108 protein-coding genes, 5 tRNA genes and 1 pseudogene (2 of these 114 running past the window's edge) are annotated in these 111,877 nt (G+C 64.5%); 52 read left to right on the top strand and 62 right to left on the bottom strand.

What is annotated here, in order from left to right; translation table 11 throughout:
- Together ACFEMD_RS08515 and ACFEMD_RS08520 are read left to right on the top strand one after the other, a co-directional pair.
- Positions 1–268, top strand: the end of a protein-coding gene (locus ACFEMD_RS08515; RefSeq protein ID WP_394740607.1) for a magnesium transporter. It extends 311 nt beyond the left edge of the window; the window shows 268 of its 579 coding nt (coding positions 312–579); the start codon falls outside the window, past its left edge; its stop codon occupies positions 266–268.
- A 206-nt stretch (positions 269–474) separates the two neighbouring features.
- On the top strand, positions 475–615 hold the full coding sequence (locus tag ACFEMD_RS08520) for a hypothetical protein (RefSeq protein WP_005554523.1): 141 nt from the start codon (positions 475–477) through the stop codon (positions 613–615).
- A gap of 21 nt (positions 616–636) precedes the next feature.
- Here the strand turns inward: ACFEMD_RS08520 and ACFEMD_RS08525 are convergent, their stop codons facing one another.
- Positions 637–1,851: a potassium channel family protein gene (locus tag ACFEMD_RS08525; protein WP_394740608.1), complete on the bottom strand. Its 1,215-nt coding sequence runs from the start codon at positions 1,849–1,851 to the stop codon at positions 637–639.
- 111 nt (positions 1,852–1,962) lie between these two features.
- Here ACFEMD_RS08525 and serS point away from each other — a divergent pair, with 111 nt between their 5' ends.
- Complete coding sequence (gene serS, locus ACFEMD_RS08530) at positions 1,963–3,342, top strand: serine--tRNA ligase (RefSeq protein ID WP_394740609.1); 1,380 nt, start codon at positions 1,963–1,965, stop codon at positions 3,340–3,342.
- A gap of 9 nt (positions 3,343–3,351) precedes the next feature.
- Here the strand turns inward: serS and ACFEMD_RS08535 are convergent, their stop codons facing one another.
- The 3 genes from ACFEMD_RS08535 to ACFEMD_RS08545 form a co-directional block, all read right to left on the bottom strand.
- Positions 3,352–3,747, bottom strand: a complete 396-nt coding sequence (locus ACFEMD_RS08535; protein ID WP_394740610.1) for a PIN domain-containing protein — start codon at positions 3,745–3,747, stop codon at positions 3,352–3,354.
- Complete coding sequence (locus tag ACFEMD_RS08540; protein WP_394740611.1) at positions 3,744–3,977, bottom strand: hypothetical protein; 234 nt, start codon at positions 3,975–3,977, stop codon at positions 3,744–3,746. Before ACFEMD_RS08540 ends, ACFEMD_RS08535 begins: the two co-directional genes overlap by 4 nt.
- Before the next feature lie 111 nt (positions 3,978–4,088).
- Positions 4,089–6,275: an elongation factor EF-2 gene (locus ACFEMD_RS08545; RefSeq protein ID WP_394740612.1), complete on the bottom strand. Its 2,187-nt coding sequence runs from the start codon at positions 6,273–6,275 to the stop codon at positions 4,089–4,091.
- Positions 6,276–6,466: 191 nt separating this feature from the next.
- Between ACFEMD_RS08545 and ACFEMD_RS08550 the strand changes: the two genes are divergently transcribed.
- The 3 genes from ACFEMD_RS08550 (at position 6,467) to ACFEMD_RS08560 (ending at position 10,139) form a co-directional block, all read left to right on the top strand.
- Positions 6,467–7,225: a DUF5781 family protein gene (locus tag ACFEMD_RS08550; RefSeq protein WP_394740613.1), complete on the top strand. Its 759-nt coding sequence runs from the start codon at positions 6,467–6,469 to the stop codon at positions 7,223–7,225.
- 64 nt (positions 7,226–7,289) lie between these two features.
- Entirely contained in the window at positions 7,290–7,991 is a 702-nt protein-coding gene (locus tag ACFEMD_RS08555; RefSeq protein ID WP_394740614.1) for a DUF7504 family protein, read from the top strand.
- Positions 7,992–8,519: 528 nt separating this feature from the next.
- Positions 8,520–10,139, top strand: coding sequence for a CHAT domain-containing protein (locus ACFEMD_RS08560; protein WP_394740615.1), 1,620 nt, complete (start codon positions 8,520–8,522; stop codon positions 10,137–10,139).
- Here ACFEMD_RS08560 and ACFEMD_RS22055 read toward each other — a convergent pair whose 3' ends face one another.
- Positions 10,140–10,265, bottom strand: coding sequence for a DUF7503 family protein (locus ACFEMD_RS22055; RefSeq protein WP_449560120.1), 126 nt, complete (start codon positions 10,263–10,265; stop codon positions 10,140–10,142).
- Positions 10,266–10,486: 221 nt separating this feature from the next.
- Here ACFEMD_RS22055 and ACFEMD_RS08565 point away from each other — a divergent pair, with 221 nt between their 5' ends.
- A complete protein-coding gene (locus tag ACFEMD_RS08565) occupies positions 10,487–12,520 on the top strand; it encodes a CHAT domain-containing protein (protein WP_394740616.1) in 2,034 nt (677 codons plus the stop codon).
- Between the two features lie 37 nt (positions 12,521–12,557).
- Here the strand turns inward: ACFEMD_RS08565 and ACFEMD_RS08570 are convergent, their stop codons facing one another.
- From ACFEMD_RS08570 to ACFEMD_RS08605, 8 genes are all read right to left on the bottom strand, one after another.
- Positions 12,558–13,166, bottom strand: a complete 609-nt coding sequence (locus ACFEMD_RS08570; protein WP_005554544.1) for a 30S ribosomal protein S7 — start codon at positions 13,164–13,166, stop codon at positions 12,558–12,560.
- 2 nt (positions 13,167–13,168) lie between these two features.
- Positions 13,169–13,597: a 30S ribosomal protein S12 gene (locus tag ACFEMD_RS08575; protein ID WP_005554545.1), complete on the bottom strand. Its 429-nt coding sequence runs from the start codon at positions 13,595–13,597 to the stop codon at positions 13,169–13,171.
- A 136-nt stretch (positions 13,598–13,733) separates the two neighbouring features.
- Entirely contained in the window at positions 13,734–14,165 is a 432-nt protein-coding gene (locus tag ACFEMD_RS08580; protein WP_394740617.1) for a NusA-like transcription termination signal-binding factor, read from the bottom strand.
- 3 nt (positions 14,166–14,168) lie between these two features.
- Positions 14,169–15,368 carry a DNA-directed RNA polymerase subunit A'' gene (gene rpoA2 / locus ACFEMD_RS08585; RefSeq protein ID WP_394740618.1) on the bottom strand — a complete coding sequence of 400 codons (1,200 nt, stop codon included), beginning with the start codon at positions 15,366–15,368 and terminating at the stop codon, positions 14,169–14,171.
- Complete coding sequence (locus tag ACFEMD_RS08590; RefSeq protein WP_394740619.1) at positions 15,361–18,288, bottom strand: DNA-directed RNA polymerase subunit A'; 2,928 nt, start codon at positions 18,286–18,288, stop codon at positions 15,361–15,363. Before ACFEMD_RS08590 ends, rpoA2 begins: the two co-directional genes overlap by 8 nt.
- 6 nt (positions 18,289–18,294) lie before the next feature.
- Positions 18,295–20,124, bottom strand: a complete 1,830-nt coding sequence (rpoB, locus tag ACFEMD_RS08595) for a DNA-directed RNA polymerase subunit B (protein ID WP_394740620.1) — start codon at positions 20,122–20,124, stop codon at positions 18,295–18,297.
- 6 nt (positions 20,125–20,130) lie between these two features.
- Positions 20,131–21,705 (bottom strand): DNA-directed RNA polymerase subunit B'', encoded by a 1,575-nt coding sequence (locus ACFEMD_RS08600; protein ID WP_005554553.1) that lies wholly within the window; start codon positions 21,703–21,705, stop codon positions 20,131–20,133.
- On the bottom strand, positions 21,706–21,933 hold the full coding sequence (locus ACFEMD_RS08605) for a DNA-directed RNA polymerase subunit H (RefSeq protein ID WP_005554554.1): 228 nt from the start codon (positions 21,931–21,933) through the stop codon (positions 21,706–21,708). It lies immediately after the preceding gene.
- A 305-nt stretch (positions 21,934–22,238) separates the two neighbouring features.
- Here ACFEMD_RS08605 and ACFEMD_RS08610 point away from each other — a divergent pair.
- The 4 genes from ACFEMD_RS08610 to ACFEMD_RS08625 all read left to right on the top strand — a co-directional run bounded on the left by ACFEMD_RS08610 (position 22,239) and on the right by ACFEMD_RS08625 (position 23,090).
- Positions 22,239–22,311: transfer RNA gene (locus tag ACFEMD_RS08610), tRNA-Asp, on the top strand.
- A gap of 18 nt (positions 22,312–22,329) precedes the next feature.
- Positions 22,330–22,402, top strand: a tRNA-Asp gene (locus ACFEMD_RS08615).
- An 18-nt stretch (positions 22,403–22,420) separates the two neighbouring features.
- Positions 22,421–22,493: transfer RNA gene (locus ACFEMD_RS08620), tRNA-Asp, on the top strand.
- A 183-nt stretch (positions 22,494–22,676) separates the two neighbouring features.
- A complete protein-coding gene (locus ACFEMD_RS08625) occupies positions 22,677–23,090 on the top strand; it encodes a group I intron-associated PD-(D/E)XK endonuclease (protein ID WP_394740621.1) in 414 nt (137 codons plus the stop codon).
- Positions 23,091–23,262: 172 nt separating this feature from the next.
- Here ACFEMD_RS08625 and ACFEMD_RS08630 read toward each other — a convergent pair whose 3' ends face one another.
- The 6 genes from ACFEMD_RS08630 to gap form a co-directional block, all read right to left on the bottom strand.
- On the bottom strand, positions 23,263–24,006 hold the full coding sequence (locus tag ACFEMD_RS08630) for a protein-L-isoaspartate O-methyltransferase family protein (RefSeq protein ID WP_394740622.1): 744 nt from the start codon (positions 24,004–24,006) through the stop codon (positions 23,263–23,265).
- A gap of 56 nt (positions 24,007–24,062) precedes the next feature.
- Entirely contained in the window at positions 24,063–24,731 is a 669-nt protein-coding gene (locus ACFEMD_RS08635; protein WP_394740623.1) for a protein-L-isoaspartate(D-aspartate) O-methyltransferase, read from the bottom strand.
- A gap of 117 nt (positions 24,732–24,848) precedes the next feature.
- Complete coding sequence (locus ACFEMD_RS08640) at positions 24,849–25,502, bottom strand: HVO_0476 family zinc finger protein (RefSeq protein WP_005554559.1); 654 nt, start codon at positions 25,500–25,502, stop codon at positions 24,849–24,851.
- 157 nt (positions 25,503–25,659) lie between these two features.
- Positions 25,660–26,613, bottom strand: coding sequence for an aminopeptidase (locus ACFEMD_RS08645; RefSeq protein ID WP_394740624.1), 954 nt, complete (start codon positions 26,611–26,613; stop codon positions 25,660–25,662).
- 53 nt (positions 26,614–26,666) lie between these two features.
- Entirely contained in the window at positions 26,667–27,875 is a 1,209-nt protein-coding gene (locus ACFEMD_RS08650; protein ID WP_394740625.1) for a phosphoglycerate kinase, read from the bottom strand.
- A 47-nt stretch (positions 27,876–27,922) separates the two neighbouring features.
- Complete coding sequence (gap, locus tag ACFEMD_RS08655; protein WP_394740626.1) at positions 27,923–28,993, bottom strand: type I glyceraldehyde-3-phosphate dehydrogenase; 1,071 nt, start codon at positions 28,991–28,993, stop codon at positions 27,923–27,925.
- Between the two features lie 268 nt (positions 28,994–29,261).
- On the opposite strand from gap, the gene ACFEMD_RS08660 reads away from it, so the two are divergent.
- Both ACFEMD_RS08660 and ACFEMD_RS08665 read left to right on the top strand, forming a co-directional pair.
- Positions 29,262–30,329, top strand: coding sequence for a type II glyceraldehyde-3-phosphate dehydrogenase (locus ACFEMD_RS08660; protein WP_394740627.1), 1,068 nt, complete (start codon positions 29,262–29,264; stop codon positions 30,327–30,329).
- A gap of 44 nt (positions 30,330–30,373) precedes the next feature.
- Entirely contained in the window at positions 30,374–30,769 is a 396-nt protein-coding gene (locus tag ACFEMD_RS08665; protein ID WP_394740628.1) for an Hsp20/alpha crystallin family protein, read from the top strand.
- Between the two features lie 65 nt (positions 30,770–30,834).
- Here ACFEMD_RS08665 and ACFEMD_RS08670 read toward each other — a convergent pair whose 3' ends face one another.
- The 3 genes from ACFEMD_RS08670 to ACFEMD_RS08680 form a co-directional block, all read right to left on the bottom strand.
- Positions 30,835–31,719 (bottom strand): ATP-grasp domain-containing protein, encoded by an 885-nt coding sequence (locus ACFEMD_RS08670; protein ID WP_394740629.1) that lies wholly within the window; start codon positions 31,717–31,719, stop codon positions 30,835–30,837.
- A gap of 229 nt (positions 31,720–31,948) precedes the next feature.
- Entirely contained in the window at positions 31,949–32,479 is a 531-nt protein-coding gene (locus ACFEMD_RS08675; RefSeq protein ID WP_005554570.1) for a 50S ribosomal protein L16, read from the bottom strand.
- Between the two features lie 130 nt (positions 32,480–32,609).
- On the bottom strand, positions 32,610–32,840 hold the full coding sequence (locus ACFEMD_RS08680) for a MarR family transcriptional regulator (RefSeq protein ID WP_394740630.1): 231 nt from the start codon (positions 32,838–32,840) through the stop codon (positions 32,610–32,612).
- Between the two features lie 436 nt (positions 32,841–33,276).
- Here ACFEMD_RS08680 and ACFEMD_RS08685 point away from each other — a divergent pair, with 436 nt between their 5' ends.
- The 3 genes from ACFEMD_RS08685 to ACFEMD_RS08695 are packed head-to-tail and all read left to right on the top strand — an operon-like array spanning position 33,277 to position 36,390.
- Positions 33,277–34,509, top strand: coding sequence for a CBS domain-containing protein (locus ACFEMD_RS08685; RefSeq protein ID WP_394740631.1), 1,233 nt, complete (start codon positions 33,277–33,279; stop codon positions 34,507–34,509).
- A 58-nt stretch (positions 34,510–34,567) separates the two neighbouring features.
- On the top strand, positions 34,568–35,593 hold the full coding sequence (locus ACFEMD_RS08690) for an ABC transporter ATP-binding protein (protein WP_394740632.1): 1,026 nt from the start codon (positions 34,568–34,570) through the stop codon (positions 35,591–35,593).
- A complete protein-coding gene (locus ACFEMD_RS08695) occupies positions 35,593–36,390 on the top strand; it encodes an ABC transporter permease (protein ID WP_394740633.1) in 798 nt (265 codons plus the stop codon). Before ACFEMD_RS08690 ends, ACFEMD_RS08695 begins: the two co-directional genes overlap by 1 nt.
- Before the next feature lie 9 nt (positions 36,391–36,399).
- Here the strand turns inward: ACFEMD_RS08695 and ACFEMD_RS08700 are convergent, their stop codons facing one another.
- Positions 36,400–37,416 (bottom strand): NADP-dependent oxidoreductase, encoded by a 1,017-nt coding sequence (locus ACFEMD_RS08700; protein ID WP_394740634.1) that lies wholly within the window; start codon positions 37,414–37,416, stop codon positions 36,400–36,402.
- A gap of 119 nt (positions 37,417–37,535) precedes the next feature.
- On the opposite strand from ACFEMD_RS08700, the gene ACFEMD_RS08705 reads away from it, so the two are divergent.
- The 6 genes from ACFEMD_RS08705 to ACFEMD_RS08730 all read left to right on the top strand — a co-directional run bounded on the left by ACFEMD_RS08705 (position 37,536) and on the right by ACFEMD_RS08730 (position 42,997).
- Positions 37,536–38,234, top strand: a complete 699-nt coding sequence (locus tag ACFEMD_RS08705) for a carbonic anhydrase (RefSeq protein ID WP_394740635.1) — start codon at positions 37,536–37,538, stop codon at positions 38,232–38,234.
- A gap of 37 nt (positions 38,235–38,271) precedes the next feature.
- Entirely contained in the window at positions 38,272–38,490 is a 219-nt protein-coding gene (locus tag ACFEMD_RS08710; protein WP_394740636.1) for a hypothetical protein, read from the top strand.
- A 114-nt stretch (positions 38,491–38,604) separates the two neighbouring features.
- Positions 38,605–38,799, top strand: coding sequence for a cold-shock protein (locus tag ACFEMD_RS08715; protein ID WP_005554588.1), 195 nt, complete (start codon positions 38,605–38,607; stop codon positions 38,797–38,799).
- A gap of 122 nt (positions 38,800–38,921) precedes the next feature.
- The gene (locus ACFEMD_RS08720) at positions 38,922–39,287 is read left to right on the top strand and encodes a cupin domain-containing protein (RefSeq protein ID WP_394740637.1); all 366 of its coding nucleotides are present in this window, start codon (positions 38,922–38,924) and stop codon (positions 39,285–39,287) included.
- Between the two features lie 48 nt (positions 39,288–39,335).
- A complete protein-coding gene (locus ACFEMD_RS08725) occupies positions 39,336–40,853 on the top strand; it encodes an NAD(P)H-dependent oxidoreductase (RefSeq protein ID WP_394740638.1) in 1,518 nt (505 codons plus the stop codon).
- Between the two features lie 77 nt (positions 40,854–40,930).
- Complete coding sequence (locus ACFEMD_RS08730) at positions 40,931–42,997, top strand: DEAD/DEAH box helicase (RefSeq protein ID WP_394740639.1); 2,067 nt, start codon at positions 40,931–40,933, stop codon at positions 42,995–42,997.
- A 59-nt stretch (positions 42,998–43,056) separates the two neighbouring features.
- Here the strand turns inward: ACFEMD_RS08730 and ACFEMD_RS08735 are convergent, their stop codons facing one another.
- On the bottom strand, positions 43,057–43,314 hold the full coding sequence (locus ACFEMD_RS08735) for a pro-sigmaK processing inhibitor BofA family protein (RefSeq protein ID WP_394740640.1): 258 nt from the start codon (positions 43,312–43,314) through the stop codon (positions 43,057–43,059).
- Positions 43,315–43,397: 83 nt separating this feature from the next.
- Between ACFEMD_RS08735 and ACFEMD_RS08740 the strand changes: the two genes are divergently transcribed.
- Both ACFEMD_RS08740 and ACFEMD_RS08745 read left to right on the top strand, forming a co-directional pair.
- A tRNA-Pro gene (locus tag ACFEMD_RS08740) sits at positions 43,398–43,470 on the top strand.
- Between the two features lie 768 nt (positions 43,471–44,238).
- Positions 44,239–44,433 carry a cold-shock protein gene (locus tag ACFEMD_RS08745; RefSeq protein ID WP_005554594.1) on the top strand — a complete coding sequence of 65 codons (195 nt, stop codon included), beginning with the start codon at positions 44,239–44,241 and terminating at the stop codon, positions 44,431–44,433.
- 134 nt (positions 44,434–44,567) lie between these two features.
- Here ACFEMD_RS08745 and ACFEMD_RS08750 read toward each other — a convergent pair whose 3' ends face one another.
- The gene (locus ACFEMD_RS08750; protein ID WP_394740641.1) at positions 44,568–44,819 is read right to left on the bottom strand and encodes a hypothetical protein; all 252 of its coding nucleotides are present in this window, start codon (positions 44,817–44,819) and stop codon (positions 44,568–44,570) included.
- Between the two features lie 121 nt (positions 44,820–44,940).
- Between ACFEMD_RS08750 and ACFEMD_RS08755 the strand changes: the two genes are divergently transcribed.
- Complete coding sequence (locus ACFEMD_RS08755) at positions 44,941–45,636, top strand: DUF502 domain-containing protein (RefSeq protein ID WP_394740642.1); 696 nt, start codon at positions 44,941–44,943, stop codon at positions 45,634–45,636.
- 87 nt (positions 45,637–45,723) lie between these two features.
- A complete protein-coding gene (locus ACFEMD_RS08760) occupies positions 45,724–49,386 on the top strand; it encodes an LAGLIDADG family homing endonuclease (RefSeq protein WP_394740643.1) in 3,663 nt (1,220 codons plus the stop codon).
- Between the two features lie 12 nt (positions 49,387–49,398).
- Here the strand turns inward: ACFEMD_RS08760 and ACFEMD_RS08765 are convergent, their stop codons facing one another.
- The 4 genes from ACFEMD_RS08765 to ACFEMD_RS08780 all read right to left on the bottom strand — a co-directional run bounded on the left by ACFEMD_RS08765 (position 49,399) and on the right by ACFEMD_RS08780 (position 52,445).
- Positions 49,399–50,289 (bottom strand): transcription initiation factor IIB, encoded by an 891-nt coding sequence (locus ACFEMD_RS08765; protein WP_394740644.1) that lies wholly within the window; start codon positions 50,287–50,289, stop codon positions 49,399–49,401.
- Positions 50,290–50,425: 136 nt separating this feature from the next.
- Positions 50,426–51,703, bottom strand: a complete 1,278-nt coding sequence (thrC, locus tag ACFEMD_RS08770; protein ID WP_394740645.1) for a threonine synthase — start codon at positions 51,701–51,703, stop codon at positions 50,426–50,428.
- A gap of 81 nt (positions 51,704–51,784) precedes the next feature.
- Positions 51,785–52,126, bottom strand: a complete 342-nt coding sequence (locus ACFEMD_RS08775) for a helix-turn-helix domain-containing protein (protein WP_394740646.1) — start codon at positions 52,124–52,126, stop codon at positions 51,785–51,787.
- Between the two features lie 106 nt (positions 52,127–52,232).
- Positions 52,233–52,445 carry a hypothetical protein gene (locus ACFEMD_RS08780; RefSeq protein WP_394740647.1) on the bottom strand — a complete coding sequence of 71 codons (213 nt, stop codon included), beginning with the start codon at positions 52,443–52,445 and terminating at the stop codon, positions 52,233–52,235.
- A 163-nt stretch (positions 52,446–52,608) separates the two neighbouring features.
- Here ACFEMD_RS08780 and ACFEMD_RS08785 point away from each other — a divergent pair.
- A pseudogene (locus ACFEMD_RS08785) lies at positions 52,609–52,932 on the top strand (DUF3368 domain-containing protein); the annotation flags it as partial.
- A gap of 205 nt (positions 52,933–53,137) precedes the next feature.
- On the opposite strand, the gene argF reads toward ACFEMD_RS08785, so the two are convergent.
- The 10 genes from argF to ACFEMD_RS08835 form a co-directional block, all read right to left on the bottom strand.
- A complete protein-coding gene (gene argF / locus ACFEMD_RS08790) occupies positions 53,138–54,049 on the bottom strand; it encodes an ornithine carbamoyltransferase (protein WP_394740648.1) in 912 nt (303 codons plus the stop codon).
- Positions 54,046–55,158 carry a [LysW]-lysine hydrolase gene (locus ACFEMD_RS08795; protein WP_394740649.1) on the bottom strand — a complete coding sequence of 371 codons (1,113 nt, stop codon included), beginning with the start codon at positions 55,156–55,158 and terminating at the stop codon, positions 54,046–54,048. The genes argF and ACFEMD_RS08795 overlap by 4 nt, the downstream gene beginning before the upstream one ends.
- Positions 55,155–56,309: an aspartate aminotransferase family protein gene (locus tag ACFEMD_RS08800; RefSeq protein WP_394740650.1), complete on the bottom strand. Its 1,155-nt coding sequence runs from the start codon at positions 56,307–56,309 to the stop codon at positions 55,155–55,157. The genes ACFEMD_RS08795 and ACFEMD_RS08800 overlap by 4 nt, the downstream gene beginning before the upstream one ends.
- Positions 56,306–57,181, bottom strand: a complete 876-nt coding sequence (locus ACFEMD_RS08805) for an acetylglutamate/acetylaminoadipate kinase (RefSeq protein ID WP_394740651.1) — start codon at positions 57,179–57,181, stop codon at positions 56,306–56,308. Before ACFEMD_RS08805 ends, ACFEMD_RS08800 begins: the two co-directional genes overlap by 4 nt.
- 1 nt (position 57,182) lies before the next feature.
- Positions 57,183–58,259, bottom strand: a complete 1,077-nt coding sequence (gene argC, locus ACFEMD_RS08810; RefSeq protein WP_394740652.1) for an N-acetyl-gamma-glutamyl-phosphate reductase — start codon at positions 58,257–58,259, stop codon at positions 57,183–57,185.
- Positions 58,259–59,143: a lysine biosynthesis protein LysX gene (gene lysX, locus ACFEMD_RS08815; RefSeq protein ID WP_394740653.1), complete on the bottom strand. Its 885-nt coding sequence runs from the start codon at positions 59,141–59,143 to the stop codon at positions 58,259–58,261. The genes argC and lysX overlap by 1 nt, the downstream gene beginning before the upstream one ends.
- Complete coding sequence (gene lysW, locus ACFEMD_RS08820; RefSeq protein WP_005554620.1) at positions 59,140–59,304, bottom strand: lysine biosynthesis protein LysW; 165 nt, start codon at positions 59,302–59,304, stop codon at positions 59,140–59,142. Before lysW ends, lysX begins: the two co-directional genes overlap by 4 nt.
- 207 nt (positions 59,305–59,511) lie before the next feature.
- Complete coding sequence (gene argH / locus ACFEMD_RS08825; protein WP_394740654.1) at positions 59,512–61,038, bottom strand: argininosuccinate lyase; 1,527 nt, start codon at positions 61,036–61,038, stop codon at positions 59,512–59,514.
- A gap of 1 nt (position 61,039) precedes the next feature.
- Complete coding sequence (locus tag ACFEMD_RS08830; RefSeq protein ID WP_394740655.1) at positions 61,040–62,263, bottom strand: argininosuccinate synthase; 1,224 nt, start codon at positions 62,261–62,263, stop codon at positions 61,040–61,042.
- 298 nt (positions 62,264–62,561) lie between these two features.
- Positions 62,562–63,656 carry a helix-turn-helix transcriptional regulator gene (locus tag ACFEMD_RS08835; RefSeq protein WP_394740656.1) on the bottom strand — a complete coding sequence of 365 codons (1,095 nt, stop codon included), beginning with the start codon at positions 63,654–63,656 and terminating at the stop codon, positions 62,562–62,564.
- Between the two features lie 161 nt (positions 63,657–63,817).
- Here ACFEMD_RS08835 and ACFEMD_RS08840 point away from each other — a divergent pair, with 161 nt between their 5' ends.
- Positions 63,818–64,318 carry a 2'-5' RNA ligase family protein gene (locus tag ACFEMD_RS08840; protein ID WP_394740657.1) on the top strand — a complete coding sequence of 167 codons (501 nt, stop codon included), beginning with the start codon at positions 63,818–63,820 and terminating at the stop codon, positions 64,316–64,318.
- A 66-nt stretch (positions 64,319–64,384) separates the two neighbouring features.
- Entirely contained in the window at positions 64,385–64,729 is a 345-nt protein-coding gene (locus tag ACFEMD_RS08845) for a hypothetical protein (RefSeq protein ID WP_394740658.1), read from the top strand.
- A gap of 370 nt (positions 64,730–65,099) precedes the next feature.
- Here the strand turns inward: ACFEMD_RS08845 and ACFEMD_RS08850 are convergent, their stop codons facing one another.
- Positions 65,100–67,274 carry an ATP-dependent DNA helicase gene (locus ACFEMD_RS08850; RefSeq protein WP_394740659.1) on the bottom strand — a complete coding sequence of 725 codons (2,175 nt, stop codon included), beginning with the start codon at positions 67,272–67,274 and terminating at the stop codon, positions 65,100–65,102.
- Positions 67,275–67,432: 158 nt separating this feature from the next.
- On the opposite strand from ACFEMD_RS08850, the gene ACFEMD_RS08855 reads away from it, so the two are divergent.
- The 3 genes from ACFEMD_RS08855 (at position 67,433) to ACFEMD_RS08865 (ending at position 68,841) form a co-directional block, all read left to right on the top strand.
- On the top strand, positions 67,433–67,834 hold the full coding sequence (locus ACFEMD_RS08855) for a hypothetical protein (RefSeq protein ID WP_394740660.1): 402 nt from the start codon (positions 67,433–67,435) through the stop codon (positions 67,832–67,834).
- Positions 67,835–67,882: 48 nt separating this feature from the next.
- Positions 67,883–68,398 carry a metallophosphoesterase gene (locus ACFEMD_RS08860; protein WP_394740661.1) on the top strand — a complete coding sequence of 172 codons (516 nt, stop codon included), beginning with the start codon at positions 67,883–67,885 and terminating at the stop codon, positions 68,396–68,398.
- Between the two features lie 311 nt (positions 68,399–68,709).
- Positions 68,710–68,841 carry a DUF7859 family protein gene (locus ACFEMD_RS08865; RefSeq protein WP_005554633.1) on the top strand — a complete coding sequence of 44 codons (132 nt, stop codon included), beginning with the start codon at positions 68,710–68,712 and terminating at the stop codon, positions 68,839–68,841.
- Position 68,842: 1 nt separating this feature from the next.
- On the opposite strand, the gene ACFEMD_RS08870 is transcribed toward ACFEMD_RS08865, so the two are convergent.
- Positions 68,843–69,859: a threonine aldolase family protein gene (locus ACFEMD_RS08870; protein ID WP_394740662.1), complete on the bottom strand. Its 1,017-nt coding sequence runs from the start codon at positions 69,857–69,859 to the stop codon at positions 68,843–68,845.
- A gap of 86 nt (positions 69,860–69,945) precedes the next feature.
- Here ACFEMD_RS08870 and ACFEMD_RS08875 point away from each other — a divergent pair, with 86 nt between their 5' ends.
- From ACFEMD_RS08875 to ACFEMD_RS08885, 3 genes are all read left to right on the top strand, one after another.
- Positions 69,946–70,143 (top strand): hypothetical protein, encoded by a 198-nt coding sequence (locus ACFEMD_RS08875; protein ID WP_394740663.1) that lies wholly within the window; start codon positions 69,946–69,948, stop codon positions 70,141–70,143.
- 58 nt (positions 70,144–70,201) lie between these two features.
- Entirely contained in the window at positions 70,202–71,293 is a 1,092-nt protein-coding gene (locus tag ACFEMD_RS08880) for an aminopeptidase (RefSeq protein ID WP_394740664.1), read from the top strand.
- A 328-nt stretch (positions 71,294–71,621) separates the two neighbouring features.
- Positions 71,622–72,035: a universal stress protein gene (locus ACFEMD_RS08885; protein ID WP_005554639.1), complete on the top strand. Its 414-nt coding sequence runs from the start codon at positions 71,622–71,624 to the stop codon at positions 72,033–72,035.
- Between the two features lie 209 nt (positions 72,036–72,244).
- Here the strand turns inward: ACFEMD_RS08885 and ACFEMD_RS08890 are convergent, their stop codons facing one another.
- Positions 72,245–72,748: a hypothetical protein gene (locus ACFEMD_RS08890; protein WP_394740665.1), complete on the bottom strand. Its 504-nt coding sequence runs from the start codon at positions 72,746–72,748 to the stop codon at positions 72,245–72,247.
- 304 nt (positions 72,749–73,052) lie between these two features.
- On the opposite strand from ACFEMD_RS08890, the gene ACFEMD_RS08895 reads away from it, so the two are divergent.
- Entirely contained in the window at positions 73,053–74,138 is a 1,086-nt protein-coding gene (locus ACFEMD_RS08895; protein WP_394740666.1) for a glutamate--cysteine ligase, read from the top strand.
- A gap of 38 nt (positions 74,139–74,176) precedes the next feature.
- On the opposite strand, the gene ACFEMD_RS08900 is transcribed toward ACFEMD_RS08895, so the two are convergent.
- From ACFEMD_RS08900 to ACFEMD_RS08910, 3 genes are all read right to left on the bottom strand, one after another.
- Positions 74,177–75,361, bottom strand: a complete 1,185-nt coding sequence (locus tag ACFEMD_RS08900; protein WP_394740667.1) for a C45 family autoproteolytic acyltransferase/hydolase — start codon at positions 75,359–75,361, stop codon at positions 74,177–74,179.
- Between the two features lie 546 nt (positions 75,362–75,907).
- Positions 75,908–75,982, bottom strand: a tRNA-Arg gene (locus ACFEMD_RS08905).
- Positions 75,983–76,211: 229 nt separating this feature from the next.
- Positions 76,212–76,733 carry a hypothetical protein gene (locus ACFEMD_RS08910; protein ID WP_394740668.1) on the bottom strand — a complete coding sequence of 174 codons (522 nt, stop codon included), beginning with the start codon at positions 76,731–76,733 and terminating at the stop codon, positions 76,212–76,214.
- A 418-nt stretch (positions 76,734–77,151) separates the two neighbouring features.
- Between ACFEMD_RS08910 and ACFEMD_RS08915 the strand changes: the two genes are divergently transcribed.
- Both ACFEMD_RS08915 and ACFEMD_RS08920 read left to right on the top strand, forming a co-directional pair.
- Positions 77,152–77,739: an AAA family ATPase gene (locus ACFEMD_RS08915; protein WP_394740669.1), complete on the top strand. Its 588-nt coding sequence runs from the start codon at positions 77,152–77,154 to the stop codon at positions 77,737–77,739.
- Positions 77,736–78,149 (top strand): RNA-binding domain-containing protein, encoded by a 414-nt coding sequence (locus ACFEMD_RS08920; RefSeq protein WP_394740670.1) that lies wholly within the window; start codon positions 77,736–77,738, stop codon positions 78,147–78,149. The genes ACFEMD_RS08915 and ACFEMD_RS08920 overlap by 4 nt, the downstream gene beginning before the upstream one ends.
- 170 nt (positions 78,150–78,319) lie before the next feature.
- On the opposite strand, the gene ACFEMD_RS08925 is transcribed toward ACFEMD_RS08920, so the two are convergent.
- Positions 78,320–79,726 carry a signal recognition particle protein Srp54 gene (locus tag ACFEMD_RS08925; RefSeq protein ID WP_394740671.1) on the bottom strand — a complete coding sequence of 469 codons (1,407 nt, stop codon included), beginning with the start codon at positions 79,724–79,726 and terminating at the stop codon, positions 78,320–78,322.
- A 534-nt stretch (positions 79,727–80,260) separates the two neighbouring features.
- Here ACFEMD_RS08925 and ACFEMD_RS08930 point away from each other — a divergent pair.
- From ACFEMD_RS08930 to ACFEMD_RS08940, 3 genes are all read left to right on the top strand, one after another.
- Complete coding sequence (locus ACFEMD_RS08930; RefSeq protein WP_394740672.1) at positions 80,261–80,479, top strand: type II toxin-antitoxin system HicB family antitoxin; 219 nt, start codon at positions 80,261–80,263, stop codon at positions 80,477–80,479.
- Between the two features lie 104 nt (positions 80,480–80,583).
- Positions 80,584–82,068, top strand: coding sequence for a dihydrolipoyl dehydrogenase (locus tag ACFEMD_RS08935; RefSeq protein WP_394740673.1), 1,485 nt, complete (start codon positions 80,584–80,586; stop codon positions 82,066–82,068).
- A 32-nt stretch (positions 82,069–82,100) separates the two neighbouring features.
- On the top strand, positions 82,101–83,720 hold the full coding sequence (locus tag ACFEMD_RS08940; RefSeq protein WP_394740674.1) for an ATP-binding protein: 1,620 nt from the start codon (positions 82,101–82,103) through the stop codon (positions 83,718–83,720).
- Here ACFEMD_RS08940 and ACFEMD_RS08945 read toward each other — a convergent pair whose 3' ends face one another.
- Entirely contained in the window at positions 83,721–84,518 is a 798-nt protein-coding gene (locus ACFEMD_RS08945) for a sulfurtransferase (RefSeq protein ID WP_394740675.1), read from the bottom strand.
- Positions 84,519–84,789: 271 nt separating this feature from the next.
- Here ACFEMD_RS08945 and ACFEMD_RS08950 point away from each other — a divergent pair, with 271 nt between their 5' ends.
- The 3 genes from ACFEMD_RS08950 (at position 84,790) to ACFEMD_RS08960 (ending at position 87,100) form a co-directional block, all read left to right on the top strand.
- Positions 84,790–85,650, top strand: a complete 861-nt coding sequence (locus tag ACFEMD_RS08950) for a sulfurtransferase (RefSeq protein WP_394740676.1) — start codon at positions 84,790–84,792, stop codon at positions 85,648–85,650.
- A 13-nt stretch (positions 85,651–85,663) separates the two neighbouring features.
- On the top strand, positions 85,664–86,293 hold the full coding sequence (locus ACFEMD_RS08955) for a rubrerythrin family protein (protein ID WP_394740677.1): 630 nt from the start codon (positions 85,664–85,666) through the stop codon (positions 86,291–86,293).
- 93 nt (positions 86,294–86,386) lie between these two features.
- Positions 86,387–87,100: a DUF2270 domain-containing protein gene (locus ACFEMD_RS08960; RefSeq protein WP_394740678.1), complete on the top strand. Its 714-nt coding sequence runs from the start codon at positions 86,387–86,389 to the stop codon at positions 87,098–87,100.
- A gap of 28 nt (positions 87,101–87,128) precedes the next feature.
- Here ACFEMD_RS08960 and thiM read toward each other — a convergent pair whose 3' ends face one another.
- Positions 87,129–87,959, bottom strand: coding sequence for a hydroxyethylthiazole kinase (gene thiM, locus ACFEMD_RS08965; RefSeq protein WP_394740679.1), 831 nt, complete (start codon positions 87,957–87,959; stop codon positions 87,129–87,131).
- A gap of 7 nt (positions 87,960–87,966) precedes the next feature.
- Complete coding sequence (gene thiE, locus ACFEMD_RS08970; RefSeq protein WP_394740680.1) at positions 87,967–88,623, bottom strand: thiamine phosphate synthase; 657 nt, start codon at positions 88,621–88,623, stop codon at positions 87,967–87,969.
- Between the two features lie 142 nt (positions 88,624–88,765).
- Here thiE and ACFEMD_RS08975 point away from each other — a divergent pair, with 142 nt between their 5' ends.
- Entirely contained in the window at positions 88,766–89,455 is a 690-nt protein-coding gene (locus ACFEMD_RS08975; protein WP_394741048.1) for a haloacid dehalogenase type II, read from the top strand.
- Here the strand turns inward: ACFEMD_RS08975 and ACFEMD_RS08980 are convergent, their stop codons facing one another.
- The 8 genes from ACFEMD_RS08980 to ACFEMD_RS09015 form a co-directional block, all read right to left on the bottom strand.
- The gene (locus ACFEMD_RS08980) at positions 89,456–90,058 is read right to left on the bottom strand and encodes a GNAT family N-acetyltransferase (protein ID WP_394740681.1); all 603 of its coding nucleotides are present in this window, start codon (positions 90,056–90,058) and stop codon (positions 89,456–89,458) included.
- 72 nt (positions 90,059–90,130) lie between these two features.
- Positions 90,131–91,021: an alpha/beta fold hydrolase gene (locus ACFEMD_RS08985; protein ID WP_394740682.1), complete on the bottom strand. Its 891-nt coding sequence runs from the start codon at positions 91,019–91,021 to the stop codon at positions 90,131–90,133.
- A gap of 85 nt (positions 91,022–91,106) precedes the next feature.
- Positions 91,107–92,837 carry a Coenzyme F420 hydrogenase/dehydrogenase, beta subunit C-terminal domain gene (locus ACFEMD_RS08990; protein WP_394740683.1) on the bottom strand — a complete coding sequence of 577 codons (1,731 nt, stop codon included), beginning with the start codon at positions 92,835–92,837 and terminating at the stop codon, positions 91,107–91,109.
- Positions 92,827–94,590 carry a nitrite/sulfite reductase gene (locus ACFEMD_RS08995; RefSeq protein ID WP_394740684.1) on the bottom strand — a complete coding sequence of 588 codons (1,764 nt, stop codon included), beginning with the start codon at positions 94,588–94,590 and terminating at the stop codon, positions 92,827–92,829. Before ACFEMD_RS08995 ends, ACFEMD_RS08990 begins: the two co-directional genes overlap by 11 nt.
- 324 nt (positions 94,591–94,914) lie before the next feature.
- Positions 94,915–95,760 (bottom strand): NmrA/HSCARG family protein, encoded by an 846-nt coding sequence (locus ACFEMD_RS09000; protein ID WP_394740685.1) that lies wholly within the window; start codon positions 95,758–95,760, stop codon positions 94,915–94,917.
- A gap of 90 nt (positions 95,761–95,850) precedes the next feature.
- Entirely contained in the window at positions 95,851–97,404 is a 1,554-nt protein-coding gene (gene ftsY / locus ACFEMD_RS09005; RefSeq protein ID WP_394740686.1) for a signal recognition particle-docking protein FtsY, read from the bottom strand.
- Between the two features lie 17 nt (positions 97,405–97,421).
- Entirely contained in the window at positions 97,422–97,871 is a 450-nt protein-coding gene (gene pfdA, locus ACFEMD_RS09010; RefSeq protein WP_394740687.1) for a prefoldin subunit alpha, read from the bottom strand.
- Positions 97,872–97,997: 126 nt separating this feature from the next.
- Positions 97,998–98,948, bottom strand: a complete 951-nt coding sequence (locus ACFEMD_RS09015) for a DUF6159 family protein (protein ID WP_394740688.1) — start codon at positions 98,946–98,948, stop codon at positions 97,998–98,000.
- 107 nt (positions 98,949–99,055) lie between these two features.
- Here ACFEMD_RS09015 and ACFEMD_RS09020 point away from each other — a divergent pair, with 107 nt between their 5' ends.
- Both ACFEMD_RS09020 and ACFEMD_RS09025 read left to right on the top strand, forming a co-directional pair.
- On the top strand, positions 99,056–99,370 hold the full coding sequence (locus tag ACFEMD_RS09020; protein ID WP_394740689.1) for an ASCH domain-containing protein: 315 nt from the start codon (positions 99,056–99,058) through the stop codon (positions 99,368–99,370).
- A 40-nt stretch (positions 99,371–99,410) separates the two neighbouring features.
- Positions 99,411–99,707, top strand: a complete 297-nt coding sequence (locus ACFEMD_RS09025; protein WP_394740690.1) for a DUF7322 domain-containing protein — start codon at positions 99,411–99,413, stop codon at positions 99,705–99,707.
- Between the two features lie 5 nt (positions 99,708–99,712).
- Here the strand turns inward: ACFEMD_RS09025 and ACFEMD_RS09030 are convergent, their stop codons facing one another.
- From ACFEMD_RS09030 to thpR, 4 genes are all read right to left on the bottom strand, one after another.
- Positions 99,713–100,378, bottom strand: a complete 666-nt coding sequence (locus ACFEMD_RS09030; protein ID WP_005554671.1) for a translation initiation factor IF-6 — start codon at positions 100,376–100,378, stop codon at positions 99,713–99,715.
- Between the two features lie 2 nt (positions 100,379–100,380).
- Complete coding sequence (locus ACFEMD_RS09035; RefSeq protein WP_005554673.1) at positions 100,381–100,659, bottom strand: 50S ribosomal protein L31e; 279 nt, start codon at positions 100,657–100,659, stop codon at positions 100,381–100,383.
- A gap of 2 nt (positions 100,660–100,661) precedes the next feature.
- Positions 100,662–100,814: a 50S ribosomal protein L39e gene (locus ACFEMD_RS09040; protein ID WP_394740691.1), complete on the bottom strand. Its 153-nt coding sequence runs from the start codon at positions 100,812–100,814 to the stop codon at positions 100,662–100,664.
- 76 nt (positions 100,815–100,890) lie between these two features.
- A complete protein-coding gene (gene thpR, locus ACFEMD_RS09045; protein ID WP_394740692.1) occupies positions 100,891–101,448 on the bottom strand; it encodes an RNA 2',3'-cyclic phosphodiesterase in 558 nt (185 codons plus the stop codon).
- 104 nt (positions 101,449–101,552) lie between these two features.
- Here thpR and ACFEMD_RS09050 point away from each other — a divergent pair, with 104 nt between their 5' ends.
- From ACFEMD_RS09050 to ACFEMD_RS09070, 5 genes are all read left to right on the top strand, one after another.
- On the top strand, positions 101,553–102,968 hold the full coding sequence (locus ACFEMD_RS09050; RefSeq protein WP_394740693.1) for an FAD-dependent oxidoreductase: 1,416 nt from the start codon (positions 101,553–101,555) through the stop codon (positions 102,966–102,968).
- A gap of 298 nt (positions 102,969–103,266) precedes the next feature.
- Positions 103,267–104,124, top strand: coding sequence for a tetratricopeptide repeat protein (locus ACFEMD_RS09055; RefSeq protein ID WP_394740694.1), 858 nt, complete (start codon positions 103,267–103,269; stop codon positions 104,122–104,124).
- 3 nt (positions 104,125–104,127) lie between these two features.
- Complete coding sequence (locus tag ACFEMD_RS09060) at positions 104,128–104,418, top strand: DUF424 domain-containing protein (protein ID WP_394740695.1); 291 nt, start codon at positions 104,128–104,130, stop codon at positions 104,416–104,418.
- A 274-nt stretch (positions 104,419–104,692) separates the two neighbouring features.
- Positions 104,693–105,934 (top strand): aminotransferase class V-fold PLP-dependent enzyme, encoded by a 1,242-nt coding sequence (locus ACFEMD_RS09065; protein WP_394740696.1) that lies wholly within the window; start codon positions 104,693–104,695, stop codon positions 105,932–105,934.
- A 140-nt stretch (positions 105,935–106,074) separates the two neighbouring features.
- On the top strand, positions 106,075–107,301 hold the full coding sequence (locus ACFEMD_RS09070) for an RNA-guided endonuclease InsQ/TnpB family protein (RefSeq protein ID WP_394740697.1): 1,227 nt from the start codon (positions 106,075–106,077) through the stop codon (positions 107,299–107,301).
- A 104-nt stretch (positions 107,302–107,405) separates the two neighbouring features.
- Here the strand turns inward: ACFEMD_RS09070 and ACFEMD_RS09075 are convergent, their stop codons facing one another.
- Positions 107,406–111,877, bottom strand: the 3' portion of a protein-coding gene (locus ACFEMD_RS09075) for a multicopper oxidase domain-containing protein (protein WP_394740698.1). Its footprint extends 142 nt past the window's final position; 4,472 of the gene's 4,614 nt are visible here — the last part of the coding sequence; its start codon lies off the right edge, out of view; its stop codon occupies positions 107,406–107,408.

Raw genomic sequence — 111,877 nt, forward strand, 5'->3', positions numbered from 1 at the left:
GATCTTTACCGCACTCGCGTTCGGCGCCTACCTGCTCGGCGGGCTCATCGGCTCGACGCTTCCACTCACGACGCTGCTGACGATCTCGCTGGTCAGCGGAATGTCCGTCGCCGTCATCGCAGTCCTGTTCAGCTTCGCGACGACGTATGCCTCCTACCGGCTGGGCGTCGACCCCGACGACACGACGATCCCGGTCGTCACGAACGTCGTCGACGTCTTCGGGATGGTCATCTTCATCGGCGTCTCGGCGCTCGTACTGGGGTTCTGAGCCCCCGTATCGAACTCGAGACGATCCCGCCGAATCGGGCGATATTCGACGAGAGCGGGCGCGTGTGCCGTCCGTCCGTCGAGCGTCTGACTGAACTTCAAGTGTCACCGTGTGGGGGTTGTGTGCATGGAAGTCGAACCGGTTCGCACCGAACGACCGCCACGAGACCTCCTCCGAAACGCGTCCGGACCGGGGCGAACGGGCCGATGAGCTGGCTCGTCCGCGCGTTCCGAACGCGGGAACGACGACACGCGACCGTTCCGCTGGCGCTGGCGGTTATCGTCGCCGTGCTCGGCGCCCTGCTGTACCTCGAGCTCGTCACGGTGTTGCTCGAGCACGCCGGCTGACCGGAACTACCGGAGCCCGAACTACTCCGGTCCTCGAGACAGGTCTCCGAACGCCTCCGCGGCCGTCCGGGTCCCCTTCGAGATGAGCACGTCGCCGCCGTTGACTTCCGCGTCGGCGTCCCCGACCAGTAACCAGCCCTCGTCGGGCCGACGGATGGCAATCACCGACATCGTCGTCTCCGTATCGGGGACGCCCGCGTCGATCGCCGTCCCGTCGAGATCGCTGCCCGGCTCGACCTCGATCCGGGTGATGATCTCGTCGCTCTCCTCGACGGCCATTCTGACGACGGGATGGACCTCGATATCCCGGAACACGCCCTCGCTGAGATCGATCGCGGCGTCGCTGATAACCTCCGTGCTGGTGCCGAGGCGGATCAGTCCCCGCAGCGAAACCGGGTCGGGGGCGTCGGCCGCCGCTCGGAGCGTCCAGGCCTCGAAGCGGGACTGCATCGCATCGACCTCGACCTCGAGGTTCCGAACCTCCTCGGCGAGCGCCTCGCTGTCGAACAGGACGCTGCTGTAGGCCAGATCGATCGCCAGCTCCGAGAGGTTCTTCATGTGGATGATCGTGTCCACGGCCCGCTCGAGGTCGTCGATGTCCGGCGTTTCGATCTCAGGGACCTCGTAGGCCGCCCCCGTCAGCGTCTCGTACACCTCCTCGATCGCCGTATCGGGGCCGCGGAGGAAGGCGACGTCGTCGGGCGCGACCGCCGTCGTCGGACCGGGGTTGAGCAGCCACTCCTCCCCGCGCCGGAGCGCGATCACGCGGACGCCGGTTTCGGACTCGAGGTCGATACTCTCGAGTGTCCGATCGGCGTACGAGGAGTTCGCGTCGACGACGCCCCGGACCAACACGCCGGCGGCCTCGGGGAGCGCCGCGCGCATCGCCTCGGGCAGCCCCATCTCCTCTAAGACGATCTTCGCGATGTCGCCGGCCGCGTCGCTGATCGTCCCCGTTGCGGCGACGATCCCCAGCACCGGCGCGAGCTGTTCGGCGTCGGAGGGGTTTCGGGAGGCCATCAACAGCCCCATTCGGGCGCGCATCTCGAGGACGTCCATCTGACGCTCGAGGCGGAGCACCTCCCGGGCGAGGTCCTCGTTGCGGTGGAGGACGGCGGAGTAAGAGAGATCGATCAACAGTTCCGCGGTATCTTTCATCTCGACGAGTACGTCCTTGACGCTGACGGGCTCGTACTCGATCGACACCGGCGACGGCTCGTCCTCGAACGGATCCATGTCCTAACCCACCGACCCGCGTCAAAAAAACGTTTCCCGCCGCCGAGTGGCGGGCTCACGAAACGACGCCTTCCGACACGGTTTTGGACCGGCACGGAGAATCCACGAGCAATGATCGACCGGAGCCTCCTGCGCGAGGACCCCGAGGCCGTCCGCGAGGCGCTCGACAACCGAGGTGCCGACGTCGACCTCGACGAGCTGATCGAGATCGACGAGCGCTGGCGAGAGCTGAAGGCCCGCGGCGACGAGCTGCGCCACGAGCGAAACCAGGTGACCGAGCGGATCGGCGCGCTCGTCGCAAAGGGCAAACAGGACGAGAAAGACGAGGCCATCGAGGAGTCGAAGGAGCTCAAAGCCGAGATCGAGGACGTCGAGGAAGAGGCGACCGAACTCGGCGACGAGCTCCGCGAACGGATGCTCGAGGTTCCACAGATCCCCGACGAGAGCGTGCCGCTGGGCCTCGACGAGCGACACAACGTCGAGGACCGACGCTGGGGGTTCGACGACCTGCGCGTCGACGCCGACGCGATCACTCCCCACTACGAACTCGGCGAGGAGCTCGACATCATCGACGAGGAACGCGGCGCCAAAACGACTGGATCGGGCTTTTACTTCCTCAAGGGTGACGGCGCCCGCCTCGAGCACGCCCTGATCCAGTTCATGATGGACGTCCACCGCGAGCAGGGGTACGTCGACCTCTTCCCGCCGGTTCCCGTTAAAAGCGAGTCGATGCGGGGCACCGGTCAGCTGCCGAAGTTCGCCGACGACGCCTACCGACTGGGCGGGAGCAACGACGAGGAGTACGAAGACGACGACCTCTGGCTCTGCCCGACCGCCGAGGTCCCGGTCACGAACATGTACGCCGACGAGATCCTGCTCACGGACGATCTCCCGCTCAAACACCAGGCGTACACGCCCAACTTCCGGCGCGAGGCCGGCGAACACGGCACCGAAACGCGGGGCATCGTTCGCGTCCACCAGTTCAACAAGGTCGAGCTCGTCAACTTCGTCGAGCCCGAGGACAGCTACGACCGCCTCGAGTCGCTGCTCGACGAGGCCGAGGAGGTGCTGCGACAGCTCGAGCTCCCCTACCGCATCCTCGAGCTCTGTACCGGCGACCTGACCTTCGCCTCGGCGAAAACGTACGACATCGAGGTCTGGGCACCCGGCGACGACATGGACGACGGTCCCGATGAAGGCGGTCGCTGGCTCGAGGTCTCGAGCGCCTCGAACTTCGAGGACTTCCAGGCCCGCCGCGCCGGGCTTCGCTACCGACCCGAACGACACGAGTCGGCCGAGTACCTCCACACGCTCAACGCCTCGGGGCTCGCCCTGCCTCGGGTTATGGTGGCGATCCTCGAGTACCACCAGAACGAGGACGGCACCGTGGCGATCCCCGAGGCGCTGCAGCCGTACATGGGCGGACAGGAGGTCATCGAGGGTCACGAGAAGGTTGGCGAGAGCGCGCTGGGCGCGGGCGAGCGGGAGTAGCGTCGCCGATCAGTAGGTTCCGACGGCGACGCCGAGCGTCTCGAAGTCCGCCGTATTAGCGGTCAAGACGGCGTCATCGAGGATCTCGGCGACTGCGCCGATGTACGCGTCGTTCGTTTCGACGCCGCTGTTCCCGCCTTCCGCTTTGTCGGCGTCCGCAAGCAACGTACTCGCCGTTCGGGCGATCTCCTCGTCGACGTCGACTCGCGGGTATCCGAGAAGCGCGTTCGATACGCGTCGGCGCTCGTCCTCGCTTGCCGTATAGGCGACCCCGTAGTACACTTCGGCGACGACCGGTGTCGGGAGCCACTGCACCTCGCCGGTTTCCGTGAGGTCGTGTCCCGTCCGAATCGCTTCAGGGACTCCCTCCATCAGGTCGAACAGGTACGACGAATCGAGGATCACTCCTCGAACGCCTCCCGCGCTCGCGTCAGCCGCTCGTCGTCGCGTCCGCCGAACCGCTCGGCAGCGTCTCGAGCGTCGTCGACCTCGTCCGACGACAGAATACCCGCCAGTGCTTCCGGATCGGGTTCTCGAGTCAGGCGGCGGAGCGTCTCGAACATCGTTTCGTCGTCCCGGTTGTGAGCTTTCACCCACGCGTGGTACTCGTCGGGAACGCGAATCATCTTGGTCATGCCGTAAAACAGGATTTACGCCTGCAAAAGCGTTCTCCCGCAGTCGCTCGAAACGAGAATACGTCGCTGGAAGATCGTCGGAAAAAACGGACCGCGAGAACGAAACGTCGTCTAGATGTACTGGATGATCTCGGGCAGCTCGAGCTTCATGCCCTTGCGCTCGCGGATCTCCATGATCTTCTCGCGCTGGAGCGAGTCGGACATGACCTCGAAGCCGGCGTTCTCGGTGTTCCACGACGCTCGGCCCTCGGTCGCGGAGCGGATGTCGCTGGCGAAGCCGATCATCTCGCCGACGGGGGCGATCCCCTCGACGACCATCAGATCGCCTTCCTGGTACATGTCGTCGACGCGGCCGCGTCGACCCTGGATCTCGCCGGAGGCGGCGCCCATGTGGTCGTTGGGGACGTCGATACGGACGTCCTGCATCGGCTCGAGCATCTTGATGCGGCCGTCGATCAGGGCGTTGTGGAGCGCGTTTCGAGTTGCCGGGATGACCTGTGCCGGACCGCGGTGGATAGTGTCCTCGTGGAGCCTGGCGTCGTGCAGCCGGATGAGCGTCCCCTGAACCGGCTCGTTTGCGAGGGGACCGTTGTTGAGGGCGTCCTCGAATCCCTCGATCACGAGTTCCATCGTCTCGTTCAGGTGCTGGATACCTTTCGTGTCGTCGATGAGGATGTTCGTCCCGTGGATGTGCTCGACTTCCTGGGAGTCGTCCTTCTCCATGCCGGCGTCCTGCAGGGCTTCGCGGCGCTCCTGTTCGGGCATATCCATCGACGCCTCGCCGAGCTGGATCGCCTCGACGAGTTCGTCCGGCATCGGCTCGATGGAGACGTAGAAGCGGTTGTGGCGGTTCGGTGAGATGCCTTCGATCTCGTCGCTGGGTTCCTGGGGCTGCTCGCGGTAGACGACGATCGGTTCACCGGTGTTGACCGGAATACCCTGATTCTTTTCGATACGCTGGGTGATCACTTCGAGGTGAAGTTCCCCCTGCCCGGAGATCAGGTGCTCGCCGGTCTCCTCGTTGATTTCGATCTGGATCGTCGGATCCTCTTTGGAGACCTGTCGAAGGGTTTCGATCAGCTTTGGCAGGTCGTCCATACTTTTCGCCTCGACGGACTTCGTAATGACCGGCTCGGAAATGTGCTCGATCGACTCGAAGGGCGTCATCTCGACGCTCGAGACGGTCGAGCCGGCGATGGCGTCACGGAGGCCGGTGACGGCGGCGATGTTGCCGGCGGGGACGCGCTCGACTTCCTCGCGCTCGCCACCCATGTAGATGCCGACGGACTGGACGCGGTTCTTCCCCGCAGTTCCGGAGACGTACAGCTCCTGGCCCTTCTCGAGGGAACCCGAGAAGACGCGACCGGAGGCGATCTCGCCCGCGTGGGGGTCCATCCCGATGTCGGTGACCATGAAGACGACCTCGCCGGTCTCGTCGACGAGACGCATCCCTTCCGCGAGCTCGGTCTCGTCGTCACCGCGCCAGATGCGCGGAATACGTCGTGGCTGGGCCTTGACGGGGTTCGGGAAGTGCTCACAGACCATGTCGAGGACGACGTCCGACAGCGGCGTCCGCTCGTGGAGCTCCTGGCGCTGGTCGTTTCGCTCGAGCTCCATGATGTCGCCGAAGTCCATCCCGGTCGCCTGCATCGACGGCATCGAGACGCCCCATTTGTACAGGGCGGAGCCGAAGCCGACGGTGCCGTCCTCGACGGAGACCGTCCAGTCGTCGATATCGTCCATATCCTCGGTCATCCCGCGGATCAGTTCGTTGACGTCGTTGATGACCGAGACGAGTCGACGCTGCATCTCCTCGGGACCCTCCTGGAGCTCGGAGATCAGGCGGTCGACCTTGTTGATGAACAGGGTCGGCTTGACGCCCTCGCGAAGCGCCTGCCGCAGAACCGTCTCGGTCTGGGGCATGGCCCCTTCGACGGCGTCGACGACGACCAGCGCACCGTCGACGGCGCGCATCGCACGGGTGACGTCACCGCCGAAGTCGACGTGGCCCGGCGTGTCGATGAGGTTGATGAGGTGGTTGGTTCCCTCGTATTCGTGGGTCATCGAAACGTTCGCCGCGTCGATGGTGATCCCACGTTCCTGCTCGTCTTCCTCCGTGTCCATCGCGAGCTGTTCGCCGGCGGTCTCGTCGGAGATCATGCCGGCTCCCGCGAGGAGGTTGTCCGAAAGGGTCGTTTTCCCGTGATCGACGTGAGCGGCGATGGCGATGTTCCGGATATGCTCCGGTTCGTCCATCAGCCGTTCACACTCTTGGACGATCTTCTTGCGTCGGCCCATATACCCCCCAATACCGGTAGCGGGGTCAAAAGGGTAGTGTTTCGTCGTCGGTGGGATTCGGCGCGTATCCCGCTCTGGAGCGACGAAAGACTAATTTGCGTGAGTGAATGGCACACAGTAATCTCCCGTTCAGTCGGGAACTGACGACGGGCGTAAGAGCCATACAGTCACGGCCCGTGATACGGCCACACATGGATATTCGCGTTACCGGCTCGGGCCCGACGGCCCCTTTTCTCGGTGCCCGAGACCTGTTCGAGACTGAGTACGACCTCTCCCTCCCGGTCGACGTCGAGCTTCGCGACGACCCCGACGTCCGAACCTGGGCCGGCCACTACGACGACCGACACGTCTTGAACATCTCCCGACAGGCCGCCTCGAGCGCCATGGCTCGCGAGCTCGCCCTCCACGAGTTCGCCCACATGGCCAGATACGAACAGAGCCACCCCTCCCACACCCAGTCGACCGAGGAGGTGCTGTACCTCGCACTGGCCGGGAAGAGCGTCGAGCGGCGCAAGCTCTCCCATTGCTACCAGATCGCAAATCACATGAAAGACATCTACGCCGACGACATTACGCTCTCAGTCGGTCCCGGCGAGAAGCTCCTCTCGTTCCTCGAGTCGAGCCTCGCGGCGGCAGTCGTCGACCGGCCTCGAACCACGCCACGGACCGGCCGAACGAGGCTCTCGGCGAGCGCCGATCCCGAAATTACGGCCGTCAACGCGGCGTTCGCCCTGGCGCTTGCGGAGCGACACGACCTCGTCGAGTCGGATCACCGTCTGTACGACCTCGCCCACGTCGCCGCGGTGGATGCTCCCGACGTGCCGTTCCACGCGTTCAAGCGTCGATTTAGGGAACTAACCAGGAATCCAGACTCGAGCAGCTATCGGCAGGTCCTCGTCGATGCGACGCGGGCGTACGTCGGCGAGGAGGACTCGGGGAGTGAGACCTAACTCCCGTCATCAGCTACCCGAACGTTTAATGTTTTACACCTCATTAGTATGGAACATACTGGCAATGCTCTCCGAGACAGATGCCCGTGGACCGGACGACGCGTTTATCGAGGAACTGGCGCGGCTGAAACGCCGCGGAGCGAGCGTCCTCGTCGTCGGGTCGACCCGGGCGAGCCAGCAGGCCGAGACCTGCCGCCGACTGCTCGGACATGCCACGGACTGCCCGCGCCGACGGATTCTGGTTTCGACGACCGGTGAGGACGCACCGGTCGAGTCGCTCGTCGACGAGACACCTTCGGACAGCCACCGAATCGTCCGACACGAGATCGACGTTCGAAGCGCCGTCGCCGCCTCCAGCGATCACGCGCCGACGCCGTCGGTCGGCGTTCCCGTAGCGACCACCGAGACGCTCTCCGATCTCGGAATCGAGATCTCGAGCGCGATCGAGGCGCTCGAGACCGCCGCGGACGGGCTCGAACCCTCCGAGCTTCGGATCGGGGTCGACTCGCTGCTCCCGTTGCTCGAGACGTACGGCACGGAACGCGTGTTCCGGTTTATCCACCTCACTAACGGCCGGGTGAGAAGAGCCGACGGCATGATCCACTACCGGCTCCCGGTCGATCGAGAGAACGAGGTCGTCCCGGTGCTCACGCCGCTTTTCGACGTCGTCGTCGAGCTTCGGACGCACAACGGCGTCTGTCAGGAGCGGTGGTCGCTCAAGGACGAATCGCTGTGCTCGGGCTGGATTTCGACGCGACAGCTGTAACGAGAGTATGTCGGCTGGAGACGCACCGTCCCCGATGGCCGATGCTCGAGGCGAAGCGACGAGGCCGGTCCGCGGATGAAACCGACGTTCGAGCCGACCGACGACGGACTCGAGATTATCGATCGGATCGAACGACACCGGTACCGACTCACGACGCACGATTCTGTTTCGATCGAACCCGCCGACTGCGACGAAATACAGTATCCGGTTGACTCGGCAGTTCGGATCACGACCGATACGATCACGCTACCGACGACTCATTACGTCTACGTCCGCGACGAGTCTGGAGGGATGGTCGCCGAAGTGAAACCGGACGAGCAGACGTTTCTGCCGGAGGGAGAGTATACGCTTGATCTCTCTGGGCCGCTGAAGGTCTATGCTCGCGTCGATAGTTCTCTCCAAGTATACTCTGATCCAGAACGAACACATATTGCGCTAGACGGACCATTGTCTGTGATATTCGGCGCACGTTCCTATCACACTCGTCCCTCACAAACGATTACGACTACAGCAGCACCAACCGACGTGATGCACGCCGTATCGGCGTTTGGCTCGGCATTGAAAACAACGACTGCAGAGCGCTCGTATCCAACCCTACGCGGACACCCACCTGCGGTTGAGTTAGGGGACGAATTGGATATCCCTGACGGACTGACGGTTCCGGACACTGGTATCCAAATTGGAGTTCCAGAGAAGCTTGAACGAATCTTCGTCGTTTCCCCGCTGGTATACTATCTTGGAGCAAAAATTGTGCCAAGCACCGAACCGCGCCTAACAACTGACGAAGGATATACTCATGCTCTCGTCGGACCAGAAGGATTCGAAAAGACCGTCGAACGAATCCTCGAGCAGATTTTCTTTCTTGATACGGTCGTGAGAACAGAAGGAACGACGCCACTTCCACTTCAGAAACGAGAAGAAGTAGAACCATTATTCAATCATAGTATACAAAAGATATACGAACAGCCGCTAGTTAAGCAAATCCGAAATTATCTCCGTATTCCGTTCTCCGAGTTGGAATCAGCGATTCCGAACTGGCGATTCGAAACACATATCGGATCAAATCCAGAGGTAACTGAGTTTCTTCCGTTTATTGCTAATGATCTCGCGTCGGTCAAAATAAACGAAGCGGAAAAACACCCATCGACCACCTCAGAGGAAGCGCAAACGATCTCCGACTTTACTCGAAGTGGCCGCACTCGAAATACAGGGCCGGTCCGTAATGCGGAGCCAGAACCAACCCAGTATGATAATTCAAGGTCCCCATTAATACAACAGATATGGAATAGTTCGAACGGCGGGGATATCGCCAGCACAGCGCCGTTGGAGGCCTTTGAAAATAGTATCGGTAGAACTCCTCATGATGATCCAATCGATATTGAAGTCGTCTGTAATGACAATACCATGAGTGAGGAGTCCGAATTCGTCAACGAGACCTATGGTGATCGAGACGAACTACCGTTCGATGTTACAGTCCATCATAATATATCTACAAGTGAATTTAAAGATGTGCTGATAACAAAGAGTGATTTTTTACATTATATTGGACATATAGATACAGACGGCTTTCAATGTGAGAACGGTAGATTAAGTGGATCAGAAATAAAGGAATCGAATATAAAGGCATTCTTTCTAAATGGATGCCAGTCACATACGCAAGGACTTCGTCTGATCGAGGCAGGAAGTGTTGGCGGAATCGTGACACTTGGTAATGTTGTTAATAGTGGGGCAGTCGAGGTTGGGAACGCCATTGCAAAACTCCTGAACCAGGGATTTCCGTTGTATGGCGCATTAGATATCGCTCAGAACGAAACACTAGTCGGTCAGCAGTATTACATGGTGGGCGACGGTAAAACCACAATTGCCCAATCCGACCTCGAAGCCCCTAATGTATGTAGTGTAGAGTGGCATAAAGGAGAGTACTTAGTGAACATGAAGATGTATAATTCTATTCAAGCAGAAAAAGGATCGATAAGCACCCCACATCTGGGTCCGATTGACAGCTACTATGTTGTGCCTGGGGAAACGGGTCAGATGCACATAGAAGAGCCACAACTCGAGGAGTTTTTTAACCAAGGACAGTTTCCAGTAATAGTCGACGGAAGCGTTTATTGGAGTAACGATGTGACGATCAGTTCGTTGTGGTAATTACGGGCCAGTGTAGGTCGAGTTGTTTGCTGCGACTGTACCGGCCTGCGAAATGGCCAGTAGCATCGTGAACAGGACGCCGATCATTCGTGGGTGCTTCTTCAGGTAGTGGGTCAGGTCCGTCATGGTACACATAGACCATTGTGCCGGCATGTAATTAATTTATTTTAATATAACTTACAGGGAAATCATAGATCCATTCTGTATTTTGAAGTTCTAAAAAGTCAAATCAATATAAATAAGGGTCGCGTGTAGGATGCATAATACATAATGGTGTGTTGGATATACAACAAGGTAACTGCTCAAATCTGCACTCTCTAACGCCAATGAACCCGATATTCGAACCAATGGAAGACGGAATAAGGGTTATCGATCCGATCGAGCGGAACCAATATCTGCTCACGACGGACGAGTCGATAGATCCCAGGAGGGTTGAAGAGACATCGATACCGTATCCAATAGAAAGCGCAATCGAAATAACAGCGAAGAAACTCACCCTTCCAACAAAAAATCCGATATACGTTTACAATACGGCCGGGCAAATGATAGCGGAATCGAGTCCAACCGGCAAAATGGAACTTCCAGAGGACAAGTATGCCCTCGATATATCCAATTCAATAAAATTGTATGCGAGCGTCGAAAGCGGCGTTAAAATCTACTCCGAAAAGAATCGAACACGTATAGACCTCAATGGCCCCTCAAAAGTCGTTCTCGGTGCGCGATCGTATCATACACAACCAGCAGGATCAATCACGACGACAACGGATCCGTCGGACGTTATGCAGGCTGTGTCAACGTTTGGTTCAGCGCTCAAAACAATAAAGCCAGAACGATCGTATCCGACGCTTCGTGGCCATCCCCCTACGCTAGAAATCGGACAGAAGTTAGATATTCCTTCGCGGTTCGAACCGCCAGAAACAGGCATTCGTATCGAGGTGCCTCGAGACCTCGGTTCGGTATACGTAGTCGCACCACTCGCGTACTATCTTGGAGCGAAAGTCGAACCGGGCTCCTCCCCCCGTCTTTTGGCTGAGTCAAACTATTCGATTCAACTAGCTGGAGAGTCAAGCTTTGAATTATTTGTAGAGAAGTTATTACAAAAGGTAATATTTCTTGATTGCCTGGTTCGGGGGGCTGGGACCTTGTCGACCACTCTCGAGGAACGGTACGAGCTCGACTCTGTTTTGGAGTTCGATCTGGAGGAAGCGTACGATCAATCACCTTCCAAACGATTTCAGACGTATTTTGCCGTTCCTTTCGAAAAGATAGAACCTTATCTCCCCGATTGGCAAAGATCGGTACTAGATCCGGCCGAAGAGAGTGTTCCTTACCTCCCCTTCCTTGCTAATGATCTCACAGCCGTCAGAACCGGAAATCGGCAGCGCGAACGTGATTGCAATTTCGATGGGAACAGCGCTCAGCAAGCGTCACAGGATAGAACGCATACATCTTCCTGTTCGAAAGCGTCGCAGGATACAACCATTGAACAATGTTGGGATGATGGAACGCTGCCAAAGATAACGGCTAAAACACCACTATCAGCGTTTTATAACGATATCAATAGAACGCTTAGGCCAACTCCAATCGAAATACAGGTGGTATGCAACGACCCAGGAATGAACGAAGAACTAGCGGCTCTGTACGGTACGTACGGGAACAGAGAAGGTCTTTCGTTTGATGTCGGACTACACCACGACCTTACGGTCACGGAATTAGCAGAACTTCTCGAGCAGGCAAGCGATTTTGTACATTATATCGGTCATACCGAGGAGAATGGATTCAGATGTTCCGACGGGTATCTAGACGCCTGGTCTCTCGATAATGTAGGCGCGAAGGCATTCTTACTCAACTCCTGTCGATCGTATGAGCAGGGATTAGCACTTCTCGAGGCAGGAAGTGTCGGAGGAATCGCAACGCTCAACGACATCGATAATACGGATGCTATTCGAATTGGGAGTACGATAGCACAATTGTTGAACCAAGGATTTCCCCTTTACGCTGCCACGAACATGGTACGAACGAAAAGCAAGGTGGGGGGAAGTTATCAGCTACTCGGTAAGGGTACGACAGCAGTCTCTCAATCGAAGATTGGTCTACCAGTTCGGCTCTCCCTTACCCAGAGCGAGCGTCAGCACCACCTACGGCTGAAGGCGTATGCAAAGGAGAGACTTCAAGTCGGTAGTACGTATCAACCATATCTCAGTTCGACAGATGCGTATCACCTTCTGCCAAAGGAGATCGGACCAATAACGGTATCAAAGTCGGATTTCGCAAAAATCACGGATATGAGCGAGGCGGCAATTCTTCTAGACGATAGTATCAAAATGGCAGACGATGTCAAATTCAAAGATATCGGCCTGTTCAGCGGGAGCAACAGCTAACGACTCGGTCTTTGAAAACCAAGGAAGATAAAACGCCTTAGCGCGCGGCAGCTGCGACGCGTTCCTTCTCCTCTTTCTGGCTGATCGCGTACGTCTGCACGTCGTAGTTAGCTGCGCCGACGAGCTGGTTTGCGATCGCTTCGGGAACGGACGTCGAGGTCTTGAACGAATCCTTGTAGACGCCCTCAGCGAGCATCATCAGCGCCTGGTCGACGCGACGCTGGGGGGCGACGTCGACCGCCTTCGGCACCGAGATCCCACCGTACTTCAGTCGGACTGTCTCCTCTCGAGGCGCGGCGTTCTCGACGGCCGTCACGAGTACTTGCACCGGGTTCTCTTCGGTGCGCTCGTGGATGAGTTCGAACGCGTCGCGGACGAAGTTTAGCGACTGCTGTTTCTTGCCCGTGTTGTCCTCGGTCTGCATCAAGCGATTGATGAACCGCTCGACGATCGAGATCTGGGACTTCTTGAACTGCTTGCTGGCGTGACGGCCGGCGGTGTGAGCGACCGGTGTCACCTGAATGTAGCGCTCGGTCGAGGGATCGGCGTACTCGATCTCGCCCATCTCCCATGTTCCGAACAGCTTCGCGGAGACGTCCGCGTCACCAGCGGGTGCGTCGGGGTCGGGTTGGTCTTCTGCAGCCATCGTTATCGCACCGGTTTCTCTGCGTTGCCGCGAACTAGTTCGATGAGCGAGACGCCGTTGACCTTCTCGACCTTGTAGTTGACACCCGAGAGGTCACCCATCGCACGACCCTTCGCCCCGCCGATGCCGGCGATAGTCACTTCGTCGTGTTCGTCGATGAACGAAATTGCGCCGTCACCGGGACAGAACGCGGTGACCTGCTTGCCGTTCTTGATCAGCTGGACGCGAACGCACTTTCGGATCGCCGAGTTGGGCTGTTTCGCTTCGATGCCGACCTTTTCGAGTACGATACCTCGAGCCTGAGGGGCCCCCTCGAGGGGGTCGGACTTCTCGCGAAGTCCACGGGCGCGGCGCGCGTAGTCCGAGTCGGACCACCGCTGGTTCTGGCGGTCCTTCTTGAGCTTGCGCGCGGCGTACTTGCCGTTTGCCATGCTCGTCGCTATCGGTCGGAGACACTTAAGCGTCCCTGTTTGGAGACGCGATTACGCCACGAGAACGCTCGATTGGGGGTAACGAAGGAATCTGAGGGCGTTTCCCCGGTCGAGAAAACCTCTCGAAGAGTGGGACCTAAAGCAGCTGGACGTCGTCGATATCGAAGTGTCTGGCGGCGAGACGCCGAGCGGCGTCGATCGTTCGGCCGTCGGCACCGATCGCGACGCCTCGGTCCTCGTCGGCGACTTCGACGTAGGCGACGGTGTCGTCGTTCTCGCTGATCGTGACGTTGTAGACCGCCGCCGGAGCGAGCGTGTTCGCGACGAACGTCTCGGAGTCCTCGGCGTTTTCGACGAGTCGGACCGAGCTGCCGACTTCTTCCTCGAAGCGACGGACGGTCCGACCACCGGGGCCAATCGCATCGCCCATTCGGCCGCTTTCGACGACGACGATCAACCGCTCCTCGCCGTCGCGTTCGTCGACGAGGCAGTCCTGGCCGGCAACATCCGTCACGTCCTCGAAACGGGCGAGGTACTGGCGAGCGTCGTCGTCGAGGGTTACCGCCATCGATCAGTCCGCCTGGCCACCGCCGCTGGAGGTCGTCGATCCCATCCGTAGATCGACGTCACCGGTACCGAGTTTGATCGGCTTGCCGACGATGACGTTCTCCGTGACGCCGTCGAGATCGTCGACCTCGCCGTGGATCGCGGCGTTGAGCAGGTGGTTGACCGTCACCTCGAACGCCGCACGGGCCAACACCGAATCCTTCGAGCCCGAGATCCCGTGGCGACCGATCGACTCGATCTCGCCGCGGTTCGTCATCATGTCCGAGACCAGCATCAGGTGACGAACGTTCACGTCGTCGAGTCCCTGCTCGGCGAGCGTGTTGTTCGTCTCCTCGATGATCGCCTCGCGGGCGGCCTCGATCCCGAGATTGCGGTGGATCTCGTGGATGTTGTTACACGTCGATCGGGAGGCGTCGACGCCCTCGATCTCGAGCGCGTCGCCAAAGGCCGACCCCTCCGTGTAGAGGACGAACTCCTCGGTGCCGTCGTCGAGTTCCTCCCGCCGAATAACGACCCGCGAGATGTCCTCGATCCCCTTGAACGTGATCTCACGCAGCTCCTCGACGAGCTGGAGCAGATCACGATAGGACGGCTCCTCGGGTCCGAACTCGATCTGGGTCCCCTGCTGGATCGCCTCGACGCCGAGGTTGTCCTGGATGATCTCGGCGACCTCCTCGGGCGAGATCATCCGCTCCTCGAGGGTGTCCTCGTTGAGCGAGATCTGAACCCGCATGTCAGCGACGTTCGTCGAGACGTCACCCAGCGCGAGGACCTTCGTCGCCTCGATCTTCCAGACGACCTCGTGGGCCTTCTCCCGCTCGGTGGCGTACTCGTCCTCGAGATGGATCGTCATCATCGGCGTATCCGGGGTCTTCCGGGCGTCGACCAGCTCGATCAGCCGGGGCAGCCCCTGCGTGACGTCGATTTCCGCAACGCCCGCGTAGTGGAACGTGTTCATCGTCAGCTGCGTTCCGGGTTCGCCGATCGACTGTGCGCTGACGGTGCCGACGGGGTCTAAGGGGTCGACGCGCGTATCGAGGTACCGCGCCTCGACGGCCTTCGCGAGCTCGTCGGCGTCCTCGACGGTGGCGTCGGTGCGGCCTTCGAGGGTCGCGTAGACCTTGTCCTTGAGCCGACGGGGAAGGTCGGTGTCCTCGACGACGGCGACGGTGTCGTCGTCGACGGCGTAGTCGACCTCAGTCATCGGAGGTCACCTCCGTGCCCTCGACGAGTCGGTCGTCGGCGTACTCCGAGAGGTTCGTCGGCTCGGTCTTGATACCGAGGAACTCCTTGCGCTGTGCGTCGGATTCGAACTCCGAGTCGAGCACTCGGTCGGCGATTCGCTCGACGTCGATGTCGTTGTCGTCGCCGGAAGAGACCTTGACCGGCGAGGTGCCGTCCTCGCCGAACTCGAACTGAACGATCGTGTCCGAGGTGTCCCGGACGGTGCCGTCGTACTGCGCCTCGAGCTCGGAGAGCGCGTTGATCAGCCGCCGCTGGAGGTAGCCGGACTTCGAGGTACGAACGGCGGTGTCGACCAGCCCCTCGCGGCCACCCATCGCGTGGAAGAAGAACTCCCGCGGGGTCAGTCCGCTGGTGTAGGAGTTCTCGACGAAGCCGTGGGCCTCCGCGGAGAGGTCGTTGGGCTTGTAGTGGCTCAGGGTGCGGTCCTCGTAGCCGCGGTTGATCCGCTCGCCCCGAACCGCCTGCTGGCCGACGCAGCCGGCCATCTGGGTCAGGTTGAGCATCGAGCCACGGGCGCCGGATTCGGCCATGACGACGGCCGGGTTCTCGTCGGTAAAGTGTTCGTCGGCGATGTTCCCGGCGTTGTCACGCGCACGCGAGAGCGTCTGCATGATCTTCATCTCGAGCGTTTCGTCGATCGTTCGGCCGGGCAGACTCTCGAGTTCGCCCCGCTCGTAGGCCTCGATGAGCTCCTCGACGCGGTCGTTGGCGTCTTCGATCGTCTCGTCGATCCGGGCCTGGGCCTCCTCCGGGATCGTCTCGTCGTCGATCCCGATCGAGAACCCGAAGTGCATGATCGCCCGCATCGCCAGCGTCGAGACCTCGTTGATGAAGATCCGGGCGCGCGTGTTGCCGTAGACCTTCGTGATCGTGTCGACGATCTCGCCGCCGAACTCGCCGACCTCGTCCTCGGCGATCGTTCCCTCGAGCAGCTGGCCGTCCTCGACGACGACGTCGTCGCCGACGGTACCGGTAAACTCGAGGTCGAGATCGTCGGGCAGCAGCTCCGAGAAGACGTCGTACCCGGTCCAGAACGGCTCGCCCTCGTCGTCGATGCCGCTGGGTTCGGGCAGTTCGTCGATCCGGGTCGCACGAAGCAGGTCCAGCGCCTGGGTCTCGTTGAACCGGGGGTTGTCGTGGGTCAGCAGGTACATCCCCGAGATGTGGTCCTGGATTGCGCCGATGATGTTCTCGCCGAATCGGGGCGAGAGGATCTGCTCCTGAACGCGCATGAGGACGCGCGCCTCCGCGCGGGCCTCCTCGTTTTGCAGCGCGTGCATGTTCATTTCGTCGCCGTCGAAGTCGGCGTTGTACGGCGGACAGACGACGGTGTTGAGCCGGAACGTCTTGTACGGCATGACCACGACCTCGTGGGCCATAATCGACATCCGGTGCAGCGACGGCTGGCGGTTGAAGATGACGATGTCGCCGTCGACGAGGTGGCGGTTGACCTCCCAGCCGGCGTCGACCTTCTCGGCGAGCTGTTCGCAGTTCTTCTCGGTCACCTTCAGTCGTCGACCGTCGGGGCGACGAACGTAGTTCGCGCCGGGGTGGGCCTCCGGGCCGTTCGAGACGTAGCGTCGAGCTTCCTCGACGTTTCGCTCGGTGACGTTCATCGTCTGGGTCATCTCGCTCGCCACGCGGTCGGGGACGCCGACCTCGTTCAGCGAGAGGGTCGGATCCGGCGAGATGACGGTTCGGGCCGAGAAGTTCACGCGCTTCCCGGACAGCGAGCCCCGGAATCGACCCTCCTTACCTTTCAGGCGCTGGGAGAGAGTCTTGAGCGGCCGCCCGGAGCGGTGTCGGGCCGGCGGCGTCCCCGAGATCTCGTTGTCCATGAACGTCGTCACGTGGTACTGCAGCAGCTCCCAGAGGTCCTCGATAATCAGCTGGGGAGCCCCGGCCTCGCGGTTCTCCATGAACCGCTGGTTGATCCGGATGATGTCGACCAGCTTGTGCGTGAGGTCGTCCTCGGAGCGCTGGCCGTTGTCGAGCGTGATCGACGGCCGCGCGGTTACGGGCGGAACCGGGAGGACGGTCAGGATCATCCACTCGGGACGCGACCGTTCCGGATTGATGCCGAGCACTTCCATGTCCTCGTCCGGGATGGCCTCGAACCAGTCCCGGATGTCGCTTGGCATCAGCTTGTTCGTGTCCTCTTCCGTGAGGTCGATGTCCAGGGCCTTCTCGATGGCCTTGCGCTGACTCTCGCGCGGTCGGAACGAGCCCGAGAGGATCTCGTTGATCCGGCCGATGTCGATCTCGGTCTTCTCGGCGAGCTCGTCGGGCGTCGTCCGCTCGACGCCGGCCTCCTCGTCGCCCTGCATCGCACCGGCGATGCGCTGGGAGTACTCGCTGGTCAGGACCTGCTGGACCTCGTAGTAGGTCGTGGGCTTCTCGTGGTCGATGTCGTACTGGACCTCGCCGCAGTGGGGACAGCGATCCTTCTTGCGGGCCTGTCGGATGGCTGCCTTCGTAACGTCGTTTAGGTCGCGGCCGAGCTTTCGCGACTCGTCGATCTGGTCGTAGAACTCGCCGCGCTCGTCCTCGGTCAGCAGGAGCCGCGAGCACTCGCGACAGGTCCCTCGCAGGAGCCGACGAATGAGCTTCGTGAATCCGACGTGGATGACGGGTGCGGCCAGTTCGATGTGACCGAAGTGACCGTTACACGATCCCGAGTGTTTGCCGCAGGTCTTACACTCGAGCCCGGGGTCGATAACGCCGAGTCGGGGATCCATCAGCCCCATGTCGATGGGGAAGCCGTCGTCGTCGTAGGTGTCGGCCGTGATGATCTTCGTCGCGCTCATCTCGCGGTACTCCTCGGGCTCCATGAGCCCGAAGTTGATCGATCCGATATCTTTTGGTGTGCTGTTTTGCATGGTGGGTTAGACGGCGTCCTCCAGTTCCAGTCGCGGCGCGATACCCAGGGCCTTCATCTCGTCGAGGAGAAGCTTGAACGCGTAGCTCATCTCGATCTCGTGGATATCCGTCTCCTCGTCGCAGTTCGGACAGTACACGCGGCGCTGTTCGACGTTCTCGACCGCGCTCATTCCGCACTGTCCGCAGATGTGGATGAACTCGCGGTCGGACTCGTCGAGCAGTCGCTCCTTCAGCGTCATCGCGGCGCCGTGACCGATGAAGACGTCGCGTTCCATCTCCCCGATACGGAGTCCACCCTCGCGGGCGCGACCCTCGGTGGGCTGGCGAGTCAGCACCTGCACGGGACCGCGCGAGCGGGCGTGGAGCTTGTTCGAGACCATGTGGTAGAGCTTCTGGTAGAAGATGATCCCGACGAAGATCTCGGCCTCGATCTTCTCGCCGGAGATTCCGGAGTACATCGTCTCCTTGCCGGCGGAGTCGAACCCGTTCTGCTCAAGCCCCTCGCGGAGTTCGTCCTCGTCCTCGCCCAAAAACGGCGTCCCGTCGACGCGACGACCCTCCATGGCGCCGAGCTTTCCACCGATCATCTCGAGGATGTGCCCGACCGTCATCCGCGACGGCAGGGCGTGGGGGTTCAGGACGAGGTCGGGCACGACGCCCTCCTCGGTGAAGGGCATGTCCTCCTGGGGCGCGAGGTGGCCGACGACCCCCTTCTGGCCGTGGCGACTCGCGAACTTGTCCCCGAGTTCGGGGATCCGTTCGTCGCGCACGGAGACCTTCGAGAGCTTCGAACCGTCCTCGCCCTCCATCAGCGTGACGGTGTCGACGACGCCGCTCTCGCCGGAGCGCATCGTTACCGACGTTTCGCGGCGCTTCTGTGGCGAGAGCCCGCCCATGTCGTCGGGCTCCTCGAGGAATCGCGGTGGGCTCGTCTTCCCCAGTAGAACGGAGTTCTCGTCGACCGTCGTCTCGGGGTTGACGAGGCCGTCCTCGTCGAGGTGGGTGTAGGCTTCCTCGCCGCGGGCGCCACGGACGTCCTGGCTCGGGATCTCGAAGCGGTCCTCCTGGCCGCCAGGGTAGCGTCGTTCCTCACCCTCGTAGGTCCGGAAGAAGTGCGAGCGAGCGAGCGCGCGTTCAACGCTCGCTTTGTTCATGACCAGCGCGTCCTCGATGTTGAACCCCTCGTAGCTCATGACGGCGACGACGAAGTTCTGGGCCGCGGGTCGCTCGTCGAAGCCGATCTGCTCGGTCGTCTGGGTCTTGACCATCGAGAGCTGCGGGTAGTGCAGCAGGTGCTGGCGCGTGTCCGGACGGATCCGGTAGTTCGCGCTGGGCAGCCCCAGCGACTGCTTGATCATCCCCGCCCCCATCGTAATTCGGGGCGACGCGTTGTGCTCGGGGTAGGGGATCATTCCCGCACCGATCCCGAAGATCAGCTGCGGGTCGATCTCGAGGTGCGTGTGATCCGCGTTCAGGTCGTCCTCGTCGACGGCGACGTAGATGTCCTCCTCCTCCTCGGCGTCGATGAACTCGATGTAGCCGTGCTCGACGAGGTCCTCGAACTCGAGGTCGCCGTCCTGGAGTGCCTCGAGTTCCTGGTCGGAGATTCGGGGCTCGCCGTCCTCGACGACCAAAAGCGGTCGACGTGCGCGGCCGGCGTCGGCGTTGACGATCACTTCTCGGGTGCGATCCTTGACCGAGACGTTTACCATCTCGCTGACGTCGCCGATGCGTCGCGCTTCGCGGATCTGTTCGGCCAGTTCGTGCGGATCGGGATGGGTCCCGACCAGCGACCCGTTGACGTAGACTTTCGCTTCTCGTTGTTGGCTGCTCATGATTTATCAGTCGTCTGCGGTCGATCGCTCGATACCCTCGAGACCGGGGATCCCCTCGACGCCCATCGAGGCGAGTTCACGTTTGAGTTCCTGTTCGTCCTCGATGTTCTGGGAGAGTTCCATCGCCTGTGCGAAGTTCTTCACCAGCCCACAGTTCGGGCCCTCAGGCGTCTCGGAGGGACAGATGCGACCCCACTGGGTCGCGTGCAGGTCCCGTGCCTCGAAGTGTGGCTGCGAGCGGCTGAGCGGGCTGCGCAGCCGGCGCAGGTGGCTGAGAACGCCCATGAAGTCGGTGCGGTCGACCAGCTGGCTCACGCCCGAGCGGCCGCCGACCCAGTTGCCCGTCGCGATCGGGTGCTCGAGGCGTTCGGTCAGCACGTCGGATCGAACGACGGTGTTCACCGAGAGGTTTCGGTTGCGCATGTTGGCGCGCTCGAGCTGGTACTTCACGTCCCGGGCCAGCTTGTTCAGGGCGGTCCGGAACAGGTCCCGCATCAGGTCGCCGCTGACCTTCAGTCGCTTGTTCGCGTAGTGGTCCTTGTCGTCGGCCTCGCGCCGGCCGAGCGCGAGCTCGAAGCAGGCTTCGGCCATCCGACAGAGGTAGTGGGCCTTGTTGATCCGGACGTCCTCCTCGTCGACACCTTCCTCGTGGAGATGTGGCAGAAGGTAGCGGTCGATGACGTAGTTGGCTCGCTTGAGCTGGTAGTTCTTCCCCTGGCCGGAGGCGACGCGCTTCCCGAGCTCCTCGATTGCACCCTCCTCGGTCTGGACTTCCGCCTCCTCCAGGTTCTCGAGCATGTACTTGACGACCTCGGGGTCGTTCGAGACCTTGTGGACGATCTCCTCGTCGCTCTCGAGGCCCAGCGCCCGAACGAGCGTGACGAAGTTGATCGATCCCGAGACCGACGGGAACGAGACCTCGAGTAGCCCGTTTCGGGTCCGTTCACAGAGCACGAGCGCACGGTAGCCACGGCGCTGCGAGAAGGTCTTGGCGACCTGGATCTCGTCACCGTACTTGGTGTCGTACTCCGCGAGGATCTTGTTCGGCGCAAGGTCCTCGCTGGTCATCAGCACGCGCTCGGAGCCGTTGACGATAAAGTAGCCGCCGGGGTCGGCGGGGTCCTCCCCGATCTCGATCAGCTCCTCGTCGCTGAAGCCGGCGATGTTACACTTGTCGGAGCCGACCATGATCGGCATCCGGCCGATCTTCGTCTCCGTCGAGTCGACGACGCGCTCGTCGCCCTCCTCGCCCTTGACGATCGACATCTCCATGAAAACGGGCGCGGAGTACGTGATGTTCCGGAGTCGGGCCTCCTGGGGGTACAGCAGCTCCTCGGAGCCGTCGGCCTCCCGAACGCGGGGCGTGACGACGCGGACGTCGCCCAGTTCCACGTAGACCGGTTCCTCGCCCTCCTTGTCACCGATATCCGTGTCGATCGTCTCCTTCTCGTCGACGACCTCCTGCATTCCCCGGTTGAGGAAGGCGTTGAACGATCGGTAGTGGTGTTCGGCGAGCCGTTCCTTCGAGAAGTATTCGCGCGAGATATCCCGTCGTTTCGATCGATCAAGTTCTATTGACATTTATTCCACCACAAGTCGGTATACGACTGCCTGGTCGGTTGTGCGTGAGTTCCGAACGATCTTGATGACGTCGCCGACGTCCGCCTCGTCCGGGAGAGCGGAGTCGTTGCGCTTGATTTTCGGCAGGTCTGTGCGGTCGATGTCGTACTCCGTGAGGACCTCCTCGAGGACGTCCTCCTCGAGAACGGTGTGCTCCGGAACGAGTTCGTGTTGGCTTACGTCTACCATGTGTTGGTGCGGGCTATCGGGAGAGAAGCGGCTGTCACGAGATACTACAGGCACGTAACGGAGGGACGCATTTAACGGTTACTAACTCGATCCAAAAGCACGGCTATCCGGCCTGGCGAACTTGACCGGAACTATCTGTCACGTTCGTACGTAGCCCGTTCTCAGTTATATTCCTTGTGGGGAGCGAAAGTAGACAGCCTCGAGACGGACGTGTCCCGGTTCGTCCTACCACACGTTCCACGATTGGAAAGCCTTAATACTCTCACCGGGAAACTGAGAAATGCGTCGTAAGACGCCGCAAGCAAGCCCGGATGGTGTAGTGGCCCATCATACAACCCTGTCACGGTTGTGACGCGGGTTCAAATCCCGCTCCGGGCGCTTTCTTGCGACTTGTCTGCCCGGATGGTGTAGTGGCCCATCATACAACCCTGTCACGGTTGTGACGCGGGTTCAAATCCCGCTCCGGGCGCTTTCTTGCGACTTGTCTGCCCGGATGGTGTAGTGGCCCATCATACAACCCTGTCACGGTTGTGACGCGGGTTCAAATCCCGCTCCGGGCGCTTTCTCAATATCGTGAGTGACCCGTTTCTCCTCCACGAGCAAAGCTCCTGAAAGAAGCAGTCCAGAACCGAGGAGTGGAGCGAGCGTTCCCTTCTATCCGCAAGCGCACGCTACTCTACCGTACCGGCAGTCGTAGCGTTCTCGGATACCATTAGTAGTATCACCTGTTACTTGCAGATACGATGCGGAACTCAAAAGAAAGGGGTGACGAAACCGAGATCAAGGTCGCCTCACGGCTCATAGAAACCGGATACAGCGTTTCAATTCCGTTCGGTGACAACGACAAGTACGATCTCGTAGTCGATGATGGTACGACGTTGTATCGAGTTCAGTGCAAAACCGCATGGCAGAACAAGTCACAGACGATTCGATTTAATACGCATTCACAGACGACCAAAGACGGAAACTACCACGAACAGACCTATCGGGACGAAATCGATGCGTTCTGTGTTCGGTATCCGAAAACGGATCAGCTCTACTGGATACCCGTTGATGAGGCAACGGCGCAAAAAATGGAGCTACGATTCGACGCTGCTATCGACCATCCCTCGATTAACTGGGCGGTTGACTACGAGTTCAGCGAGAACTGTCCCTGATCGTCCCGTTAGCTGTTTCTATTACCTTCGTCTAACTCGATTCGCTCCTCCCAGACCAGTTTGAGTTGTGCTCAGTCCCAGCGTCTCCAACGTTCGCTTCAGTCCGTTTCCCGGGGCTTCTCTCGACGATGTCGGCGCTCAGCGCTGAGAATCGACGCGACAAAAACCCCAGTCAGCGGATCCGATCCTCCCACTCGATCCAGTCCTGCTCCCAGCCCGTTCGCGACTCCGCCCGCTGGCGAGCGTACTCCACGTCCTCGCGGTTCGTCCGATTCCGTTCGACCGCGCCGGACTGCTCGCCTTCGAGCAGGAGCGGATCGAACGAGACTGCCTCGAACCGTTCGCTCGAGCCGTCGGCGTCGACGGCCGTGAGCCGCTGGGGCTGGGTACCTCGAGGGAGGACGAGCCGGCCGCCGTCGGCGAGCTGGGCCAGCAGCGGTCGCGGCGGGTCGACCGCGGCCGCCTCGAGCAGGATCCGATCGAAAGGGGCGTACTCCGGGAGTCCGCTGGCGCCGTCGCGACGGTCGACGAGGACGCCCTCGTATCCCGCCCGCTCGAGGTTGGCTCGTGCCTCGACGACGAGCGGTCGCGAGATGTCGACGGCGTGGACGCCGTGCTCGCCGACGATCTCGGCCGCGACGGCCGCCGTGTAGCCGACGCCGGCGCCGACGATCAACACGTCGTCGCCGTCCTCGAGGGCGAGCGCCTCGAACAGCCGGGCGACCGTGCTCGGTGCGAGGACGCGGGTCTCGAGGATCTCGTGCTCGCGGTCGGCGTAGGCGGCTCGGTCGTCCTCGAGGAACTCGTGGCGGGGAACGTCCCGCATGGCGATGGCGACGGCCTCGTCCGTGAGGACCCCCTTTGAGGGGGATTCGAGGCCGTCGACCAGGTCCTCTCGGAGTACCGCAGGGTCCATACCCGGGGTAGCGGACGAAGCGTTATCAACTGCGCGCCCGCCCGCGCAACCACCGACTACTCCCCTCGCATTCGAACGAACCGAACGCCGCCGTGTTCGCTTCGCTCGAGGCTTCCGTCCTCGCGCTTCTCGACCATGACCAGCCTCTGAAACCCGGTCCCGATCGGGGCAAGTAGCCGACCACCGGACCGGACCTGTTCGACGACGGGGTCGGGCAGCTCTGGCGTCGCGCAGGTAAAGTACGCCGCGTCGTACGGTGCGTGCTCTGTCCACCCCTCGCGGCCGTCGCCGACGCGAATCGAGACGTCGCCGTACCCCGTTTCAGTGAGACGGTCCCGCGCCTGCTCGGCGAGATCCGCGCCGTACTCGACGCTGTAGACGCCCTCGGCACCGACGAGTTCCGCCGTGACGGCGGCGTGGTAGCCACAACCGGTGCCGATCTCGAGGACGTCCGCACCGGGCTCGAGTTCGAGCCGATCGGCCATGATCGCGACCATGTGCGGCGCGCTGATCGTCTGGCCGTCCCCGATCGGGAGCGGTCGGTCCTGGTAGGCGTCGCTGCGACGATCGGGCGGGACGAACTCGTGGCGGGGAACCGTCCGGAGAGCCTCGAGGACACGGTCGTCGTCGACGCGGTCGGCGACCGTTCGGACCATCCGCTCGCGAGCAGCTTCGTAGTCGTCGGTCCGGTCGTCCCCGTCGTCGGAGCTGAACCGATCGAACATGGTGGAGTCTACGGGCTCGCGAGCAATAGCCTGTGGGACGCAACTGCGTGCCGGTCGGTTCGTCCGGAGACGTGCTCCGGACGTCGGCCGCGTCTCGGAAGAGACTCGTCGAGTCGACTACCAGGCCGACCAGGCGCTGGTCTGTTCGTCGTAGGCGTAGACCCGTTTGAGGTCCTTCGCGACGCCCGTGTCGCCCTCCATGTCGTAGCGATCGCGGTCGTACTCCGAGGCGTCCTTCCGAACGACGAAGGCGTCGATCTCGAACTCGTCGTCGCCGAACTCCTCGATCGAGCCGACCTCGAACTCGTAGTCGCCGGGGACGTAGACGGTGATGCTCCGGCTGTCGTCCCGGGAGCCGTCCTGGGGATGCACGGTGACGTTGACCGCCACGTTGTCGACCTCCCGGGTCCAGACGGTCTCGACGTCGTCGGCGTCGGCCTCCTCGACGCGGCGGTGGCCGTCGAGCTCGATGCTGGTCACGCGAACCGTCGAGAGCACCTCGTCGGTCTCGAGGATGAACTCGTCGCCGACCTCGACGGTCTCGTCTTCGGGCGCGGTGACGTTCGCGGTGAACGATTCGCCCTCCTGGGAGACGACGACGTCGAGGGTGACCTCGCGTTCGGGATCGGGCTGTACCTTGTGGACGTGACTGCACTCGCTGCAGCGAACCGTAAGCGCCCCGCCGCCCGCCGTCAGTACCTCGTGGACCGTCTCGAGGTCCGGCGAGCACGACGGACAGGGCGTCGGGATCCGGTCTGGAACGTCGTTCATAGCACGCCGTAGACGCCACGACCGTAAAAGCCGATTGGACCGTACACGAGCCCGTCACTGGCTCGCACCGTCGTCGTTCGAGTCGGCTCGAACGCCCGCTCGAGGACCCGAGCCTACTCGGCGCTCGATAGCTCGATCTCGGAGCCTACTGTCGATTTCACCGCTCGCTCGTTGGGAGATCTACGACCTCCCCATCCGCCCACACCGTCGGCTCCCGGAGGATTCCGTCGAGGTGGATCGGCGCATCGACGTCGCCGCCGATGCCCGCGTCGTCGCCGATCGCGATGTGAACCGTCCCGCCGGCCTTCTCGTCGAGCAGGACGGAACCGACGAGATCGGTGACCGCGACATTGGTGCCGATGCCGAGTTCGGCGAGGTTGTAGGCGGCGTCGCCAACTTCTTCAGCGGCGTTCTCGACCGTCTCGCGGATCTCGTCGTCTGAAATCTCGGTGACGAGTCCGTCTTCGACCTCGAAGCGAAGCTCCTGGCCGTCCTCGAGCAGCCCGTGGGGACGCATCGTTCCGTCGACGACGAACGTTCCGTCGGCCGTTTCGGGGCTGACGAACACCTCGCCCGCGGGAAGGTTCGACATCTGGCCGGGCTCGTGAACGATTCCGGTATCGGAGAGGAATTCCCGATCCCCGATCCCGAACGTGATATCGGTCCCCGCGGGGGCGGTGACGCGGATCTCCTCGGCGTCTTCGACCTGCTCGAGGACGTCGGCGGAGTGGTCGGCGATCGCCTCGTAGTCGGCGTCCAGCCCGGTGGTAAAGACCTCCTCGGTGATTCCCGGTAGCGTCGCGACGCGGGCGCCGGCCTCGTTGGCCTCGCCGCGGGCGCGGGTGTGGCTCAGGCTCTTGCTCGTCGGCGCGAGGACGACGTCGGCGCCGGCCATCGCCGCTGCGACCGGTTCCGGCGGTTCGCCGCCGTGGGTCTCGCCCGGCGGGTAGCGAACGATCACGGCGTCGTCGGAAATCTCGCTTGCGACCTCGTAGATCGCCTCGCCGATCGGTTCGCGCTCGTCGTCGGTGACGACGGCACAGCTCTCCGAGGACTCGAGGGCGAGACACTGCCGAACGGCCGTCTCGGCGGCCGCGCGAAGGTCTGACATACTCGATAGTGGACCTAGCGAGCCGAAAGGTCTTGCTATCGGCTATCGAGGACTTACTTGGCGGCGTCCTCGAGCACTTCGACCGCGACCAGGGGCTCGCCGGTAAGCGCGCGGACGTAGGCGCCACCGGCGATCGAGACGTGGCCGAACTCGTCCTCGTCGAGACCGTACATCTCGATGGCACGGGAGGTGTCGCCGCCGCCGACGACCGAGAAGCAGTCCGTTTCGGCGATCGCCTCGAGTACGGAAACGGTGCCGTCGGCGAAGCGCTCGTCCTCGAAGACCCCCAGCGCGCCCTTGACGAAGACGGCCTCGGACTCGCGGACGAGGTCGGCGTACGTCTCGGCGGTGTCGGGGCCGACGTCGAGGTAGGAGGTCTCTTTCTCGAGGCCCTCCACGTCGACCTCGGCGCGTTCGTCGTCCTCGCCCTCGTAGGCGAGGTCGTTCGCGAGGTGCAGCGAATCCTCGTACTCCGCGAGGATGCGCTCGATCGTCTCCCGTTGGGCATCCCACTGCTCGTCGAAGAAGTCGGTTCCCTCGACGTCGTAGCCGACGTCGTGGCCCGCGGCTCGTAGGAAGAGTTCGCCGACGATGCCGCCGAGACAGAACCGGTCGACGGTGTCGTCAACGCCCTCGATAACCGGGATCAGATCTTCGGCCTTGGTGCCGCCGAGGGCCATCGTGACGGTGCCGTCGAACTCCCGTTCCTGGATCGACGAGTTCGCCGTGTACTCCTGTTCCATCACGCGTCCCGCGTAGGCGTCCATCACGCGCGGGAAGCCGACCAGCGAGGCGTGAGAACGATGGGCTGCCGAGTAGGCGTCGTTGACGTAGGCGTCGAACTCCGGGGCGAGCGTTCGCACGAACTCGGTGTCGGCTTTGACCTCGGGCTCTTCCTCGGGAAGCTCCTCGTCGCACATCCGGGCGTTCTCGAGGACGAGCACCTCGCCAGCCTCGAGGCCGTCGATCGCTGCCAGCGCGTCCTCGCCAAAGGTATCCGCGACGAAGTCGACGTCCCGATCGAGGTGATCCGCGAGGATCTCGGCGTGTTGCTCGAGCGAGACGAACGTGTCGCGGCCGGGCCGACCCTGGTGGGCCAGCACGGCGACGGCGTGGCCGTCCTCGAGCAACTCCCGCAGGGTTTCGGCGTGACGGGTGAACCGACGGTTGTCCTGGACGGCGCCGTCTTCGACGGGGGCGTTGAGGTCGAAACGAACCAGCAGTCGCTGTTCGGGCTCGAGATCGTCGATCGTCTTGAACATACGGAGTGGGCGTGTCGAACGCGCTTAAAATTTAAAGTGGAAACTGCTTAGCGGGCGACGGCTTCGTCGGCCTCCTGGTCCTCGGCCTCGGCGGCGACGTACGTCGCGAGATCGAGCATCCGGTTCGAGAAGCCGTATTCGTTGTCGTACCAGGTAAGTACCTTGACGAGGCCGTCCTCGAGGGACATCGTCGACTCGAGGTCGACGTACGAGGAGAACGGGAGCCCGACGATATCCCGGGAGACGATCTCCTCGTCGGTGTAGCCGAGCACGCCGGCGAGTTCGTCGTCGGCCGCCGATCGGATCGCGTCGGCGAGCTCCTCCTCGGTAACGTCCTCCTCGAGGTCGACGGTGAGGTCGGTGATCGAGCCGTTCGGAACGGGGACGCGCATCGCCATCCCGTCGAGCTTGCCCTCGAGCTGGGGCAGCACCTCGGTGGTGGCGATGGCGGCGCCGGTGGAGGTCGGGATGATGTTCTCGGCGGCGGCGCGACCGCGGCGACGCTTGTCGAGCGGGCCGTCGACGAGGTTCTGGGTGCCGGTGTAGGCGTGAACCGTCGTCAGCAGTCCGGACTCGATGCCGAACTCGTCGTCGAGGACCTTTACGACCGGCGCGACCGAGTTCGTCGTACAGGAGGCGTTCGAGAGCACGTCCTCGCCGTCGTACTCGTCGTGGTTGACGCCGTAGACGATCGTCTGGACCTCCTTCTCGCCTTTCGGCGGAGCCGAGATCAGCACCTTCTCGGCGCCGGCTTCAAGATGCTGGGCGGCCTCGTCGTGTGTACGGAAGATCCCCGTCGCCTCGAAGGCGACGTCGACGTCGAGTTCGTCCCACGGCAGCTGGGTCGGATCGCGCTCGGAGGTCAGCCGGATCTCCTGGCCCTCGACGGTAAGGGTGCCGTCCTCGAGGGAGACGTCCTCGAGGCGGCCGTGAACCGAGTCGTACTGCAGGAGGTAACGCATGTCGTCGTCGTCCATGACGTCGTTGATCGCGACGATCTCGACGTCGTCGTACGCAAGCGACGCGCGAAGGACGTTGCGTCCGATCCGCCCGAACCCGTTGAGACCGATACGGAGCGTCCCCTCGAACTCGTTCTCCGTGTACGAATGTTCACTCATATCTGAGTACTACGCGGGCCACGATTAAATCACTTGCCCCTTCCAAAACGTTGATTGACGATAGGGAAGGATTCCGATCTAGCGTTCGACGAGGGAACTCGTTGTGGTACCACATATCATAGAAATATCTGTATTTTTTATATTTTGGTGTGTATACACGTTAGCACGTGTTCTTCGGCCGATCTACGTCGAACAACTCAATTTCGAGTTAACATCTATCAGATTCTTGCAAAACAGTTATGCCGGTTGACGGTGGATGTCGATGCGTATGCTCCGGGTCGGAATCAACGGTTATGGAACCATCGGAAAGCGCGTCGCAGACGCCGTGCGAGCTCAGCCAGATATGGAGGTCGCCGGCGTCGCCAAGGTCAGTCCCGACTACGTCGCACTCGGGGCGGCCGAGGCGGAGTACCCGCTCTACGCGGTCGACGAGGACCGCACCGATGGGTTCCACGAGGCCGGCATCGACCTCGCCGGCACCGTCGACGACCTCGTCGCCGACAGCGACATCGTCGTCGACGCGACACCGTCCGGAATCGGTGCGCAGAATCGCCCGCTGTACGAGCGCCACGACACCCCCGCACTCTTCCAGGGCGGCGAGGACGCGACCATCGCCGAGGTCAGTTTCAACGCCCGCGCGAACTACGACGAGGCGACCGACGCCGACTACGTTCGCGTCGTCTCCTGTAACACGACCGGCCTCTCGAGGCTCGTCTCGCCGATCCACGAGGACTACGGCATCGAGAAGGTACGGACGACGCTCGTTCGTCGCGGCGGCGACCCGGACCAGACCGGTCGCGGCCCGATCAACGACGCCCTGCCGGACCCCGTCTCCATCCCCTCCCACCACGGTCCGGACGTCCAGACCGTCTTCCCCGAACTCGACATCGACACGATCGGGCTCAAGGTCCCGACGACGATGATGCACGTCCACGCGGTCAACATCACCCTCGAGGAGGCACCCGACGACGTTGCGGAGATCCGCGACCGTCTCCGCGGGGAGGACCGACTGCTCATGATCCCCGACTACGCCGGCATCGACGGCGCCGGCACGCTCAAGGACCTCGCACTCGACGCCGGCCGCCCCCGCGGCGACATCTGGGAGAACTGCATCTGGGAGGAGTCGATCACCATCGAGGGACGCGACCTCTACTGCATGCAGGCGATCCACCAGGAGTCCGACGTCGTTCCCGAGAACGTCGACGCGATTCGCTCGGTAACGGGACTGCTCGACGGCCCCGAGAGCCGAGCACTGACGAACGAGACGCTGGGGATCGGTCTCAGCCGACTGGACAACGCCGAGGAACGCGCCCTCGATCGACAGACCGCCGACTGAGTCGTCGGGGAAAGCTTTTGGCCGTCCCTTCCTTACCACCAGCTATGCGACGAGACGACCGCGACGAACCCTTCGACGATCTCTTTCGGGAAATCGAGCGGATGATGAACGAGATGATGAGCGGTGCCGATGTCGATTTCGACACCTCGAGTGCCGTCGACAGCGGATTCGGCATGGACACCCACGTCGACATCCACGAGACCGACGACGAGATCCGCGTCGTCGCCGACCTTCCGGGCGTCGAAAAGGACAACATCGACCTCGAGTGCGACGGGAAGACGCTCACGATCTCGGCCCAGAGTGACCACCGCCAGTACGACGAGCGCGTCTCGCTCCCCCAGCGGGTCAACGAACACAGCGCCTCGGCGACGTACAACAACGGCGTCCTCGAGGTCGTCTTCGAGTCGGCCGAACACTCCTCGGGAATCAGCCTCGAGTAAGCATACGAGAGTCGACTCGCGGTCGACGCCGGTTTTGTTCTCGAGTTCCGTTCCGAAACAGGTCGTCAAACAGTCCTGGAAACGTCGGTACAGTCGGAGATAGCTCCCGCTAAACGGTCGTAAAACCCCGGTTCGTACTTCGTCGCCTCGTCGATCGTCGGCCGGGCGTTCGTCTCGTTGATCACGACCCGATCGTCAGTCTCGAGCAGGTCCACCCCGAGAAACGGGATCTCGAGGACCTCGGCGACCGACTCGGCCAGTCGGCGCCACTCCGCCGGGAGGTCGACCCCCCGTGCTTTCGCGCCGCGATGGACGTTATGTTTCCACTGGCCCTCACGGACCGCGTCGTCGGGGAGGCGGCGCTCGACGGCGCCGACGTACTCGCCCTCGAGGACCATCACCCGGTAATCGGTGGCATCCGGGAGGTACTCCTGGACCAGGAAGGATCGGTCCCCGGTCGCCCGGTAGTCGTGGACCAGCGAGAGGTAGTCACAGATCCCCAGGAAGGAATCGAGGTCGTGGGCCTTCGCGACCCCGACTCCGCGAGTCGTCGAGTTCGGTTTCACCACGACTGGCGGCTCGAACCGATCGAACGCCTCGATCAGTTCGCTCTCGCCGACGTCGTTAGAGACGTACACCGACCGCGGTACGGGCAGGTCGGCTCGCTCGAGCCGAGCGAGTACCTCGGCTTTGTTCCGCGAGGTGAGGATCGCCTCACGGTCGTTGAGCCACGGGATCTCGAGCAGGGCGTCGGCGACGCCACCCTCCATCGGTCGTCCGGGGTAGACGAAGCCGACGTCGTACTCGTCGGCTGTCCAGGGCGCATCCGCCCCCAGCGGGACGATCTGCTCGCTCACGGGGACGTGGTGGGCGCGAATGCCGCGCTCGCCGAAGGGGTCGCGCATCCGATCGAACGTCTCCTCAGCGTTCGCGACCGCGAGATCGATCATGCTCGAGAGTCGGGAGTAGACACCCAAAAGTTTGCGTACCCGCACTCGGGGACTCGCCGCCCTCAATTCGCGGTCGACGGGACGGGTTTCTCGAGCGCGAGCGGTCTCGGCTAGAACGGTCACGAACCGGAACCGCGACGAACGGCTTCAGTGTCGTCGGTGAGAGCGGCGTTTGCACTGTGCCGTGTGGCGACGGAACGGCGACGCCGTCCCAAAGTAAAAGGTGGGGTTACGAGACCAGCTGCTCTTCGCCCTTCTCGACGACGATACGGCACGGCGGCGAGATCTTGTTGTACGCGCGGCGGAACGCCTCCTTGGCGTGCTCGGCGTCGTCTAAGTCACACCAGACCGTGAAGATGCGCTCGCCGGCGTCGATGCGCGCGGCGGTGCCGACGATCTTCCCGAACGACTGGCGCATCCCGTCGGAGACACGGTCCGCACCCGCACCCGTCGCCTGCTTGTTCTCCCGGATGACGTGGTGGGGGAACTTCCGGAGGATCATCTTGTAGTTGTTCTCGCCGGCGTTTTTCAGCATGTGGCGGTTGGCCGACAGACGCGAGGCCTCGAGGCTTCCGTGGCGAATCTGGACCTCTTCCTCGGTGATGAGGCTGATCTGGACAGGGTAGTCCTCGGGACCGGCGCTGACGTTGCCCATCTTGTGCTGTGCGATCTTCGATCCGGGGATTCCAGTAATGTACTCGCGGCGCGTGTAGGCCGGCTTACTGATCTCCCGGTACATTGAGGCGGGTTTGTCCGACATGGTTGTAGTTACTTACGAAAACCGAAGCCTACCGTGGGGATAAAGCCTTCGAACCGCCACGTCCGCGCCAGCGGCGGCTTCAGACGGAACTGCTCGGCGAGTTAACCGACAACACGTCAAAAATCGTCGCTCAGTTGCAGGTAACGTACTCGACGCCGTTCTTCTCGACGAGCCCCTCCTCGGTGAGGCAGTTCAGGACCGAGAGGACGCCGATCTTCTTCATCGCGAGGACCTCGTTCAGATCCGACGCCGTCGCACCGCCGCTGGCCTCGAGGTACAGGTAGACGAGTTTCGCCTGTGGGGAGTCGATTTCGGTCGGGAGCGGCTCGAGTTGCGTGGTGGTGAGTTGCTGTTCCATCATCGTAGTACAATCCACACCGAGGTTCCATATAAGTCTATGGTGCATCCGAGCAATATAGTACAATGGATATAACCAACCTAATATCAATATGGCCTATTCATGCCAGTAGATAACGCCCATCTAGAAGAGTATATCGAGCATTTCGGACGCTCTCGGAGAGTTCTCTTTGGAACGGAGGAGATGGTGTCAAATTGGTTACTACCGGTAAATGATCGCCGGTAACTGCTTTCAGTCGTTGAATATACTCAGCTAGTAATCACTATTAAGTCATTAATGATCATTATCTATCCCGATCAGATCCTTGTATAAGGTATATTATCTCGAGCCGATGACGGCGGATGATCGAAGCTCCGGTTCCGCTCGAGCCGATCGGAACTCGTCGTCGCCTCACCACGACGGCGGCGTATTTAAGGGTCTGCCTCCGGAAATACCTCGTATGCTGAAGAGCTTTCGGATCGGCTCCCTGTTCGGAATCCCGATCAAGCTCGATCTGACGTTCTTGCTGGTGCTCCCGCTATTTGCGTACCTCATCGGCGTCCAGATCGAACCTGTCACCACCATCCTCAACGACGTGCTCGGCGCCGGTATCGACGTCGGCGCCGTAACCGGCGGCGCGCTGCCGTGGATACTCGGCTTCGCTGCGGCGGTCGGGCTGTTCGTCGGCGTCGTGCTCCACGAACTCGGCCACTCACTGACGGCCCAGCGGTACGGCTTTCCGATCGACTCGATCACGCTCTGGCTGTTCGGCGGCATCGCCGCGCTCTCGGAGATGCCCGAGGACTGGCGACAGGAGTTCACCATCGCCATCGCCGGCCCGATCGTCTCCGTGCTCGTCGGCGTCGCCTCCTACGTACTCTTTCTCGTTACTCCCGAGGCGTTCGGCGGCGCGCGGTTCGTGCTCGGCTACCTCGCCGTGCTCAACGTCGCGCTCGCGATATTCAACATGATCCCCGCGTTCCCGATGGACGGCGGCCGTATCCTTCGTGCGCTGCTCGCTCGCGGCCGCTCGTACGCTCAAGCGACCCAGCAGGCCGCGAGCATCGGCAAGATGTTCGCGGTCGCGATGGGGCTGTTCGGACTGTTCGCGGTCAACATTATCCTCATCGGCGTCGCCTTCTTCGTCTACATCGCCGCCTCGAGCGAGGCCCAGCAGGTGACGATGAAGGCCGCGTTCCAGGACGTCACGGTTCGAGACATCATGACGACCGCGAGCGACCTCCACACCGTCGAGCCGGACGCGTCCGTCGCGGAGCTGATCCAGCGGATGTTCACCGAGCGACACACCGGCTACCCGGTCGTCGAGACCGACGGCTTCGGCGGCGAGCGACTCGTCGGACTGGTGACGCTGTCGGACGCCCGCGACATCAAACCCGTCGAGCGCGACGCGTACACGGTCTCGGACGTCATGACGACCGACCTGAAGACGATCGATCCTAATTCGGACGCGATGACGGCTATCGAACGGATGCGCGAACACGGCATCGGGCGGCTCCTCGTCGTCGAAGGCCAAGACGAGTGGGGTTCAGAGGGCGCGTTCGGCGACCCGGTCCCGCGGACAGACGGCGACCTGGTCGGCCTGATCTCGCGGTCCGACGTGATGACGGCCTTCGATATCGTCCAGAAGAGCGGCAGCGTCAACCCCTCGAGCCGGCCTCGAGCGGGCGACTGAGGCCGGCCGGGTACCGGATTCAACATTCTTAACCGCGGGCGTGGCCGAGGTGTCAGCGATGCCACCGGCCATCGAGACGACGGACCTCGTGAAGGAGTACGGCGACTTGCGCGCGCTACAGGAGCTCTCGCTCACCGTCGAGGAGGGCGAGTTCTTCGGGCTGCTCGGTCCCAACGGGGCCGGGAAGACGACGTTCATCAACACGCTGGTCGGACTCGTCCGCAAGACGGGCGGCGAGGCTCGCGTCTTCGGCCACGACGTCGAGGACGACTACCGGCAGGCCCGAGACGCGATCGGACTCGCCCCCCAGGAGTTCAACGTCGACCGCTTCTTTCCCATCCGCGAGGTCCTGATGCACAAGGCCGGCTACCACGGGATCCCCGAGGAGGAAGCCGGGGAACGAGCCGACGAGGTGCTCAAGCGGGTCGGAATCTACGACAAGCGAAACGAGCGCTTCGACTGGCTCTCCGGAGGGATGAAGCGTCGGCTACTGCTCGCTCGAGCGCTCGTCACCGAGCCGGACCTCCTGATCCTCGACGAGCCGACCGCGGGCGTCGACGTCCAGCTGCGCCACGACCTCTGGGAGCTGGTGACCGAACTCAACGAGGAGGGCACCACGGTCCTGCTGACGACCCACTACATCGAGGAGGCCGAACGCCTCTGTGACCGCGTGGCGATCATGAACGAGGGCCGAAAGGTGACCGTCGCGACGCCGGACGACCTCAAGACGCGAGGGACGGACACGATCTCGGTTCGCCTCGAGGACGCGCCGTCGGTCACCCCGTCGGTCGGCGGCTACGCCCACGAGGCGACCCTCGAGGGCGACCGACTCGAGGTCCGGGTCGACGACGGCGGCTCGACCGCGCCGCAGCTGTTGAACGACCTCGAGGCGGCGGGCCACGAGATCGCCGATCTCGAGATCACCCGCACGTCGCTCGAGGAGATCTTCGTCGACCTGACGAGGCAGGACGACCGGACGACGACCCGATCCGACGCGCCGACGAACGAGGAGGCGTCGGGCAACGGGACGACGGACGACGAGGGGACGGAGACGCCAGCACGCGAACAGGAGGGGATCGCCTGATGCTCTCGGTCGGATTCCGGGCGCTCTTTCAGCGCGAGCTACTCCGGTTCGTCCGTCGCCCCAAGAACACGTTCATGCCGCCGGCGATCACGAACGTGCTGTACTTCGCCGTCTTCGGGATCATCCTCGGCGGCCGGATCGACGAACCCGTCGCGGGGATCGGCTACATCCTCTTTCTCGTTCCCGGGCTGGTCGTCCTCGGAACGATCTCGAACGCCTTCGAGAACGCCTCCTTTTCGATCTTCCACGGCCGGTGGAACGAGTACATCCACGAGACGCTGACCTCGCCGCTTTCCTACGTCGAGATGGTCGTCGCCTACGTCGGCGCCAGCGCCGTCCGGGGGCTGATCGTCGGCGTCATCATCGCCGCCATCGGTCGGCTGTTCGTTCCGATCTCGATCGAGAACGGCCTGTTCCTGGTGGCGACGATGGTCGTCATCGCCGCGCTCTTCGCCGGCTTCGGAATCATCGGCGGGCTCGTGGCGCGGGACTTCGACGACCTCACCGTGATGAACCAGTTCATCCTGCGGCCGCTGGTCTTCTTCGGGGCCGTCTTCTACTCGCTGACGATGCTGCCGTCGACCTGGCAGACCGTCTCCCTGCTGAACCCGATGGTCTACATGGTCGACAGCGTCCGGTACGGGCTGCTTGGCTACTCCGACATGCTCGAAATCGCGCCGGCGGCCTACGCCGAGTTCGCGCCGTACGCCTCGCTGGGCGTGCTCACGCTACTCACTGTCGGCGTCGTCGCGGTCGACGTCTACCTGTTCAAGATCGGCTACGGGCTGACCGACTGACCCCGAGGGTCAGCCGCTCCGATCGGCGACCTGCACCAACTGCTTGCCGATGTTCTCGCCCTCGAACAGCCCCATGAAGGCGTCGGGCGCGTTCTCGAACCCCTCGACGACGTCCTCGCGGTAGCGAAGCTCGTCGTCGGCGATGAACTTCGAGAGTCGCTCGAGCGCCTCGCCCCAGCGGTTCTCGTAGTCGTAAACGAGCAGCCCCTCCACGCGGGCGCGAGACTCGATAAGTTTGCCGAGCTTTCGGGGCCCGGTCGGGATCTCCGTCGCGTTGTACAGCGCGATCTGTCCGCAGACGGCGACCCGCGACCGAACGTTGAGCAGCGGCCAGACGGCGTCGGTGATCGGCCCGCCGACGTTGTCGAAGTAGACGTCGATGCCGTCGGGGCAGACCTCGGCTACCGCGCCGGGCAGGTCGTCGGTCGTCTCGTAGTTGATCGCGGCGTCGAACCCGAGCTCGTCGGTGAGCCACGCCGTTTTCTCGTCGCTGCCGGCCGTTCCGACCACTCGAGCGCCGCTCAGGCGGGCGAGCTGCCCGACGACCGAGCCGACCGCGCCGGCCGCGGCCGAGACGACGACCGTGTCGCCCGGTTTCGGCTCGGCGACGTCCGTCGTTCCGAAGTACGCCGTCACGCCGGGCATCCCGAGGACACCCAGCGCGGTCGAGATCGGCCCGTGGTCGGGGTCGACCTGACGGAGGGCGTTCCCGTCAGCGACCGCGTGTTCGGCCCACAGCAGTTCGCCCGCCACGATATCGCCCGACTCGAGCCCGTCGTAGTTGGACTCGATAACCTCGCCAACGACCCCCGCTTGCAGGGGGTCGCCGACGTCCCACGGCTCCGCGTAGGACTCGGCGTCGCGCATCCGCCCGCGCATGTACGGATCGACCGACTGGTAGAGGGTTCGAACGAGTACCTCGCCCGATTCGGGCGCGGGTCGAGCAACGGTGACGAGCTCGAAGTTCTCGCGGGTCGGTTCGCCGGACGGACGGCTCGCCAGCCGCCACTGTCTGGTTTCTGCCATACGTCGTCAAGGCCCCGGGGGGAAGTTAGTATTCGGCTCCCGGAACCCGACTCGAGCGCGGGGGTGCGAATTCGACCGGAAGAGCAACCGTTTTTATCCCGGTCCGTGCGTCTCACCGTATGAGCGCGGACGACGTACTGACGAAGCTGCTCGCCGGCAACGCGAGTCACGTCGAGGAACTGGCCGACGACTACTTCGAGAACGTGCAGGCGGGCCAGCATCCCGAGACCGTCACGGTGTGTTGTTCCGATTCGCGAGTCCCGCAGGAACGGATGTGGAGCATCGACCGACCGGGGGCCGTCTTCACCCCGAGCAACATCGGCAACCAGGTCTGGGATGTCGACGACGGCGAGCGGATCGTCGACGGCGGCGTTCTGTACCCGATCCACCACGCGGGTACCGAGGTCGCGACGGTCGTCGGCCACACCGGCTGTGGCGCCGTTACGGCCGCCTACCAGGTCGCCACCGGCGGCGACCGCCCCGGACCCCAGGGCGTCGGAAAGTGGGTCGACCTCCTCGTCCCGGTCGTCGAGGAGGGCCTCGAGAGCGACCTCGTCGACGACGAGGCGGACGACGAACGGGTGGTCAACCAGCTCGTCGAGTACAACGTCGATTACCAGGCGCAGTTCCTCCGGAAGTCGGGGGACGTCCCGGACGACGTCACCGTCTACGGCTTCGTCTACGACTTCCAGGGCGTCTACGGCGACGAGTACGGCCGCGCGTACCTGGTCAACTACGACGGCGAGACCCACCCCGAGGAGATCACGAAACGGATCCCCGAGGAGTACGAGGAAGCGACGCGGAGTCTGCTGTACTGATCGGTATCGTTTTCTCGCTCTCCCCGAAAGAAACGGTATGCGGACACTGCTCGAGTCGGATACCGGCTTCTACTACGCGATCGGCGCGTTCACGACCCTCGTGTTCGTCGTCGGCCTCGCCGTTCTCGCCGTGCTAAACCCGGGCGGCGTCGGTGCGCGGGAACTGATTGGGCTCGTCGTCGGCTTCTGCCTGTTCATGCTCGTCTACTTCGTCTCGATTACGGTCCACCGACTCGAGGGCGGCGACAGCCTGTGACCGAGTAGCACATTCTATCGGTAATACCGACGTCATATGTCCCGAGATACCGGGATTCGACGTCTAGTCGGAGTCAAAGGGTTTATGTCTTCCGCGCACCTTTGCTCAAAAGCAATGGCGAAAGGAACCGTTGATTTCTTCAACGACACTGGCGGCTACGGATTCATCGAGACTGAGGACGCGGACGACGACGTGTTCTTCCACATGGAAGACATCGGCGGCCCGGACCTGGAAGAAGGTCAGGAGCTCGAGTTCGACATCGAGCAGGCCCCCAAGGGCCCGCGCGCGACGAACGTCGAGCGCCTGTAAGGCAGAATTCGTAACGGTATCGGCTCTTGACTGCAGTATTTTCACACTTTTGAGCGACGGCGCCGATGGTCGGTGGGCCGACACGAGACAACGTTTAGTGAGTTCGTCGCTCACCGACGAGTATGACCGAGCCAGTGGTCCGCAGCGGTGACGACGTTGAGTACGAGCCAGTCGACGCGGCCGACGGTCTCGAGAAGGGCGTCCTGATCGACGAGAACCACGGTGCGCCGAATTTCGCGATCCGGCGATTCGTCCTCGAAGCCGGAGCCGAAGTGCCCGAACACACGAACGAGGTCGAACACGAGCAGTACGTTCTCGAGGGGACGTACGTCGTCGGCATCGGAGACGAAGAGTTCGAGGTCGAGGCCGGCGACTCGCTGTTGATCCCCGCCAGCACCGTCCACTGGTACCGCAACGAGGGCGACGAGCCCGGCGCGTTCCTCTGTGCAGTTCCCAACGGCGACGACGAGATCGAACTGCTCGAGTGAACGACCGCCCAGTTATATACTCCCGACGGCCGAATCGGCCGAACAGTCGTGAACGTGCTCCTCGTACTGGGTCACCCTCGGACGGATAGCTTCTGTGGCGCACTGGCCGACGCCTACTGCGAGGGTGCCCGCGAGGCTGACGTCGACGTGCGCGAACTCGCCGTCACCGATCTCGAGTTCGATCCCGACGTTCACGCCGAGTGTCCGAGCGACCAGCCCCTCGAGCCCGATCTTCGGGAAGCCGAGCGGGACCTCGAGTGGGCCGACCACCTCGTCTTCGTCTACCCGAACTGGTGGGGAACGATGCCCGCCCGGCTCAAGGGCTTCTTCGATCGGCTCTTTCGACCCGGTTTCGCCTTCTCCTTTTACGAGGAGGACGAGGGCGCGGGCAAGGAGGAGCTACTCGACGACAAGACCGCCGAGCTGATCGTGACGATGGACGTTCCTCCGCGAATCTACCGGTGGCTCCTCCGCCAGCCCGGCAACCACGCCCTCAAGCGCGCGACGCTCGGCTACGCGGGCGTTCGGACGACGCGGGTGACCAACCTGGGACCGATCGAAGACTCCGACCTCGAGGAGCGCGAGGCGTGGCTCGAGGACGTACGGGAACTGGGTCGAAGCCTCGAGACCGGGCCGGAATCAGGGCTGAGTCGAGCGAAGCGGACCGCGGCGAGCTGGCTGAAGGCGCTCCGGCTGCAGTTCTACCCGATGGCCTGGGTCGCCTACACGATCGGCGCGCTGGCGGCGGTCGGCTCGGACGCCCTCACGACGGGCGCGTACTGGCTCGGGCTCGGGTTTCTGTTCTTCCTCGAGGCCGCGACGGTGTTGAGCAACGAGTACGCCGACTACGAGACCGATCGACGGAACACCTTCGCCGGGCCGTTCACTGGCGGCTCCCGAGTGCTGGTCGACGGCGAACTGTCGTTCGGCCAGGTCCAAATCGGGATCGCCGTCTTTCTGGCGGCGACGGCTGCGTTCGGCGGGGCCACGCTCCTCGCGGGAGCGGGATCGACGGCGGCGACCGCGGGGACGATGGGTACCCTCGCGGCGCTCGCACTCGGGTACACGCTCTCGCCGCTGAAACTCGCCTACCGAACGCTCGGTGAACTGGACGTCGCCGTCACCCACAGCGTCGGCGTCCTGGTGCTCGGGTTCGTCGTCCTCGGCGGCGCGTGGCACGATCCGCTGCCGTGGCTGCTGGGACTGCCCTTCCTGCTGTCGGTGCTGCCCTCGATCACCCTCGCGGGCGTACCCGACGTCGACGCCGACCGGCTCGCGGGAAAGCGGACGGTTGCGGCCCGGTTCGGCGTCGACGGAGCCGCGGCAGTCGCCGCGACGACAGCCGTCCTCGCTGCCCTAACGGGCGCGCTCTGGCAGTTGCTGGATCTCGTTCCCGGTTACAGTCCCGCGATCTATCTGGGGCTCGTCCACACAGCCGCGATCGTCTGGCTGCTTCGGAACCGACTCGAGCCCGACGCGGGCGCCCAGCGCATCGACCTCCTGATGATGGCCTCGCTGAGCTACATCACCTGGTTCGGCGTCGTTCCGCTGGTCGGGCTGCTGTGACTCGGGTAAGGGTTCGATTACACCGAGACGAGAACGAGTCCGAACCGCTCAAGTACGCCAGCCGACTATACTATCGCGTGTCGCAGCAGGTCCAGGACGTCGAAACGATCTTTTGTCACGAGACGGGCGGCGACTACCTCGTCGTCGTCCAGCGGGACGGCAAGCGGCTGTTCCGGGCGAAGCTCGGACTCTCCGAGACCTCCGCGGGTCCCCGGCCCGCGAAGTTCCGGCTGAAGGACGGCTCGAGCGAGGAACCCCGCCAGCCCGACGAGTTCGTCGAGCTCGCCCGTCGAGCGAAGCGCATCCGCATCTCCGAGCAGACCCCCTCCGAGAAGCGTCGCGAGCTCACCGAGATGTTCGCCGGCTACCAGCTCGAGGACAAGGTCAAGGCCGTCCGGACCTGCCGCTACTGCGCCTCCGCGGGGCGGTACTCGCCGGTCACGACCGATACCGCGGTCAAAGACGACAACGACTGGATCTGTCGGGACTGCGCCCGCCAGGAGCTCGAGCGACAGCTCTCCTTTTCCGGCGGCGGTGCGGTCACCGGCGCCGCGAAGGAACGACTCGAGGAACTGATGCTCGAGGTCCAGGACCTCCAGCGGATCGTCAACCTGCTACAGGGACAGCTCGACCCTGACCTCACCCAGTTCGACACCATCTCGGCGACGACCGACGAGGTCGACCCCGTTCGGACCGACTCGTTGAGCCTCCATCCCGGGCTGCAGGGGCTGCTCGAGGATCGCTTCGAGACCCTGCTCCCGGTCCAGAGCCTCTCCGTCGAGAACGGCCTCTTCGATGGACGGGACCAGCTCGTTGTCTCCGCGACCGCGACCGGGAAGACCCTCGTCGGCGAGATGGCCGGGCTCAACCGCGTCCTGAACGGCAAGGGGAAGATGCTCTTTCTCGTCCCCCTCGTCGCGCTCGCCAACCAGAAACACGAGGACTTCGAGGACGAGTACGGCCACCTCGTCGACGTCTCCCTCCGGGTGGGTGCGAGTCGGGTCACGGACGACGGCAACCGGTTCGACCCCAACGCGGACGTCATCGTCGGCACCTACGAGGGGATCGACCACGCGCTGCGGACGGGCAAGGACCTCGGCGACATCGGCACCGTCGTCATCGACGAGGTCCACACCCTCAAGGAGGAAGAGCGGGGCCACCGACTCGACGGGCTGATCTCGCGGCTCAAACACACCACCGAGCAGCGCGCGGCCCGACGGGACGACTACGGCGGCGCCCAGTGGGTCTACCTCTCGGCGACCGTCGGCAACACCGAACAGCTCGCCGAGGTCCTCGAGTCGACGCTGATCGAGTTCGAGGAGCGACCCGTGCCGATCGAGCGCCACGTCACCTTCGCCGACGGCCAGGAGAAGGTCCGGATCGAGAACAAGCTCGTCAAGCGGGAGTTCGACACCGAGTCCTCGAAGGGGTATCGGGGCCAGACGATCATCTTCACGAACTCCCGCAGGCGCTGTCACGAGATCTCCCGCAAGCTCGAGTACTCCGCCGCGCCGTACCACGCCGGGCTCGACTACGGGCGCCGCAAGCAGGTCGAGCGCCAGTTCGGCGAGCAGGAGCTGTCGGCCGTGGTGACGACCGCCGCCCTCGCGGCTGGCGTCGACTTCCCCGCCTCACAGGTGATCTTCGACTCGCTGGCGATGGGGATCGAGTGGCTCTCCGTCCAGGAGTTTCACCAGATGCTCGGCCGCGCGGGTCGTCCCGACTACCACGACGAAGGGAAGGTGTACGTGCTGGTCGAACCCGACTGCTCGTACCACGGCTCGATGGAGATGACCGAAGACGAGGTCGCGTTCAAGCTCCTCAAGGGGGAGATGGAGTCCGTGATGACCCACTACGACGAGGACGCCGCCGTCGAGGAAACGCTGGCGAACATCGTCGTCGGCGGCAAGGCCGCCAAGAGCCTCAACAACCGGATGCTCGGGGAGGTGCCCACCAAGCACGCGATCGGAAAGCTGCTCGAGTACGGCTTCATCGACGGCTTCGAACCGACGCCGCTCGGACAGGTCGTCACCCAGCACTTCCTCTCGCCCGGCGAGGCGTTCTCGCTGGTCGACGGGATTCGGAAGGAGGCCCACCCCTACGACCTGATCGCCGATATCGAGCTTCGGGACGACGATCTGTAGGAGCTCAGTGAAGGGGTCGTGAGAACGGAGACGGTAGACGAAACGGACTGCTTCTCGAGTCAGGGGACGAAGGCGACGCCGAACAGCGAGAGCAGTAACACCAACATCGAACCGGGCAGCCCGCCGATGGCGACGATCAGGAGCGCGATCGGCGTGATCGCGACCGAGACGCCGAAGACGGCCTGCGCCAGAAACAGTACGAGCAGGCCGACGACCGCGTTGACGATGAACGGACGGACGGTCTGAATGATCGTCGTCGCGCCGAGGACGGCAACGAGAACGAGTACCAGTAGGAGAATCTCGAGTCCTGTGACCATACTCGAGCGTAGCGAGCGAAGCGGGGAAAGCCGTTCGATCCGGAACGAAACCCTTTAAACCATCCACCCGGAAAGAGTGATACGGGATCGTGGGTTAGCTTGGTATACTTCGGGCCTTGGGTGCCCGTGACCCCGGTTCAAATCCGGGCGATCCCATACTTCTGCTGCGAGCAACTCCGCGAGCATCGCGAGCCGTTCGCGTGGTTCAGAATTCGGGCGCCTCCGTTATCGCGGACAGAGTCGCGAGTAGCGAGTTCATCACAAGCGATCGGAGGTGTGGAAGACCGGGGTTCGTCGCGAACGCAGGTTCTCGAGCGTAGTTCATATTCGGACGATCCCGATACCGACACACACCAGGAACTCCTCGAGGCGGGTTCCCGTCGACGAACGCATCCTCGAGAAAGGCGCGATCGAAGCGATCGATCGCCGGCGACCGAATCGCATCACTCTTCCACGCCGAGCTCTTCGGCCTCCCACTCGGACGCGAGCCGGCTGGCCAGCTCGCGCGGTCTGTGTTCGTAGACCAGATGGTGCTCGAGGGAATCCCCGTGCGAGGTCGTTTCGTTGCACACCGGACAGAAGACCGACGACCTGGTTGGTATACGGGAGATACGTCGTGAGAGAGCAAAAAGGCGCGCTTCGGCCCGCAGAGTGTCGAGTAGAGTCGCGAGCGCGAGAGAGCGGTCGGTCTCCGATGGGGTCAATGCAGTACCGGTACCGTCGGGATCTCGGCGTCCGAAAGCGTGCCTTCGACGAGCGTTCCAACCAGAGCCGACGGATCGGGCACCGTCTCCCGCTAGAATCGGCGACCTTCGCACAAGCATCTCGATTGCCGTGTTTTCGGTTTACGCTCGTCCTCTATAATAGCTTTCAGAAGCACGAAAGCCAAGCCTTAACCGTGTGCCGGGATACTGAATAATCGTAATGGCAAACGGTACGGTTGACTTCTTCAACGACACAGGCGGTTACGGTTTCATCGAGACTGAGGATGCTGACGAGGACGTGTTCTTCCACATGGAAGACGTCGGCGGCGAGGACCTGACTGAGGGAACCGAGATCGAGTTCGACATCGAACAGGCCCCCAAGGGTCCGCGCGCGACGAACGTCGTTCGCGAGTAACTAACCCGGTATCCGGTCGCCGAACGGCGACCGAACCGATTTCTACACCGATCGAGCGGCGGTCGTTCGATCGACGAACTTCACCCGAGTAGTGGCGACGCACGACAATTCGCTGGCGGCCCCGAGGCCGTCGGTCACAGCGTGTGTCTGTACCCACACTCCGGGCAGTAGACGACGCCGGATTTCACGAGCGTGAAGCTTCGGCTACAGCGCGTGCACGGGCAGCCGACCGAGAGACCGGTCTCCCGGGCCAGCGCTGCGATCGTCCGCTCGAGCTGGCGCTGTCGGTTCTCGATCGTCTCGAGGCGTTTCGTGGTCGCCTCGAGGCGGTTGATTACCGCCCGTTGATGGGTAGCTTCCGAACGCGATGCCGATCGAGGGGTCATGCGGTTGGTACGCTCCCAGCGAACAAAAGCACATCTACGGACGAAATCGGATCGAACGCCAGGAGTCGTAGGCGACGCGTGCAACCCGAACAGTTTCCCTCGACCGTCAGAAACTGACCGTATGGTAGCGGTCTCCGAACGACCGAAGCGATGGCTCGTCAACGGCATCATCCTGACGATCCCGCTCGTCGTGACACTGCTCGTGTTGCTCGTCGTTATCGATTTCGTCCTCGGAATCCTCTCGCCGATCGTCGCCGGCGTACAGTACGTCTGGCCGAACGAACCACCTCGAATCGTGATCCAGCTAACGACGCTGGCGTCGCTGGTCGGATTCTTCCTGGTGATCGGGTTCGTTGCCGAACACACCCCGGGGAAACACCTCTCGAAGCGGGTTCACGCGACGGTAGAGACGATTCCCGGCGTGAGCACGCTCTACGAGAGCGTCCGACGAGCGAGCGACATCCTCGTCGACGACGAGACGGACCAGTTCAAGGAGGTCAAGCTCGTCGAGTTTCCCCACGACGACGCCTACATGTTCGGCTTTCTGACGGCGGATACTCCGCCGGAGATCGAAGAAACCGTCGGAGGCGAGGAGATGATGACGATCATGGTTCCGCTGGGACCGAATCCGACGACGAACGGGTACGTGATGCACGTCTCGGCCGAACACGTCTACGACGTCGACGTCACCGTCGAGGAAGCCGTCCGGTCGATCGCGACGCTCGGCGTCTCCGTCGACGAACTCGGCGCGGAGACGGCCGACGACGCGGACGAACGGGCGGCCAGCGACACGCCGTTCGGCTCGAGTCGAGGGTGAGACCACGGTCGCTCGAGACCCCGACCGCGATCAGTTTCGCCCCGCTTTGCAACCATTTATACACGATGGCGACCCTACGAGAGTGCAATGGCGCAAGCGGGAAATTCTGAACTCGTCGACTCCTTCGAGCAGTTCTTCCGCAACTACTACGACAACGAAATCAAGCAGCTTGCGCAGCGGTACCCCAACGAGCAGCGATCGCTCCACGTCGACTGGCAGGATCTCTACCGGTACGATCCGAACTTAGCTGACGACTTCCTCGCCCAGCCCGAGCAGCTCCAGCGCTACGCCGAGGAAGCACTGCGGCTGTACGATCTCCCGATCGACGTGAGCCTCGGCCAGGCCCACGTTCGGATCCGAAACCTCCCCGAAACCGAGTCGCCCGAGATTCGGGAGATCCGCGCCCGCGACATGAACTCCCTCGTGCAGGCCCGGGGGATCGTCCGAAAGGCGACCGACGTTCGCCCGAAGATCGAGGAGGCCGCCTTCGAGTGCCAGCTCTGTGGCACCCTCACTCGAGTCCCCCAGTCCAGCGGCGACTTCCAGGAACCCCACGAGTGCCAGGGCTGTGAACGCCAGGGCCCCTTCCGCGTGAACTTCGACCAGTCGGAGTTCGTCGACTCCCAGAAACTCCGCATTCAGGAGAGTCCCGAAGGCCTTAGGGGTGGTGAGACACCCCAGTCGCTCGACGTCCACGTCGAGGACGATATCACCGGCGAGGTTACCCCCGGCGACCACGTCTCCACGACCGGCGTCCTCCGCCTCGAGCAACAGGGCGACGGCCAGGACAAATCGCCCGTCTTCGACTTCTACATGGAGGGGATGTCCGTCGACATCGACGAGGAGCAGTTCGAGGACATGGACATCACCGAGGAGGACAAAGCCGAGATCGTTCGACTCTCCTCGAGCGACGACATCTACGAGCAGATGGTCGGCTCGATCGCGCCCTCGATCTACGGCTACGAGCAGGAGAAACTCGCGATGATCCTCCAGTTGTTCTCGGGCGTGACGAAGCAGTTGCCCGACGGCTCGAGAATCCGCGGCGACCTGCATATGCTGCTGATCGGGGACCCGGGTACCGGGAAGTCCCAGATGCTAGGGTATATCCAAAATATTGCACCCCGGTCAGTCTACACCTCCGGAAAGGGATCGTCCTCGGCGGGTCTCACCGCTGCGGCTGTGAGGGACGACTTCGGCGACGGCCAGCAGTGGACGCTCGAGGCCGGCGCACTCGTCCTCGCCGACCAGGGAATTGCCGCAGTTGACGAACTCGATAAAATGAGGTCGGAAGATCGGTCGGCCATGCACGAAGCGCTCGAGCAGCAGTCCTATCACCCGGACGAGGAGATCCTCCTCGCGGACGGTCGACGCGTCGAGATCGGTTCGCTCGTCGACGACGCGATGGCCGACCGTTCCGAGGATGTGATCGACGGCGTCAACTGTGATATCCTTCCCGTCGACGACCTCCGGGTACACTCGGTCGATCTCGAGACGAACGACGTCACGAAGCTTCCGGTCGATCGCGTCAGCCGTCACGAGGCCCCCGACGAATTCGTGACGATCACGTTCTCGAACGGCCGCGAATTGACAGTGACTCCCGAGCATCCGATATTCGTTGACGACGACGGCGGCGTCGGAACAGTCGAGGCCCGTGATCTCGAACCGGGTGCGTTCGTCCCCGGGCCCAGGAAACTTCCGAACTCCGACGCCGCAGTGTCGGTCTCGCCGGAGCCACATCGCGGTCGCGAACACGATATCGATCTCCCCGAGACGGTGACGCCGGACCTCGGTGAGATACTCGGATTGCTCGTCGCGGAGGGACACTCCTATGCGGGATCGTCCCACGAGATTGGCTTCTCGAACCAGGACGACCGCCTGCTCGACCGAATGCAGACGCTCATGCAGCGTGTCTTCGGATTCTCGAGCACCGATACGACGAATGCCGCTGGAACGGTCACGCAGCGATGGATCTCGACGAAGCTGTACCGGTGGTTCGAACGGAACTTCCCCGACTTCATGCATACCGCACGCGGAAAGCGAATCCCGGATCGCGTGCTCGGTGCGTCCGAGGACGTGATTCGACGATTCCTCGTCGGTGCGTTCGCGGGTGACGGGGGCGTCGAGAGCGAGTCGATGGCGTTCTCGACGGCCTCGGAGGGACTGGCGAAGGATTACGCCGACGCGTTGTTGAAGATCGGTGTCGCGTCCAGGATTCACCGCGACTGTGCGGAAGACGCCTGGAAGATCTACGTGATGGGAGACTCGACGGAGCGGTTCGTCGATCAGGTCGTCGAACCGGCAGACGATCGGTACGACGACGCAGTCGCCTTCGTCGAGCGAAGCAACGAGACGCCACGACACCACGACGTTCTCCCGACGAGCGCAGCCAGGGAGATCCGCGAACTCAAACGACTCCTCGGTGTCGAACTGACCGGCCGGTTCAAACCTCACCTCGACGAATCCTACGGCGTCCAGATCGCGACGGTGCGCGAACAGATCGAGACGCTTCGAGACCGACTCGAAACGATTCGAGCGGACCTCGAGGATGCGGCCACGCTCGCGGAGATACGGGACGTGATCGGCTGGTCCGGTCGCCAGCTCGCCGAGCGACTCGACGGCGAGACGACCAGCGCCGTCCACTACGCGGAAGACGGCGGCTACGACGCCGACCGTCGATCGTCGTTGGCGACCCAAGCGGCTACTGCCGTCGAAGACGCCCTCCGCGAAGCGACCCAGCGTCTGGACGTACTCGAGTCGCGGTGTGATCTCCGATACTATCGCGTCTCGGACGTCGAGATCGTTCCGAACGAGGGCACGGAGTGGGTGTACGACGTGACCGTCGAACCGACGAACACGTTCGTCAGCAAGGGACTCGTCCTCCACAACTCGATTTCCATCTCCAAGGCCGGCATCAACGCCACGCTCAAGTCCCGCTGTTCGCTGCTGGGCGCCGCAAACCCCAAGTACGGCCGGTTCGACCAGTACGAGCCGATCGGCGAGCAGATCGACCTCGAGCCGGCCCTCATTTCGCGGTTCGATCTGATCTTCACCGTTACGGACCAGCCCGACGAGGAGAAGGACAGGAACCTCGCCGAACACATCCTCACCACCAACTACGCGGGGGAGCTGACCACCCAGCGCGAGGAGATGACCAGCCTCGAGGTCAGCGAAGAGGAGATCGAGGAGATGACCGAGCAGGTCGATCCGGTCATCGACGCCGAGCTCCTCCGGAAGTACATCGCCTACGCGAAACAGAACTGCCACCCGCGGATGACCGAGGAGGCCCGCGAGACGATCCGCGATTTCTACGTCGATCTGCGCTCGAAGGGGACCGACGAGGACGCCCCCGTTCCCGTCACGGCTCGAAAGCTCGAGGCGCTCGTCCGCCTCTCGGAGGCAAGCGCCCGAGTGCGCCTCTCCGATACGGTCGAGCAACGAGACGCCGAGCAGGTCGTCGAGATCGTGCGCTCGTGTCTGCAAGACATCGGCGTCGATCCCGAAACGGGGGAGTTCGACGCCGACATCGTCGAGGCCGGCACCTCGAAGTCCCAGCGCGACCGGATCAAGAACATCAAGGGACTGATCAGCGACATCGAGGAGGAGTACGACGAGGGTGCGCCGGTCGACATCGTTCTCGAGCGCGCCGACGAGATCGGCCTGGACGAGTCGAAGGCCGAACACGAGATCGACAAACTCAAACAGAAGGGCGAGGTCTACGAACCGAGCACCGATACGCTTCGAACGACGTAACGGCGGCGGACGCTACCGCCCTTGTTCGTCGATGTCGAGCGCCGTCGATCGGATCGTCGCGGGCGCGACGTCGGCGACGTCGGCCGCGTCGACCTGAGTCACCGACGGCCACTCCTCGCGCTCGGCGGCGGCCTTGTACAGACAGGCTGCGGCGACGCCGCTGGGGTTTCGACCGCCGACGGTGCCGTTCTCGAGCAGCGTCGTCGCGTGTTCGCGGGCCCGGTTCTCGACGGTCGTCTCGAGGTCGAGTTTCGTGGCGAACCGCGGCAGGTACTGCGTCGGATCGATCGGTCCCGTTGGAAGCTCGAGGTCGCGGTTCAATGCGTCGTAGGCGGCCTTGAGTTCGGCGTCGTCGGCGCGGGCGACCGCAACGATCTCGTCGATCGTTCTGGCGAAGGAGTTGATCCGACAGGTGGCGTACACTGTGGCCGCAGCGAACCCCTCGATCGACCGACCCTGAAGCAGCCCCTCGGACTGAGCAGACTTGAAGAGCGAACAGGCTTGCTCTCTGACGGAGTCCGGAAGCGAGAGCAACGCGTTGACCCGTTTGATTTCGGTGAACCCGTACACCTGATTTCGGTCGGCTTTCGTGGAGATGCGAGCGCGGTTGTGCTCCCGACGGAGTCGAGCGATCTGGCGCCGTTTGCGGCCGGTTAGGCGGGAACGAGAACCGGTTCCGTAGCCGATCTCGGTCGAGAGTCCGCGGTCGTGTCGCGACCGCGTCAACGGTGCACCGGTTCGACGTCGGTCGGGACCGTCGTCGAACGTTCGCCACTCGGGTCCGCGGTCGATAGCGTCCTCTCCGGAGACGAGACCGCACTCCTCGCAGATACGTTCAGTTTCCGTCGTCCGCAGTCGTCCGCCGCACTCGGAACAGCACCCGTTCGAATCATCTACAGCCATTGGTAATATTCACCAGCTAGGAGAAACTATGACGCGTCCTGCTACTTAAAGTATAAGATATCCTCTAGAATGTCTTGGAATTAAATCCAGGTTCCGTTCGACCCGATCAGTTGCCGGTCGATCAAAAGTAGTGGAGCTACTGTCCTGACCGGCTCTCGCCCGCGAGGTGCTCGAGCACGCCCTCGGTCGTCGCTGGAACGGGTTCGGGATCGTCGCCGGCGGCAGCCGCCGCGTCGGGGTCTTTGAGCAGGTGGCCGGTCGTGAGACAGGCGACCCGTTCGTCGCTCTCGACGATCCCCTCCGCACGGAGTTTCCGCAGGCCGGCGACCGAGGCCGCGGAAGCGGGTTCGACGCCGACGCCTTCGCCGGCGAGGTCGCGCTGAGCCTCGGTGATCTCCTCGTCCGAGACGGCGATCGCCGTGCCCCCGGTCTCGCGAATTCCGGGCAGCGCCTTCGGCGCGTTAACCGGGTTCCCGATCCGAATCGCCGTCGCTCGGGTCTCGACGTCGTCCCAACGCCGCACCTCGTCTGCACCGTTCTCGACCGCCTCGACCATCGGTGCGGCGCCCGCGGCCTGGACGCCGGTAAGTTTCGGCACGTCCTCGCGGTCGATCGCGCCGGCCTGGAGGAGTTCGCGGAACGCCTTGTACAGCGCCGCGGTGTTGCCCGCGTTTCCAACCGGGAGGACGATTCGGTCGGGGAACGCGTCGTAGTCGTCGCGAAACGCCTCGAGGATCTCGAGGCCGATCGTCTTCTGGCCCTCGAGTCGGAAGGGGTTCAGCGAGTTCAGGAGGTAGGCCTCGCCCTCGGCCGCGAGTTCCTGGACGATGTCGAGACAGGCGTCGAAGTTGCCGTCAACCTCGAGAATACGGGCGCCGTGGAGGCTCGCCTGGGCAACCTTGCCCGCGGCGACCTTGCCCGCCGGGAGGAGCACGAGCGTCTGCATTCCGCCGCGGGAGCCGTAGGCCGCCAGCGCGGCGCTGGTGTTACCCGTCGAAGCGCAGGCAAGTCGGTCGACGCCGAGTTCCTTCGCGACGGCCACCCCGACGGTCATCCCGCGGTCCTTGAAGCTCCCAGTGGGGTTCATCCCCTCGTGTTTGATCCGGACGGCCTCGAGTCCGAGGTCGTCCTCGAGTCGCGGGACTTCGTACAGCGGCGTCGCTCCCTCCTGGATCGTGACTCCCGACTCGATCGGCAGGGCGTCGGCGTAGCGCCACACCCCTCGGCCCTCGAAGTCGTCGAACGTCGGGAGGTCGGCGTAGCGGACCTCGAGCAGGCCGTCGCAGGCGTCGCAGGTGTAGCGAACGTCGGCGAAGGGGGCGAACGTCTCGCCGCAGTCGATACACTCGAGCCAGGCGCCGTCGGCCGCGTCGTCGGGAACGACCGGCTTCTCCGCGGAGAGGCTGAGACTCATTACCGGAACGTGGGAGGCGACGGAGAAAAGTGGGCTGATTGCTGTGAACGCTGCCACCGATCGAGGTGATCGAACGAACGATCACTCGCCGTCGAACTCGTCGATCGCGTCGTGGACCGTCTCCGTCCAGAGGTCGGGGAAGTCGTGAAGCATCACCTTGACTTCCGGCAGCGCGACGGCGGTGTACTGGTAGACGTAGCCGCCGGCGTCCAAGAGGCGCCGATCGCGCCGAACCAGTCCGCGTTCGTACAGCGTCGCCATCGCGCGGTTGATCGTGCTTCGGTCGCGCTCGAGCGGGCCCTCGAGTTCGTCGATCGTACTCCCGGGTCGATCGACGAGCGCGAGGTAGGTCCGCGTCTCGTGGGGCTCGATCCCGAAGACACAGCTCATCACCGTCTCGAACGACGGGTTCGACGATTCCATCAGTTCGCCGAGACGGTGCTCGGGATCGGGCGCCGTACGCTTCCTACGACCTCGTGCGTGAAAGAGTCACTCACTCTCCGGACGGCGACGCTCCGCACCCCATGTTTCAGATGCAGGTGCGCATCTCGCGCTCGCTCTCGTGGCGGTGTAATCGCGTTGGCATATCGCAGTAGTATACCGAGCCATCGTATCGAAGCGTGACCTCGTGTTCGTCGCCCAAGGTCGTTATGCTGACGACGACCCGACGACCACTCTGGATCGCCTCGAGAATCGCGTCGGCCTCGAGATCACCTGCGGCGATACGAAACGGATCGGTCATCAGTGTGAGCTGCACGAGCACGGTCAAAGGCCTTCGCGTCCCGCCCGCCCCCACAATCGGTTCGGCGTTCGTGCGTCGCCGGTGCCAGACCGGGATACCGCTACGCACCCTCGAGCCCACTGCTATCACATGGTATCCAAAGTACGAACTCGGACGGACGAACGAACCGACGGGGCTCCGGGATCGGTTGATGCAGAACCCGGCGCTGAGTGAGGCAGATCTCGCGGTGCTGGCGTGTGCAGACGCGACCGGCGCAACCGCCGTAATGGACGAGACCGCCGGGCGAACGGTCGCCGAGGTCGAAGGAATCGAGACGAGAGGAACGGCGTATCTCGTCCTCCTGTGTGCCAAGCGCGACTGCATTTCCGTCGCAACCGCGCGGAAGACGATCGACTCGATGATCGACGACGGCTGGCACTGCGCCCCGGCCCTGTACGCTCGGATCGTTCGAAAACTGGAGTCACTCGAAAAGGAGGACGAGAAGTAACGGGCTACCCGAGCAGCCAGATCAATAGCGCCTTCTGGGCGTGGAGCCGGTTCTACAGCCCACCTTTTTTCCGCTCGGGTCAGCGGAGCTGACCCCTCACGCAAAAAATCTGGACCAAAAAACGCGATCGCTCACTGACTCACGGGCGTTGCCCGTTCGTCTATTCGCGGCGCATAGCGCCGCGCCTCCGTTCGCGTCCGGCCACTCACTCGAGCAGCCAGCTCAACAGCGCCTTCTGGGCGTGGAGCCGATTTTCAGCCTGATCGAAAACGACCGATCGGTCGCTCTCGATGACGGCGTCGGTGATCTCCTCGCCGCGGTGAGCGGGCAGACAGTGCATCACCGAGGCGTCGTTCGCGCCCTCGAGCAGTTCCGAGTTGACCTGGAACCCCTCGAAGGCGTCCATCCGGACGTCATACTCGTCCTCCTGGCCCATGCTGGTCCAGACGTCGGTGTAGACGACGTCCGCATCGGTGACCGCGTCGACGGGGTCGGTCGTCGTCGTCGGGTCGCCGCCGAGTTCGCGAGCGCGCTCGAGGACGGCGTCGTCGATGCCGTAGCCGTCGGGTGTCGCAATCGTCAGGTCGATGTCGGCCAGCGCTGCGCCGATCACGAACGACTGGGCGACGTTGTTACCGTCGCCGACCCACGCCGCCGAGACGCCGTCGAACCCGTCCATCTCCTCGCGGATCGTCAGCAGATCGGCGAGCGTCTGACAGGGATGGGCATCGTCGGTCAGACCATTGACAATGGGGACCGAGGAGTACTCCGCGAGCACCTCGACGTTGTCGTGTTTGAACAGCCGAGCCATCACGACGTCGACGTACCGCGAGAGCGTTCTCGAGGTGTCTTTCAGGGGCTCACCACGGCCGAGCTGGATGTCGTCGGCGCCGAGGAAGACTGCGTGACCGCCGAGCTGAGTCATTCCCGTTTCGAAGGAGACCCGGGTTCGTGTACTCGGCTTCTGGAAGATCATGCCGAGGGTCTGGCCGGCGAGATCGGCGTGATCCTCGCCGTTTTCCTGGGCACGTTTGTACCGCTCCGCACGCTCGAGTACCACCTGTAGCTCCTCGCGAGAGAGGTCGTCGATCTCGAGGAAGTGCCGTGGCTCGCTCATTCGTCCTCGCCTCCGCGGAGGGTCGTTGCGACCCGAGTCAGCACGTCGACCGATCGGTCGAACTCGGCAAGCGAGAGGCGCTCGTTAGGCGCGTGATCGAGGTCGGAGTTGCCCGGACCGTACGTGACCATCGGACAGCCCCACGCGCCAGCGTAGAGGTTCATGTCGCTGGTTCCGGTCTTTCGAACCAGCCGCGGATCGCAGCCCTCCTTGCGGATCGCCGCGCGGAACGCGCGAGCGACCGCCGTTCGTGGACTCTCCATTACGGGCGGGATCGGTTCGGCCCAGGAGACGGTGCCGATCTCGAGTTCGGCCTCGGCCGTCTCGCGGACCGATTCGGCGTCCAATGACGGGGGGACCCGGAGCTGAGCCTGCAGGGTCGCCTCGACGGAGAGCCCGTCCTCGCTGATCCCGCCGTCGATGTCGACCGGTTTTGCCGTCACGCGCTCGAAGACGGGCGTGTACTCGTCCTGTTCGAAGGCGGCCTCGACGTTCGTCCACCACTCGGTGGCGTGCTGGATCGCGTTAGGCTCGGGTCGGGAAGTGTGACCCGACTCGCTGGTCGCGACGTAGGTGCCAGAGAGGAATCCCCGGTAGCCCAGCGTGATCCCGGTCGTGCCGCTCGGCTCGCCGTTGACGACGGCGTCGGGTTCCTCACGGTCGACGACCAGGTGGCGGGCGCCCCGGGAGCTGGTCTCCTCGCCGACGACGCCGACGAACGAAACTCCGGTGCGGACGGCAGCGGCGGCCATCGCGGCCAGCGGGCCGGTGGCGTCGACGCTGCCACGACCCCAGAGGACGTCCTCGCCTTCCTCCTCGGCGACCTCGTCCTCGAGATCATCGGCGTCCGCGGGGTGAACCTCGACCGGGATCTCCCCGGGAACCGTATCGACGTGGGAGGTCAGGAGAACCGCGTCATCCGCGGGTGCGCGAACGTTGCCGACCTCGTCGATCCAGGCCTCGCGGCCGTTCGCCGAAAAAAACTCGACGAGACGCTCGGCCGCCTTCCGTTCCTCGCCGGTCGGCGAGGGGATCGCGACGAGATCGACCAGCAGGTTCCGGGCGTCCTGCCGGGAGACGTCGGTCGCACCGGTCATACTCGCGTTCATGATTCGGGTGTAGCTTCGGGCGCGATGGTTTCCGCCAGCGCGTCGACGAGCCGATCCGCGTCGTCCTCGTCGATCACGAGCGGCGGCAGCAGACGCAGGACGGTCCGACCCGCCGGCAGCGCCAGGATCTGATGGTTCATCGCCAGATCACGGGCGACGCGGTTCGCCCCGCGTTTCAGCTCGATTCCGACGAGCAGCCCCTCGCCGCGGACTTCGCGGATCGCGTCACCGAGGGCGGTCTCGAGCTCGTCGACGAGGTAGTCGCCGATCTCGGCGGCGTGGGCGGGCCACTCCTCCTCGACCAGCGTCGAGATCGTCGCGTGGACCGCCGCGGAGACGACGGGGCCGCCGCTGAACGTGGCGTTGTGCGAGGCCGCGCCGTCGGCGATCCAGTCCTGGACTGCGACGGCGCCGACGGGCAGGCCGTTGCCGAGGCCCTTCGCCGCGGTGAGCACGTCGGGCGTGACGCCCGCGTTCTGGCAGGCCCACATCGAGCCTGTGCGGCCCATCCCAGTCTGAACCTCGTCGAAGACCAGCGCCGCGCCGGCCTCTTCGGTCAGCTCGCGGGCGGTCTCGAGGTAGCCCGCAGGTGGGACGTTGATCCCGCCCTCGCCCTGAATCGGCTCGAGGATGACGGCCGCGGTCTCGTCGTCGACCGCGTCAGCGAGCTCCTCCCCGTCACCGTATGGGACGAACTCGACGTCGCCGGCCAGGGGCTCGAACGGCTTCTTGTACTTGTCCTTCCAGGTGGCCGCGAGCGAGCCCATCGTCCGGCCGTGGAACGAGCGGGTCGCCGCGATGATCTTCGACTCGCCGGTCGCAGAGCGGGCGAACTTCAGCGCGGCCTCGTTGGCCTCGGTCCCGGAGTTACAGAACCAGGCCGACTCGAGTTCCTCCGGTGTAGCCGCGACGAACGCGGCGTAGGCGTCCTCGCGCGACTGGACCGGAAACGAGGAGTCGACGAACGTCAGCTTGCCGGCCTGCTCGCAGACCGCGTCGACGACAGCGGGATGGGAGTGACCGAGCGGCGTACAGGCGTAGCTCGCGCCGGCGTCTAAGTACTCCGTCCCGTCGGCAGTGTAAAGGGACGGTCCCTCGCCGCGCTCGATGCCGATCGGTTTGCTGCCGGAGATGAAGTCGTGATCGCTCATTGCGTGGCCTCCTGTGTGGCTTCCGCGTCCGTTTCGTCGTCGGCGAGCGCGCCGGGCTCGAGGGTCGTCCCCTCGCCTTCAAGCGCACTCGAGATCGGTGCGTCCGCGTTCGCCGTCGCGACGATGACGGACGAGGCGCCCCCCTCGAGGGCTTCCTCGGCGGCCATGACCTTCTTCGTCATGAACCCCTCGGCGGCGTCTTTGACGGCCTCGAACTCCTCCGGCGTCGCGGCCGACTCGATCTTCGTCGACTCGTCGTCGGGATCCTCGTAGATCCCCGAGACGTCGGTGAGGACGACCAGGTCGGCCCCGAGCGCGCCCGCGATCGCGGCGGCCGCGCGGTCGGCGTCAGCGTTGACGGCGGTGTACCCGCCGCCTTTTTCGGCTCCGAGCATCGGGACCGAGACGACGGGCGTGTACTCGCCCTCGAGCATCGTCTCGAGCAGATCGGCGTTGACCGACTCGATCTTCCCCGAGTGGTCGCCGCGCAGGATCTTCTTCTTGCCGTCGACCTTCGCGCGGACGGCCGATTTTCGCTTGCCCTCGAGCAGTTTGCCGTCCGTGCCCGAGAGCCCGACGGCGTTGACGCCCTCGTTTTGCAGACTCTCGACGAGATCCGTGTTGAGCTTGCCGGGCATCACCATCTTGAAGACGTCCATGGTGTCCTCGTCGGTGAAGCGACCGACGACGCCACCGGGTGTCTCGACGTAGGTAGGTTCCTGGCCGAGGTCCTCGAGCGTCTCGTCGACGGCCGTCGAGCCGCCGTGGGTGAGGACGACGTCCTCGCCGTCCTCGACGAGGGAGGCGACGTCCGCGAGCGCACCTTCGGGATCGACGGCGCGGGCGCCGCCGATCTTCACTACCACGGTCATCTCAGGGTGCCCCTACGGGGTGCAGCCCCGTAAACTCGAGTCCGGCCGTCTCCTCGAAGCCGAGCGCGATATTGGCGGCGTGGACCGCCTGTCCCGCAGAGCCCTTCATCATGTTGTCGATCGCCGAGAACACGACGATCCGTTTGTTCGAGGGGTCGAGTTCGAAGCCGACCTCGGCGAGGTTGGTCCCCGCGACCGACTTGGGCTCCGGATACCGGTAGACGCCGGAGCCGCCCGCGGCCATGCGGACGAACGGCTCGTCCTCGTAGCTCCCTCTGTACGCTTTCCAGAGGTCGCCCTTCGACACCGGCCCCGACGGGAAGACGTGGCCCGTCGCGCTGGCGCCGCGGATCATGTCCACGGCGTGGCAGGTGAAGGCGACCGAGGTGTCGAGGAACTGCTCGATCTCGGCCTCGTGGCGGTGACCCGTCGGTGCGTAGGGACGGACGACGCCCGAGCGTTCCGGATGCGAGGAGGCATCGCCGCCGCCGGCACCACCCTCCGAGGAGCCGACCTTCACGTCGACGACGACCTGCTCGCCGCCCTCGAGAATCCCGTGCTCGAACAGCGGGTACAGTCCGAGAATGGTGGCGGTGGCGTTACAGCCCCCGCCGGCGATCAGCTCCGCGCCCGCGAGGTTCTCGCGGTTGATCTCGGGGAGGGCGTACTCGGCCTTTTCGAGGTATTCGGGTGCGGTGTGGCCGTCGTACCACTCCTCGTACTGTTCTTCGGTGTCGAGGCGGAAGTCCGCCGAGAGGTCGACAACCGTATCTGCGACCTCGAAGAACTCGTCGACCTGCCCCATCGAGACGCCGTGTGGCGTTGCCGCAAAGAGGACGTTGACGCTCTCGAGGTCGTCGGGTTCGGTAAAGCGAAGGTCGGTTCCGCGAAGCGGCGGGTGAACAGAGCCAACGCTCTTGCCGGCCTTCGAGCGACTCGTCACTTCCGTGAGCTCGAAGTTGGGGTGGCCAGCGAGCAGTCGGAGGAGTTCCCCCCCAGTGAATCCGCTGCCGCCGATGACTGTCGCGGTAACGGTCTCGGCGGATTCGTCGGCGCTGGCGTCGGTACCGACGGCCATCAGAACGTCACCTCGACTTCCTGGGAGTCGTTCTCGGCGGCTTTCTCCTCGAGCCAGTCGACGACGGTGCTTGCGACGTCTGTCTCGACGGCGTCGTTGAGCGCCTTGAACTCGACGGTGTGGTTGACCTCGTGGACGGTATACCCGTCTTCGGTTTCCATGAGATCGATGCCCAGCAGGCCGCCGCCGACGGCGTCGCTGGCCTTCTCGACGAGTTCGGTGGCTTCGTCGTCGGGTTCGAAGACGTTCGTCTCCGCACCCTTTGCGGCGTTCGTGATCCAGTGGTCCGACGAGCGAACCATTCCCGCGACGGGTTCGCCGTCGATCGCGACGACGCGGATGTCGCGGCCGGGTTTCTCGACGAACTCCTGGACGTAGAACACCTTGTGCTCGTAGTGGCCGAGCGTTGCCTTGTGTTCCAGGATCGCCTCCGCGGCGTCGCGGGAGTCGATCTTGGCCATCAGGCGGCCCCAGGAGCCGACGACGGGTTTGAGCACGCAGGGGTAGCCGAACTCCTCGATCGCCTCGAGGGCGGTTTCCTTCGTGAACGCGACCTTCGTCGCGGGCGTGGGAACGCCGGCCTGCTCGAGCGCGAGGCTGTTCTTGACCTTGTCGGCGCAGATCTCGGCCGTCTCGTTGCTGTTGATCACGGGGATGCCGTAGGCCTCGAAGAACTGCGTGGCGTAGAGGCTGCGGCTCGTGGCGAGACAGCGGTCGACGACGACGTCGAGGTCGGCGAACGCCTCGGGAGCCTCGCCGATGTCGAACGTCTGCTTGCGGACGTCGATCTTCGTGACCTCGTGGTCGCGCTCGCGCAGCTCCGAGAGGAGGAGCTTCTCGTCCTTGCGGATCCGGGAGTAGAGTATTCCTATCTGCAAGGTCACTCACCCCAGTCCTCTTCGAGCTCCGGGGCTCGCTCGAGGACTGGCGGCTCGGTGTCGACGACTTCCAGCTCGGCTCCGCAGGTCGTACAGTCAACGATCTCTCCCACTTCCAGATCGTCGTGCAGGGACACTTCCGCCCCACACTCGACGCATTCTGTCATTGTACTCCACACTGGGACCGCGGTACCCTTAAAACCTTCGAACCTAACAGAAAAATTACAATAGCCGCACTACACACTAACGGTGTGTGACTGTCGTTTTCCGGCAGATTTTGTCCCTCGTATCATTCAGGTTGTGTATCGTCCCCGGGCGGGGACGGCGGCGAGGTCGCCACGCTCGGTCGAACCGGGTCTCGAGAGGCGAGCCGATCAGACATACCGGTTCACCTCCTCACGAAGCGTCGCGTGGGCGTCCTCGAGCACCTCGTCGGTCGTCGCCCGCGTCGCCTCGTCGGCCGCGAGCGCCTCGCGGGCCGACTCGAGCTGGTCGGCGACCGCCTCGGGGGCGGGTCCGCCCCGCGAGTCGCGACTCGCGACGCTCGCCTCGGGGTCGAGGGCGTCCTCGACGGCGGCGGGGTCGACGAACGACTCGAGCGGTTCGCCCAGTACGTCCCCTGCGGCGGCCTCGAGGGCGTCGTAGTCTCCCCCGTTCTCCGCAGCGTGGGCGACCATCTCGTGTGCCGTCCGGAACGGCAGCCCATTGGCCGCCAGCAGGTCGGCGACGCCGGTCGCCGTCGAGAACCCCACGCCGGCCTCCGCCGCGAGCGTCTCCTCGTTCCAGTCGGCCGTCGCGACCGCGCCCGCCGCGACCTCGCCGGCCTCCGTTACGGCGTCAACGGTCTCCCAGGCGTGGGTCGTCGCCCGCTGTAAGTCGCGGTTGTACGCGCGGGGCAGCCCCTTGAGCGTCGTCGTCAGCCCCTGAACGCCGCCCGCGGCGTCGCCCGCGACCGCACGGACGAGCTCGAGCGTGTCCGGGTTCTTCTTCTGAGGCATGATCGACGACGTCGAGGAGTAGTCGTCCGCGAGGTCGACGAACCCGCGGTTCGCGAAGATAATGAGGTCCTCCGCGAGTCCCGACAGCGTCGTCGCGTGGGTCGACAGCGCCTGGGTCGTCTCGAGCAGGAAGTCCCGACTCGAGGAAGCGTCCATCGAGTTCTCGACAACAACGGCGGAACGCCGCTCCGCCGAGCTCCCCCTCGCGTTGCTCGCGGGACCGCCCTCGAATCCGAGCAGCTCCGCCGTGCGCTCGCGATCGATATCGAACGTCGTCCCCGCGAACGCCGCACCGCCCAGCGGCGACTCGTCGATCCGTCCGTACGCCTCGAGCAGGCGTTCGGTGTCGCGACGGACCGCCCCCTCGTAGGACAGCGCCCAGTGGGCTACCGTCGTCGGCTGGGCCGGTTGGAGGTGCGTGTAGCCGGGCATAATCGTCTCCCGGCCCTCGTCGGCGACCTCGAGCAGCGCCTCGCGCAGCGCGAGCGTCGTCTCGACGGCGTCGAGGACGTCCTCGCGCAGGCGGTAGCGGATGCAGGTCGCGACCTCGTCGTTGCGCGAGCGAGCGGTGTGCATCTTCCCACCCTCCTCGCCGATCCGTTCGATGACGGCAGTCTCGATTGCCTCGTGAACGTCCTCGCCGTCGGGCAGCGAGTCGTGACCGTCGACCTCGATCGCGTCCAGCGCCGTCAAGATCTCTCCGGCGGTGTCGTCCGCGAGGATCCCCTGCTCGGCGAGCATGAGGGTGTGTGCGCGGTCGACCTCGAGGTCGGCTTCGAAGATCCGCTCGTCGGCCGCAAGCGAGGAGAGGAAGCTCCGGGCGGGGCCGCCGCTGAAGCGATCCCGTCGGACGACGCCTGTGTCGTCCAATCCGTCCGCGTCGGGAGCTTCCTCTCCGCTCATCTTACTCCTCGCCTCCGTCGGTCGCGAGCTCGACCTCCTCGTCCTGGTTCGCGGCGATCGACTCGTTTGCGAGGCGGCGCTGGAAGCCGTGGTACTTCGCGACGCCCGTGGCGTCCTCCTGGCTGATCTTGCCGACCGTCTCCGTGTTGAACGAGGCGTGCTCGGCGGAGTAGGCGGCGTACTTGCTGTCGCGGCCGACCGCGCGGGCCTGGCCGCCCTCGAAGCGGATCGTCACCGTCCCGGTGACGCGGTTCTGGGTCTCGGCGATGAAGCCCTCGAGCGCGCCGACCAGGGGTGCGTCGACGAGGCCCTCGTATCCCTTCTTCGACCACTTCTGGTCGATCAGCTGCTTGAACTCACGCTCCTCCTGGGTGAGGACGAGCCCCTCCAGGGCCTCGTGGGCGTTGAGCAGCGTCGTCGCCGCGGGGTGCTCGTAGTTCTCGCGGACCTTCAGCCCGAGCATGCGGTCCTCCATCGAGTCCGTGCGACCGACGCCGTAGGCGCCCGCGAGTTCGTTGAGGTGCTGGATGAGTTCGACGGGCTCGTACGCTTCGCCGTCGATGGCGACCGGGTAGCCCTCGTCGAACTCGATCTCGATCTCCTCGGTGTCGCCCGAGGGAGCCTGCGTCCAGTTGTAGATCTCCTCGCCGGGAACGTAGCTCGGGTCCTCGAGTTCCGATCCCTCGACCGAGCGGCTCCAGAGGTTGGTGTCGACCGACCACTTGCCGCCGCCGCCGCCCTCGACGGGCAGGTCCTTCTCCTCGGCGTACTCGTTCTCCCACTCGCGCGTGAGCCCGAGTTCGCGCACGGGGGCGATGACCTCGAGATCGGAGTCGCGCCAGATCGCCTCGAAGCGAAGCTGGTCGTTCCCCTTCCCCGTACAGCCGTGGGCGATACCCGTACAGCCCTGCTCCTCGGCGACCTCGAGGATGGCGCTGGCGATCACCGGGCGGGCGAGTGCGGTCCCCAGCGGGTAGCCCTGGTAGGTCGCGTTCGCGCGGACGCTCTCGAAACAGAGATCCGCGAACTCCTCTTTCGCGTCGACGACGTAGTGTTCGAGTCCGAGCGCCTCCGCGGTTTCCTCGGCCTCGTCGAACTCCGACTCCGGCTGGCCGACGTCGACGGTGACGCCGATAACGTCGTCGTATCCGTACTCCTCTTCGAGCAGCGGGACGCAGACGGTCGTGTCGAGTCCCCCCGAGAACGCGAGTGCAACGCGTGTCATGTTCTACTCGAGTGGAGCGGGAGGATAGACTTAAATTCGTCGTTCTTAGTTCAAGAAATTAAAGTCATAGGCTGCGCTACGTCGAAAAACTGGAGTTTTTGGATTTTCGCAGGTTCGGGACGAGGAGGTGGGGTATAGGGTGGGCTCAAAGGCCCGGTCGTCGGGGTCGTCGCGGCGTGACGGCTCCGGCAGTAGCGAAAAGGGGTACCGAGCTATCGGCGGAGCCGCTCATTAGGTCTCCCTATGAAAACGAGTCCTCTTAAATCCTACTCGGCAGGCAAGTATTGTGGCGGTCCGGCTACTCCTCGTCGATATTCTCGTCGGGGAGCGCGAGAACGTTCTCACGGCCGATGCGGAAGACCTCGATCTCGTCGTCCTCTCGAAGTCCGCCGACGACCTGGCTGGTCTTGGCCTCCGTCCAGTCGAGTTCGGCCACGACTTCCTGTTGTTTTATCCGTCCGCCACGGTCCTCGACCAGCTGTAACACTCGTTCCTCGTTGCTCAACAGCTCCGCGGGCGGACCGGCCGGTTGGGAAGCGGCGGTCGGTTCCGACTGCTCTACCGGATCGACGCTCTCGGAGTCCGACCCCTGTCCGTACCGGAACCACCAGCCGGCGACGCCGGCCAGCGCGAGCGCGCCGAGGGCACCGAAAACCACTAGCCAAGGCATCGCCAGCCCCTCCTCGGCCTCGGTCGGCTCACCGGTGGACTCGGTGTCCTCGATCAGAACGACTCGCGGTTGATCGTCGGCGAACTCGGTGTCACCGCCGTCCCAGAAGACCGATCCGTCCCCCCTGTCGTCCGAGTCCGGATCGATCTCGTACGCGGAGTAGGTATCCGGCCAGAAGAGCTGGAGCGTCGTATCGTCGACCAGCGTGAACCCGGACAGCGCGTCGCCGGCCTCGATGCGGTTGAGTTCGACGTGGGCGAACGACGACCACTCGAACTCGTACTTCACGTGGGCCAGATCCCGTGGCGCGGTGCTTTCATCGGTCGTCACGGTGAAGTTCGAGATCTCCATCTCCCGGTCCGTCGCGTTCTCACCGTCGGCGGCGACCTCGTTCCAGCCCTCGGCCTCCCGTTCGATGTACTCCTCGGGGTTCGACTCGATATCGTCCTGGAGGAGTTCCCACTCTTCGATCGACTCGTTCTCGGTATTTATCGGGAATCGGTAGTCGATGGTAAACGTCGCCGACCCGTTCTCGTAGATATCAGCGTCGATGTGGATCTCGTCAGCGTCGTCGAACTGCAATCCGTCGTCAGTCTGCTGGAGCACCTGCTGTTGGGGTCCGGCGTCACCGTCGGCCGCCACCACGGCCGAGGCGGGCATCGGAACGAGCAGGCATCCGATCACCACGAGCACCACTAGGGCTCGGAGCCCCCGCACATCCATTATGAGAAGATGGTAGAGCCGCCTAAATAGGTCTTTCCGACGACGGCGGCAACATCCGTCCCGCCGTCACTCCCGAGTACGGGGGGCGGAAACGGCCGCGGGACGACGGCTGAGCCGTCGAACGCCACACTCATAGGGCGATCGTCCGTACTCGCGAGAACGTGTACAGCGTCACCGTCCCGGTCCCCGGGCGCGTCCGCGAACTCGCGGACGCCCTCTACCCCGAGCTGATCGGGTTCGATATCGTTCGCGAGGATCACTCCTGTCTGCTCAAGCGTCTCGGCGAGGCCGACCACGTCACCCAGCTCCAACACCGCACCCACCGCGCCCTCGAGGGAGTTTCCCCGGTCGAGGCTCGCGTCACCGGAATCGACTTCTTCGCCGACCCGCCGCTGGGGTCGGCTCCGGTCGTCTACCTCGCCGTCGACAGCCCCGGGCTCGAGGCGATCCACGCCCGCCTCGTCGAGGAGTTCGGCACCGTCGCGGGGCTCGAGGGCGAGGACTACGTTCCCCACGTCACCCTGGCCCGCGGGGGCGACGAACCGACCGCGAGACGGCTGGCCGACCGCAAGATCGAGCCGGTCGAGTGGACCGTCGGCGAACTCGAGTTCCGGGACGGGACGGACGGGGTTCCGGTGAGCCGGGTCGTGCTGTCGGCGTAGGCCGCCGTCCGACGAGGTTTTTCCCTCCCAGAAAGCACATATAAGACTGTGCGAAGGTAGTAGAGCATGTACCGACGATCACTGCTCGGTGTCGCCGCCGCCGTCTCGGTCTCGGGCTGTTCGGCCGCGACCGACCTCGTGGGCGACGACGGGATCGACGAGACGCTCGAGGACGAACACACCGCGGAGTTCAGCGCAGACGAGGGCGACGAGTTCGCGGTCGAGATCGACGTCGAACGGGTCGAAAACGGGGACGCGGTCAGCGTCCAGGTCGCGAAGATCGGCGAGGGACCGCTCGAGGCCCGCTCGGTCTCCGACAGCGGGAGCTTCGACGTGGAGATCGAGGAGAGCGGCGACCACGTCGTCACCGTGACGAACGGCGCCGCCCACGTGACGCTCGACCGGAATTGACATCCTCTCCGCCCTGAAGGGCGAAGATTCCCACGGCACCGCACCGCTGAGTTGGGATGTTTAAGATTTGTAGCGGCCCTGATGACGGCTACTGGCTGTGCCAACCAGCCGTTACTCCTATCCCGGCATGAGAGTCGGAGGTACTTCTTGCTGCACCCCGAGTCCACAACAGAAAGAGGTTCTTTCTGCGTGAAATCGGGGAATCCCGATATTGTCCGATTAGTGGGGCGGGTAGACCGTCTCGGTCACATGATAATACGCAATCATATGAGTTAAAACATTCGTGTAGCACGTCAAACGTGGTTCACGAAGATTTTGTCGGATTCATCCCCGCCGTGAACGGCGGGGCTTTCTCCTCGAACTTCCGTAATCAGGGGGCGGGCGGGTCGCCGTCGTAGGCGGCGTGGTCCCCGTAGAAGTTCCGCATCGCGAACTTGAGCTTCGAGGGCTCGATGTCGATCAGTTCCTCGCGTTCCTCGTGTGGGAAGGTCCCGTTGACGCTGTACTTGCCCAGATCGGACTTCGCCTCCCTCGAGTAGCGCCGATCCAGCAGCGCGCGGACGGCGATATCCTCGGGCGAGCGGAGCACTCGACCGAGCGCCTGGCGGGTCTTGCGGACCGTCGGGATCTCGACGGCGTAGCGCCAGCCGGTGTCGGTTCCCTCGAAGGCGGCGTCGTAGGCCTCCTGGACCGCGTCGGCCCGGTCGTCGAGGTGCGGGTAGGGAACGCCGACGACCAGTACGGTCCGCGCGTCGTCGCCGTCGAAGCTCACGCCCTCGGCGAGGGTTCCCCACAGCGAGGTACAGAGGACGGCGTCGTCGTCGTCGACGAACTCCTGCCGAAGCTCCTCGACGGCGACGCCGGGCTCGTCGAGGTAGACCGTCGCCGACTCGCGGCGCTCGAGGCGGTCCGCGTACCGTTCGGCCTCACCGTAGTTCGGGAAGAAGGCAAGCGTGTTGCCGGCGGTCATCCGGACCGCGTCGTCGATCGTCCCCGCGACCTGTTCCTGGACCGCGGGATCGTCCCGGTCGGACGAAAACAGCGGCGGCGTCTCGACGGCGTACGTGCGGCGGTGTTCGCTTGGGAACTCGAGCCCGTAGGCCATCGAGATCGGCTCCTCGAGTCCCAGCACGTCTTTGGTGACGTCGAAGGGCTGTAGCGTCGCGCTCATCAGGATCGTCGCGGAAACCTCCTCGAACAGTTTCCCGGTGACCTGACGGGGGAGACAGGTGTACAGCTCCGCGCGGCCGTAGATCTCGTCGGTGCCGGCGTCCCGAGTGACCGAGACGACGGGGTATAGCCCCTCCTTTGTCCCCTCGTCCATCCACGCGCTGACGAAGCCGGCCGCCTGCAGGGTCTGACACTCGGTTCGCGTGGCCGTCTCTCCCTCCCGATACGCCTCCTCGTACTCCTCGTCGAGCTCCTGGCCGAGCGCCATCGCGGCCTCGAGATCGTCGTCGATCCCCTGTCCCGAATAGCGCTGGAGGAACTCGAGGGTGAGCTCGTCGCGCCGATCCTCGTTTGCGATCGGGACGTCCGACCAGTTCTCGCCGATCCGTTCGCGCTCGCCGAACTGAAAGGAGTCCTCGTAGGTTTCGACCAGCGCGCGGTGAAACGCCGAGAGGACGTTGGTCGCGCCCTCGGCTCGTGGATCGTCGCTGTCGGCGAGTTCGTCCAGCGCCGAGTCGAACGTGCGTTCCGAGCAGGTCCGGGTGGCGTGCTCGCGGGCCGCGTCCTCGACGTTATGGGCCTCGTCGAAGACCGCGATCACGTCCTCCGGGTCCCGGCCCAGCCACCGGAAGAACTGCTCTCGGATCGTCGAATCCAGCAGGTGGTGGTAGTTACAGACGACCAGATCGACACCCTCGATCCCCTCCTTCAGGAGTTCGTAGCCACAGAACTCGCGCTGCTCGGCGTACTCGTAGATCTCCTCGGGCGTGCGGACGTCGTCGAACAGCCAGGCGAAGAAGTCGTCCGTATCCTCCGTGAGATTGTTCCGGTAGTAGTCACAGACGTTCTGTTCCGCCAAGTCCTCGAGGCGGTCCTCGATGTTCTCGAGTTCGTCCATCACCGCGCTGCGGGCGTCCGCCGCGGAGCCGTCGCTTCCCTCCTGGCTCTCGGCGAGCAGCTCGCGCTGGCGCCGCGCTAACTGTTCGCGGTCGCGCTCGGCGTCGACCACGGCCCGGGTGTTGTCCCGCAGCGTCTGACACTCCTCGTAGCCGACGTCGATGTGACACATCGACCCCTTCCCCTTGAACACGACCGCGTGGATGTCCTCCTCGCGGGTGATCTCCCGGGCCTCGGCGACGAACTGACGCATCTGCTGGTGGACGTTGGTCGTGATAACGACGGTCTTGTCCTGCTCGCGGGCGACCTCGAGGGCCGGAACCAGCGAGGAGAGGGTCTTGCCGGTCCCGCAGGCACCCTCGAACAGCACGTCCTGGTCTCGAACCAGCGCGTTGTAGATGCGGTCCATCGCCTCGCGCTGGTTCTCGTAGGGTTGCTCGTATGGGAAGAATCGCATGTACCCGGCTGTCTCGGACACGGTAGTGAGTGGTTCCCGCTACGATAAAAGGATTCGTCTCCGACCCCGGTGGCCGCTTCGGAATCGGCGACACCGAACGCACCCGGCCGTGGGAGGCGCACCCACAGCCGGCGTGCGCGCGCTACAGCGCCATACCCCTCGAGGGCTTCGCCTCGAGTATGGCCATCCCCGGTTACGATTCCGGTGACGTCGTGGAGTTAACCCTCGAACGCACGGGCGCTCGCGCCGAGGTCGTCGCGGGCGTCGTCCCCGACGAGTTCGGGCTCGAGCGCAGCAGCCGCGATCCGACGGCGACCGCGCTCGCGGATGCCGTCGAGTTCGTCGGCCTCGAGGAGCTGCGGGCCGTCGATGCGTTCCGGATCGAACTCGTCTACGACCCGTCGGCGCTGCCGCCCGGCGTGAGCCCGACCGACGTCGGGATCGCCGTCGAGACCGACGACGGCTGGGAGCGCCTCGAGTCGACGGTCGATCTCGAGGCGACGACGGTGTCGGCGACGCTGGGCGATCGCCCGTCGGGATCGACGATCGTGGCGATCTACGACGGAACGGACGAGAGCTGAACGACGGAAGGCGAAAGGGACGTTACCCCCGCGGTCCGAACCCTGGCTATGATCGCGATCTTCTCGGACACTCACAGCAGCGACGGCCACGAACTCGAGGGCGAGGCCCTCGAGGCCGCCCGGAACGCCGAAACGGTGATCCACGCCGGCGACTTCACCAGCACGGCGGCCCTCGAGGCGTTCCGAAACGAGTGCGGTCGGCTGTTCGCCGTCCACGGTAACGCCGACAGCGCGGCGGTCCGGGACCGCCTGCCGACGGCACGCACGGTCGAGGCCGAGGGGGTTCGCTTCGCCGTCACGCACCGTCGCGAGGGCGGCGCGACCGGGCTAGCGATGTTCGGCCGCTCGCGGGACGCCGACGTCGTCGTCTCGGGACACAGCCACCGACCGACCGTCGTCGAAACTGACGACGTGGTCCTGCTCAACCCCGGCAGCCACGCCCAGCCCCGCGGAAATCGACCGGGATTCGCCGTGCTCGAGCGCGACGGCGACGAACTCTCGGGCGAGATTCGGGAGCCGGACGGGGCCGTCCTCGAGACCGTCAGCGTCGCGACTCGGCGGTGAGAACGAAAGAGGGGATCGCGGGCGGGGTGACCGGCGCCAGCGGGATCGCGTCGCGATCCCCGCGAATTGCCCGTTCGACGGTCCAGCGAGCCGGCGAACGGGCCTCCGGCACGACGGAGGGAAGCCGGCCGGAGCGGCCTCGAGCCGACGGGCAGACGATCGGACACCGAGGCCTACCGTCGCTACGGACCGCTGTCCAATATAGTCGATGCAAGCTGAAAGCGCGGTTTTAGCTATCTTTAGTTCTTCTCCGTCGTATAAGTAACAAAACGTCGAAACGGTTTTGCGGGCCGACGCTGTACCGCTCGGGTATGGTTAGCCTCGTCCCCGACGATCCGGTCATCATCGCGATCGTCCTGATCCTGCTCGCGCTGATCTTCTTCACCTACCTGCTGTTGCGCCGGACGATCCTCGAGTTCCGCGACGGGATGGAGGGGCGCTAGGCTACTCGAGGCGCTCGGCGACCAGCTCGACAGCGTTTTCGACGTCGTCCCGCGAGACGCAGCGGTGCGTACAGAACCGCAGCGTGGTCTCGCCGAACGCCGACGCCCGAACGTCCTCGCCCAGTCGCTCGAGAACCGTCTCGCTGGTCAGGCCGAGCCCCGAGACGTCGGCGAGGACGATGTTCGTCTCCGGCTGCTGTACCCCCAACCCTCCGATCTCGCCGAGCCCGTCGGCTAGCAGGCGAGCGTTCTCGTGGTCCGTCTCGAGGTCCGCGACGTTCTCGAGGGCCCGCAGGCCGGGCGCGGCGACGATTCCGGCCTGGCGCATCCCGCCGCCGAACAGCTTGCGGATCCGGCGGGCTCGTTCGATAAACTCCTCGGAGCCCGCGAGCATCGAACCGACGGGAGCGCCGAGCCCCTTCGAGAGACAGAACATGACCGAGTCGACGGGATCAGTGAGGTCGGTGACGGAGACGTCGAGCGCCGTCGCGGCGTTGAACAGGCGCGCGCCGTCGACGTGGACCGGAACGTCCCGGTCGTGGGCCGTGTCGGCTGCGGCTTCGATCTTCTCCGGTTCGATCGCGAGCCCGCCGCGAGCGTTGTGGGTGTTCTCGAGACAGAGCAGGCCCGTCCCTGGTCGATGCAGGTCTTCCGCGACGTAGCTCGCGTCGACCTGATCGGGCGTCGGCACGCCCCGCGGATCGGCGTCGAGCATTCGCACCTGCAGCCCCGCGAGCTGGGCGAACCCGCCGAGTTCGTACTTCACGACGTGACTTTTCCGGTCGGCGAGCACCTCCTGGCCGCGCTCGGCGTGAACCCGCGCGGCAATCTGGTTGCCCATCGTTCCCGTCGGCACGTAGAGGGCTGCCTCCTTCCCGACCCGTTCGGCGGCACGATCCTCGAGGTCGTTTACAGTCGGGTCCTCGCCGTAGACGTCGTCGCCGACCTCGGCCGCGGCGGCTGCGTCCCGCATCTCGTCGTCGGGTTTCGTCACGGTGTCCGAGCGCAGGTCGATCATGCGATTCGGTAACCGGCGGGCCGTCAAATAGCCGCCGTTCCCGAGTCGGTGACAAGATATGTACCGGCGGTCCGCTATCGTCCGGCATGGACGCACGGCAACTCCTCACCACCCTTCGGCTCGCCGCCGTCGTACTCGTCGTGACCGGGTTCGTCGGCTGGGCGACGGGCGAGGCGAACGCCTTCTCGCTCGAGTCGCCGTTTACCCTGGTTTTCTTGCTGGGGGTCGCCTGCGCGGTCATCTCGATCTACCTCGGGATCTTCCTGGTGAATCGCGGCGAGTGACCGACGGCGGGGATTTCGATTCGAAAACGGTATTCCGAAGCGACGAGAGTCGTGACACATGGACCCACGCATCCGCGAGCACGCCGAGATCATCGCGAACCACTCTGTCGATCTCCAGGAGGGGGACAACGTCGTCGTCGACGCCCACCCCGTCGCCGAGGACCTGGTCGTCGCCCTCCACGAGGTGATCGGCGACCGCGGGGCGAACCCGATCACGACCAGCCAGCGAACCGGTAAACGGCAACAGCGCGCCTACCTTCGCGCGGCCGAAGACGAGTTCGAGACGCCCGAACACGAGCTCGCGCTGATCGAGAACACCGACGTCTACATCGCGATTCGGGCCACCGACAACGTCACCCAGACCAGCGACGTCGACCCCGAAACCCAGGCAGCCCACCGACAGGCTCACCAGCCCATCCTCGAGGAACGGCTCTCGACCCGCTGGTGTCTCACGCAGTTCCCCGCGCCCGCGAACGCCCAGCTCGCCGAGATGAGCACCGAGGCATACGAGGGGTTCGTCTGGGACGCCGTCAACAAGGACTGGGAGGCCCAGCGCGAACACCAGGCGAACATGGTCGAACTGATGGACGCCGGCGAGGAGATCCGCATCAAAAGCGGCGAGACGACCGACGTCACGATGTCGATCGACGGCAACCCGACGATCAACGACCACGGCGAGCACAACCTCCCCGGCGGCGAGGTCTTCACCGCACCCCAGCCCGACTCCGTCGAGGGCGAGGTGCTGTTCGACATGCCGCTGTACCACCAGGGTCGGGAGATCACGGACGTCTACCTCGAGTTCGAGGGCGGCGAGGTCGTCTCGCACTCGGCGGCGAAGAACGAGGACGTGCTGACGAACGTCCTCGAGACCGACGACGGCGCCCGCCGGCTTGGCGAACTCGGCATCGGGATGAACCGCGACATCGATCGGTTCACGTACAACATGCTGTTCGACGAGAAGATGGGGGATACGGTCCACATGGCGGTCGGCCGAGCCTACGACGACACCGTCGGCGAGGGCAACGAAGCCAACGAGTCCGCCGTCCACGTGGACATGATCGTAGACATGAGCGAGGATTCGCTTATCGAAATCGACGGCGAGGTCGTCCAGCGAGATGGCACCTTCCGGTTTGAGGAGGGCGGCGTTTGAGCGGCAGCGAAAACGCCGAAATACCGAGCGGTGAGCACCGCGAACCGCGAGGAGGGCGAGGTCTGAGCGCCAGCGAAGACCTCGAGTCGGAACGGCGAGCATCGCGAGCCGTGGAGACGGCGGCGTTTGAACGGCAGCGAAGCCCTCGAACCGGAACCACGGGCTCTGCGAGCCGCGGAGAAAGGCGAGGACCGAACGACGGGGTACTCGAGTCGAAACCGTGCCCCTGTGACCTCCGCGGAGAAGGCAGCGGTCGAAGCAGCGGAGCGAGGACCGAGGGCAGGGTTCGTGCATCGCGTTTATGGTTCGGAACTGGGTAGAGTAGCGTATGGCAGTACTCGTCGCATACGATGGTTCGGCGTCGGCACAGAAGGCCGTAGAGTACGCGTTCGACTCCCACGCCGACGAGGAGATCGTCCTGCTGCGCGTCGTCGAGGCTGCGGACGGCTCGACAGAGGCCGGCGTCAATCTCCTGCAGGAAGCGCTCCGTGACCGAGAGCAAGAGGCTTCGGGCTCCCTCGAGGACGTTACGGAACCGCTCGATACGAGCGAGACCGAGTTTCGAACCGAGACGGCCGTCGGAAAACCCGAGCGCGAGGTCGTGGCCTTCGCTGAGGAACACGACGTCGACCACATCGTCATCGGCAGCCACGGCCGGGAGGGTGTCTCCCGAGTCTTGCTCGGCAGCGTCGCCGAGAAAATCGTCCGCCGCGCGCCGGTTCCGGTAACCGTGGTTCGCTAGCGGTCGCGGCGCCGACGATCACTGCGTGTTGCTCAGTTCCCGTCGACCGCCGACCGATCACGCGTCCGAGACCGCTCGAGCCACCCGCAACGATCGCCACCTCGGCCGTAAGTAGTCCACACATGGCGCCCCACCGACGACTCGCTACTAAGCGTTGATCCGATCAGTCACGAATCGAGAACCGCCCGTCAGACGGAAGACGCGGGACGCTACTCGTCGACGACAACCTCGAGATCGCCGAGCTGAATCCTGGGCTGGTGCTCGCAGATGTAGGTCGCCATCTCGTCAGTCGCGGTAAACGCAAGCGTCTCGGTCGCTCCCGTGTCGGCGACGATATCGGTGGCGTACGCCCCGATTCGTTCGTCGGCTCGATCCCAGATCGCCAGGTTGTGTTTGACGTTGTCCCGGTTCTCGACGGAGATCTTGTACGATCGATCCTCGAACAGCACCAGCGTCGGGTTCTCGACGCGGTCGATGTGAGACGGGTCGACCCCGACCCAACCGCCGACGTAGGCGTCGAGGTGGATCTCCGCGACGTCCCGCCACGTGTCGGGGTGGGTGTCGTTCTCGAGCGCTTCGGCCTCGTCGACGATCGGCTCGTCGCCGGCGTCTTCCGCGTCCTCGCCGGACCCGACGCAGCCGACCGCGAGGACCGCTCCGGCAGTACCGAGCGTCGAAAGCAGTCGTCGCCTGGTCGTCCCGACTGCGGCCATACCGGAGGGAGGGGCCGAGAGTGAATAAGCACCGACCCAACGTTCGGAAGCGGGCGACACTCGCCGAAGGCGACGAGTTGCACTCAAATACTACTCCGTGCCGTAACGCAAGTTCGGTCCGGAAGGATGTAGCTTCCCTTGATATGCAGGCTCAAGCGGTTCACCACAGACTGGCTTAGGCTGGCACCCGGAGAGAAAAAAAGGACGTCGTCCGACGGTTCGACGGACCACGCCCGACTGCAGCACCGACCCGACGACAGCCCGTCCGAGGGTCAAACGACCGCAGCTCAACGGAGAACCCCCTATGAAAACCAGCCTCGAGGTGGAGTACTGGGTCGTCGACGACGACGGCGATCTGGTACCACCCGGAACACTGCTCGACGTCGCGGAGGGGATCGACCCCGAATTCGTCGAGCCGATGCTCGAGATCAAGACCACCCCGTGTACGTCGATGACCGAACTCCGCGCGGAGTTCCTCGATCGGATCGAGCGCGTCGTCGACGCGGCACGCGCACAAAACAAGCGACTCGTTCCGCTGGCGACCCCGCTGTACGCCTCGCCGGCCGAGATACCGTACCGCGAGAAGCGAGGGACCGAGCTCCAGCGTCGGATCGTGGGACCGACGTTCGACGACGCTCGCGTCTGTGCCGGAACGCACGTACACTTCGAGCAGTCGAACGTCGCCGATCAGCTCAACGCCCTGACGGCGATCGACCCCGCGTTCGCCCTCGTCAACAGTTCGTCGCACTACCGCGGCGAGCGGATCGCCGCGTGTGCACGCCCCTACCTCTACCGGCGTTCGTGTTACGACGCCTGTCCGGAACAGGGCCAGCTCTGGCCCTACGTCGACAGCGTCGCCGAGTGGGAACAACACCTCGAGGACGCCTACGAGACGTTCCGCGAGCGCGCCCTCGAGCGCGGCGTCGAGCCGGACGAGTTCGACGCCGAGTTCGATCCGTACGAGGCGGTCTGGACCCCCGTTCGGTTGCGGAAGGCGATGCCGACCGTCGAGTGGCGATCGCCGGACGCGGCCCTGCCGAGTCAGGTGCTTCAACTGGCCGAGGCCGTTCGATCGATCGTCACCCACGCGGATGCCCGCGGGACCGTCGTCGCCGGCGCCGAGCCGTCGGCCGACGCCACCGGCGAGGAAATTCCCCTTCCCGAGTTCGAAACCGTCGAAACGGTCACCGACGCCGCGATCCACGACGGTCTCGAGAACTCGAGCGTGCGACGGTACCTGCGGAAGCTTGGGTTCTCTCCCGAGGAGTACGATCCGCTCGCGGACCGACTGCCCGACTCGCGGATAACGAAACGGCGAGCGAAGCGACTGCGACTCGAGGCTGCAAGGCAGCTCGAGATCGATCTCGACCAGTCGCGCGTTCGCGCTTAAGCTCTGTTTTTCGGCTCCAGGCCGACTACGGTCGATCGCTACTGTTGCTCGAGCCACCGCCGTCCGGTTCGAAGATCGGCCGGGATCTCGTCCCCGAACGACCATTGTGTCCGTTGCCCCATACAGGGGTTTCCCATCGCGACGTCGATCTCCGGCGAGCCGCCCTCGAAGACGGCCGCACTCGCCGTCGTCAGTTGGCCGAAGGCGTGCGGTTCGTCCGTTTCGGGTTCCGGATGCCGGCAGATCGAGTCGTCACCGGGACCGTTCTCGTGATCCCGTGCGACCGCCCAGAGCTCGTCTCGGCCGGGATACCCACTTCCGTCGAGCAGCGACAGTGTCCTGCGTCGCCGCCTGAGCGAACTCTCGGTCTCTGTCGACGACGACAGCACGAAGTGGTTCGTTCGCGCGACAACGGGCGCCTCGTCGGCAGCGATTTGCTCGGTAGCCGGATCGATCTCGAGTAAGACGGCATCGGTGTCGTCGGCGAGAAACAGCGTCTGTCCGCACAGCTGACGGGTCGGGACGGACTCGAGCAGCGCCCGGGCCTCCTCGACGGTGGCACACTCCTCTAGCACGACCCGGATGACGGTTCCGTTGCGGAGCTGGTTCTCGGGATCGACGTCGTCTCGCTCGCTGTCGATGTAGGTGTTCGCCGCGACCAGTCCTCGATCGTTGACTCCCTTGAAGATGGAGATGGTTCCACAGGTGTCGACCGTCAGAAACCCGTAGTAGTCGCCGATCGGCGGCTGTTCGACGATCGACTTCGGACGGGTTCCTCGGCCCGCGATATCCCGGTTCTTGAGGACGAGCGGTCCACCGGATGCCGAATCGGCACCGGCGTCGACGGGGGTCTCGGACTCCGACGGCGGGGCGACGAGCACGTTCGTACACCCCTTCGGATTCTTCTCGGAACGGCCCTCTCCGTCGGCCAGCTCCTCGCAGAGCTCCGAGTACGCGAGGACGTACGCCTCGTAGACAGCCGAATCGACGTCGAACGCCGCAGCCATCGCCTCGTACGCCCGGCGGTGGCGATCCGGCAGGCTCTCGCGGCTCCGTCGGGCGTACTCGAGCAGCGGCTCGAGTTCGATCCCCTGTTCGTCGATCTCGGATCCGAGTTCGTCGACGGCCCACTCCACGGCCCCCCGCTCGGTTTCCGCGCGCCGTCGGGCCTGTTCGGCGAACGTCTCCGCGCCGGCGACCGTCTCGGCGGTCGGTTCGTTCATACTCGTGACAGCGACTCGAGCGAGTTGTATCGGCTGCCTGCATAGGCGATCGACCCGCATCAGTTCGGGTAAGCGAGTCCCAGGAGTCGACTGGACTATCCGCAGCGATCACGACGGGAGCCGAGCCCGGACAGTCGCCCGGCGTTCGCGCAGGTAGCATACGGTTATTTCGGTCCGAGAAACGGAAAAGCCGGACCGTAGAGACCTCAGTACCGATCAGTGTCTCGAGAGGTCAGCGGTCGGATACCCTATACAGTTAGGCTTCGTGTCTGGTTTATCCGGTTATCAAATCGTTCGTGATGATACAACTGGTGCTACTGAGCGGTTACGGACACGCCGCAGGACGCTACGACCCCTGCACGATCCAGCGGGACGTTGCGATTGGCGGGCTTCGATCCTGTCGGTTCGTGATTCACTCCTCGCGTTCGCTCGTCGTAGAATCAGCGGGCACGATGGGATTTGAACCACGCCCGAGAACCTGCGCGAGCGCAGAACCTCGGTCTCATTCAAACTCCACGTGTCGGTTCGCTTACTTCGTTCGCTGTACGGGCACGATGGGATTTGAACCCACGACCGTCGGATTAGAAGTCCGACGCTCTTTCCGGACTGAGCTACGTGCCCTCGAGTAGGGGTCGTCCATCGAGCGATATAAGCGGTTGGGATTCGGCTGCCTGCGAAAAGCGTGCGGATAGCGACCACCACGTCGCCCCGCCGTCGTGACACACCATGGTTTCCCGGCGACCGAACCCGTGCCGGGTACTCGCGATATACGCGTGGCTATCGGTCCGAACGGCTCGAAGGTCGAAAAGGGAAAGACCCAAACTGACGTCAGCCCACTGCGTCAGCCTGTTCAGTCGTCCCCGAGAGCGTCGTCGTCCTCGTCGTCGTCGCCGAGGTCGTCGTCTTCGTCGTCATCCATGGCGTCGTCGTCCTCTTCGAGGCCGTCGTCCTCGTCGTCGTCCATGGCGTCGTCATCGTCTTCGAGGTCGTCGTCCTCGTCGTCCATGGCGTCATCGTCGTCTTCGAGGTCGTCGTCCTCGTCATCCATGGCGTCATCGTCGTCTTCGAGGTCGTCGTCCTCGTCGTCCATGGCGTCATCGTCGTCTTCGAGGTCGTCGTCCTCGTCGTCCATGGCGTCATCGTCGTCTTCGAGGTCGTCGTCCTCGTCGTCCATGGCGTCATCGTCGTCTTCGAGGTCGTCGTCCTCGTCGTCCATGGCGTCATCGTCGTCTTCGAGGTCGTCGTCCTCGTCATCCATGCCGTTCTCATCGTCCATGCCGTTCTCGTCGTCCATCCCGTTCTCTTCGGGATCGTCTTCGAGATCGTCGTCTTCCTCCTCGTCGTCGGCACAGCCAGCAATTGCCGCAACCATACCAGCACCGACTGCCATCGTGAATTTCCGTCTATCGAGTTTTGCCATAGTACGCGTCTGTCCCGAAGACCGGGCTAGTAAATAACGGGTACACTCCGTTTCGACGGTTGGTTTCGATTTAAATGAGTTCTGAGCTGACCAGTTCGACTCGATAAACGGTTGCGAACACGCCCGCTGTTTCGCAACTGAAAGCACGACCGGTCGTCGTTCCGACTCTACCGGCCATCCCGAGATCCGTATTTCCCCTCCGAGGGCCGCTGTGCTCCCAGGAGAAGGGAATATAACGGACGACCTACATCGGTTCATAATGAGGTTGTTTCACAGCAACCGGGGTCGACGCCCGCGGTCGACTCCGTGTTTCGATCGATGCTCGCGACGAACACAGCCCTTATGCACGTCTCGACGGTACGTTCGTCCGATGCACGTCATCGGAACGGTGGGACTGCCCGGAAGCGGTAAGGGCGAGGCCGCCACCGTCGCGCGCGAGGAAGGGATTCCCGTCGTGACGATGGGCGACGTCGTCCGCCAGGAGACGGCCGACCGCGGATTGGATCCCGCCAAAGACCACGGGGGTGTCGCCCAGGCGCTGCGCGAGGAGAACGGTCCGGCGGCGATCGCCGAACGCTCGCTGCCGATGATCGACGACCGCCTCGAGGACCACGAGGCCGTACTGGTCGACGGACTCCGATCGGGCGTCGAGGTCGACACCTTCGAGGATCGGTTCGGCGACGCGTTCACGCTCGTCAGCATCGAAGCGCCCTTCGACGTGCGAGCCGAACGCATCGACGCGCGCGGCCGGGACGCCGGCGCGAACGACGGCGGCGAGCCCCTCGAGAAACGCGACGAACGCGAGCGCGGGTTCGGGATGGACGACGCGATGGACCGAGCCGACGTCGTCATCGAGAACACCGACTCGCTCGAGGCGTTTCACGAGCGAATCCGGACGATCATCCGCGAGGAAGCGGGCGAGAGCGACGAGCAGGAAACCGAACCCCACCAGCCATGAGCCAGATCTACAGCGTCGACGTCGAGATCACCGCACCAGTGTACGACACCGAGGTAACGAGCCGCGTCGCCGACGCCGTTACGAACGTCTTCCCGAACGCCGACCTCGAGGAGGAGTTCGGCGAGATCAGAGGCGAGGTCCACTCGTTGGATCACTTCTCGGAGCTGCTCCACCGACAGGAAATCCTCGACACCGCCCGTGGAGAGTTCTTCGGGAACCGGGAGGGTGACGCCTTCTCGTTTGCCCTGAAAAAGCAGGCGGCGTTCGAGGACCGGGTCAACTTCTCGGTCGGCGAACCGGACGAGCTCGGCGAGATCGCCGTCCGCGTTCGCGTTCACGAACCCGACGTGGAGAGCTACGTCGACCACGTCGCTCCCCCGACCGAGGACGGCCGACCCGTCGACGCCTGACCGGAGACCGGATCGGTCTCGGACGGTCAGAGCCTCGTTCCTCGGCCAAGTGCGAGTTCGGTTCGGAGATACCGATAGTGGTCCAGTCGACACCCGTCAACACGGGAAGGAAACGATCGGTTTACTGGCCGCCTACGTCGGAGTTTGCTCTCGAGCGAGCGCTCCGGGAGTTATCCGAACGGTCCCATCCCGCCCATGCCGCCGCCACCGCCACCGCCACCGCCGCCGCCCTGTTGCATCTGTTGCATCATCCGCTGCATCTCCTTGTCCGAACCCATTCCCTGGAACTGCTTGATCGTGCGCTCCATCATCTTGTACTGCTGGAGCAGCTCCCGAACCTGTTCCTCGCTCGTCCCCGAGCCGCGAGCGATGCGCTCGATCTGGTCGGCGCCGATCGCCTTCGGGTACTCCTTTTCGGTCTCGGTCATCGAGTCCATGATGACGCTGAACGCGCGCATCCGCTCCTGGGTGACGTCCATCGCGTCGTCGGGGAGCTGGTCCTTGATCCCGCCGCCGAAGCCGGGGATCATGTCCATCACCTGGTCGAGGGGACCCATGTTGTTCATCGCCTCCATCTGCTTTTGCATGTCGTTGAGGGTAAACTGGCCCGTCAACATATCCTCGGGGTCCCACTCCTCGTCGTCCTCGATGTCGGTCTGTTGCATCGCCCGCTCGACGCGCTCGGCAAGCTGACCGAGGTCGCCCATCCCCAGCAGCCGGGAAATGAAGCCGTCGGGCTCGAACCGCTCGACGTCCTGGACCTCCTCGCCGGTCCCGAGGAAGGCGATCGAGGAGTCGGTCTGATCGACCGCCGTCAATGCCCCTCCGCCTTTGGCGGTCCCGTCGAGCTTGGTGATGACGACGCCGTCGATGCCGATCGACTCGTCGAACTGCTGGGCCTGCTCCTTCGCGCCCTGCCCAATCGCCGCGTCGAGCACGAGCAGCGATTTGTCGGGGTCGACCGTATCCTCGATGTCCTCGATCTCGTCGATCAGGTCGTCCTCGAGCGCGTGGCGACCCGCCGTGTCGACGATGTGGACGTCGGCCTCGCTGGTCTCCTCGAGCCCGTTGCGGGCGATCTCGACCGGATCGTCGTTGTCCGGGTTGCCGTAGAAGTCGACCTCGGCGCGTTCGCACATCTCCTTTGCCTGGTCGTAGGCGCCGGGCCGGAACGTGTCGGTCTGGATCACGGCCGGACGGAGACCCTTCGTCGAGAACCACCACGCCATCTTCGCCGCGGACGTGGTCTTCCCGGATCCCTGGAGGCCCGCCAGCAGGATCGTCTGCTCCTCGAGGGGCAGGTCCGTCGACTCGCCGATGAGGTCGACCAGTTCCTCGTAGACGATGCGGAGGACGAAGTCCCGCGCCGGGGTGCCGGCCGGGGGTTCCTCCTCGAGGGCCCGTTCTTTGATGTTGTCCGACAGCTCCATCACGAGCGAGACGTCGACGTCGGCCGAGAGCAAGGAGCGCTGGATCTCCTTGACGATCTCCTCGATGTCCTCCTCGCTGAGCCGTGACTTCCCGCGGAGTTTGTCGAGTGTGCCCCGCAGAGAACTCCCGAGATCGTCGAGTACCATTTGCTCGGTGTACGTGGCGACGGCGTTAAAGGCTTTTTCTCGACCGCCAGCGCCCCTGTTCGTTGCAGGCCGCCCCCAAACTCGTCGACGCAGATGGGACGAGTTACCCGTGTGTTGCCGACCGCGTGTCGCGAAATCGAACGATCCGGTCGCGGTGGCGCGTGCTGTCGTCAGGATCGAGCGACAGCGAGATTCTGGCGGAGAATACCGTGCGAGGGATGAACGAGGGATCGGAGTGACCGAGTGAATCGGCCGGGGAGGGTGTGGCCGTTCAGCGTGTTCGTGCGAGCAAAACGGACATTCCGTCGGTACCACTACGAAAGCCTCTGGCCCGCTCGACGGCTGCGGCTCGCCGAGCGACCCAGCCCCCTCATACGGTTTACTGTAGGTCGTTTCCGGCGCAACAGCGACCCGGGCGGCGGTTATTCAATGTGTTCGCGGCTGTTCAGTACGCCTGTCTGCGCAACGGTCCGACCGACGATCCGAACTCCGGCGTCGGAGAGTATTTCAGCCCTCCGGCGACAACGTTCGAGCATGCCAACCGAACCGGAGATCGATACCGGAGAGTACCCGGCCCTCGCGCACGCCGACGTCACCGTCCGCCTCGAGGACGGCCTCTACATCGCCGACGACGAGGTAACGGGCGTCTCGAGCCAGGGCCCCTCCGAGGAGGCGGCGATCGCGAACCTCGCGGAAACCGTCGCCACCTACACGGACGGCCAGAGCGACGACACCGGCGACGACTGGCTGTAGCGAACCGACGGCTCCGGATCCCGTCGCCGTCGAACCGCGGTTCGACGGTCCGTTTCACACGCACACCGGCGTTTTACGGTGAGAAACGTGGTCGGATACACGATATGGACGAGTTCGACGTCGTGGTCGTCGGCGGCGGGTCGGGAAGCCAGGTAGCCACCGCGGCGGCCGAGGAGGGCCTCGAGGCGGCCGTGATCGAGCCGGGACCCCTCGGGGGCGCCTGCATCACGCGAGGCTGTGTCCCCTCGAAAGCGCTCATCCACCGGGCCGACGTCGTCGACGAGATCTATCGCGCGGAGCGGTTCGGCGTCGATGCTACCCTCGAGGGCGTCTCATACGGGGAGATCACCTCGTCGATCCGCGAGGCCGTCTACGGGAAGGCCGAGCGCCAGGCGGAGTCGCTCGAGGAGGGCGAGAACGTCGCGCTCTACCGCGGCGAGGGGCGGTTCGTCGACGAGTGCGAACTCGAGGTCGATCCCGTCGACGGTGTGCCCGAGAACGGTTTCGACGACGCGAGCGGCGACGACCCCGAACGGATCCGGGGCGAAACGGTCGTCGTCGCCGTCGGGGGTCGCCCGACGGTTCCGCCCGTCGACGGCCTCGAGGACGTCGATTTTCTGACCAGCGACGACGCCCTCTACCTCGACGAGCGACCCGACGAACTCGTCGTCATCGGGGGCGGCTACATCGCGACCGAGCTGGGCTACTTCTTCGGCGCCCTCGGCACCGAGGTTTCGATCGTCGGCCGGAGCGAGCAGCTCGTCCCGCGGGAGGACGACGACGTCAGCGCCGCGGTGACCGACGGGCTCGAGCGCTACTGCGATCTCTACACCGGCTACGAGGCCGTCGAGACCCAGGAGGACGGCAGAGGGGTGACGGTCACCGCGGAACCCGCGGACGACAGCGGGGCCGATAGCGATGGAGGTGGCGGGGCGGTCGACCTCGAGGCCGACGACGTCCTGGTCGCGGCCGGGAGACGGCCCAACACCGACACGCTCGCGCTCGAGAACACCGACGTAGAGACGGACGACAAGGGTCACGTCGAGGTCGATGAGCGTCTCGAGACTACCGTCGACGACGTCTGGGCGCTCGGCGACGTTCTCGGCGACGAACCCTACAAACACGCGGCCGACTACGAGGCCCGAATCGTGGCGACGAACGTGCTCGAGACGGTCGAGCGGACGGTCGACTACGGGGCGATGCCCCACGCGGTCTTCACCTCGCCGCAGGTCGCGAGCGTCGGCCGAACGGAGGGGGAACTCGAGGCGGACGATCGGGAGTACGAGTCGGCCCGCGTGAGCTACGACGCCGCGCCGCTGGGGGTGATCCTCGATTCCGACGAGGCGTTCGTCAAGGTGCTCGCGGGGTTGGACGGCGAGATCCTGGGCTGTCACGTCGTCGGTCCGCAGGCGCCGACGCTGATCCAGGAGGTCGTCGCGACCATGAGCGGCGGCGGCACCGTCGACGACGTCGCGAACGCGGTCCACGTCCACCCGGCGCTCTCGGAAGTCGTCTACGCGGCGTTCGACGAACTCTCGACGAGTCCGTACTCGACGGCCCCGGACTGGCGGGACGTCGGTGACGAGTGATTTATTTATCATAGTCACGTTACGTATCCAAAATGGGTGAACAATCGGGGTCGACGACCCCGGGCGGCGACGGCGCGGCGCGGACGTACGAGCGGATCACCGACGCGGTGATCGCGCTCGACGGGGAGTTCCGGGTCACGTTCTGTAACGCGGGGAGCGAGCGAGTGCTCGGCGAGGGCGAATCGGAGCTCCGGGGAACGGCGGTTCAGGACGCGGTTCCGAACGGCGTCGGCTCGACGGTTCGCGAGGGGTGTGAACACGCGCTGAAAACCCAGGAGTCGATCAGGTTCGAGGAGTACTTCGACTCGCTCGACACCTGGTACGAACTCCGTGTCTACCCCGCCGAAACGGCGGTCACGGTACACTTCCGGGACGTCACGGACCGGGTTCGTCGGGAAGACCAGCTCCGACGGCGCGAGCGCGCGCTTCAGGACGCCTACGAGGCACTGGCGGACGCCAATCGGCCGCTCTCCGAGCAGGTCGGGGGACTGTTGCGTATTGTCCGCGAAACGCTCGAGACGGAGTGTGGGGCGCTCTCGTCGATCCAGGAGGGCACCAACGAGTACACCCTCGAGGCTGTTGACGCGGACGAGGGGATCGTCGTCGAGCCCGGAACGACGGTACCCCTCGACTCGACAAACTGCCAGCGGGTCGTCGCGGCGGGGCGAACGGTGGCGATCGAGGACCTCGATACCGACACGCCAGAACTCGGCGAGCGCGCCGCCAGCGGCGAGGGACAGGTCTCGTGCTATCTCGGAACGCCGATCTTTGTCGACGGCTCGGTGTACGGAACGTTCTGCTTCTACGATCGGGAGTCCTGTCCCGGAGGGTTCTCCGACTGGGAGCAGACGTTCGTCGGGCTGCTCGCGAACTGGATCGGCTACAAGCTCGAGCGACAGCGCTACAGGGAGCGCCTCGAGGCCTCGAACGAGCAGTTAGAGCAGTTCGCCTACGCCGCCAGCCACGATCTCCAGGAGCCGTTGCGGATGGTCTCGAGCTACCTCTCGTTGATCCAGCAGCGCTACGAGGAGGACTTAGACGAGGACGGCCAGGAGTTCCTCGCGTTCGCCGTCGACGGCGCAGACCGGATGCGTGAGATGATCGAGGGGTTGCTCGCCTACTCCCGGGTGGAGACCCAGGGCGACCCCTTCGAGCCCGTCGACCTCGAGACCGTCCTCGAGGACGTCGTCGACGACCTGCAGTTCAGGCTCGACGAGACCGACGCGACGCTCTCGATCGACTCGCTGCCCCGGGTGCAAGGTGACGACGACCAGCTCCGACAGGTGTTTCAGAACCTGCTCGAGAACGCGATCGAGTACAGCGGCGACGAACCGCCGTCGATCCACATTACGGCCGATCGGAAGACCGCGACCGACCTGGCCGGCGCTCGCGGCGAGGCCGTCTCGTCCGGGGACGGCAAGTGGGTGATCTCGATCAGCGACGCCGGCATCGGGATCGATCCGGACAACAGAACGCGGGTGTTCGAAGTCTTCGAACGGCTCCACAGCCACGACGCCCACGCCGGAACGGGGATCGGACTGGCGCTCTGTCAGCGGATCGTCGAGCGCCACGGCGGCGAGATCTGGATCCACCCGGATCCCGACGAGGGGACGACGTTCTGTCTCTCCCTTCCGGACGCGTCGATCGAGTGATCAGGCCGTCGAGCCGGTTTCGATCTCGCCGTCGGTCGCGAGCCACTCCGTGAGGCTCCCCTCGTAGACGGAGACGTCCTCGTAGCCCAGCGCCTCGAGCACCGCGTCGGTGTGGCTGATCCGTCTGGCGGTGTTGCAGTAGAGGACGATCTCCCGATCCCGATCGATCCCGTGCTCGGCGAACAGCGCCTCGAGCTCCGCGGCGGGTTTCACCCGTCGCGTCTCGTCGTCGACGGTCCCGCGCCAGTCGAATCGAACGGCCCCTGGGAGGTGAGCCTCCGCGAACTCCTCGGGGTCGCGGGTGTCGACGAGGACGGCGTCGCCCTCGAGTGCGGTTTCGACGCCCGAACGGTCGATCAGCGGGCTATCGGCGAACGAAAAGGGTAGAGCAGTGTAGGCGGTCGGCTCGACCGACGGCGATCCGGTCTCGGTTTCGTGCTCGCGGTTCCAGGCGCTGAAGTCGCCGTCGAGCAATCGAACGTCGTCGTGGCCGTACGCCAGCGCGGTGAGCCGAAAGCGGGCCGCGAAGACGCCGTGCGTGTCGTCGTAGGCGACGATCGTATCCTCGGGTTCGATCCCGACCTCGCCGAGCAGCTCCTCGAACGCCTCCCGCCCGGGGAGGGTACCGGGGTCGTCGGCGGTTGCGTCGCGGTAGCTGTCGAAGGGAACGCTCACGGCGCCGGGGACGTGACCGATCCCGTCGAACTCCCAGGCGTCCCGGACGTCGACGACCGCGACGCCGGGATCCTCGAGTCGGGCCGCGAGCCAGTCGGGCGAAACGATGACGGAGTCGTCCATCAGTTCCGACCTGTCGCGGCGGGCTGGAGTAGCCACCGGTCCCGGCACGTCTCCCCGTCGTACCGAGACCGTGGCAATACTTGCAGCCCCCGTTCGGCCGAGCGACGCCACTACCGCACACGTTCCCTCGTTCGGCGCTCGAACCTCGGCTCGAGTTCACGAGGACGTTACGGTCGACCGAGATATCGGAAAGCACTGCCGAAACGGTCTAGCATCGACCGAATTGACCGGTTAGCGCGGCCCTATGTGGCTGTCGTACCACGTGTCGGATATGGCAACGAACGACTACGCGACCGACGCACTCGTCACGGCCGACTGGGTCGAGGACCGACTCGAGGAGTTCCAGTCAGACGATCCCGGCCTCCGGCTCGTCGAGGTCGACGTCGACACGGAATCGTACGACGAGGAACACGCCCCGGGCGCGATCGGGTTCAACTGGGAGACTCAACTCCAGGACCAGACCCGACGCGACATCCTCGACAAGGACGAGTTCGAGGAACTGCTCGGCAGCCACGGTATCGGCGAGGACTCGACCGTCGTCCTCTACGGCGACAACGCCAACTGGTTTGCCGCCTACGCCTACTGGCAGTTCAAGTACTACGGTCACGACGACGTCTACCTGCTCGACGGCGGGCGCGAGTACTGGCTCGAGAACGACTACCCCACCACCGACGAGGTCCCGTCGTTCCCCGAGGTCGACTACGAGGCCGGCGGCCCGCGCGAGACGATCCGCGCCTACCGCGACGACGTCGAGAAGGCGATCGAACGCGACGTCCCGCTCGTCGACGTCCGCTCGCCTGAGGAGTTCTCCGGGGAGATCCTCGCCCCGCCGGGTCTGCAGGAGACCGCCCAGCGCGGCGGCCACGTTCCCGGCGCGGTGAACATCTCGTGGTCCGCCGTCACGAACGAGGACGGCACCTTCAAGAGCCGCGACGAGCTCGAGGAGCTCTACGCCGATGAGGGCATCACGGGCGAGGAGACGACCGTCGCCTACTGCCGGATCGGCGAGCGTTCGTCGGTCGCCTGGTTCGCCCTGCACGAGCTGCTGGGCTACGAGGACGCCGTCAACTACGACGGCTCCTGGACCGAGTGGGGCAACCTCGTGAACGCGCCGGTCGAGACCGGGGAGTAACGGTCGGTCTCCGATGACCGATACCGCGGAGTTCCTCGAGACAGTCCGTGCCGAAAACGAAACCGAACTGTCGCGGCTCGGGTCGTCGAAGTCGCTGTACGCCGACACGGGCGGCAAGATCGACACCGAACCCGTGTTGCGGGCGACCGTCGACGCCGAGTACGCCGCCTGGAAGACCTTCGAGGCCTGGGCCGACGACGAGGCCCACGACGCCGCCCGCGAGGCCTTCGAGGCGACGGCCGCCGAGGAGCGAGCCCACTACGAGACGGTCGCCGAGAAGCTCGACGGCTACGAGCCCGAGACGGTGCCGAACCTGCACGAGTACCTGCGCGGGCTCGAGGACACCGTCGAGCGCACCGGAGCGCTCCTCGGTCGGATCCTCGCGAGTCAGCGATCGAAAGACCAGGTCGTCGGCTACTTCGTCGGCGACGCCGACCCGCAGACCGCGGGGCTGTTCCGGGAGTTCGGCGACGACCTGGACGACCAGCTCGAGCGCGCGACCGCCCTGCTCGAGGATGTCTGTGCCGACGAAACCGACCGCGAGCGGGCCCTCGAGGCCGCGAGCGGCGCGATCGAGGCCGCCTACGAGGAGTACGTCGACTCGCTCGAGGAACTCGGCGCGAACCCGAAACCGGTCTGCTGAGAGGAGAGTCCTCGAAAGTAGACCCTACCCCGGGGCGGCTCGACGACGATCGTCGGTGACGGTTCTATGCACCTCGTCGTGGATTCGGCTCGTATGAGCACCGACGACGAGCACGGCGACAGCCCCCTGGATCGGGGAGACCAGGAGATCGGCGCCGAGATCGCGGCGGACCCCGAAACCCTCCTCTCGGCGCTCCCCCACTACTACCGGGGCGAAGTGACTCAGGCGAGCAGTTCGCAGGATCGGATCGATCAGACGACGAACTGGGCGATCACGGTGCTGGCCGCCCTGCTCTCGGTGGTGTTCTCGAGCCCCGAGATGCCCGCCTACCTGCTGCTGGTCGGCATCCTCGTCCTCTCGATCTTTCTGTGGTTCGAGGTGCGTCGCTACCGGTTCTACGACATGTATCGCGCGCGGGTGCGGTTCTTCCAGGAGAACGTCTTCGCGAACGCGCTGAAACCGGTCGGCGTCGAGCACCCGCGGTGGCGCGAGGAGCTAAGCGACGACCTCCGGTATCCGACGTTCAAGGTCACCAGCTGGGAGGCACTGTCCCGGCGAATTCGACGCATCTACGCGCTCCTGTTCGTCGTCATCGGCGTCGCGTGGGTCGCGAAGGTGACGCTGTTCACCCCGGAGACGCAGTGGACCGAAGCGGCCGAGCTTCCCGGTCTCCACGGCGCGTTCGTCGCGGCGCTGCTCGGGGCGTTCTACCTCGCCGTGTTCGCCCTCGCGAACTGGCCCCACGCTCGACGAGCGAAGGGCGAGATCTACGGCGAGGAGCCGGGCGACTGGAAGAACGACGAGTAGCGTCGTTCGGACGACCCGAGAGAGCCCGTCAGTCGAGGCGCTCGAGCCGGGACTCGAGGTCGTACTCCGCGACGACCTCGGGGGAGAGGCCGGCGACGGCGTCGTGGAAGTTCGTCCGGTAGCTCGCCGGCCCCTCGTGGGGGAGCTCCGCGGCCCGTTCTCCGGCGATTCCGAACGCGAGCGTCCCGTCTACCGCTGCTCGGTGGGCGTCCTCGAGGGCGCCACAGAACGTCGCGAGCGTCCCGCCGAGCATGCAACCCGTGCCGACGACCTCGCTCAACCGCTCGTGGCCCGCTGCGATCCGGGTCGCGCCGTCGCCGTCCGCGACGACGTCCTCGACGCCGGAGGCGACGACGACGGCCCCGGTCGACTCGGCGAGCGAGCGGGCCGTCTCCTCGATGGCGTCGTAGTCGCCGACCGACTCGACGCCCCTGACCTCGGCCTCGACGCCCGCGAGCGCGCTGATCTCCCCGTAGTTGCCCTTGATCGCGGCGAACTCGTACTCGGTGAGGAGTTCCTCGGCGACCGCCTCCCGCGTCGGCGTCGAGCCGACGCCCACGGGATCGAGGACGATCGGAATCCCGCGCTCGTTCGCCGTTGCCGCCGCCTCTCGCATGGCCTCGAGCTTCGACTCGGGAATCTGGCCGATATTCAACAGAACCGCGCTCGCGAGTTCGGCCATCTCGCCGGCGTCGCCGGGTGAATCCGCCATCACGGGCAGTCCGTCCCAGTGGAGCGTGAGGTTCGCGACGTCGTTGATCGTCACCTCGTTGGTCAGCGACTGTACCAGCGGCTCGGTCTCGGCGAGCGCCTCGAGGGAATCCGCGAGCGTCGGTCGGGTCGTGTCGGGTCTCGTCATGATGCTGTCACTCTCGGTGCTCGAGGTCCTTCGCGGTTTCGACCGTTTCGGCGAGGGTGGCCGTCGCGGCCGCCGGATCCTCGGCAGCGGTGATCTCGCTGATGACGGCGACCCCGACGGCTCCGGCTTCGGCGACGGGACCGGCGTTGTCGGCCGTGATACCCCCGATACCGACCACGGGAATCGAAACCGTCTCGGCGATTTCGGCGATCCGTTCGGGGCCGACACCGGTTTCGGCCTCGGGGACGTCCTTGGAGGTCGTCCCGTAGACGCTGCCGACCCCGAGGTAGTCCGCGCCGTCGGCTTCTGCCCGCTGGGCCTCCGCGACCGTCGAGGCCGAGCAGCCGACGACGGCCTCGGGGCCGAGTAGCTCGCGGGCCACCGGGACGGGAAGGTCCGACTGGCCGACGTGAACGCCGTCGGCGTCGATCGCCTCGGCGATATCGACGCGGTCGTTGACGAGCAGATCGACGCCGGCCTCGGCCGTCAGCTCGCGCAGCTCGAGGCCCAGCTCGTACCGCGAGTGCGCGCTCTCTCCCTTCTCTCGGAGCTGGACGGCGTCGACGCCGCCGTCGATCGCTGCGCGGACGATCTCGAGGGTCGACCGACCCTCGGAGATCGACGCCTGCGTGACGAGGTACGTTCCCCAGTTCGTCGGTGCCATAGGGAACAATGTAGGGGTACGGGTCAAAGAGCCGACGGTTCCCGCAGGCGCTGCTCGAGCGGGCACACCGACGCGTCGACCCGAGGGCGGGCTCGACGACGGAAACCTGGCACTGATTGTGATGGACGACAACACGGGTCTCATGACCCTCGAGCCCGACGCCGTCACGACCGTCACCTTCGACTCCTACAGCACGCTCGTCGACGTCGACGCCGTCGAGAGCGCCCTCGAGGCCCACGCGGCCGTCGACGACCCCGCGCCGATCTCGCGGACCTGGCGGGAGCGATCGATGCAGTATACCCTCGTCGCGAACCACGTCGACGCCTACGAGACGTTCTACGAACTCAACCGCGACGCCCTCGAGTACGCTCTCGCGGCCCACGCCGTCGACATCGGCGAGGACGAGCGCGAGGAAATCCTGTCGGTCTACCACGACCTCGAGGTGTTCGACGACGTCCGGGGAAGCGTCGAGCGGCTGCGCTCGGCGGGCTACGACTGCTACGTCCTCTCGAACGGCAACCCGGAGATGCTCGAGTCGATGGTCGAAGGTGCCGAGATCGGCGACCTGCTCGAGGGAACGATCAGCGCCCACGAGCTCGAGACGTTCAAGCCCGCACCCGAGCTCTACCGCCACGCGGCGGGACGGACCGGGACCCCGATCGGAGAGATCGCCCACGTCTCGGCGCTCTGGTTCGACGTCCAGGGCGCGGTCCACGCCGGAATGCAGGGTGTCTGGCTCGACCGAAAGGGCAACCCCGAGGAGCCGTTCGGGCCCGATCCCGACGCCGTCGTGACGGGACTCGAGGAGCTAGCTGACGTCCTGGAGGGTTGACTACCCCTCCCCCTCGAGTCGCCGCTCGCCGAGCGCGACCAGCTCCTCGAAGTCGTCGTCGTCCCGGATGGACGGGAACGGTCGGATCGGCTCCGGATCGGCGGGTTTCTCCCCGATCGATCGGCGCCACCAGGCGACATCGTGCCACTCGTCCTCGACGTACCCCATCGCGGGGAACTCGACGACACGCTCGAAGCCCAGCCGCTCGTGGAAACCGACGGTTCCCGGGTTCGGCAGCGTCGTCACGACGTAGGCGTCACAGACTCCCTGGCGCTCGAGGGCGGCGAACAGCGCCTCGTACAGCGCCTCGCCGACCCCCGTTCGGCGCGCGTCCTCGGCGACGTACACCGAGAGTTCGACGACCCACTGGTAGGCCCGACGCTTGCGGAGCGGGCCGGCGTAGGCGTAGCCGACCACCTCGCCCGCTCGCTCGCAGACGAGCCAGGGGTAGGTCTCGAGCGTCGACGCGATTCGGTCGGCCATCTCCCCCTCGGTGGGGGGCGTCTCCTCGAAGGTGACGGCGGACGATTCGCAGAAGGGCGCGTAGATCTCCCGGACCGACGCCGCGTCGGACGGGACCGCGACTCGGATGCTTGCGTTCATAGGAGTGGATTCCCCCGAACGCGAATAAGCTCACTGAAGGCGAGTCGCCGCCCGCTTCCGACGAGGAGGGAGTCAGCCGTCGGCCGCCAGAAACGATCGGAGCTGCTCCCGGAGCGCCGACCGCGCGTCCGGTGCCGGGAAGTGGGATTCGTTCTCGAGCAGGACGATCCGCTCGAGGGTTCGAACCGTCGCTCGAGCCCGCGGAATCACGACCTCGGGCGGAAAGAACACGTCGTTCTCGGCGACGGCGAGCAGCGTCGGCGCGTCGAACCCCGAGAGCTCGTCGGCCGTCGCCGTCTTCGGGAACGATCGCTCGAGTTTCACCTCCTCGAAGACGGTTCCGACGAGGTCGAGCAGCGTCTCGTCGACCCCCGCCGCGGGCTCGGTGAACATCGGCTGGACGGCGCGCTCGAGGCGCGCCCGGGACGGTCGGAGCCGGTAGGCGACCATCGGGAGCACGATCCCGAGGAGCAGCCGACGCAGGGAGCCGGTTCCGAGCCCCGACGGAACCACGAGACAGGCACGTTCGATCCGTTCGGGCGCGTGCGCGGCGGTTCGGAGGACGATCCCGCCGCCGTATGAGGGGCCGATCATCGGCGCGCGCTCGAGGCCGAGCCCGTCGAGGAGGTCGACCACCCACGCGCCGTAGCTCTCGTCGCGCGGCGAGAGTCGGGTCTGTGCGCTGAACCCCGGATGGCCGATCGTGTCGGGCGCATAGATCCGGAACCGGTCGGCGAGCGGCAGGAACCACTCGAGGCTGATCGGGTTTACGACGTTGCCGCCGTGGAAGACGACCAGCGGCGGGGCGTCGCTCGGTCCGGCGACGAGCACGTGGGTTTCCCCAAACCGGGTGTCGACCCACCGTCGCTCGAACGAGGTCTCGAGTTCTGCCAGAAGCACTCCGTACAGTCGCTTGATCGCGCGTTCACCGCTCGCTGACCGGTAGATGCCGTCTCGAGTCACTACCGGACTATCACGGCCGACCTACTAATCCGTACGCGAGCGAAAGCGAGGGGCGGACGCTGTCGGGAACGGCGGTTCGATGCCGTCAGTGACCCTCGTCGTGAGGGTTCGTCGACGTCCCGTAGTTCTCCGCGTGGTCCGTGTAGTCGATGAAGCGCGGCGCGTCGGGGTCGAAGGGACGCTCGAGGCTCTCGAAGGCCTTCTTCTTGTCCCAGCCCTGGAGCTTGCCGACCGCCGACTTGTCCTCTAAGTCGTGATAGTCGAGTTTCGGCTCGGTGTACTCCCAGGCTCGCACGCCCTGCTCGGTTCGGAGGATGACACTCGAGTACTCGTCTGCCGAGCCCACCGAGCCGACGGTGACGTCGGCACAGAACCCGGTGAAGTCCGCACACTCGTCACAGCCCTTGAGGGCGGCGTCGTGGAAGTTCTCGATGTCCTCCTCGAGGATCATCTCGCCGTCGCGGCCGTAGACCATCAGCTTCCCGTGGAGGACGTCCATCTTGCCGATCTCGTCGGGCGAGATTCCGCGCTGGTCCTCGAGCTGTTCGCCCATGAGGCTGTAGTAGTTGAAGTTCTTCGTACACATCAGCGCGATCGTGTACTCGACGGCGCCGATGCCCTCGTCGTGGCCCTGGTAGTCCCAGTCGAAGTCCTGCAGCGCGCGGATACCCTCGATCTCGCAGGGCGTGCCGACCAGGGCGAGGCTCAGCTCGTCCCAGTCCTTGTCGGGAAGCTTGTGCTCCCACTGTTTCAGATCGAGGTTGCCGAGCGCGAGCGTCTGGTTGTAGACGGTACCGGCGTTCTCGATGAGCTCCTCCTCGGTGGTCGCGAGGAAGCTCTCGGCCTTCCAGTCCTCCTCCTCGCTCTCGGTCGCGATCAGGGCGCCGTCGATCTCGCCGGCCTCGAGCAGGCTTGCCAGCATCCCGGTGACGACGCCGCCGTCCTGAGCTCCGTCGGTCCAGTCGTCGTCGACCTTCGCGGAGAACTCCGTGATCGGGTCGCCCGCACCCTTGACGTTGTCCTCGCCGCCCGTAATCTTCCACTGGCGTTCGTAGCGCAACCCGCCGCGGGGACAGAAGTCCCAGCACAGCGAACAGCCCGTACACATCTTGACGAGTTCGGGCAGGTCGTCGTCGCCGACGCCGATCGAGTCCGAGGGGCAGGCGGCGACGCAGGTGCCACACTGGATACACCGCCCCGCGTCGATGACGGCCTCGTCGAGCTCCATGAACCAGGTCTTCTCGTCGGGCGTCTCGATGTCGTTCATCTCGGAGCGAATCGAGTACGTCGGGGTGTCGAGGTCGACGCCCTCGGGGACGCCGACCCGGACGTCGGGCTCGCCGTTGTCGACGTCCTGGCTCACGTTCTCGGAAGGTTCGGTGAACTCGAGATTGCCGAGGCTCCCCGTCTCGTCGACGTTGGAGACCCCCGCTCCGTCGGTCGCGACCGATCGACCCTCGGCGTCGGGTGCGGTCTTCTCGCCACAGGTACAGGTGTCGGGCCCACAGCCCTCGTCCGTGGCAGTCTCGATCGCACCCTCCCGGGCGTGATCGAGCCCCTCGCGGGAGCGGGGCGCGGCGCCGCTCGTCTCCGGGACGATGACGGCGTCGTCCTCGTCCTCGGACTCCGGAACGCCGGGGAAGGCACGGTCGTCGCGGTTCGAGGACTCACTCCGTTCGTCCTCGCGGCTCGCGTGTCGCTTCTCGCTCGCGGTTTCACCGCTCGCATCATCGGGGCCCTCACTCCGTTCGGTCCCCGCCGCTCCCGCTCGCATTTCCGAGGCCTCGCTTCGCTCGGCCTCGCCGTCAATCCCCATGGGCGACACCTCCGGCGACCGGCGCCTCGGCACCCTGCATGATCGTCCGCAGGCGCTCGTTGTCGGCGCGACGGCACCACTCGTAGAACCGTTCGCCGTCCTCGCGGTCGGCCGCGTAGGCGTCGAACAGCTGCTCGAGCGCTGGAATTACGGCGTGGGCCGGAACCGCGCTCTCGACCCAGTCGAGGAACTCGTTGTCCGAACCGAGGGAACCGCCGAGACCGAAGTCCATCCCCTCGACCAGATCGACGGCTTCGCCGTCTGCTCGAGGCGTCTCCGACGCCTCGCTGTTATCCCCCTCCTCGTTGGGGCTCTCGATCCCCTCGGGCGCGTCGCCGTTCTCGAGCTTGACCGTCTCCCCGCGGAATCCGATATCGGCGATCTGTGGCTGGGCACAGGACGCGGAACAGCCCGACATGTGCATTCGGATTGCCTCGATGTCGTCGGGGACGTCGATGCGTTCGTCGAGCTGGCGGGCCCAGCGCTTGGTCCGCTTTTTCGTCTCGATGATCGCGTAGTTGCAGAACTCGTTTCCCGTACAGCCGACCGCACCCCGCGCGAACGGGCCGGGATCGGGCTGGTAATCCTGAGCGAACGGCTCGGCCAGCAGATCGTCGACGTTCTCTTCCGGAATGTGTGTGACGAGGAAGTTCTGGTCGGTCGCCAGGCGAACCGAGGCGTTTTCGGTGCCGTACTCCCGCGCCGCGCGGGCAGCCTCGGCGAACTCGTCGCCGCCCATTCGGCCGGCGACGACGTTGAAGCCGACGTACTGCAGGCCCTCCTGTTTCTGGTCGTGCACGCCGACGTGGTCGCCCTGGTAGCCGACGGTCAGGTTCTGGCCGCCCTCGGGAAGCTCGACGGTACAGCGGTCGCGAACCGCCTCCTCGAATTTCGCGGGACCCAGCTGTTCGACGAGGTAGCGCATCCGGCAGACGCCGCGGTTGTTGCGGTCGCCGAGCTCCTTGAACGTCTGGGCGATCGCGCGGCAGAACTCGACGGCGTCCTCGGGCCTGACAAAGACGTCGAGCTCCGAGGCCATCCGCGGGCCGTCCGAGAGGCCGCCGCCGACGCGGGCGTGGAAGCCGTAGAGCCGTTCGCCATCCACGTCCTTTTTTGCGGGAACGAGCCCGACGTCGTTGATCTGGGACTGCGCGCAGTCGTGAGCACAGCCCGTGATCGTGAGCTTGAACTTCCGCGGCAGGTTCGCGTACTCGCGGTTCTCCGTAAAGAAGTCGGAGACGGCGTCGACCACCGGCTGTGCGTCGAAACACTCGTGGTCGCCGACCCCGGCCGCGGGACAGCCGAGCACGTTCCGAGCGGAGTCGCCACAGCCCTGGATCGTCGTGAGTCCGACCTCGTCGTAGCGCTCCCACATTTCGGGCACGTCCTCGACGCGGATCCAGTGTTTCTGGATGTCCTGGCGAGTCGTGATGTCGACGTAGGCGTCACCCCAGAGTTCGTTCTGCTCCGTGCCGCCGTACTCCTCGGGTGCGACCGCGTAGTCCTCGGCGCACTCGCCGATCACTTCGGCCTGGTCGGGCGTGAGGTGGCCGCCCGGCACCTTGGTCCGGATCATGAAGTAGCCCTCCTGTTTCTGGGCGTACATTCCGGCCCACTTCAGGCGCTCCCACTCGCCGTCGCCGGCGCGGTCCTCGATCTCGTCGAAGGTCAGTCCGTCCGCGGCGTAGTCGTAGACGTCGTCGATGACCTCGAGTGGGTGTTTCTCCTGTTTGTACCGCTCGGTCGTGTTCATGGGCACCACCGACGATGGAGGCCGCGTCGGCTCGAGCGGGCGGACGAGTGATCGTGATAAGCCATCAATTACCACGTGGTGAACGCCCACACGTATACGGCCCCGCAAACGGGCGAACCATGTCGGGGCTAGCGCGACGAGGTAACACTTGCCAGCGTCGGTGTCGATCCGAAGCTGGATCAATCCCGCGACGGACGAAAACGGCCGACCGGCGCGCCGGACGATCGATCGACGTGCCCGACTGTCGGCAATAGTTGCCTGATGAAATGACGCGAGTGCGTCTCCCACACTGGACGAGCGACCGACACCTCGAGTCGCTCGGCCTTACCACGCTCGCTCGAGGAAGTCCTCGAGACGGTGGAAGTCGACGTCGTGGTCGGCCTGCAGTTCGTCGATCGGCGACTCGTACCCCGCCTCGTTGAACCACTCGAACATCGCGGCGAACTCCTCGCCTCGGCTCTCGCGGACGTCCTCGATCGAGAGGTGGCGTGCGCGGACGTCGGTCTCGAGCGCGTCGGCGAAGCGAACGGCCATCGCCCGCAGCGGGAGTTCGTCGCTCGCGAGCTCGAACGCCTCGTCGGCGTACCGACCCGGGTCGGCGAATACCTCGGCGACGAAGGCGCCCAGATCTTCGATATCAAGCACCTGAAGCGGGACGTGGGGCTCGAGGCCCATCGCCAGCGTCCCGTCCTCGATCGACTCGCGAAAGCCCTCGAAGTTCTGCGCGAAGAAGACGGGCCGAACGATCGTCGCGGGAACGCCGCTGTCGTCGATCGCCCGCTCGATCTCCCACTTGGAGTCGAAGTGTGGAATGCCGGTGTTGCGTTCGGCACCCCCCACGGAGGAGAAGACGAGGTGATCGACCCCCACGTCGGCGGCGAGTTCGACGACGTTTCGCCCCTGCTCGACCTCGGCGTCGTAGCCGTGCTCCCAGAAGTTCGTCATCAGGAAGACGCCGTCGACGTCCTCGACGAGCGGTTCGATCGAGTTCTTCTCGCCGATGTCGGCCTCGACGACCTCGGCACCGCGTTCGGCGAGGGCGTGTGCCCGCTCGCTGTTGTGATCTCGGGTCAGCGCCAGCACGTCGACGTCCCGCTCGAGCAGGTGTCGGGCGACGGCGCCGCCCTGCGTCCCGGTCGAACCCGCGACGAGTACGGAATCTACTCCCATAGCGGTCGTCGTACTATCGGCGAGCGCAAGAAGCTCACACGGCGTTTTCCGACAGGTCGAAACGAAGACAGGCCGGATGACGAGGGTTCGCTACTCCTCGTCGGCGAGCAGGCGATCGACCATCTCGTCGGGGTCGAACCGCTCTAAGTCGTCGTACTCCTGGCCGACCCCGAGGAACAGAATTGGCTTGCCGGTGACGTGGGCGATCGAGATCGCCGCACCACCGTTGGAGTCGGCGTCGGCCTTCGAGAGGATCGCGCCGTCGATCGCGGCGGCCTCGTTGAACTCGCGAGCCCGGTTGACGGCGTCCTGACCCGCGACGGCCTCGTCGACGAACAGCGTCAGATCCGGACCGACGACTCTGTCGATCTTCTCGAGCTGGTCCATCAGGCCCTCGTCGGTGTGGAGTCGGCCGGCCGTGTCGGCCAGCACGACGTCGACGTCGTGGGCCTCGGCGTACTCGACGGCGTCGTACAGCACGGCAGCGGGGTCGCCGCCCTGCTCGTGGCTGATACACTTCGTCTCCAGCGCGTCGGCGTGTTGCTGGATCTGCTGGTTCGCGCCGGCGCGGTAGGTGTCGCCGTTGGCGAGCACCGTCGAGTACCCACGCTCCTCGAGGTAGCGGCTCAGCTTGGCGATCGAGGTGGTCTTGCCGACGCCGTTGACACCGGTAAACAGGAGGACGGCGGGTTTGTCCTCGACGGCGATGCGCTCGTCGAAGTCGAACTGGCCGACGCTGATCACGTCGTAGATCGCGTCCCGCAGCGCCTCCTCGACGACCTCGCCGGTCGAGGTCGTAAACGTTCGGGTTTCGCCGACCAGTTCGTTACGGACGTTATCGCAGATCTCCTCGGCGACGCCCATCTCGACGTCGCTCGTGAGCAGGGCCATCTCGAGTTCGTGCAGCGGCTCCTCGAGGTCCTCCTCCTCGATGACGAACTTCCCCTTGACGAGCGAGCGAGCCTTGGCGCCGAAGCCGGTACTGCCGTCGTCCTCGGTCTCAGTCTCGGCTTCGGCTCCGTCCTCGACCTCGGCCTCGGTCTCGTCGGCGTTCGCATCGAGTTCGGCCTCGGGCTCGGCTTCGGGGGCAGGTGACGCCGCGTCGACGGCGTCCCCGTCGTCGGTCGGGACCGTGTCGCGCTCCTCGACCGTCGCCGGGGCGCCCGCCTCGACGCTCTCGACGTCCGTCTCCGGCTCGGCGTTCCGTTCCGTCTCGAGCGATTCGTCGGATTCCTCGAGTTCGGACTCTGGGTCGTCCGTCTCCGGCTCGAGTTCGGATCCGGGCGCCGAGTCCGTACGGCTCGTCGGTTCGGTCGACGGCGCAGCTCCGCGAGCCGCTTCGTCGGCACCCGCGTCCGCAGTCTCGGTTACCGTCTCGGCCTCGCGGTCGCGATCGGCAGCGACGTCGGTCTCGCCGATCGGTTCGTCGGTGGTATCGGGTGCGGCCGGTTCGGACGCCGACCCCGGCTCGTCGGGTTCGATCGGCGGCTCCTCGAGGTCGCTCGTCTCGGCGCCGGGTTCGTCGACCGGTTCCTCTGCGAGCGTGTCGGCCGACTCCTCGTCGATCTCCTCGACGTTCTCTTCGGCGGCCTCCTCGGCGTCCTCGCGGAAGCTCCCGAGTTTCTTCTTCAGGTTGTCGAACATGGGTGTGACCCCTTACGTTACTCGTCCGGGCCCTGTCCCTGTCCCATCTGTCCCATCTGCTGTTGCATCGCCTGCTGCTGGAGCTGCTGGGCCTGCTGCTCGAGCTCGCTGCTCTCGGCTTCGAGCTCCGTGATATCTTCGTTGACGTCCTCGATCTGGTCGTCGAGCCGGTCCTTGCGGTTCTCGAGGGCGTCGACGGCGTCGTCCTCCTCGAACTCCGCGGCGTAGTCGGCGCCGAGGTCGACGATCACTTCGTCGATATCCTCGATCGTCGCCCGCAGGTAGGCGCCGCCGCCGAGGGGCACCTGTACCGTCGAGTCGCTCTCGAGGGTGTCGAGCGCCTCGATGGCCTCGTCGACGTCGTGTTTCTCCTGCTGGAGCTGCTGGACGTTACCCTGGAGCCCCTCGATCTGTTCCTCGATCTCCTGAAGTTCCTGCGAGAGCTGCTGAAGTTGCTGTTGTCCCATACCCGCCTTTGGGGCAGGCAGTCGGAAGAATCTTCCCTTCCATCGGAGTCAGCCGGCGAGAACGAACTCGCCGCCGAACGGGGAGCTGAGGGCGGCTCGAGGGTAGCTTCGGGCGAAGCGTCAGCACTAGATCTGACCTGGCTCGCGACCGGTCGAGCCCGTCATCGACGAGGCCGATCGCTTGCGCGTGACGAGCTGATCCGGATCGATTCCGTCGAACTCCGGCGGCAGCTCGCCGTCGGTCGCGTACTCGTACAGCGCCGTCTTCGCGACCGCCGTCGCCGCGTTGTGGACGACCAACAACGCACCGAGTGCGAGCAGCGTCGGAACGAGCGTGTACTGGAGGACGGCCCACGGAGCCTCGAGTGCGACCAACGGGAGACCGATTCCGAGCCCGCCGACGAGCGCTGCGAGCGGGAGGATAACGAGCCCGATGCCGAGCGTCGTGCCGCCCGCCTCACCCCAGGTGTCCCGAAAGAGCCCCACGCTGTTTCGCATCGACTCCCGGACGCCGCCGTCCTGGAAGACGATCACGGGAACGATGAAGAACGTCATCGCGAACCAGGCGAAGCCGGCCACCGAGCGGGCGAGCCGGGCCGCGGTTCCCTCCCGGCTCTCGAGGGCCCGAAAGACCAGTCCGACCGCGGCGCCGACGGCACCCCAGGCGAGGATCGTCCGTTTGGCCTCCCACGCGCCCGCGAGTCCGTCCCTGAGGCTCGTCGACTCGCCGGCGAACAGCGAGCCGACCGAGTGGACGAGCGCCGCGCTGAAAAACGTCGCAACCGCGGTCGCGACGAACATGAACAGGACCGAGGCCGCTATCAAAAGCGCGGTGACGGTCGTCTCGGCCTGTCCCTCCGAGAGGGCCGCGACCTGGTCGACGGCTGCCAGCCCGTAGCCGGCGCCGACGAGGGCGACGAAGATGCCGGCGACGAGACCGACCGCTCCCGCCAGCCAGGCGATCCCGTACAGTACCGGAAAGACGAGCAGCCAGTACTCCCGGCGCAGGACGCCGAACGACGCCTTCGCGACCCGAAGACCGGTTCGGATCCGTTCAAACAGCGAACCGAACATCATGCTGAACGATCGTTCGGGACAGGATATAGTTCTTGAGGTGAACAGTTCGGACCGGTGACGGCTGTGTTGGGCCAAACGGTTTCCCTCGAGCCCGCGTACGACCGGCTATGACCGAGCACGATCCGGCCGAGTTGCTGCCGAGCGAACGAATGCAGGGGCAGGTTCTCGAGGGCGAGGTGACCCAGATCCACCGCGGCCACCGCTACGCCGACGAGGGCGACACGTTCACGATCGAGGGGACGACGCTCGAGATAGTGGACGTGACCGAGCGGACGCTCGGCGATCTCACCGACGAGGACGCCCGCGCGGAGGGGATGGACGACCTCGAGGCCTACGAGCGACTGCTCGAGCGCGCCCACGACGACTTCGAGTGGAACGACGACAGCGAGGTCGTTCGTCATCGATTCGAGCCAGTCGAATGAGCGACGCCACCCTCTGCGTGTGGCTGCCGGTCAACATAGCATGATCAACCCACTCGAGAAACTCGAAGAGGACGACCCGTCGCCGTTCGAGGCCGACTCGGACGACGACGGGAGCGAGGAGCTACAGGAAGCGTTCAGCGAGATGTCCCGAGAGACGCTGCTCGCGTTCGTGAGCGCGCTCCTTTTCGCCCACGTCGGGGTGATGGCGACCGGCGTCGGGCTGTTGCTCGTGGCCTTCAACGGCCAGTGGCTGCTCGGGGGCGCCATCGCGGTCGGCGGTATCGCGGCGCTCGCGCTGACGGGCTGGATATATCGGTGGTACGAGAACGCGAAATAGCGAACTCAGTCGAGGTAGCCCAGGGCGTCCTCGATCCGACCGAGCTCCGGTCCGGTGGTCTCCTCGCCGACGACGTAGCCGGCGTCGTTGGCGAGCAGTCCCGAGCCGACCAGCGGCGCGCCGTAGTTGACGGTGCCCACGTCGGCCCGGACGTCGAGGGCGTCCTCGAGGAAGTCGAGTTCCTCGTCGGTCGCCTTGGGATGACAGAGTACGCCCGAGTTGGTCGCGACCGCAGCGGTACCGACGGTGCGAACGCCCGCGAGGTCACCGCGCTCGACGGGGACGTCGAGGACGTCCTTGACGACCTGGATCGCCTCGCGGGTCAGGTCGGGATGAACGTACGCGCCGTAATCGTTCGCGAGCACGACGTTACCTGCGGCGTTGACGTTCCCCGGGAGTTCGGCGACCGGGAGGTCGACTGTCTCCTCGAGGCGCTCGCGCTCGTACTCGAGGACGCGGGAGCTGACCAGCAGTCCGTTCTCGTTGCCCGTTGCGAGGGCGCCGACCGTCGAGGAGCCGCCGACGGTCGTCTGGACGGCGGGCACCTCGAGTTCGTCGGTCAGGTCGGCGACGGTGTCATCGTCGACGTCCGGTCGGACGAGCACGCAGGAGTCGGTCGCGCGGGCGAAGACGCCGACGTAGGCCGACCCGGCGAAGGCGAGACGCTGCAAGTTTAGTCGGCGACCTCGGCCTCGACGACGGCCTCACCCTCCTCGTCGAAGCGAGCCGCGCGAACGCGGAGCTTCCGTGGCGGGTTCGATCGGCCCTGCGACCAGATCGTCTCGTTGATCGAGGGATCCAGTCGGATGGCGTCCTCGTCGACCGCGAAGTGTTTCGCGAGGTGTTCGCGGACCAGTCGCATCGCGAGGTCGGCGGCCTCGTGGTTGGCGCCCTTCTTGACGTCACGCAGCGGAACGGTGACGACCCGCTCCTCGAAATCGCTTGCACTCATTGTTACTCGTCAGTGTCGTTGCGCCGCCAGTTGCGTCGCTTCGGGTTCCGGGTGACTTCCATGTCGGTCTTCATCATGACCCAGACCGGCACGCGGCTGTTCTGCTTCTCGAGTTTGGCAAGTCGCTTCTTCTTGCCCTTCGATTTCTTACCCATAGTAGCCGGACGTAGCCCGCGGTGGCTTAAAATGTTGTCCATCTCGCGAGGCCTCGCGGGTCCGGTTCTCCCCGGCCTACTCGAGGGGGAACCGGTCGACGGTCGCGTACTCGGGGCCGTCTTCGGTCAGGGTGCTCTCGGTGAGGCGAATCTCGTCGACGCGCATCTCGCCGACAGTCGGCTCGCGCTCACGGACGAGCTCTTGGACCAGCTCCTTGCCGCCGGCGTGTTCCATCCGCGCGAGGGTGACGTGAGGCGTGAAGTCGTGGGACTCTTCGTCGAACCCCATCGCGGTCGTTCGCTCCTCGACGGCCTCGTGGAGCCGCGCGAGTTCGGCTCCGCCCGCCTCGGTGCCCAGCCAGACGACGCTGATGTACTCGAGGTCGGGGAAGACGCCGAGTCCGTCGAACCGAACGGTGAAGGGGGAGACGGCGGCCTCGTCGACCGCGGCCCGTAGCTCCCGCGAGAGCGTGGGGAGGCGGTCCTCCGCGACCTCACCGAGGAACTTCAGCGTGAGGTGGGCCCGCTCGGCGTCGGTGAAGTTCAGCCCGCTGGCCTCGGCGAACTCCTTCTGAAGGTCGGCGACCGGCTCGGCGAGGTCGTCCGGGAGATCGACGCTGACGAACAGTCGCATACGCGTCCCTTGGACGGGATCGTACTCAACGGTGACGGTGACCGGGGCCGAATCCGGCAGCCGAGTGGACCCCGCTTAAGCGGCTGGGCGAGAAACGAGGAGCCATGTCCGACACCTTCGTCGTCGTCGGCGGCGACGCCGCCGGGATGTCAGCCGCGAGCAAGGCTAAACGGGACGACCCCGGGCTCGAGGTCGTCGTCTTCGAGAAAGGCGAGTGGGTCTCTTACGGCGCCTGCGGACTTCCCTACTACGTCAAGGGGGAGATACAGTCGCTCGAGGACCTGGTCTCCGTGACGCCCGAAGAGTTCCGCGAGGAGCGGGACATCGACCTGCGGACTGGCCACGAGGTCGTCGGGATCGATCCCGACGAGAAGACGGTGACCGCCGAGAGCGAGGAGAGGGTCGTCGAGCAGTCGTACGACTCCCTACTGATCGCGACCGGCGCCGCCGCGACCGAACCGCCGGTCGACGGCACCGACCTCGAGGGCGTCTACACGCTGGGATCGATGAGCGACGGGAAGGAGCTCCGGGAGTACGTCGCCAGAGCGCGCGAGGAAGAGACGTTCCAGCAGCCTGACCGGGGGATAGCCTGCCAGTACCTCGAGGACTGTACGGGTCCCGTCGCGGTCGTCGGGGGCGGGTACGTCGGCATCGAGATGGCCGAGGCGCTGGCCGAAAACGGCTTCGAGGTCCACCTCTTCCAGCGCGGCGAGCGCCTGCTGCCGACGTTCGGCGAGGCGACCAGCGAGGCCGTCGCCGACCACCTCCGCGAGCAGGATGTCCGACTCTACCTCGGCAGCGAGGTTGAGGGACTCGAGGGCGACGACGCGGTCGAGGCGGTCGTCGCTGCGGACGAACGGATCGACGTCGAGATGGCGCTGCTCGGAACCGGCGTCCGGCCGCGAACCGACCTCGCCGAGGACGCGGGGATCGAACTCGGCGAGACGGGCGCGATCGCGACGGATCCCTATCGGGAGACCAGCGCCGACGACGTCTACGCCGCCGGCGACTGCGCGGAGGCGATCCACACCGTCACCGGCGAGCCGGCGTACGTCCCGCTGGCCCTGACCGCGAACCGCCACGGCCGCGCGGTCGGCCAGACCGTCGCCGGGCAGCCGACGACGGGCGGCGCTATCGCGGGAACGGCGGCGATCAAGGCCTTCGACGTCGAGGCCGCCCGGACGGGAATCCTCGACCACGAGGAGGCCCGCGAGGCCGGCTTCGACCCCGTCACGGAGACGATCGACGCGAACTCGAGGGCGGGCTATTACCCCGAAGACGGCACCGTCACCGTCACGCTGACCGCCGACCGCGACACCGGGCGAGTGCTCGGAGCGAGTCTCGTCAGCGAGTACGGCGAGGGCGCGGTCCACCGCAGCCACGCGATCGTCGCGGCCCTCCACGAGGCTGCCGCCGTCGAGGACCTCGAGAACTACGATCTGGCGTACGCGCCGCCCTTCAACACGACGTGGGACCCGATCCTCGTCGCGGCGAAGGTGCTCTCGGGACAGCTGCGATAACGCGATCTGAAGACCGCTACAGAGCCAGCCGACGCGGACACGGTGCCTGCCGAGAACACCACCAAAGTCCCATGCGTGTCGGCCGATCCGTCAAGCCACCGCGGGTGGGACTGAAAGGGGCTGCGTGCTCGACGAACCCGGACGAAGCGAGCACCGCCGGAGGCGGCGCGCAGCGAGTCCTGGGAGTCGAGCACGCAGGGGCTTTCGTGGTGTTTTCGATCCCGTGAGCGACATCAGTCCGGCCGACAGATACCGCTAGGTCGCAGCCCTTAACAGTCGTCGCGACCACTTTCCACCAATGACTGATCGAGAGGGCGACTCCGACCATCCCTTCTCCGAAGGGGAGGGGTTCGGGGACGACTACGACGAGTTCGATCTGGATCCGCCGGAGCTGGGCGTCGACCCCGCGAAGGTCGACCCCGTCGACTCCCGGGTCGTCACCGACACCCTCGACCGACACAGCATCGACAGCGACGAGGTCGAGGCGAGCGAGCTGCTCGACGTCGGGCTCAACTACATGCAGATCAACCGGTTCGAGCAGGCCACCGAGGCGTTCGAGCGAACCGCCAACTTCGCCGAGAACGACCTGCTCGCCCAGGAGGCCTGGACGAACAAGGGCGTCGCCCACGCCGAACTCGAGGAGTACGACGAGGCGATCGGCGCCTACCGGGAGGCACTACAGATCGACTCCGAGAGCGAGCACGCCGCCACCGCCGAAACGAACCTCGCCTACGCGCTCTGGGAGTTCGGCGAGACCGCCCAGGCGCTCGAGCACGCCGAGCGGGCCGTCGAGATCGACGAACGCTTCGCCGAGGGCTGGTTCAACCGCGCCTTCTTCCTCTCGGAGCGCGGGCTGGCCGAGGAGGCGCTTCACTGCGTCGACAACGCGATCCGACTGGGGATGCGCAACTCCCAGGTGTTAGAGGAAAAGGCCGAAATTCTCGAGGAGCTCGGCGAGTACGACGAGGCCGAGGAGATCGCCGAGGAGGCAAACGAGATGCGCGAGCGGGCCGAACAGCGCGTGATGGAAGAACGCGAGGAGATGGCGGGTCAGCAGGCGGGTGGCGGCCGCCCGCCGAACCGCGAGGACGTCGAGATCACGGATCCGGGACGCGTCCCCGAGCCCGAAGCCGACGACGACTGGCAACTCGAGTGAGGTATGATCGTCAACGAACGCGAGACGCCGGAGGGGCTGCTCGTCGCCGTCTGTGACGCCGACGTCCTCGGCGAGCGCTTCGAGGGCGACGACGTCACCCTCGAGGTCACCGAAAAGTTCTACGGGGGCGAGACCACCGACGAGGCGACGGTCGTCGACAGCCTCGCGCGGGCGACCGTCGCCAACATCGTCGGCACGCGGGCCGTCGATCTCGCGATCGAGGAGGGGTTCGTCGACGAGGCGAACGTCCTCGAGGTCGGCGACACCAAACACGCCCAGCTGTTGTGGATGTAGGGACGCTCGCCGGCGTCGAGATACGGACGAGCTTCGATTGATGCAAGGTCGGATCCTGGTGTTACCAAACTGTGTTGGGGTCAACGGTATTTACACGGCGGGGCTACGGTGTAGTACGACAGGGCCCTACCACCACCCATCACACCAGAGTCGTTCGACACCCCCTGTCGTGACACACCACCCACCCTTCCCTTTCCGAAAACTCCCCGATGAGCGGCCGCGCCGTTCGCTGGGACCGAAGGAGTGTTTTGTCTGGGAGCCCACTTACTATTCAATGAGTTCCCAGAACCTCGCGCTCGACGTCGAGGCCATCCGCGACGAGTTCCCCATCCTCCAGCGGGAGTTCGACGGCCAGCAGGTCGTCTACCTCGACAACGCGGCGACGACCCAGACCCCGGATCCGGTCGTCGACGCGATGAGCAACTACTACCGCGAGTCCAACGCGAACGTCCACCGCGGGATCCACCACCTGAGCCAGGAGGCCTCCGAGGCCTACGAAACGGCCCACGACCGCGTCGCCGAGTTCATCGGCGCCGACGGCCGCGAGGAGGTCATCTTCACGAAGAACACGACCGAGAGCGAGAACCTGCTGGGGTACTCGTGGGGGCTGAACGAGCTCGGTCCCGGCGACGAGGTCGTCCTCACCGAGATGGAACACCACGCCTCGCTGGTGACCTGGCAGCAGATCGCCAAGCGAACCGGCGCTAGCGTCGAGTACATCCGCGTCGACGAGGACGGCCGCCTCGACATGGACCACGCTCGCGAGCTGATCACCGACGACACCGAGATCGTTTCGGCGGTCCACATCTCGAACACGCTCGGGACGATCAACCCCGTCGGCGAACTGACCGACCTCGCTCACGAACACGACGCCCTCTCGTTTATCGACGGCGCCCAGGCGGTCCCGAACCACCCCGTCGACGTGAAGGAGATCGACGCCGACTTCTACGCCTTCTCGGGTCACAAGATGGCCGGCCCCACCGGGATCGGCGTCCTCTACGGCAAGCAAGAACTGCTCGAGGAGATGGAACCCTACCTCTACGGCGGCGGGATGATCCGCAAGGTCACCTTCGAGGAGTCGACCTGGGGTGACCTCCCCTGGAAGTTCGAGCCCGGAACGCCGCCGATCGCCGAGGCCGTCGGCCTCCACGCCGCCGTCGACTGGCTCGAGGGGATCGGTATGGAGCGGATCCAGGATCACGAGCAGGAACTCGCGCGCTACGCCTACGAGCAACTCGAGGACGAGGGCGACGTCGAGATCTACGGCCCCGAACCCGGCGAGGACCGCGGCGGCCTCGTGAGCTTCAACCTCGAGGGTGTCCACGCCCACGACCTCACCTCGATCATGAACGACCACACGATCGCGGTTCGTGCCGGCGACCACTGTACCCAGCCGCTCCACGACAAGCTGGGCGTCCCGGCGTCGACTCGAGCCTCGTTTTACGTCTACAACACCCGCGAGGAGGTCGACGAGCTGGTCGCCGCGCTCGACGACGCGCGGCAGCTGTTCGCATAGAAGTAGAATATGCGTGTGACGTCCAGCAGCCCCTTTTACAAGCGGTAGAGGAGAATGCCCCGGGGCTTGACCCCGGGGTTGAATCCGGTCGGCAGCCACACAAACCACTAAGTGAACATATTCCAAAATAGTAGACAGCGATGGAGTACAGTCACCGCTACCCCGCCTACCCGACACAAGAGGTAGCGGTTGAACTGGAACGTCACATCGACATTCATCGCCAAGCGTACAACTACACCCTCTACGAGTACGAGAACGTGGGCGCCGACGACATCGGCTCCGCGTACAAACACCACTACCGACTCCCCGGCTGGAAAGACGAGTTCCCCGTCTTCTCGGAAGTCAACTCAAAGGCACTGCAACGAACCGTCACACGGTTCTACCAGAACCTCGATGGCCTCTCCGAGCAGAAGCAGAACGGTCGGAAGGTCGGGAAACTCAAGTGGAAGTCTCCACGGGAGTTTCAGAGTATGACGTTTTCGCAGTCCGGCTTCGAACTCAAAAACACGAGTGGCCGACACGCGACACTCTGGCTCTCCAAAATCGGTGACATCAAAATCCGCTATCACCGCGAAATCCCCGATGAAGCAGACAGCAAAGAAGTCACCGTCAAGAAGGAAACGACCGGCGAGTGGTTCGTCTCCTTCGGCCTCGAAACCGACGACGCCGATTTGCCCGAAAACCCCGACGTGGACTCCCTCGACACGAGTAACAGTGTCGGAATAGACCTCGGCATTCTGAACTACATCCATACCTCGGACGGTAAGACGGTGGATTGGCTCAATCTCGAAGACGAGTACGACAGACTTCGGCGCGAGCAACGCAAGCTCTCACGGAAGCAGAAAGGGTCGAACAACTGGGAGAAACAACGTCAGGAAGTGGCGAAAGTTAAACGTCACATCAAGCAGAAGGTACTGGACTACCAGCACAAGATTACGACGTGGCTCGTCCGTGAGTATGACGCGGTGTTCGTTGAAGACTTGGACGTGAAGGGGATGCTGGAACAGTCGCATAACGCTCGCAACAAGCAGGATGCGGCGTGGCGGCAATTCATTACGCTCCTCGAATATAAGGCTGACCTGTACGGTTGTCACGTCGTTCAGGTCGAACCGCGAGGTACTACTAAAGAGTGCGCGTCGTGTGGTGTGGAGACGGCGAAACCAATCTGGGTACGGGAACACTCTTGCCCGTCGTGTGGATTTGAGTGTGACCGTGACGCGAACGCAGCGATGAACGTCCTGCAACGCGGCCTTTCTGAACTAGGGCTGGAATGGCCCGAAGACACGCCTGTGGAGACTGCGCTCCCTACGGACACCACCTCGGTGTCTGCAAAGCGCGTCATCGAAGCAGGAAGCCTCGGGGCTTGACCCCGAGGCGATTCACCGGGGATCGGCTGGTATTGCAGACGTCATCTTACTCGGGGCAGAGCCGGCCACCAATCCTCCCGTCAGAGGAGACGATTATACGGGGATCAGTCCTTCCCTTTCTTGATGCCGTCTTTCTTCCGTGCGGGCCTTCCGACGCGAAGAATACCCCACGCACCGGATTCGAGACGTCGCCGTTCTTTCATCTCCTTGAAGATGAAGTCGCCGGTATCACCGAGCGGCCCACCGGCGCCCCCGATGAGTTCAAGCGTTGAACTCCTCCCGGGGGAGTATTGGCCGTCAACGCTGATCAGGGGCGATTCTGGTGTGTCCTCGAACCGCTCCCATCGGTGATTTGCAAGATGGAAGGAGATTCCTCGAGATGCATCAGCAGTTTGGCTCAGGCGGAATCGAACGGGGTCACCAGGGTTAGCGGTAAACACTGGTGTTGCGGGATCGCCGTGAATCGTCGAGTCGTAGACTCGCTCCTGTCGTGAGTCGTTCGCCTCGAAGCGGCGATGGAACGGCTCCGATCGATTATTGAAGGCCATATAGCCCTGATCCTCGGCATCACCGAGCTGGTTACAGTCCGCGTCGGGATCCTGGTCATCGTCGTCCGGATTCCGTGGAACGACACAGCTTCCATCGTCGTTGACCACGTACCGAGCATCGCTCATCGAGAGTGCAAACTCACGGAAGTCCTCTCCATCCGGATCTCGGATGATTGCTTCTCGACTCGTGATTGTTGGTTCACCACTCGGATCGAGCCACTCTGCGCCCTCGGGCTCGACAATCAGCTGACCGAACGCTCCGTGATGGCGATTGCTCCGCATATCTGCCATATCCCAGAGGGTCGTCGTCCCGACTTCCTCGTCGGCAAACCATCGGTAGGTGATCGATTCGCCTGGACCGATCGTCTGATCGTAATTGAAGCCAACCGTTGCACCGTCCGAACCGTTCACGTCGTAACTGACCTGTTTTGGATGGAGCGAGATACGGTTCGAGGGCTCCCATTCGGGTGGAAGGTCACCAACAGGCGTCCGCATGCGTGGATGGTCGTCATGGATGTTTCTGTCCTCGGACAGTCCGTTTGTCAGCGTGAGCTCTATACAGTCGTCCTCGTTTGCACGCAACAGGAGCGGCTCCGTCGGACGATCGCCGCTTTCGATCGCGTCGACGTGGTCATCCAGCGCGTAGACGATCCCACAGGGGTCGTGGTCGCCGTACTCGTTGAAGTCGATTCGCGTTCGGAACGCCGTCACGTCGTAGGATCGCGTTTGTGTGTCGTCCGGACACGGATCTCCCGGAGTCGGCGCCTGGGGCGGGGGAGAGCCGTCGACGTTCTCGAGTCGGCGATCACAGTCCGGCGGCGCCGTCGGAGAGGTCGTCGGCTCATCAAAGGTGTGTTTCGCGACGTGACCCCGCTCGGAGCGTCGGTCGAGTGGCGCAGGATGCCCTATCTCGAGTAGCTCCTCTTCCGAGATCTCTCCCTCCGGGGGTTCGGTGTCCGGGACCGGGTAGAGGTGGTCGACAGCGGCGTCGAACACCCGGAACAGCCCCCACATCCCGTCCCAGAGGTCGTGGGAGATCATCGAGCCGTAGAGGTAGTCCCGGAACGGAAGCTCCGCAGCGTTCGGTTGCAGGTCGTACCCCATCGTGTCCGACTCGCGGAGTTCGAACGTGAACGCTTCGGATGGAGCGGTGATCTGCGCTTCATTCGGCCCTGGATCGACACCGAAGTCATCGAGGTGAATGCCGTGAATATCGAAGTTGTGTTGCTCCTCGTAGACGGCGTGGACGAGACGGATCCGGACCTTATCGTCGGGGTAGGCCTCCAGCGTCGGCGTCTCGGGATCACCGTGGACGAACGAACTGTGGACGTACGCCGGGTCAGGGTCGGCACCGCGGCGGTAGTACGGCGCGTTCCGGTAGTTGATCGCGCCGACGCCGGCGTTGACGCCATGTTGCTCGTGGGGGTTAACGAACGCGTCGTCCTCGGGATCGTCGGGCTGTTCGTCTAGTTCGAGGTCGGAGTCGATCAGCGGGGCGAAATCCTGGTATGCGAGACAGAACTCGCGGTAGGCCTCCTCTTCGGGCGGATCGATAATCGCCTGCGAGCCCGAGCGGATCGGTTCGCCAGTGTGTGGGTCGAGCCATTCAGATCCTTCGGGCTCAACAAGTAGCGCGCCGATCTCACCGTGTTGACTGTCCGAAATCCCAGTGACGTGGTCATGGAAGTAGATAGTCCCCTCCTCATCGGCGAACCACCGGTAGGTCATCGTATCGCCGGCGTCAGCTCCCTGATCGTAGTTGTAGCCGTTCGCGAACCCGTCCGAACCAAGCACATCGTACGAAACAAAGTGTGTATGTATTGAGGCCCCCGTATCGAGTTCGTTGCGGACGTTAAGTTCGATACAGTCGCCGACGTTCGCCCGGATGAACAGGGGTTCGGGCATCATCTCGCCCTCGAGGACCGCGTCGACGTTCTCTTCTAAGACGTACACCTTCCCCTCGGGATCGTAGTCGCCGTGATCGTTGTAGACCAGCCGCGTTGGGAGGACAACGACATCGTAGACGAGATCGGGTTCGGTCGTCGTCGGATTGTCGCTATTGGGATTGACACCGGCATTCGCTGGCTCCACGTCCTCCGGCACACACGGGTCGGTGTACGGCGCACCGGGGACGAGCGCGGGGAGCGCGGCCTCCTCCTCGGGCTCCGGTTGCCGCGGATCGTTCGGCTGGGACAGCGGCGGCTTCGGCGGCATCTCGCCCTCTGTTCCGGGGATGAAGTCGGGGAACCCGAGAATATCCGAGTCGATCGGAAGATCCGGTTCGTTGTTCGCCAGCGGCTGGAGGTGGAGCTGGCGCTGGTTGTGAACTCGCATGAAGCCGTTCATCCCCTCGCCGTAGTGGGGGAACATGTGGCAGTGAAAGAGGAAGTCACCGATACTGCCGTGAAGGCCACCGGCACCGGCCTCGAAGGCCTCCTCAGCAGTTAGATCCGGGCGGAGTGATCGAGAGCCGGCAGCAACGGTGAGGAACTGGCGGTACCCCTCACCCATCGCGAGGTTCTGGGCGTCGAGCGTGTCGCTGTCCTCCCGGAACGGGATCTGGTTCCAGCGGTGTTCGTGGAGGTGATGGACGTGGTTCTCCTCGGGGTTGGCCCCAACGATCACGAACTTGACTGGATCACCCTGATACGCTTCCCAGACGTTATCGCCGCCACCTGGATCACCGTGGACCCACGAGCTGTAGAACGATCCGTCCGGACCGTCCATTTCACCGATCCGTTCGCTCGTCCGTTCGGCACGGTAGTTGATCGCGTGCAGCGTTTGCTCGATATCGGTGCCGGGGACGGTCAACCCCTCAGGCCGAATCCGTCCGTGATCGTGGTAGATCGGGACAAACTCCCGGTGGTCCGGCATGTCCGGAACGTGGATGTCAGCACGGACACCGCTCCGCAGTGGTGCACCCGTACAGGGATCGGTCCAGGTTGCACCCGGTGGTTCGACGACGAACGCGCCGAACAACCCTCGAGCCATCGAGTTGATCTCTTCGTTGTTACCGTCGTCCGGGATACTATCCCAGGCCTGGTACGCACCATCCTGGAAGAAGTATGCTCCCTGCGAGTCGGCATGCCAGGTGTAAGTTGTCGACTCCCCGGGCTCGACGACGGTGTTCTCGTTGAATCCGACGGCCATTCCGTCAGCGTCGTCGACTTCGTAGGAGATTCCCGTGGGATGAATCGATGCCGGCCGTTCCTCGAAGTCGTCCCGTTCGGGGTGTTGACCGAGGCTGTTGACGAACTCGATCTCCACGGTGTCTCCCTCGTTCGCACGCAACACCAGCGGCTCGATCACCGACGTATCGACTCCGGACGTCCCCGGATTCACACCCTCCGCCTCGCGAACGGCCTCGAGGTTCTCCTCCAAGACGTACATTGCCCCCTCAGGGTTGTTCGTCCCGAACGAGTTGTAGGTGATCTCGACGTCGATAGCGTGAACCGTGAATCGCCGAGTCGTCGGTTCGCCGTTCGCTGGCCGCGGCTTTGCATCGAAATCGAGTTTGATACGCTTTCGATCGTCCGGAAGCGTACAGCTCTTGGGGATTTCCCACTCGAGTTCGAACCCGTGAGTCGTCTTCGGCTCGAAATCACCACGGCTCCCGTGACTTCGATTCCCGTCGAGATCAACACCATCTTCGAGCGTCTCTAAGACGTCACACAGGGAGCCGTCGGCGATGGTTTCCTCGCAGTCGTCCGGACACGGCGTGTACCGAAGCGTAGCGCGCACGTGGTTCATCCAGCTCTGTTTCTCGTAGCCGCGAGCTCGAAGCTTGAGAACGAGCGGATGCTCGAGAATGTGGGTCCTGAACTCGAGCGATCCGGTCTGTCCTGGTTTGAACTTCCGGAGGTCGAGTTCCGGCGACTGCGTTTGTTCGTCCTCCTTGCCGGAATACTGCTCGACGAACTCTCGATCTATTTTGCGCTGGTTCTCCTCCGAGAGTGCGAGGTATCCAGTCCGGTAGCGTTCGGAAGCGAGTTCTTCGCGCGTGTGAAATGATTCGACCGGATGGTTTG

Source organism: Natronococcus roseus, from assembly GCF_043677095.1.
Taxonomy (GTDB): Archaea; Halobacteriota; Halobacteria; order Halobacteriales; family Natrialbaceae; genus Natronococcus; species Natronococcus roseus.

Coding starts and splice junctions, on each gene's coding strand:
- ACFEMD_RS08805 (WP_394740651.1), bottom strand. CDS start 57,181: ATGACCGTGGTAGTGAAGATCGGCGGCGCCCGCGCCGTCGATCCCGAA.
- ACFEMD_RS08980 (WP_394740681.1), bottom strand. CDS start 90,058: ATGAACGCAAGCATCCGAGTCGCGGTCCCGTCCGACGCGGCGTCGGTC.
- ACFEMD_RS08710 (WP_394740636.1), top strand. CDS start 38,272: ATGCGGACACTGCTCGAGTCGGATACCGGCTTCTACTACGCGATCGGC.
- ACFEMD_RS08880 (WP_394740664.1), top strand. CDS start 70,202: ATGGACCCACGCATCCGCGAGCACGCCGAGATCATCGCGAACCACTCT.
- ACFEMD_RS08955 (WP_394740677.1), top strand. CDS start 85,664: ATGACCGATACCGCGGAGTTCCTCGAGACAGTCCGTGCCGAAAACGAA.
- ACFEMD_RS08885 (WP_005554639.1), top strand. CDS start 71,622: ATGGCAGTACTCGTCGCATACGATGGTTCGGCGTCGGCACAGAAGGCC.
- ACFEMD_RS08890 (WP_394740665.1), bottom strand. CDS start 72,748: ATGGCCGCAGTCGGGACGACCAGGCGACGACTGCTTTCGACGCTCGGT.
- ACFEMD_RS09000 (WP_394740685.1), bottom strand. CDS start 95,760: ATGGGAGTAGATTCCGTACTCGTCGCGGGTTCGACCGGGACGCAGGGC.
- ACFEMD_RS08625 (WP_394740621.1), top strand. CDS start 22,677: ATGCGGAACTCAAAAGAAAGGGGTGACGAAACCGAGATCAAGGTCGCC.
- ACFEMD_RS08675 (WP_005554570.1), bottom strand. CDS start 32,479: ATGTCGGACAAACCCGCCTCAATGTACCGGGAGATCAGTAAGCCGGCC.
- ACFEMD_RS08575 (WP_005554545.1), bottom strand. CDS start 13,597: ATGGCAAACGGCAAGTACGCCGCGCGCAAGCTCAAGAAGGACCGCCAG.
- ACFEMD_RS08520 (WP_005554523.1), top strand. CDS start 475: ATGAGCTGGCTCGTCCGCGCGTTCCGAACGCGGGAACGACGACACGCG.
- ACFEMD_RS08990 (WP_394740683.1), bottom strand. CDS start 92,837: ATGGGGATTGACGGCGAGGCCGAGCGAAGCGAGGCCTCGGAAATGCGA.
- ACFEMD_RS08715 (WP_005554588.1), top strand. CDS start 38,605: ATGGCGAAAGGAACCGTTGATTTCTTCAACGACACTGGCGGCTACGGA.
- ACFEMD_RS08915 (WP_394740669.1), top strand. CDS start 77,152: ATGCACGTCATCGGAACGGTGGGACTGCCCGGAAGCGGTAAGGGCGAG.
- ACFEMD_RS08795 (WP_394740649.1), bottom strand. CDS start 55,158: ATGAACGCGAGTATGACCGGTGCGACCGACGTCTCCCGGCAGGACGCC.
- ACFEMD_RS08900 (WP_394740667.1), bottom strand. CDS start 75,361: ATGAACGAACCGACCGCCGAGACGGTCGCCGGCGCGGAGACGTTCGCC.
- ACFEMD_RS08665 (WP_394740628.1), top strand. CDS start 30,374: ATGCGACGAGACGACCGCGACGAACCCTTCGACGATCTCTTTCGGGAA.
- ACFEMD_RS08650 (WP_394740625.1), bottom strand. CDS start 27,875: ATGTTCAAGACGATCGACGATCTCGAGCCCGAACAGCGACTGCTGGTT.
- ACFEMD_RS08690 (WP_394740632.1), top strand. CDS start 34,568: ATGCCACCGGCCATCGAGACGACGGACCTCGTGAAGGAGTACGGCGAC.
- serS (WP_394740609.1), top strand. CDS start 1,963: ATGATCGACCGGAGCCTCCTGCGCGAGGACCCCGAGGCCGTCCGCGAG.
- ACFEMD_RS08660 (WP_394740627.1), top strand. CDS start 29,262: ATGCTCCGGGTCGGAATCAACGGTTATGGAACCATCGGAAAGCGCGTC.
- ACFEMD_RS08700 (WP_394740634.1), bottom strand. CDS start 37,416: ATGGCAGAAACCAGACAGTGGCGGCTGGCGAGCCGTCCGTCCGGCGAA.
- ftsY (WP_394740686.1), bottom strand. CDS start 97,404: ATGTTCGACAACCTGAAGAAGAAACTCGGGAGCTTCCGCGAGGACGCC.
- ACFEMD_RS08550 (WP_394740613.1), top strand. CDS start 6,467: ATGGATATTCGCGTTACCGGCTCGGGCCCGACGGCCCCTTTTCTCGGT.
- ACFEMD_RS08745 (WP_005554594.1), top strand. CDS start 44,239: ATGGCAAACGGTACGGTTGACTTCTTCAACGACACAGGCGGTTACGGT.
- ACFEMD_RS08845 (WP_394740658.1), top strand. CDS start 64,385: ATGTACCGACGATCACTGCTCGGTGTCGCCGCCGCCGTCTCGGTCTCG.
- ACFEMD_RS08525 (WP_394740608.1), bottom strand. CDS start 1,851: ATGGATCCGTTCGAGGACGAGCCGTCGCCGGTGTCGATCGAGTACGAG.
- rpoA2 (WP_394740618.1), bottom strand. CDS start 15,368: ATGACTGAGGTCGACTACGCCGTCGACGACGACACCGTCGCCGTCGTC.
- ACFEMD_RS09035 (WP_005554673.1), bottom strand. CDS start 100,659: ATGAGTGCAAGCGATTTCGAGGAGCGGGTCGTCACCGTTCCGCTGCGT.
- ACFEMD_RS09025 (WP_394740690.1), top strand. CDS start 99,411: ATGATCAACCCACTCGAGAAACTCGAAGAGGACGACCCGTCGCCGTTC.
- ACFEMD_RS08930 (WP_394740672.1), top strand. CDS start 80,261: ATGCCAACCGAACCGGAGATCGATACCGGAGAGTACCCGGCCCTCGCG.
- ACFEMD_RS08645 (WP_394740624.1), bottom strand. CDS start 26,613: ATGTCAGACCTTCGCGCGGCCGCCGAGACGGCCGTTCGGCAGTGTCTC.
- ACFEMD_RS08685 (WP_394740631.1), top strand. CDS start 33,277: ATGCTGAAGAGCTTTCGGATCGGCTCCCTGTTCGGAATCCCGATCAAG.
- ACFEMD_RS08695 (WP_394740633.1), top strand. CDS start 35,593: ATGCTCTCGGTCGGATTCCGGGCGCTCTTTCAGCGCGAGCTACTCCGG.
- ACFEMD_RS08995 (WP_394740684.1), bottom strand. CDS start 94,590: ATGAACACGACCGAGCGGTACAAACAGGAGAAACACCCACTCGAGGTC.
- ACFEMD_RS09055 (WP_394740694.1), top strand. CDS start 103,267: ATGACTGATCGAGAGGGCGACTCCGACCATCCCTTCTCCGAAGGGGAG.
- rpoB (WP_394740620.1), bottom strand. CDS start 20,124: ATGAGCAGCCAACAACGAGAAGCGAAAGTCTACGTCAACGGGTCGCTG.
- ACFEMD_RS08555 (WP_394740614.1), top strand. CDS start 7,290: ATGCTCTCCGAGACAGATGCCCGTGGACCGGACGACGCGTTTATCGAG.
- ACFEMD_RS08545 (WP_394740612.1), bottom strand. CDS start 6,275: ATGGGCCGACGCAAGAAGATCGTCCAAGAGTGTGAACGGCTGATGGAC.
- ACFEMD_RS08960 (WP_394740678.1), top strand. CDS start 86,387: ATGAGCACCGACGACGAGCACGGCGACAGCCCCCTGGATCGGGGAGAC.
- ACFEMD_RS08670 (WP_394740629.1), bottom strand. CDS start 31,719: ATGATCGATCTCGCGGTCGCGAACGCTGAGGAGACGTTCGATCGGATG.
- ACFEMD_RS08540 (WP_394740611.1), bottom strand. CDS start 3,977: ATGACCAAGATGATTCGCGTTCCCGACGAGTACCACGCGTGGGTGAAA.
- ACFEMD_RS09050 (WP_394740693.1), top strand. CDS start 101,553: ATGTCCGACACCTTCGTCGTCGTCGGCGGCGACGCCGCCGGGATGTCA.
- ACFEMD_RS08895 (WP_394740666.1), top strand. CDS start 73,053: ATGAAAACCAGCCTCGAGGTGGAGTACTGGGTCGTCGACGACGACGGC.
- ACFEMD_RS08835 (WP_394740656.1), bottom strand. CDS start 63,656: ATGGATGTGCGGGGGCTCCGAGCCCTAGTGGTGCTCGTGGTGATCGGA.
- ACFEMD_RS08680 (WP_394740630.1), bottom strand. CDS start 32,840: ATGATGGAACAGCAACTCACCACCACGCAACTCGAGCCGCTCCCGACC.
- ACFEMD_RS08565 (WP_394740616.1), top strand. CDS start 10,487: ATGGAAGACGGAATAAGGGTTATCGATCCGATCGAGCGGAACCAATAT.
- ACFEMD_RS08860 (WP_394740661.1), top strand. CDS start 67,883: ATGATCGCGATCTTCTCGGACACTCACAGCAGCGACGGCCACGAACTC.
- ACFEMD_RS08570 (WP_005554544.1), bottom strand. CDS start 13,166: ATGGCTGCAGAAGACCAACCCGACCCCGACGCACCCGCTGGTGACGCG.
- ACFEMD_RS08580 (WP_394740617.1), bottom strand. CDS start 14,165: ATGGCGGTAACCCTCGACGACGACGCTCGCCAGTACCTCGCCCGTTTC.
- ACFEMD_RS08765 (WP_394740644.1), bottom strand. CDS start 50,289: ATGGCTGTAGATGATTCGAACGGGTGCTGTTCCGAGTGCGGCGGACGA.
- ACFEMD_RS08935 (WP_394740673.1), top strand. CDS start 80,584: ATGGACGAGTTCGACGTCGTGGTCGTCGGCGGCGGGTCGGGAAGCCAG.
- ACFEMD_RS08870 (WP_394740662.1), bottom strand. CDS start 69,859: ATGATCGACCTGCGCTCGGACACCGTGACGAAACCCGACGACGAGATG.
- ACFEMD_RS08600 (WP_005554553.1), bottom strand. CDS start 21,705: ATGTCAATAGAACTTGATCGATCGAAACGACGGGATATCTCGCGCGAA.
- ACFEMD_RS08910 (WP_394740668.1), bottom strand. CDS start 76,733: ATGGTTGCGGCAATTGCTGGCTGTGCCGACGACGAGGAGGAAGACGAC.
- ACFEMD_RS22055 (WP_449560120.1), bottom strand. CDS start 10,265: ATGACGGACCTGACCCACTACCTGAAGAAGCACCCACGAATGATCGGC.
- argC (WP_394740652.1), bottom strand. CDS start 58,259: ATGGCCGTCGGTACCGACGCCAGCGCCGACGAATCCGCCGAGACCGTT.
- ACFEMD_RS08560 (WP_394740615.1), top strand. CDS start 8,520: ATGCACGCCGTATCGGCGTTTGGCTCGGCATTGAAAACAACGACTGCA.
- ACFEMD_RS09060 (WP_394740695.1), top strand. CDS start 104,128: ATGATCGTCAACGAACGCGAGACGCCGGAGGGGCTGCTCGTCGCCGTC.
- ACFEMD_RS08855 (WP_394740660.1), top strand. CDS start 67,433: ATGGCCATCCCCGGTTACGATTCCGGTGACGTCGTGGAGTTAACCCTC.
- ACFEMD_RS09065 (WP_394740696.1), top strand. CDS start 104,693: ATGAGTTCCCAGAACCTCGCGCTCGACGTCGAGGCCATCCGCGACGAG.
- ACFEMD_RS08975 (WP_394741048.1), top strand. CDS start 88,766: ATGACCCTCGAGCCCGACGCCGTCACGACCGTCACCTTCGACTCCTAC.
- ACFEMD_RS08635 (WP_394740623.1), bottom strand. CDS start 24,731: ATGTTCGATCGGTTCAGCTCCGACGACGGGGACGACCGGACCGACGAC.
- ACFEMD_RS08925 (WP_394740671.1), bottom strand. CDS start 79,726: ATGGTACTCGACGATCTCGGGAGTTCTCTGCGGGGCACACTCGACAAA.
- thiM (WP_394740679.1), bottom strand. CDS start 87,959: ATGACGAGACCCGACACGACCCGACCGACGCTCGCGGATTCCCTCGAG.
- ACFEMD_RS09070 (WP_394740697.1), top strand. CDS start 106,075: ATGGAGTACAGTCACCGCTACCCCGCCTACCCGACACAAGAGGTAGCG.
- ACFEMD_RS08735 (WP_394740640.1), bottom strand. CDS start 43,314: ATGGTCACAGGACTCGAGATTCTCCTACTGGTACTCGTTCTCGTTGCC.
- ACFEMD_RS08705 (WP_394740635.1), top strand. CDS start 37,536: ATGAGCGCGGACGACGTACTGACGAAGCTGCTCGCCGGCAACGCGAGT.
- gap (WP_394740626.1), bottom strand. CDS start 28,993: ATGAGTGAACATTCGTACACGGAGAACGAGTTCGAGGGGACGCTCCGT.
- ACFEMD_RS08590 (WP_394740619.1), bottom strand. CDS start 18,288: ATGCAAAACAGCACACCAAAAGATATCGGATCGATCAACTTCGGGCTC.
- ACFEMD_RS08750 (WP_394740641.1), bottom strand. CDS start 44,819: ATGACCCCTCGATCGGCATCGCGTTCGGAAGCTACCCATCAACGGGCG.
- argF (WP_394740648.1), bottom strand. CDS start 54,049: ATGAGCGAGCCACGGCACTTCCTCGAGATCGACGACCTCTCTCGCGAG.
- ACFEMD_RS08940 (WP_394740674.1), top strand. CDS start 82,101: ATGGGTGAACAATCGGGGTCGACGACCCCGGGCGGCGACGGCGCGGCG.
- ACFEMD_RS08630 (WP_394740622.1), bottom strand. CDS start 24,006: ATGGACCCTGCGGTACTCCGAGAGGACCTGGTCGACGGCCTCGAATCC.
- ACFEMD_RS08780 (WP_394740647.1), bottom strand. CDS start 52,445: ATGACCGATCCGTTTCGTATCGCCGCAGGTGATCTCGAGGCCGACGCG.
- ACFEMD_RS08865 (WP_005554633.1), top strand. CDS start 68,710: ATGGTTAGCCTCGTCCCCGACGATCCGGTCATCATCGCGATCGTCCTG.
- ACFEMD_RS08755 (WP_394740642.1), top strand. CDS start 44,941: ATGGTAGCGGTCTCCGAACGACCGAAGCGATGGCTCGTCAACGGCATC.
- argH (WP_394740654.1), bottom strand. CDS start 61,038: ATGAGCGGAGAGGAAGCTCCCGACGCGGACGGATTGGACGACACAGGC.
- pfdA (WP_394740687.1), bottom strand. CDS start 97,871: ATGGGACAACAGCAACTTCAGCAGCTCTCGCAGGAACTTCAGGAGATC.
- ACFEMD_RS08950 (WP_394740676.1), top strand. CDS start 84,790: ATGGCAACGAACGACTACGCGACCGACGCACTCGTCACGGCCGACTGG.
- ACFEMD_RS09040 (WP_394740691.1), bottom strand. CDS start 100,814: ATGGGTAAGAAATCGAAGGGCAAGAAGAAGCGACTTGCCAAACTCGAG.
- ACFEMD_RS08720 (WP_394740637.1), top strand. CDS start 38,922: ATGACCGAGCCAGTGGTCCGCAGCGGTGACGACGTTGAGTACGAGCCA.
- thiE (WP_394740680.1), bottom strand. CDS start 88,623: ATGGCACCGACGAACTGGGGAACGTACCTCGTCACGCAGGCGTCGATC.
- ACFEMD_RS09020 (WP_394740689.1), top strand. CDS start 99,056: ATGACCGAGCACGATCCGGCCGAGTTGCTGCCGAGCGAACGAATGCAG.
- ACFEMD_RS08945 (WP_394740675.1), bottom strand. CDS start 84,518: ATGGACGACTCCGTCATCGTTTCGCCCGACTGGCTCGCGGCCCGACTC.
- ACFEMD_RS09015 (WP_394740688.1), bottom strand. CDS start 98,948: ATGATGTTCGGTTCGCTGTTTGAACGGATCCGAACCGGTCTTCGGGTC.
- ACFEMD_RS08830 (WP_394740655.1), bottom strand. CDS start 62,263: ATGACACGCGTTGCACTCGCGTTCTCGGGGGGACTCGACACGACCGTC.
- ACFEMD_RS08605 (WP_005554554.1), bottom strand. CDS start 21,933: ATGGTAGACGTAAGCCAACACGAACTCGTTCCGGAGCACACCGTTCTC.
- ACFEMD_RS08920 (WP_394740670.1), top strand. CDS start 77,736: ATGAGCCAGATCTACAGCGTCGACGTCGAGATCACCGCACCAGTGTAC.
- ACFEMD_RS08640 (WP_005554559.1), bottom strand. CDS start 25,502: ATGAACGACGTTCCAGACCGGATCCCGACGCCCTGTCCGTCGTGCTCG.
- ACFEMD_RS08875 (WP_394740663.1), top strand. CDS start 69,946: ATGGACGCACGGCAACTCCTCACCACCCTTCGGCTCGCCGCCGTCGTA.
- ACFEMD_RS08760 (WP_394740643.1), top strand. CDS start 45,724: ATGGCGCAAGCGGGAAATTCTGAACTCGTCGACTCCTTCGAGCAGTTC.
- thrC (WP_394740645.1), bottom strand. CDS start 51,703: ATGAGTCTCAGCCTCTCCGCGGAGAAGCCGGTCGTTCCCGACGACGCG.
- thpR (WP_394740692.1), bottom strand. CDS start 101,448: ATGCGACTGTTCGTCAGCGTCGATCTCCCGGACGACCTCGCCGAGCCG.
- ACFEMD_RS08800 (WP_394740650.1), bottom strand. CDS start 56,309: ATGAGCGATCACGACTTCATCTCCGGCAGCAAACCGATCGGCATCGAG.
- lysW (WP_005554620.1), bottom strand. CDS start 59,304: ATGACAGAATGCGTCGAGTGTGGGGCGGAAGTGTCCCTGCACGACGAT.
- ACFEMD_RS08775 (WP_394740646.1), bottom strand. CDS start 52,126: ATGGAATCGTCGAACCCGTCGTTCGAGACGGTGATGAGCTGTGTCTTC.